At 51.1% G+C, this 115,343-nt stretch carries 77 protein-coding genes and 1 pseudogene; 33 read left to right on the forward strand and 45 right to left on the reverse strand.

The window, feature by feature from the left end:
* Positions 1-121 (forward strand): annotated as a pseudogene (locus AC2215_RS24865) (IS630 family transposase); the annotation flags it as partial.
* 306 nt (positions 122-427) lie between these two features.
* Here AC2215_RS24865 and AC2215_RS24870 read toward each other — a convergent pair.
* Positions 428-3,433 carry a PAS domain-containing protein gene (locus AC2215_RS24870; RefSeq protein ID WP_486812718.1) on the reverse strand — a complete coding sequence of 1,002 codons (3,006 nt, stop codon included), beginning with the start codon at positions 3,431-3,433 and terminating at the stop codon, positions 428-430.
* A 1,059-nt stretch (positions 3,434-4,492) separates the two neighbouring features.
* Between AC2215_RS24870 and AC2215_RS24875 the strand changes: the two genes are divergently transcribed.
* On the forward strand, positions 4,493-4,900 hold the full coding sequence (locus tag AC2215_RS24875) for a response regulator (RefSeq protein ID WP_486812719.1): 408 nt from the start codon (positions 4,493-4,495) through the stop codon (positions 4,898-4,900).
* A gap of 579 nt (positions 4,901-5,479) precedes the next feature.
* The gene (locus tag AC2215_RS24880) at positions 5,480-5,950 is read left to right on the forward strand and encodes a QcrA and Rieske domain-containing protein (protein ID WP_486812720.1); all 471 of its coding nucleotides are present in this window, start codon (positions 5,480-5,482) and stop codon (positions 5,948-5,950) included.
* A gap of 200 nt (positions 5,951-6,150) precedes the next feature.
* Here the strand turns inward: AC2215_RS24880 and sixA are convergent, their stop codons facing one another.
* The 9 genes from sixA to hpsJ-B form a co-directional block, all read right to left on the reverse strand.
* A complete protein-coding gene (gene sixA / locus AC2215_RS24885) occupies positions 6,151-6,663 on the reverse strand; it encodes a phosphohistidine phosphatase SixA (RefSeq protein WP_486812721.1) in 513 nt (170 codons plus the stop codon).
* A gap of 117 nt (positions 6,664-6,780) precedes the next feature.
* On the reverse strand, positions 6,781-8,163 hold the full coding sequence (gene argH / locus AC2215_RS24890) for an argininosuccinate lyase (protein WP_486812722.1): 1,383 nt from the start codon (positions 8,161-8,163) through the stop codon (positions 6,781-6,783).
* A gap of 244 nt (positions 8,164-8,407) precedes the next feature.
* Positions 8,408-8,647 (reverse strand): hypothetical protein, encoded by a 240-nt coding sequence (locus AC2215_RS24895; RefSeq protein ID WP_486812723.1) that lies wholly within the window; start codon positions 8,645-8,647, stop codon positions 8,408-8,410.
* Positions 8,644-10,056, reverse strand: coding sequence for a PP2C family protein-serine/threonine phosphatase (locus AC2215_RS24900; protein WP_486812828.1), 1,413 nt, complete (start codon positions 10,054-10,056; stop codon positions 8,644-8,646). The genes AC2215_RS24895 and AC2215_RS24900 overlap by 4 nt, the downstream gene beginning before the upstream one ends.
* 62 nt (positions 10,057-10,118) lie before the next feature.
* Positions 10,119-11,969: a signal recognition particle-docking protein FtsY gene (gene ftsY, locus AC2215_RS24905; RefSeq protein WP_486812724.1), complete on the reverse strand. Its 1,851-nt coding sequence runs from the start codon at positions 11,967-11,969 to the stop codon at positions 10,119-10,121.
* A gap of 80 nt (positions 11,970-12,049) precedes the next feature.
* Positions 12,050-12,706, reverse strand: a complete 657-nt coding sequence (gene nusB / locus AC2215_RS24910; protein ID WP_486812725.1) for a transcription antitermination factor NusB — start codon at positions 12,704-12,706, stop codon at positions 12,050-12,052.
* Positions 12,707-12,807: 101 nt separating this feature from the next.
* Positions 12,808-13,533: a DUF502 domain-containing protein gene (locus AC2215_RS24915; RefSeq protein WP_486812726.1), complete on the reverse strand. Its 726-nt coding sequence runs from the start codon at positions 13,531-13,533 to the stop codon at positions 12,808-12,810.
* A 338-nt stretch (positions 13,534-13,871) separates the two neighbouring features.
* A complete protein-coding gene (locus tag AC2215_RS24920) occupies positions 13,872-14,738 on the reverse strand; it encodes a glycosyltransferase family 2 protein (RefSeq protein ID WP_486812727.1) in 867 nt (288 codons plus the stop codon).
* A gap of 387 nt (positions 14,739-15,125) precedes the next feature.
* On the reverse strand, positions 15,126-15,956 hold the full coding sequence (gene hpsJ-B, locus AC2215_RS24925; protein ID WP_486812728.1) for a hormogonium polysaccharide biosynthesis protein HpsJ: 831 nt from the start codon (positions 15,954-15,956) through the stop codon (positions 15,126-15,128).
* 475 nt (positions 15,957-16,431) lie between these two features.
* On the opposite strand from hpsJ-B, the gene AC2215_RS24930 reads away from it, so the two are divergent.
* Positions 16,432-16,599 (forward strand): hypothetical protein, encoded by a 168-nt coding sequence (locus AC2215_RS24930; RefSeq protein WP_486812729.1) that lies wholly within the window; start codon positions 16,432-16,434, stop codon positions 16,597-16,599.
* Positions 16,600-16,717: 118 nt separating this feature from the next.
* On the opposite strand, the gene trpS is transcribed toward AC2215_RS24930, so the two are convergent.
* A complete protein-coding gene (gene trpS / locus AC2215_RS24935) occupies positions 16,718-17,728 on the reverse strand; it encodes a tryptophan--tRNA ligase (protein ID WP_486812829.1) in 1,011 nt (336 codons plus the stop codon).
* A 450-nt stretch (positions 17,729-18,178) separates the two neighbouring features.
* Positions 18,179-19,180 carry a porphobilinogen synthase gene (gene hemB, locus AC2215_RS24940; RefSeq protein WP_486812730.1) on the reverse strand — a complete coding sequence of 334 codons (1,002 nt, stop codon included), beginning with the start codon at positions 19,178-19,180 and terminating at the stop codon, positions 18,179-18,181.
* Positions 19,181-19,885: 705 nt separating this feature from the next.
* Here hemB and AC2215_RS24945 point away from each other — a divergent pair.
* Positions 19,886-20,383 carry an HNH endonuclease gene (locus AC2215_RS24945; RefSeq protein WP_486812731.1) on the forward strand — a complete coding sequence of 166 codons (498 nt, stop codon included), beginning with the start codon at positions 19,886-19,888 and terminating at the stop codon, positions 20,381-20,383.
* 73 nt (positions 20,384-20,456) lie between these two features.
* Here AC2215_RS24945 and AC2215_RS24950 read toward each other — a convergent pair whose 3' ends face one another.
* Entirely contained in the window at positions 20,457-20,810 is a 354-nt protein-coding gene (locus tag AC2215_RS24950) for a hypothetical protein (protein ID WP_486812732.1), read from the reverse strand.
* A 7-nt stretch (positions 20,811-20,817) separates the two neighbouring features.
* Between AC2215_RS24950 and AC2215_RS24955 the strand changes: the two genes are divergently transcribed.
* Together AC2215_RS24955 and AC2215_RS24960 are read left to right on the forward strand one after the other, a co-directional pair.
* Positions 20,818-21,627, forward strand: a complete 810-nt coding sequence (locus AC2215_RS24955) for a hypothetical protein (RefSeq protein WP_486812733.1) — start codon at positions 20,818-20,820, stop codon at positions 21,625-21,627.
* A gap of 264 nt (positions 21,628-21,891) precedes the next feature.
* Positions 21,892-24,042, forward strand: coding sequence for a peptidase domain-containing ABC transporter (locus tag AC2215_RS24960; RefSeq protein WP_486812734.1), 2,151 nt, complete (start codon positions 21,892-21,894; stop codon positions 24,040-24,042).
* 409 nt (positions 24,043-24,451) lie between these two features.
* On the opposite strand, the gene AC2215_RS24965 is transcribed toward AC2215_RS24960, so the two are convergent.
* Both AC2215_RS24965 and AC2215_RS24970 read right to left on the reverse strand, forming a co-directional pair.
* Positions 24,452-25,234, reverse strand: coding sequence for a calcium-binding protein (locus AC2215_RS24965; RefSeq protein WP_486812735.1), 783 nt, complete (start codon positions 25,232-25,234; stop codon positions 24,452-24,454).
* Positions 25,235-25,543: 309 nt separating this feature from the next.
* Positions 25,544-25,786, reverse strand: coding sequence for a hypothetical protein (locus AC2215_RS24970; protein ID WP_486812836.1), 243 nt, complete (start codon positions 25,784-25,786; stop codon positions 25,544-25,546).
* 56 nt (positions 25,787-25,842) lie between these two features.
* Between AC2215_RS24970 and AC2215_RS24975 the strand changes: the two genes are divergently transcribed.
* Both AC2215_RS24975 and AC2215_RS24980 read left to right on the forward strand, forming a co-directional pair.
* Complete coding sequence (locus AC2215_RS24975; RefSeq protein WP_486812830.1) at positions 25,843-26,052, forward strand: MerR family DNA-binding protein; 210 nt, start codon at positions 25,843-25,845, stop codon at positions 26,050-26,052.
* 242 nt (positions 26,053-26,294) lie between these two features.
* Positions 26,295-26,717, forward strand: coding sequence for a VOC family protein (locus AC2215_RS24980; protein WP_486812736.1), 423 nt, complete (start codon positions 26,295-26,297; stop codon positions 26,715-26,717).
* 170 nt (positions 26,718-26,887) lie between these two features.
* Here the strand turns inward: AC2215_RS24980 and AC2215_RS24985 are convergent, their stop codons facing one another.
* A complete protein-coding gene (locus AC2215_RS24985) occupies positions 26,888-30,199 on the reverse strand; it encodes a tetratricopeptide repeat protein (protein ID WP_486812737.1) in 3,312 nt (1,103 codons plus the stop codon).
* A 124-nt stretch (positions 30,200-30,323) separates the two neighbouring features.
* Positions 30,324-31,565, reverse strand: coding sequence for a glycosyltransferase family 4 protein (locus AC2215_RS24990; protein ID WP_486812738.1), 1,242 nt, complete (start codon positions 31,563-31,565; stop codon positions 30,324-30,326).
* Between the two features lie 374 nt (positions 31,566-31,939).
* On the opposite strand from AC2215_RS24990, the gene AC2215_RS24995 reads away from it, so the two are divergent.
* Positions 31,940-32,842 carry a YihY/virulence factor BrkB family protein gene (locus AC2215_RS24995; protein ID WP_486812739.1) on the forward strand — a complete coding sequence of 301 codons (903 nt, stop codon included), beginning with the start codon at positions 31,940-31,942 and terminating at the stop codon, positions 32,840-32,842.
* 217 nt (positions 32,843-33,059) lie between these two features.
* Positions 33,060-33,566: a DUF2518 family protein gene (locus AC2215_RS25000; protein WP_486812740.1), complete on the forward strand. Its 507-nt coding sequence runs from the start codon at positions 33,060-33,062 to the stop codon at positions 33,564-33,566.
* 6 nt (positions 33,567-33,572) lie between these two features.
* Here the strand turns inward: AC2215_RS25000 and AC2215_RS25005 are convergent, their stop codons facing one another.
* The 5 genes from AC2215_RS25005 to AC2215_RS25025 form a co-directional block, all read right to left on the reverse strand.
* Positions 33,573-34,847, reverse strand: a complete 1,275-nt coding sequence (locus tag AC2215_RS25005; protein ID WP_486812831.1) for a recombinase family protein — start codon at positions 34,845-34,847, stop codon at positions 33,573-33,575.
* A 299-nt stretch (positions 34,848-35,146) separates the two neighbouring features.
* Positions 35,147-35,518: a VOC family protein gene (locus AC2215_RS25010; RefSeq protein WP_486812741.1), complete on the reverse strand. Its 372-nt coding sequence runs from the start codon at positions 35,516-35,518 to the stop codon at positions 35,147-35,149.
* A 100-nt stretch (positions 35,519-35,618) separates the two neighbouring features.
* Positions 35,619-38,714: a PAS domain-containing sensor histidine kinase gene (locus AC2215_RS25015; protein WP_486812742.1), complete on the reverse strand. Its 3,096-nt coding sequence runs from the start codon at positions 38,712-38,714 to the stop codon at positions 35,619-35,621.
* 217 nt (positions 38,715-38,931) lie between these two features.
* Positions 38,932-40,383: a carotenoid oxygenase family protein gene (locus tag AC2215_RS25020; RefSeq protein ID WP_486812743.1), complete on the reverse strand. Its 1,452-nt coding sequence runs from the start codon at positions 40,381-40,383 to the stop codon at positions 38,932-38,934.
* A 593-nt stretch (positions 40,384-40,976) separates the two neighbouring features.
* Positions 40,977-41,486 (reverse strand): hypothetical protein, encoded by a 510-nt coding sequence (locus AC2215_RS25025; protein WP_486812744.1) that lies wholly within the window; start codon positions 41,484-41,486, stop codon positions 40,977-40,979.
* 101 nt (positions 41,487-41,587) lie between these two features.
* Between AC2215_RS25025 and aroA the strand changes: the two genes are divergently transcribed.
* Positions 41,588-42,940 (forward strand): 3-phosphoshikimate 1-carboxyvinyltransferase, encoded by a 1,353-nt coding sequence (aroA, locus tag AC2215_RS25030; protein WP_486812745.1) that lies wholly within the window; start codon positions 41,588-41,590, stop codon positions 42,938-42,940.
* A gap of 177 nt (positions 42,941-43,117) precedes the next feature.
* Here aroA and AC2215_RS25035 read toward each other — a convergent pair whose 3' ends face one another.
* The 5 genes from AC2215_RS25035 to AC2215_RS25055 form a co-directional block, all read right to left on the reverse strand.
* Positions 43,118-44,821: an SLBB domain-containing protein gene (locus AC2215_RS25035; protein WP_486812746.1), complete on the reverse strand. Its 1,704-nt coding sequence runs from the start codon at positions 44,819-44,821 to the stop codon at positions 43,118-43,120.
* A gap of 281 nt (positions 44,822-45,102) precedes the next feature.
* Positions 45,103-46,575 (reverse strand): glycosyltransferase family 4 protein, encoded by a 1,473-nt coding sequence (locus tag AC2215_RS25040; protein WP_486812747.1) that lies wholly within the window; start codon positions 46,573-46,575, stop codon positions 45,103-45,105.
* A gap of 737 nt (positions 46,576-47,312) precedes the next feature.
* Entirely contained in the window at positions 47,313-48,797 is a 1,485-nt protein-coding gene (locus tag AC2215_RS25045; RefSeq protein ID WP_486812748.1) for an aldehyde dehydrogenase, read from the reverse strand.
* A gap of 61 nt (positions 48,798-48,858) precedes the next feature.
* Positions 48,859-49,461 (reverse strand): dehydroquinate synthase/iron-containing alcohol dehydrogenase family protein, encoded by a 603-nt coding sequence (locus AC2215_RS25050; RefSeq protein WP_486812749.1) that lies wholly within the window; start codon positions 49,459-49,461, stop codon positions 48,859-48,861.
* The gene (locus tag AC2215_RS25055; protein WP_486812750.1) at positions 49,427-50,092 is read right to left on the reverse strand and encodes an iron-containing alcohol dehydrogenase; all 666 of its coding nucleotides are present in this window, start codon (positions 50,090-50,092) and stop codon (positions 49,427-49,429) included. The genes AC2215_RS25050 and AC2215_RS25055 overlap by 35 nt, the downstream gene beginning before the upstream one ends.
* A 453-nt stretch (positions 50,093-50,545) precedes the next feature.
* On the opposite strand from AC2215_RS25055, the gene AC2215_RS25060 reads away from it, so the two are divergent.
* The 3 genes from AC2215_RS25060 to AC2215_RS25070 all read left to right on the forward strand — a co-directional run bounded on the left by AC2215_RS25060 (position 50,546) and on the right by AC2215_RS25070 (position 54,773).
* Positions 50,546-51,169 (forward strand): TetR/AcrR family transcriptional regulator, encoded by a 624-nt coding sequence (locus AC2215_RS25060; protein WP_486812751.1) that lies wholly within the window; start codon positions 50,546-50,548, stop codon positions 51,167-51,169.
* A 328-nt stretch (positions 51,170-51,497) separates the two neighbouring features.
* Positions 51,498-52,682 (forward strand): glycosyltransferase, encoded by a 1,185-nt coding sequence (locus tag AC2215_RS25065; protein WP_486812752.1) that lies wholly within the window; start codon positions 51,498-51,500, stop codon positions 52,680-52,682.
* Positions 52,683-52,790: 108 nt separating this feature from the next.
* Positions 52,791-54,773: a glycosyltransferase gene (locus AC2215_RS25070; protein WP_486812753.1), complete on the forward strand. Its 1,983-nt coding sequence runs from the start codon at positions 52,791-52,793 to the stop codon at positions 54,771-54,773.
* A gap of 81 nt (positions 54,774-54,854) precedes the next feature.
* On the opposite strand, the gene AC2215_RS25075 is transcribed toward AC2215_RS25070, so the two are convergent.
* Positions 54,855-58,160, reverse strand: coding sequence for an efflux RND transporter permease subunit (locus tag AC2215_RS25075; protein WP_486812754.1), 3,306 nt, complete (start codon positions 58,158-58,160; stop codon positions 54,855-54,857).
* A 274-nt stretch (positions 58,161-58,434) separates the two neighbouring features.
* Positions 58,435-59,904 carry an efflux RND transporter periplasmic adaptor subunit gene (locus tag AC2215_RS25080; RefSeq protein ID WP_486812755.1) on the reverse strand — a complete coding sequence of 490 codons (1,470 nt, stop codon included), beginning with the start codon at positions 59,902-59,904 and terminating at the stop codon, positions 58,435-58,437.
* A gap of 779 nt (positions 59,905-60,683) precedes the next feature.
* On the opposite strand from AC2215_RS25080, the gene AC2215_RS25085 reads away from it, so the two are divergent.
* From AC2215_RS25085 to AC2215_RS25100, 4 genes are all read left to right on the forward strand, one after another.
* The gene (locus tag AC2215_RS25085) at positions 60,684-62,474 is read left to right on the forward strand and encodes a S8 family serine peptidase (protein WP_486812756.1); all 1,791 of its coding nucleotides are present in this window, start codon (positions 60,684-60,686) and stop codon (positions 62,472-62,474) included.
* Positions 62,475-62,802: 328 nt separating this feature from the next.
* On the forward strand, positions 62,803-63,162 hold the full coding sequence (locus AC2215_RS25090) for a hypothetical protein (protein ID WP_486812757.1): 360 nt from the start codon (positions 62,803-62,805) through the stop codon (positions 63,160-63,162).
* A 70-nt stretch (positions 63,163-63,232) separates the two neighbouring features.
* Positions 63,233-64,645 (forward strand): LCP family protein, encoded by a 1,413-nt coding sequence (locus AC2215_RS25095; RefSeq protein WP_486812758.1) that lies wholly within the window; start codon positions 63,233-63,235, stop codon positions 64,643-64,645.
* 102 nt (positions 64,646-64,747) lie between these two features.
* Complete coding sequence (locus AC2215_RS25100) at positions 64,748-65,014, forward strand: hypothetical protein (RefSeq protein WP_486812759.1); 267 nt, start codon at positions 64,748-64,750, stop codon at positions 65,012-65,014.
* Positions 65,015-65,457: 443 nt separating this feature from the next.
* On the opposite strand, the gene ctpA is transcribed toward AC2215_RS25100, so the two are convergent.
* Positions 65,458-66,726, reverse strand: a complete 1,269-nt coding sequence (gene ctpA, locus AC2215_RS25105) for a carboxyl-terminal processing protease CtpA (protein ID WP_486812760.1) — start codon at positions 66,724-66,726, stop codon at positions 65,458-65,460.
* 247 nt (positions 66,727-66,973) lie between these two features.
* Here ctpA and petB point away from each other — a divergent pair, with 247 nt between their 5' ends.
* From petB to AC2215_RS25120, 3 genes are all read left to right on the forward strand, one after another.
* Positions 66,974-67,642, forward strand: a complete 669-nt coding sequence (gene petB / locus AC2215_RS25110) for a cytochrome b6 (protein WP_486812761.1) — start codon at positions 66,974-66,976, stop codon at positions 67,640-67,642.
* Positions 67,643-67,757: 115 nt separating this feature from the next.
* Positions 67,758-68,240 (forward strand): cytochrome b6-f complex subunit IV, encoded by a 483-nt coding sequence (gene petD / locus AC2215_RS25115; protein WP_486812762.1) that lies wholly within the window; start codon positions 67,758-67,760, stop codon positions 68,238-68,240.
* Between the two features lie 968 nt (positions 68,241-69,208).
* Complete coding sequence (locus tag AC2215_RS25120) at positions 69,209-70,369, forward strand: glycosyltransferase (protein ID WP_486812763.1); 1,161 nt, start codon at positions 69,209-69,211, stop codon at positions 70,367-70,369.
* 243 nt (positions 70,370-70,612) lie between these two features.
* Here the strand turns inward: AC2215_RS25120 and AC2215_RS25125 are convergent, their stop codons facing one another.
* Together AC2215_RS25125 and cax are read right to left on the reverse strand one after the other, a co-directional pair.
* Positions 70,613-71,746 (reverse strand): trypsin-like serine peptidase, encoded by a 1,134-nt coding sequence (locus AC2215_RS25125; RefSeq protein ID WP_486812764.1) that lies wholly within the window; start codon positions 71,744-71,746, stop codon positions 70,613-70,615.
* 1,189 nt (positions 71,747-72,935) lie between these two features.
* On the reverse strand, positions 72,936-74,000 hold the full coding sequence (cax, locus tag AC2215_RS25130) for a calcium/proton exchanger (RefSeq protein ID WP_486812765.1): 1,065 nt from the start codon (positions 73,998-74,000) through the stop codon (positions 72,936-72,938).
* Positions 74,001-74,485: 485 nt separating this feature from the next.
* Here cax and AC2215_RS25135 point away from each other — a divergent pair, with 485 nt between their 5' ends.
* A complete protein-coding gene (locus tag AC2215_RS25135) occupies positions 74,486-77,116 on the forward strand; it encodes a DUF3536 domain-containing protein (RefSeq protein WP_486812766.1) in 2,631 nt (876 codons plus the stop codon).
* 178 nt (positions 77,117-77,294) lie between these two features.
* Here AC2215_RS25135 and AC2215_RS25140 read toward each other — a convergent pair whose 3' ends face one another.
* The 3 genes from AC2215_RS25140 to mtnA form a co-directional block, all read right to left on the reverse strand.
* Positions 77,295-78,008, reverse strand: a complete 714-nt coding sequence (locus tag AC2215_RS25140; protein WP_486812767.1) for a F0F1 ATP synthase subunit B — start codon at positions 78,006-78,008, stop codon at positions 77,295-77,297.
* On the reverse strand, positions 77,921-78,475 hold the full coding sequence (coaD, locus tag AC2215_RS25145; RefSeq protein WP_486812768.1) for a pantetheine-phosphate adenylyltransferase: 555 nt from the start codon (positions 78,473-78,475) through the stop codon (positions 77,921-77,923). The genes AC2215_RS25140 and coaD overlap by 88 nt, the downstream gene beginning before the upstream one ends.
* A 273-nt stretch (positions 78,476-78,748) precedes the next feature.
* Positions 78,749-79,795: an S-methyl-5-thioribose-1-phosphate isomerase gene (mtnA, locus tag AC2215_RS25150; RefSeq protein ID WP_486812769.1), complete on the reverse strand. Its 1,047-nt coding sequence runs from the start codon at positions 79,793-79,795 to the stop codon at positions 78,749-78,751.
* A 238-nt stretch (positions 79,796-80,033) separates the two neighbouring features.
* Here mtnA and AC2215_RS25155 point away from each other — a divergent pair, with 238 nt between their 5' ends.
* Together AC2215_RS25155 and AC2215_RS25160 are read left to right on the forward strand one after the other, a co-directional pair.
* A complete protein-coding gene (locus tag AC2215_RS25155) occupies positions 80,034-80,687 on the forward strand; it encodes a type IV pilin-like G/H family protein (protein ID WP_486812832.1) in 654 nt (217 codons plus the stop codon).
* 56 nt (positions 80,688-80,743) lie between these two features.
* Positions 80,744-81,331 carry a type IV pilin-like G/H family protein gene (locus AC2215_RS25160; RefSeq protein WP_486812770.1) on the forward strand — a complete coding sequence of 196 codons (588 nt, stop codon included), beginning with the start codon at positions 80,744-80,746 and terminating at the stop codon, positions 81,329-81,331.
* Positions 81,332-81,392: 61 nt separating this feature from the next.
* On the opposite strand, the gene AC2215_RS25165 is transcribed toward AC2215_RS25160, so the two are convergent.
* Together AC2215_RS25165 and AC2215_RS25170 are read right to left on the reverse strand one after the other, a co-directional pair.
* Positions 81,393-82,697: a serine/threonine protein kinase gene (locus AC2215_RS25165; protein WP_486812771.1), complete on the reverse strand. Its 1,305-nt coding sequence runs from the start codon at positions 82,695-82,697 to the stop codon at positions 81,393-81,395.
* Positions 82,698-82,703: 6 nt separating this feature from the next.
* Entirely contained in the window at positions 82,704-84,785 is a 2,082-nt protein-coding gene (locus tag AC2215_RS25170; protein ID WP_486812772.1) for a serine/threonine protein kinase, read from the reverse strand.
* A gap of 403 nt (positions 84,786-85,188) precedes the next feature.
* Here AC2215_RS25170 and AC2215_RS25175 point away from each other — a divergent pair, with 403 nt between their 5' ends.
* Entirely contained in the window at positions 85,189-85,485 is a 297-nt protein-coding gene (locus tag AC2215_RS25175) for an RNA recognition motif domain-containing protein (RefSeq protein ID WP_486812833.1), read from the forward strand.
* Positions 85,486-86,086: 601 nt separating this feature from the next.
* Here the strand turns inward: AC2215_RS25175 and AC2215_RS25180 are convergent.
* From AC2215_RS25180 to AC2215_RS25190, 3 genes are all read right to left on the reverse strand, one after another.
* Positions 86,087-87,808, reverse strand: a complete 1,722-nt coding sequence (locus AC2215_RS25180) for a DUF3352 domain-containing protein (RefSeq protein WP_486812773.1) — start codon at positions 87,806-87,808, stop codon at positions 86,087-86,089.
* Positions 87,809-87,920: 112 nt separating this feature from the next.
* Positions 87,921-89,027 carry a glycine cleavage system aminomethyltransferase GcvT gene (gcvT, locus tag AC2215_RS25185; RefSeq protein ID WP_486812774.1) on the reverse strand — a complete coding sequence of 369 codons (1,107 nt, stop codon included), beginning with the start codon at positions 89,025-89,027 and terminating at the stop codon, positions 87,921-87,923.
* A gap of 245 nt (positions 89,028-89,272) precedes the next feature.
* Complete coding sequence (locus AC2215_RS25190; RefSeq protein WP_486812775.1) at positions 89,273-92,524, reverse strand: alpha-mannosidase; 3,252 nt, start codon at positions 92,522-92,524, stop codon at positions 89,273-89,275.
* A gap of 203 nt (positions 92,525-92,727) precedes the next feature.
* Between AC2215_RS25190 and AC2215_RS25195 the strand changes: the two genes are divergently transcribed.
* From AC2215_RS25195 to AC2215_RS25210, 4 genes are all read left to right on the forward strand, one after another.
* A complete protein-coding gene (locus AC2215_RS25195) occupies positions 92,728-94,317 on the forward strand; it encodes a hypothetical protein (protein ID WP_486812776.1) in 1,590 nt (529 codons plus the stop codon).
* Positions 94,318-94,655: 338 nt separating this feature from the next.
* Complete coding sequence (locus tag AC2215_RS25200) at positions 94,656-94,772, forward strand: photosystem II reaction center protein I (protein WP_486812777.1); 117 nt, start codon at positions 94,656-94,658, stop codon at positions 94,770-94,772.
* 256 nt (positions 94,773-95,028) lie between these two features.
* Positions 95,029-98,106 (forward strand): DUF3769 domain-containing protein, encoded by a 3,078-nt coding sequence (locus AC2215_RS25205; protein ID WP_486812778.1) that lies wholly within the window; start codon positions 95,029-95,031, stop codon positions 98,104-98,106.
* Positions 98,107-98,790: 684 nt separating this feature from the next.
* Positions 98,791-100,089, forward strand: a complete 1,299-nt coding sequence (locus tag AC2215_RS25210; protein WP_486812779.1) for an SLC5/6 family protein — start codon at positions 98,791-98,793, stop codon at positions 100,087-100,089.
* 154 nt (positions 100,090-100,243) lie between these two features.
* On the opposite strand, the gene AC2215_RS25215 is transcribed toward AC2215_RS25210, so the two are convergent.
* From AC2215_RS25215 to AC2215_RS25225, 3 genes are all read right to left on the reverse strand, one after another.
* Positions 100,244-101,353 carry a hypothetical protein gene (locus AC2215_RS25215; RefSeq protein WP_486812780.1) on the reverse strand — a complete coding sequence of 370 codons (1,110 nt, stop codon included), beginning with the start codon at positions 101,351-101,353 and terminating at the stop codon, positions 100,244-100,246.
* Positions 101,354-101,453: 100 nt separating this feature from the next.
* Complete coding sequence (locus tag AC2215_RS25220; protein ID WP_486812781.1) at positions 101,454-103,658, reverse strand: pentapeptide repeat-containing protein; 2,205 nt, start codon at positions 103,656-103,658, stop codon at positions 101,454-101,456.
* Positions 103,659-103,669: 11 nt separating this feature from the next.
* Positions 103,670-104,023, reverse strand: coding sequence for a hypothetical protein (locus AC2215_RS25225; protein ID WP_486812782.1), 354 nt, complete (start codon positions 104,021-104,023; stop codon positions 103,670-103,672).
* A 254-nt stretch (positions 104,024-104,277) separates the two neighbouring features.
* Between AC2215_RS25225 and AC2215_RS25230 the strand changes: the two genes are divergently transcribed.
* Together AC2215_RS25230 and AC2215_RS25235 are read left to right on the forward strand one after the other, a co-directional pair.
* A complete protein-coding gene (locus tag AC2215_RS25230; RefSeq protein WP_486812783.1) occupies positions 104,278-105,039 on the forward strand; it encodes an SDR family NAD(P)-dependent oxidoreductase in 762 nt (253 codons plus the stop codon).
* Positions 105,040-105,838: 799 nt separating this feature from the next.
* On the forward strand, positions 105,839-107,554 hold the full coding sequence (locus tag AC2215_RS25235) for a sialate O-acetylesterase (protein ID WP_486812784.1): 1,716 nt from the start codon (positions 105,839-105,841) through the stop codon (positions 107,552-107,554).
* 399 nt (positions 107,555-107,953) lie between these two features.
* Here the strand turns inward: AC2215_RS25235 and cysS are convergent, their stop codons facing one another.
* Complete coding sequence (cysS, locus tag AC2215_RS25240) at positions 107,954-109,432, reverse strand: cysteine--tRNA ligase (RefSeq protein WP_486812785.1); 1,479 nt, start codon at positions 109,430-109,432, stop codon at positions 107,954-107,956.
* 556 nt (positions 109,433-109,988) lie between these two features.
* Between cysS and AC2215_RS25245 the strand changes: the two genes are divergently transcribed.
* Complete coding sequence (locus AC2215_RS25245) at positions 109,989-112,481, forward strand: hypothetical protein (RefSeq protein ID WP_486812786.1); 2,493 nt, start codon at positions 109,989-109,991, stop codon at positions 112,479-112,481.
* Between the two features lie 72 nt (positions 112,482-112,553).
* Here AC2215_RS25245 and AC2215_RS25250 read toward each other — a convergent pair whose 3' ends face one another.
* Positions 112,554-114,806, reverse strand: a complete 2,253-nt coding sequence (locus AC2215_RS25250) for a tetratricopeptide repeat protein (protein ID WP_486812787.1) — start codon at positions 114,804-114,806, stop codon at positions 112,554-112,556.
* Between the last annotated feature and the right edge of the window lie 537 nt (positions 114,807-115,343).

The following is a 115,343-nucleotide window of genomic DNA, read 5'->3' on the forward strand; positions in this document are numbered from 1 at the left end:
ACCAGACCTCAACAAAATTGAACAGTGCTGGTCTTGGTTGAAAAGTCGTATCCGCAAACAACTCCATCAGTTTAATTGTTTACGAGATGCGATCGAATATGTCCTTCGTTTAGTGTCCTAACCGCCTTGGCGGTTGCTATATTTTACTGCCAGGGGACATCATCAGTTTTACCACCGATGCCATCCATCGGATCAAAGTGGAAGGGGACGAGCCAACCTTCAGTTTCAGCCTCTATGGAGAAACTTATCATTCTCGTCGGTTTGAATACGATCCGCACAACCATACCGTGAAGAATTTCTGAGGGAGCATCGGGAGAATTGGGAGAAAGTTTAGCCTCCAAAGCCCCCGAAGCCCCCGAAACCTCCCCTACCCGCAACCGGTATGACGACTGCTATAACTGCCGAGATCGGCGGTCTACGACTCATCCTAGCTGTCGGAGGTGGTTTCGAGGAAGGTTTGGGTGAGATAGTAGATGGTATCCAAGTGCCACTCCTCGACTAATTGTTCGAGTTCCCGTTGCAATGGACGGTAGATGGGGGGAATTTGGGCGATCGCCTCACAAATTTCCTCTTGTTCCAAGGTTCCTGCCAAGAAATTCAGTCGATCGACCCAGTCTCGAGGCATCACGGCAAAAGACTCTGGGGAGATCGAAATTACACTTTTTGGCAGTTGGGAGGTGGGAGTTGCCTCTTCGTAAAGGTAGCGTACCCCAAGGTGACGGGCAATTTTTTCCAGGAGGTGGTTGTGGCGCACGGGTTTGGTAGCAAAATCGTTGCAGCCGGCCGAGAGGAGTAAATTTTTATCGGCATCGAAGGCACTGGCCGTGAGGGCGATGATGGCAACCGCTTGACCGGCGACACTGCTGCGAATGCGCCGCACGGCTTCGTAACCATCCATCACCGGCATGCGCATATCCATCAGAATCAGCTGGGGCTGATGTTTGTGCCACATCTCGACGGCCTCTTGTCCGTTTTCGGCTTCGAGGATCTCGAATCCTAGGGGAGTTAGGAGTTGAACGAGCATCTGGCGATTTTCCCACCGGTCTTCCACAATCAAGATGCGGCAGGGGGGTTGGTCTGGTGCGAGTCGGAGGATTCGTTGCGCGGGCAAGATTGCATTCCCCTCCCAAACCCCCTCGATGATTTTCACCGGTAGGTAGCAGCGGGCGATCGTCCCCACCCCGATGAGACTTTCGATTTTGATGCGCCCCCCCATTCGTTGGATGAAACTCTGGCAAATGGTGAGTCCTAACCCCGTCCCTTCCGCTGCTTGCCGTCCGGCCCGGCCGCGATCGAAGGCCTGGAAAATTTGCTCTAATTCCTCCGGTTCGATGCCGACGCCGGTATCTTCCACTTCCAAGTGCAAGAATTTGAGGTTCTTCGATCTCTGCTGGGAATATCCCGTCCAAAGCCTCGCCCGCAGGGAAATCGTGCCGGTCTGAGTAAACTTGACGGCATTGCCGAGGAGGTTGATGAGGATTTGACGCAGTTTGGCTTCATCGGCTTCCACCATTACCGGTACATCTGGGGCTATCTCTAGGTTCAGAATCAACCGCTTGCGGCCCGCTCTCACTTGCAGCATTTCGATGAGGTTCGCCAGCAGGTGGTGGAGGTTGAATGGGGTCGCGATGAGTTCGATTTTCCCGGCTTCGATTTTGGCTAAATCGAGAATATCGTTAATCAGGGAGAGGAGATGCTCGCCGCTGCGGAGAATGGTTTGCAGGGTTTGTTGCTGTTCTGTATTGAGGTTCGCATCCCGCGCCAGAATTTCGCTGAAACCGAGAATGACGTTGAGGGGAGTGCGCAGTTCGTGGCTCATGGTGGCCAGAAATTCGCTTTTGGCACGGTTGGCCGTTTCAGCTGCTTCTCGGGCCGTTTCGAGTTCTGCATTAGCTTGACTGAGGGCGAGATTATTTTGCCGCAGTTCGGCTTCGGCTGATACGCGATCGCTGATATCTTCAAACACCGAAAGCTGCCCGAGATAAAAATCGCCATCGGCAACGGGGACGCAGAAGCGGCGAAACGTCCGCCCGTCTTTGAGGAGCACTTCATCTTCCACCATCGCCAGCTCGTTCCCTTCCCGGACTTGATAGGGTTGAGCGGTGTTAGCGAAGACTTCGAGATCGATGGACTCCAAACATCTCTCCATCACGGCATCGTGACCGATTTCTCCATTCTCGATTGCCGTATCGGTCTCTTCAAATTTCCACAAGTGACAAAATGCTCGGTTGCAGAACAGGACGCGATCGCTATTGGTGTTACCGACGTAAATGCCTAGGGGAATCACTTGAACGATGGTGCGCAAGAGGGTTTCGCTGCGGCGCAATTGCCCTTCGATGGCGAGGCGATTGCTAATGTCGGTTTGGATGCCGATAAAGTGAGTGAGCGTACCGGTTTCGTCGTGCACTGGGGTCAGGCTCAGTTGGTTCCAGAAGGGGATGCCGTCTCGGCGATAGTTCCGCAGCACCACTTGGCAAGGGGTTCCCTCCCGCAAGGCCTGGCGCACTCGATGGAGTTCCGGTTGCTCTGTATCTTGCCCTTGCAGGAAGCGACAGTTCTTGCCGATAATGTCCCTCGCGGAGTATCCGGTCATTGTGGTGAAGCCGGAGTTGACGTAAACCAGGGGGAAATCCGGTTGGGTTGCATCGGCGATCGAAATGCCGTTACTGGCGACTTCAATGGCCCGTTGGAGCAACCGCAGTTCGGCCAGGGTGGCTTTGCGCTCGCTCACATCGCTGACGAGGGCGTAAAAACCTCGCACTTGCTGGTGGCGATCGAGGTCGGGCACGAGGATGCTTTCGAGATCGCGAGTTCGATCGACCGAGTGGGGAATTTGGACGAGATCGCGAACGGAGTTGCCGGCGAGAACTCGATTGATGTCAGGGGAGATGGTGGTGTAAGTTGGCGACCCGAGGACGTCCCAGATGAACTGACCGGGGATGGTCTGACGATCGCACTCGAACCAGGTTGCGTAGTTGCAATTGGCGAACTCGTAGCGTTGCTGTCGATCGATATAGGCAACGCCCATGGGGAGGATATCGATAAGGGTTTGCCAGCGCGCCTCGCTGCACTGGAGGTCGGCTTTGAGGGACAAAAATTGCGATCGTACCTGCCATAATATCCGCGCTACAGAAACACAAATGAGAGCAATTGAGAGGTTTTCGAGGTCCGATAACCATCGATCGGGATGCCACGGAGTCCAAATTGCGACTAAATATCCCAGACCGCACAGGAAGATGACGGCACTCGAGAGGAGCGAAAGGGTGACAAGACCCCGAAAAGACACTGCTTTTCGTTGAAGGAAGCACCCCAGGGTTACAGGTATCCAACCAAAAGATAGGGCAATCGCAAAATTACCGATAGCGTGCAGCCCTAATAATGGAGCGGGTTGCAGGTTGCACGATGCGATCGAGATTTCGAGGAGTGGTTGCATGAATAGAATTGGCTTGTTGGGCGATTTGCCATCAAAGCGATGAGTCTTTCCGCTCTATGTTGCAACCGCCACTTCAAGGGAGTATATCGTTTCGGAGCGCTATCTGTGGGAACGATCGGCACGAGAGGGCGATCGCGCTTGGTGTCCTCACATCAAACGGTCAACATAGTGCCAACAGTCGCTTTCGCACATCAGCTGCTGCAGCAGAACGCCAAGCGATATGGAATCGCAAGGGCGTAGCATTTACACAGAAAGCTGTTACCAGAATGACGTTCGATGTCAGGCTCAGGTCACAACAAGTCAGGACACAAATTTAAAGATTGAAATGTCTGAGTAGCAAGAAGTCCGAAGCCAAAATTGCTGCTTTTATAAACTATTAATTTAGCAGGGATACTCTGTTCTTTCAAGGTTTTCATTTTATCTAGATCGGTATAAAAAAGCTGAATTTTCGAGAACTGACTCAGAACAGATCTCAACACTAGCCAGTCTTTTTACTGACGATGTCAATCTCATGTCCTGTTGGTCGTTCGGGACTCTACTACGTGGATTTTGGGTCGTTTCGCTCGGCTCTACGACACGACGGCGATGAAGCTTTATGCTCACCAAAATCTATTGTATCGAGCAGAGTCTTGAAAATCTCGACACAATCTCTACAGATCTAAAAAAAACATAAAGACAGAACATTAAGATATAATTAAAAAAAACAAAATTTAAGTTTTCTCTATTTATTATAACAATATTGAAAAATAAACGACTTTTGTAAGTATTCAGTCTTCAATCGTTGACGTATCGGCTGATACCGTTTCTCTTCGTGAAGATTAGGGGATCGGCGAAAGATTCACGATCTGCAATTTGAATTCATGTTGCTCCGATCGATCTCCATCTCAATGTCGCTCGATTGAAAGATAAATATAGAGTTAATTTATTAACAAATTCAGTCTGAGTTTCTTGAAATCAAAAAACTAAAAAAAACTAAAAAAAACAGAATCAAACTTAGATTTAGATCGTAAAATCCACTTGTTCGAAATATAAAACCACAGACTCAAAACCATCGACTTAATGAATATTTTATTCGTCGAAAATGACCTGCTCTTTGCCAAAGCAGCGGCAAAAGTCATCACAGGATTAGGCGCTCGTAAAGTATACATTACAGCCGTGCCCGATTCTCTTTTTCAATGGTGTCGGCAGGGAGATATCGATCTCGTTTTAATCGATATCAACTTGCCCGGCTTCCGATGGAAAGAGTTTCCCGTCAGCGGAATAGAACTGGCTCGATCGCTCAAAGACGATCCTCGAACCCGCGGGATTCCCATCATCCTGATGAGTACTTATGCCATGCGAAGCAAAAAGTCTAAACTCTTAGAAGTCTCAAAAGCCGATTATTTTTGGACGAAACCGATTACCAACTACGACAAACTGATCGAGAAAATGGAGCAGCTCATCAAACAAGATACCCTAAGTGCCTGACACAAGTACCTCAAAGCCTTCGGGCGTATCGATTCTGTTTGTGACCGTCCCCTGCTTGTTTTTTGCCCGTTCGATCGCTGACAAGCTTTAACCTGCCGTTCAGCAAGTGGTCCAATTGGCGCCAGAAATCAAGGGTTTGACATCGATGGGTCAGGCACTCAGAAAAATACCAGGATCGAGCAAACGGCACTTCGCGGTTGACGGTGAAGGGGGTCTCCAAGACTTCGGGCGATCGGAGAATGAGGAGTTTCCCCGCCTTCTGTCCATTCCCCACCCCTCAAAAGACTCAGCACCAAAATTAACGCCACCTGGGATGCTTTAGGCAATCCTACAGGTTTTCACCGGACAGCAAGTCAACCCCACGACTTGGATGGCGTGGATGTGCGACTTCAAGACGATGATGCTCAACCCTAATACCCCACATCCTATCTCCCAAAAGGCGATCGATCCCTGAATTTCCTCCCAGGAAGAGAAGCCAACCTGTAGAATTGGGGACGTAGAATTGACGTGCGATCGCTCTCAATTCATCGCACTCAATCTTCCATTGAAAGTTTCAACGTTACGAGAGGAAAACCCGCAATGATGGATCGTCGTGAATTTGTAGGATGGGTGGGAGCTGGTTTACTTGCGTCTTTTTTGCCCGTGGCACTTGCCGCCTGCGATGATGAAGAAACCGCTCAAACACCATCGACTGGAGACTCCACACCCGATGCGGCCCCTCCCGCCACCGAACCTCCAGTGGTTCCGGAAGGTTATCAAGCCGTGGGAACCGTTGCCGAACTCGATGCCGATGGGGTCATCACCGACAAAGTTAACGATGTGTTGGTCTTCCGCAATCCAGACACCAACGAAATCGCCGCCGTAAATTCTCGATGCACTCATCAAGGCTGTAGCGTCGAGTGGGAAAGTGATTTGAAGATTTTTGCCTGTCCCTGTCACGGCTCCAAGTTCGCTCCCGATGGCTCGGTTACAACTCCTCCAGCCCAGCAACCCCTCCCCACCTACGACGTGCAGCAAGATGGCGATAACATTTTGGTGAAGTTGGGCTAGTTTGACGTCAGTTCGGGATCGAACATTTTCGGGTGAAAATGGGGTGTGGGGTATAGGGTGTGAGGTTTGGGGAACAAAGGTTACGACGATCGTCGGGCAAGTTCTTTGAGTGTTTCTCGACTCATTCTCATTCCTCCATTTCTGCCCCGGCTCCCGTTTCCCCCGTTTCCCCCTTGCTCCCAACTCTCTTCCTGCTCCAACTAACCCGGTGGGAGCAAAAATTTTGGGGGAGTCAGCCAAAACAGCCAACTCCCCCCGATGGGAGAGCCGGATTCTGGCAGGGTTAAGCCGATAATTCCTGCTTTTTTGAGAACGATGCGATCGCCAGCCTCTCCCCACACCAGCATTTGGGCCCAATTTCCCAAATCCGGCTGATGCCCGACGAGCCCAAAACAGAGGCGATCGCCCTTTTGGGAAAGCTGCAGCCATGACAATTCATCGAGCCACCGATGGATCTCGCCACCGGGAGCGAGGGTTGGCGTTTCGTGCAGTTCCCTCGCCAAACCCCGTTCTTGCAGAATCTCCGCCGTCTGTCGCGCGCGAACCAACGGACTGGTAAAGAGGATATCGAATTGGATTTCGAGTTTGGCTAATTGCTTGGCGACTTTGCGCGTTTTGCGATCGCCCTCTGGCGTTAGGGGACGTTCTGCATCAATCGGGTAGCTACCGCGATCGACTGCAATTCCATGGCGAATCAGGTACAGTTGAGTCATTGATTCTAGGCTTTGGGGGCTTCGGAGGCTTCGGGAGCTTCGGGATCGTGAGGAACAAAATTCTCCCTTGTCTCCCTTGTCTCCCTTGTCTCCCCATCCCCCCACACCCCATTTCCCCTATCCCAAACGCTCTCGGGCAGATTCGATCGCATCTTTCACCCGCTCGAATCCCGTACCGCCGAAGCTGTTCCGGGCCGCCACCACTTGCTGGGGAGCGATCGCATCGTAGATATCCGCTTCAAATTTGGGATGCAGGGCTTGCCATTCTTCCAAGGTTAGATCTTTAAGCAATTTTCCCGCAGCCAGGGAGGTTTTCACAACCTTGCCCACCAAGTTGTATGCTTCGCGAAAGGGTACGCCTTTGGCGGCTAAATAATCGGCGACATCCGTGGCATTGGAAAAGTCTTCCGTGACAGCGGAGTTGAGGCGAGTGGTTCTAAATTCGATGCCTTCTGCGAGCAAAATCGTCATCGCTTCCAGACAAGCGCTCGCGGTTTTCACGCCGTCGAAAATAGCTTCTTTATCTTCTTGCAAATCTTTGTTGTAGGCCAAGGGTAGCGCTTTCATCAGCACCAGTAACCCTTGCAGGTGTCCGAATACCCGCCCGGTTTTGCCGCGCACCAGTTCGGGGACGTCGGGGTTCTTCTTCTGGGGCATAATGCTCGAACCCGTGGCGCAGCTATCGGTGAGGGTCACAAATCCAAATTCTTCCGATGCCCAGAGTACGATTTCTTCGGAGAGGCGACTCAGATGCACCATAATCAAACTAGCAGCACCCAGAAATTCGATGGCAAAGTCTCGATCGCTCACCCCATCTAAACTATTGGCATAGGCACTGCCAAACCCGAGCAATTCGGCGCTGTAGTGGCGATCGATGGGAAATGTCGTTCCTGCCAGCGCCCCGCAACCGAGGGGAGAAATATTGACGCGCTCGTAAATTTCCCCCAGTCGTTGCCAATCTCGTTGCGCCATTTCAAAATAAGCCAGCAGGTGGTGGGCCAAACTGACCGGCTGGGCCCGTTGGAGGTGGGTGTAACCGGGAATTAGGGTTTCGATATTTTTTTCGGCTAACTCCAGTAACGTGGTTTGAAATTGCCGCAACTGCCCCCGAATTTCGGTGATGCGATCGCGCAGGTACAAGCGTGTATCCGTTCCGACCTGGTCGTTGCGCGAGCGGGCCGTGTGCAGCTTTTTCCCCACATCCCCGGCAATTTCCGTTAACCGACGTTCGACGGCAAAATGCACGTCTTCTGCATCCACGTCGGGTACAAAGCGGCCGTCTCGATATTCTTGCCGGATTTGCTCCAATCCCGCGACGAGTTGCGCTCCTTCCTCAGCAGAAACGATACCGGTTTTCGCCAACATTTTTGCATGGGCGATCGAACCGCTCAAATCGTACTCGATTAACTCGATATCGAAACCGATACTGGCATTAAAACGGGCGATCGCCGGATGTAGTGCCGATTCAAAGCGTTGGCTCCAGGTTTTGGTTGGGTTCATAGCTAATGGGTCGATGGGTGTGTTTGGCTGGGCATCAAATCATTATGCCCCGTTTTGCACCATCCCCGGCTTTGACCCCTTGAGTGTAGTCAAACGCTGACAATTAAAAATATAGAATTCGGACGTTGGAGTTCCCAAAGGGGTCTGGGGTGAGGGGAAAGAGCGTTACCACTGACCGATTGTCAATTTTCTATGACACTATTCCCCTGCTGCCAAAGCCCCCGACCCCCCAAAGTCCGGGCATCTAACCCACAGACATCGATCGGAACCAATATCCTAAAAGAATCCCCAGTCCCATCGCCCAGATTTGACCGCTATCGACAAAATTATTCCAGGCCGATTGAACGTCGCTCCACAGGGTACTTTTCACCGCTTGGGCGAGAACTTGACCGCTGCAGGTTGCGTGGTCAAATAAATCTAAAGGACCGGAATGCCAGTCGATGGCACTCGCGATGTGGGTTGTTAGTTCGGGAATGGTACTCATGGATTTTCTATTTCCTCATCCGTTGATTTTACCTGCATAACAACCAGCGTGATATCGTCCTCATTGCGGTTTCCCTCACCGATGAACTCCTGAACTTGCTCGAACAGGTATTCGAGGATCGCTTGCGGGTTGTCGTAGTGGCGACACGCCCATTGAAAGGCTCGAGTCAGATTATCCTCTTCAAAGCGATCGCCGTTCCGATTGGAAGCTTCGGTTAAGCCATCGGTATAGTATAAGATCGTATCCCCGGGCGCGAGCTGGACGTGCGCTTCAAAATACTGGGAGTCGATATCCAAGCCGATGAGCATTCCGAGGGTATCGAGTCGATCGATAGAATCGGTTTCGGCTTGCCACAACAAGGGCGGATTGTGAGCGGCGTTGCTGTAGGAGAGGATGCGCGTTTGCGGATCGTAATCGGAATAAAACAGGGTCACGAACCGATGGGAATTCTCCAAATCGGCGTACATGGCCCGGTTGAGATGTTGCAGAATTTGAGCCGGAGAATGTTCGTTGAGCGCCTCCGCCCGCAGCATTCCCCGCGTCATCGTCATAATCAAACCGGCGGGAACCCCTTTGCCCATCACATCCCCAATGGCAATCCCCCAACGACCCTCCGGCGCGATTTCCGAAGCCGGTTGGCGGACGAGGTTGTAGTGGGTGGGAATGAAATCGTAATAGTCGCCCCCGACGCGGTTGGCTGTCTGACAGGTCGCGGCCAAAGCCACACCGCGAATTTCGGGACATTGACTGGGGAAGAGCCGCACCTGAATTTCAGCACCGATTTCCAATTCTCGGTCTAAGCGCTCCTTACGACGCAGTTCTGCATTCAGTTCGTCGTTATCGATCGCAACGGCCGTTTGGTCTGCCACGAGTCGGACTAGTTTTTGGCGGGTTTCCGTCCAAGAGTAACTCGGTTCCCGACTGAAAACGTACAATCGCCCCCGTTCTGCATTCTTGACTAAAATTGAAGTCCCGAATAAGCGAACCTCCGAGTCTAAATAGCGGTTGACTTCCGTATCGAGACCGCTTGCCGTTGGACTCGCCAGACTCGGCTGACGCATCGCCATTTCGATGGCCCGTCGAACGTCCTGACAGGGACTTCCATCTTGACAGTGCAGCCGCTGCAACCGCATTCTGCCATTGGGGGCAAACAACACCAGGGCCGCACCATCGGCATCGGTCACCCGACTGGCCACCAGGGGAATCAGTTCCAGAAACTGGTTGAGATTGTTGAAACTCCGAAGGGCAAATCCCAGGGAACTGAGTAAATCCTGAACTTTACGCTGCTCTCGCTGCAAGCGAGCCACCAGTTTTTTCAGCGCAAAAACGGGGGTGGGAGGGGGGGGTTGGCGCTCGACAGTGGCATCGTTTGATTTAGACGGCGGCCGAGGTCTTGGGACTGCCGCCATCGGTTCGCCAGACCCGGAGGGCAATGATGATTGCTGAAAAGAGTTCATATCTCGCAATACGTTTATCCATTCAGTAGGGCTTCAACAAATTCGTAACTGGAGAAGGGGCGCAAATCTTGAATCCCTTCCCCCGCCCCAATGAAACGGATCGGAAGACCGAGTTGCTGCACCACGGCTAGGGCAACACCACCTTTAGCAGTTCCATCGAGCTTTGTCAAGACGACACCGCTTAGTTGAGCGGCTTCGGCAAAGACTTCGGCTTGGCGCAGACCATTTTGACCTAACGTCGCATCGAGCACCAGGAGGGATTCTACGATGGCATCGGGCGCTTTTCGATCGATAATCCGACGAATTTTGTTCAGTTCCTCCATCAGATTTTTCTTATTTTGCAGCCGACCGGCCGTATCGACCAATAGTAACTCAGTTTGACGCGATTGTGCCGCAGTAATTCCATCAAAGACCACCGCTGCGGGATCGGTATTTTGACCGGGATTGGCAATCACCTCCGTGTTACTGCGCCGACCCCACACTTTCACCTGTTCGACGGCGGCGGCGCGGAAAGTATCGGCGGCGGCAATCAGGCAGCGATATTCGGAGGTTTTGGCTAAGTGCGCTAACTTACCGATGGTGGTGGTTTTTCCAGCTCCGTTCACCCCCGTCATCAACCAAATATTTAAGGTCTCTTTTTCCGGAGCGATGCTAGCTTTATGATTTTCCCGTAGGGGTCGATCGAGCATATCCCGGAGAATTTTCTTCAAATAGGCGATCGCTGCATCTGGAGGTAGGGTCTCTTCGAGCATTTTCGCTTGTAGCGCTGCGATGACGTAGTCGGTGGCTTCGATGCCGACGTCAGCTTGCAACAGCAGCGCCTCGATTTCCATCACCGCTTCTTTGTTGAGCGGTCCCTGACCGACGATCGATTTGAGTTGGTTGACCAACCCGCGACGGGTTTTGTCCAATCCCTGTCTTAATTTCTTGAGCCAGGTAATTTCTTCGACGGAAATATCTTCGGGACGGCGACCTTGAGCGGCGAGAACTTCCGCGGACCAGACGAATCCATCGTCAAAGGCCAATCCGGGAATCGAGATTTCCGGTTCCGGGACGGTGGTGGTTTGAGCGGCGGGTGCGGCTTCGGGTTCTGGGGTTTCGATCGCGCTTTGGTTGAGTCGTTCCAACCGTGCTTCCCTCTCCGCTCGGGCTTTCTCGAACAGGGACAACTCCCGTACCGGGGCTTCGGGGGCGGGGGCCTCCGAGGTCGCGTCATCATCGGCCCCTTTGGGGTCGGCTTCGGTGGTTTCGGCTACGACTTTGGGTTCGTCTTGGGCGACAGGAGTTTCTTCGGGTTCCTCTTGGGCTTCTGTCTCACTTTCAGCGACGGGAGCTTGTTCGGGTTCCTCTTGGGTAAGGGCAGTCTCGACGGTTTCGGCTTCCTCTTCAGTCGTTTGTTCTACTGCTTCTGACTCACTTTCCGCAACGGGGGCTTCTTGAGATTCCTCTTCGGCAGCTTCGGCTACGACTTCGGGTTCGTCTTGGGTGGTTTCGACGACCGCTTCAGGCTCGCTTTCTGTCTCCGTTTCCGCGACGGGAACGTCTTGGGCTTCCTCGGCCTCAATTTCAACAACGGCTTCGGGTTCATCACCAGACGTTGCTGTTTCCTCTGAAGTGTCTGTCTCCACCTCAGATTCTGCCGTTTCCGATTCCTCTTCTTCTATCTGGGTGCCTTGTTGCTGCTGCTGGATGTTCTGGTAAGCCGCTTTGGCCCACTTGAGATAATCTTCAGCGGCCGGTGGAGATTCTTCTGACTCCGATTCAGAACTTTCTGGCGGCGCTTCCGGGGAAGAAGTGGGTGTTTGTTCTTTTTCTACTTGTTCGGAGTCGTCATTAAATTTACGGCGAAACCAATTAAAAACCATATCGAATTTTTGTTATGCGTTTATGTTGGAAGTGTTCAAATGGAAATGTTCAAAAATTTTGCGAGAAGTCCGATCGAACCTCAGTGACGTTCGGCATTCGATGGAGAGTTTTCCTGTTCCTTGAGAGACTTAAGAGACTCCGTGACGCGGCGCAGTACCCCGTTCACAAATCGGTGCGCTTCATCGCTACTGTAACGCTTTGCGAGTTCGATGGCTTCGTTAATCGCCACGCCATCGGGAATGCCGATAATCCACATTTCAGTCACGGCGATTCTGAGAAGATCTCGCTCGATTCGAGGTAGTCGAGACAGTTGCCAGTCAATCAACGCTTTGGAGAGTAACTCGTCGATCTCAGCACGCTTAACACTGACTTGAGTTAAGATTTCGAGGGTATATGCCCGGACTTCTTTTTGATTGGCCAGGTAAATAAATTCGGGTAATTCAATCGCAATTCCCACCCGATTTAGAGCACTTTGCGTTAAGTCGATCGCCTCGGAAACCATGGCTCGGGCACTGCTGACATCGTTGGCGCGGGTTTGAGAGTTGAGGATTCGATCGCTCCCTCGCGTGAGTTCGGCCGCTGCTGTTTCGAGAATGTCGTGAGCCTCGGCACTCATCGTTCTCACGGCAGCCAGCACGACATCGTTGAGCTGTTGTCTGGCGAGCTTATCTGGATTGCTCGGAAGCTGGCTCAGACTTAATAAAGCGAGTTCTCGGGAAATGCGTCGGGCTTGCATATTATAGATGTGGGAGTCTAGGGTTTAGTTGGAAAAAGTCGAACCCTAGTCACAAGTGTCGCTTGCCAAACATCGACTCCCCACCTCATCAGTGGCGAGGGTTACGATTCTTCCGGAAGGGGGAAGGGAGTGTGTGAGGTTGAAGGAACGAAATCTTCTGCGATGCGTCCTTGTTTGGGATTCAGGGCAATTTGCTTTGAGGGTTCAGGAGCCACAATACCACCTGAGAGCAAAATTTTGAAAGCATCCTCGATCGAGATTGAAAGACTTCGGGTTTCTCGTTCCGGTACGATTGCGTACCAACCGGAAGTGGGGTTGGGGGTGGTGGGAATAAAAACGCTCAGACTGGGTTCGGGTAGATTGGCTTGCATTTCATCGCTCACTAATCCCGTGACAAATGCGATCGACCAAACTCCCTCTTTGGGATATTCAACTAACACCACGCGGCGAAATCGACGATTCGAATCTTGCAGGACAGTTTGTAGCAGTTGCTTGAGGGTTTTGTAAACCGATCCCGCTAGCGGAATGGCTGCCAGAATATTCTCTCCAAAATCCAATAACCATCGTCCGACAATATTACGTGCCATCAGACCGATGAGCAAAATACTGAGCAAGGGAACTGCTAGCCCTACCAATAAGTTCAGCAGGTTAACCACTAAGGGATCGAAACCATCGAAGGGATTGAGCTGTTTTGGCACTTTCGTCAAAAAGTTAATCACCCAATTGGAGATGGTAATGGTTAACCAAATTGTGGTGGCTAAGGGGATTACAACCAACAGCCCCGCAATAAGGTCGTTTTTCAGGTCTTGCTTAAAGCGTTGGATCACAGGAGAACTCTCTGGCTACAGGATGACGATCGACTTCACCGTGCGAACCTATCTCCGGTCAATTGGTGCAGTCGTTAATATTTAGTCCTATGTTAATTTGTAACGCTTGTAAAGAATTGTTGCAAGCTTACACCAAAAAAACCCTACCCAGAGTAGGGCTTGTATCAAATGTAACACCAAGAGGTCTCAAAAACTTAACCAATCCTGCGATCCCCGCTTCTGGAGAGGAGAGAGGAGGAGATCGGGGAAGGGGTCGCGGGTGCGATCGCCGAAGGTGATGTGAAACGGCCGATCCCGATCGTAACTATTGCCACCCGCACATCCAACGTTCCAAACTGTTAAGCGTTTTCGGGATGACGTTCGACAGACAGCTTTACAGCACTTGCGGGTGGAGATTGCTGCTTTAATTCATCTACTTTGAGCAAGATTAAGTACTCGTAAAAAGTCTGCAGGGTACACCAGGCAAAACCAGCTTTGCCATCGAGAATTCCCCCTAAGATAAAATACATATACAGAAAACGGACCAAGGGCCTAAAAGGCAAACGCAAAGATAAGTCTTTAAGCGCTCGTCGGCGTTCGACTTCCGAGCTTCCCCAGAATAAATGTTTCCAGTTGACGTTTCCTTCTCGAAGTTGGTACAACGTTTCTGCGGCTTCATCGCTCGAATAGCGATTGTGTTTTTCGATCCAACGACTTAAACCTTTACTACAGGTATAGTGGGGATAAGTTTCCTTGAGAAAACTCGTCGAACCGTCGCAAACTTCTCGTTCGGTGTGACCGTAATCGTCGAACCAAACCCGATCTTTACGTAATAGCCGCAGTTGGTAGCGAGGATATTGGGTTGCATGTCGAATCCACCGGTTCATGAACATCACTCGTTCGGCTGCGTAGTAGCCGATATGAGAGTTGCTCTGGGTTGCCTCCAAACATTCCTGAAAGAGTTCGGGGGTCATGCGTTCGTCAGCTTCTAGGATATAGACCCATTCATATTTGCTCGGAATCGATCGCAGCATCCAAGTCCGTTGTTTGCCGTGGGATTCAAATGGATGTTCGATAACTCGCACGGGGTAACGGCGGGCAATTTCAACGGTGCGATCGGTACTGCACGAATCGACAACGATGATATCATCGGACAGCTGTGCCGATTCAATGCACGCGGCGATGTCAATTTCTTCGTTGTAAGTCAGAATATAAATCGAGAACATACCCAGCCGAAACGTTATATTTAAGTTGATAACGTGGTTTCACAGAGGAGAAAACCACGGGTAAAACTGTAGAAAGCAATTGCTCTCAAGTCCAATTCCAGAAACACTCTATCGCAGTGTTTTGATTCAATCGCCGGCCTGCATCCCTACCGAAAACTTACCACTTTTACCCATTTAAAGATTGGGATAAAGTTCCGGGTTTGTTTTCGGTGCGATCGACCTCACTTTATCGACTTCGATTGGAAGCTTTAAAGTTTGGACGATCGCGAATTCTTTTAACTCGTTCGTCGATCGCGTGCGGGTTTGAAACCAAAAATAGCATTTGCGAGCTACTCCCAAAACCCGATCGCCTAACGTTTTACATTACATTTCCAACTTAACTTAAAATTAACCCATTGGGGCTTGGCGGGAAACTCGGGGAGAACCGCTGAGCATGCCTCGCAGACCCGTCCAACTAATGACGATATAGCCGGCGGATAATAACCAACTGCTCAATCCCACTCGCAAACTCGATTTCCAACTGGTTAAGCGAGTCTGTTTCTCCAGGTTTTGCCGGCGTTCTCGAATCTGAGTTTCGAGTTGCGTGGGTAGTGCTTGAGCTTGTTCTTCGAGAAACTCATCTAAAACCTGGGGATTCGTTTTCGATTCTTCCAGGATGGCTTTAACGTCTTCCGGAAGCTGGTCGTTCTCTAGAGCTTCGTTGAGTTGTTCTTCGTTTTCAAGCAAAACGCCAATTTGTTGCTTGAGAAGCTCTTTTCTCTGTTCGACTTGCTCCTGGAAGTTTTCGCTGCCGAGTTGGGTTTCGAGCTGGGTTTCGGCTTGTTGGGATTGCTGTTCGATCCGAGCGAGTTGTTGGGTACTCGCTCGGTTCACATCAATGATGTGAAGGGGAGCGAGGATGAAAAAGACAAACCCCAAAATGCTTGCCAGAATTAAAGCCCAAAACCGCATGTCTAGTAACTTGTTTTGAGACGGAGCGGTGTTGGTCGTGTTTGCATCGATCCAGTCTCCGGCAAACAGCATGGCCAACCCCATCAGAGCGATAATTCCTTTATCGACGAATTGGGTTAAGACTCGGATTCGCCACCCCAGGTCTAAAAACTGATAGGGAAGCGGCTCGACGAGCACATCGAGCAAGTAAGACAAAATCAGAATAATTCCCACCCATTTCAGGGCTAAGGCAGCTAGAGAAGAAGGTTGACGACGTGTCGCTTTCATAAGTCTAAAAGTGAGGTGGAAACTCGATCGCGAAGTGCGTTGGGAAGGAATCCACGCACAGAGGCGATCCCGATGGTGAATGCGAGCGCATTTTCGGGGGACTGGCCGATCTCCCGCGCTGTGGACGGGAGGTCCGCGACCGGTTTATGAGTCTATATCCAACTTAGCCCATCCAATGGCGCGATCGCGCGATCGGACATCGAGTTAAAAGAGAACTTCCGCTGAGTTCTTTGGCTCCTTTACGTTATCGAGACTTTTGTTAATTTTTGTAAAAAATTAGCGTTATCGATCGAGGGAACGGTCTTTCGAGGTAAGCAGAGTTGGGTCGCTGACCGATCGAGACGATTGATACATTACTTTGATGAGGCATACCACACTTTGCTACGAATTGTCAATAAACCGTCGAGGTTGGGGTCGATTCCGCCTAAGATCGAAGTAGAGTATGTACTGGGTTTGACAAAAAACCCAACAAGCCATGAGTACCTATTTGAGATCCAGCATCGCCAAACTTCGTCGGGGATTGCATCGCCTAACACAACGTCAACCGTTCCGCGCCCTGATTCGTATATCGTTAGATTTTTATCGAGCGCAGGCAATTTTAAGCGATCGACCCCTCACCAAGCCACAACAGCAGCATCATTAATCTCGATCGACCCGAATGCCGTGAGACATCTCCTCTCAAAGAGGAAAAGGGAGAAGAAATTCAGACAATTTCTCGATTCAAATCGCCAAGATCTCTTCCCTTTTCCTCCAGATTTTGATTAAACCGGGGTCGAAAATCCCATCGCCGTTTTCACCCGAGAGAGGGTGGCCCCGGCGATTTCCTCGGCTTTTTGGCGACCTTCCTTCAACACCGACTCCAGATAGGGGCGATCGTCCATAATCGCTTGATATTTTTCCTGTATCGGTTCGAGAACCGCCACCGTTGTATCGGCGAGTAAAGGTTTGAACTGACCCCAACCCATGTCTTGGCACTCGGCGGCGACGGCTTCCTTGCTTTGACCCGAAAGCAGCATATACAACGTTAGTAAATTGTGGCATTCGGGACGCTCGGGATTATCGAATTCCAAACCGCGAACCGGATCGGTTTTGCAACGCTTAATTTTTTTGGCGATCGTTTCGGGGGGATCGAGCAGGTTAATCCGGCTCATTTCCGAGGGATCGGACTTTGACATCTTACTGGTGCCATCCGTTAAACTCATCACCCGCGCGCCATCTTTGCGAATCAGGGGGTCTGGGAGTTTAAGAACCGGATTGTCCGGGTCTGCAAAGCGATCGTTGAGACGAATGACCAAATCCCGCGTCAGTTCCAAATGTTGCTTTTGGTCTTCCCCCACCGGCACTTTATCCGCATCGTAGAGCAAAATATCCGCTGCCATCAGCACGGGGTAGTCTAACAAACCCACCCCGACATTTTCTCCTTGCTTGATGGCTTTTTCCTTAAACTGAATCATCCCCTGCAACCAATTGAGGGGGGTGATGCAATTGAGCAGCCAGGTCAGTTCGCTGTGGGCGCTAATGTGAGATTGAATGAAAATATCCGAGTGTTCGAGATCGATGCCGCAAGCTAGATACAGGGCGGCGATCGTGTAGCTGTTGGCAGCCAGAGTCGCCGGATCGTGGGGAACGGTAATCGCGTGCAAATCTACCACGCAGAAGAAATTTTCGTATTGACTTTGACCCTCTACCCAGTTGCGAATGGCTCCCAGGTAGTTCCCGAGATGAAGATTTCCTGTGGGTTGGACTCCGGAAAGAACGCGCTGTTTGGTCATAAAGCTATCGATCGTTGAAACGGCCAGATCTAGATTGAGGGTGTCGGGTGAGGGGCAGGTAAATATCCTAGACGCGATCGCATCTGGCTTGATAAAAACAAACCACTGGGGGCGGGTCGTTTTCGCTCCGAGAGGGCGATCGGGCAACCGAGCCAATTGAATTCGCTTGTGGAATGAATATCCAAGACGCTCGGGGGGTTGGGAAAATCTGCTTACTCAGTATACAAAGTTTCGATCCCAAGTTTGGCTCTCGTTACTCTTTCTAAGCTTGAGGATCGCCTCAAGAAATAGGAGAACGACTCGCGCGTCCTCCCATCTTAGTCATCCATCGAACCAATCGCGCCACTTAGGGATCTGCGGGAAAATCATATACCAATCGTCGGGGTCAACGGCCGTTAACCCCTACAGCAAGTCGTTGGCAAGCTGGTACCTTATTTTTTGGCAAGTCCCTTACTTCAACATCAACGCCACTTCTTTGGCAAAGTAGGTCAAAATCAAATCGGCACCAGCGCGCTTGATGCTGATGAGGGTTTCGAGAATCACTTTCTTCTCATCAATCCAACCCATTTTTCCGGCGGCTTTAATCATGGCGTACTCGCCGCTGACGTTGTAAGCCGCAACGGGGACATCCGTGGCATCGCTCACCAGACGGATGATATCCAGGTAGGGGAGTGCGGGTTTGACCATCACCATATCCGCCCCTTCCTCGATGTCGAGCATCACTTCTTTGAGGGCTTCGCGGGAGTTAGCCGGGTCCATTTGATAGGTTTTCTTGTCGCCGGATTTGGGGGCGGAATCCAAAGCATCCCGGAAGGGTCCGTAGTAAGCCGAAGCATACTTGGCGGAGTAGGCGAGGATGCCGACGTTGGTGTATCCAGCGGCATCTAGAGCCTCGCGAATCGCGCCGATGCGACCGTCCATCATATCCGAGGGGGCAACCATATCTGCGCCAGCCGCTGCTTGAGAAACGGCCATTTTCGCTAAGACTTCCACCGTCGGATCGTTGAGAATCGTGCCATCGTCGCCGAGCAATCCATCGTGACCGTGACTGGTGAAGGGATCGAGGGCGATATCGGTGATGACGGTAATATCGGGGACTTCTCGTTTGATGGTGGCAACGGTGCGCTGCACTAATCCGTCGGGGTTGTAGCTTTCGGTTCCCGTTTCATCTTTTTTGCTTTCGGGAACGACCGGAAACAGGGCGATCGCCTGAATGCCCAATTGGTAAACGTCGGCAATTTCTGAGAGTAGCAAGTCGAGGGAGAAGCGATAGCATCCCGGCATCGACGCCACTTCTACTTTCTGAGCTTCCCCTTCCATCACAAACATGGGGTAAATCAGATCGTTGGCGGTTAAGTGGGTTTCGCGCACCATTTCCCGCATGGCGGGGGTACGGCGCAGGCGACGAGGACGATAGCGCAGAGAGAGAGAGTTAGAATCAGCGGTTGACATAGGATTTAGGAAAGAATATTAAAGGGGTTCGCAAGAAAAATTAGACCTTTTATTTTACCTTATGGAGTGCGCTCGACCGGGGATTGACCCCGCTCTCCTCCATTTCACTGTTGCGATCGCGAATATCATTCTTCGACGATAAACTTTTCAAAAAAACTTTAAAGTTTCCACTAAATATCTTTGCGATTACTTTACCCAATGGATTTAGAACTTTCAGATACTAGAAGCAATCCGGAAAATGCATCCTTAACCCCTTGGAACCCTAGTCATTATTCAAGGGGTTTTTTTTCGGTTCGATCTGTCAATCGGCTTCGAGATGCCGTTGAATCGGTACGATTTTTGGTGAAAAATTGAGTCTATCGGTTTTCAAAGGTGAAAAATCTGGAGGGGCTAATTCTCAATTTGCATGGAGAAACGATCAAAATTTCGCTCCCAAAATCATTCGATAAAACTTAAAAAATAACGATCGCCCTAGCGCTCCTCCGATCGGGTCAAATCCAATCATCATTTCATAACCAATGGATTGAACGGCTGGGCAAATTTTGGCGAAAAAATCTGAGATTTACGATGGAAAGATAGGGCGATCGCGCTTGGGTTAAATCGTTACAAAAGTTCTCGATTCAATGGGCTTGAGGAAGCCATCGCCGATGGGCACAACCCTTGACTCCTGTGCTACCCTATGTAAAAGATCGATACAATATACCAATGGGTAAGGTTCTCGTCCTGAATGCTTCCTACGAACCACTCAATATTACGAGTTGGCGACGGGCTATCGTTCTCATGATTAAGGGCAAAGCTGAAGGGGTAGAACACAATGGCAGATATATTTATGCCGACTTTCCTCTGCCAAGTGTGATTCGATTGCTCTACTACGTTCGAGTTCCTTACAAAGAAATACCTCTGACGCGCCGCAATATTTTTTATCGGGATGCTCAAACTTGTCAATACTGTCACTATAGCGGTGACGATTTAACGCTCGATCACGTTCACCCCCGCTCTCGTGGCGGGGGTGATAGTTGGGAGAACTTAGTGACGGCGTGCGTGCGTTGCAACGTGAAAAAAGGAAATCGTACCCCCAAAGAGGCGAATATGCCTCTACGAAAAGTGCCGCGTAAGCCCCATAGCAGTTTGTATTTTGAAGTGAGCAAGCATTTGAAACGGGGAGTTCATCCCGAGTGGCAAAAGTACGTCATCGGAATTTAGGAGAAAACTCCATTTTCCCGTTCGTATTTGAATCGATCGAAGCGAGATCGACACATTCCAATACCCGACAAGCCTAAACTTTCCGGAAAACATAGGTGAAACCCTGAAAAACGGATTGCAGCATCGAGATCGCACATCCTTGGCAAGTCGGAGTTTTTACTATGGTTGGTTCGTCAAATTCTAAAGCTTTCCCCGATCGCAATTCGCAACGCGCTTCTTCGAGCGTCGAGAACGCCACTTCAGCACGGAAAGCAAAAATTTCGAGTGTAAAACCGCCATCGCCATCGCAGATTTCGAGGAAAACGGCTGCCACTTCTTCCCCCAAGAGAACACCGAAAAGTACCGCCAAGCCCAAACCTCGACCTTCCGCAAAAGCCAATCGAGGAAGAACCACCCGAAGGGCGCCAGCCAACTCGTCAGATAGCACCCTAAATTTGAGTCCGAACGTCCGACGCTGGCTCACTGCGACTCTGGCCGTAACTCTCACCGGCTATTCCGTGCAAGAAATTTTGCATCGAGTCGAACCGGAAACCCCATCCCCCGACGACGGGGCCCAACGTGAATCGACGCAAGAGGACGTTGCCGAAATCGAATCCAATATCGCCGCACCCGAAGCCTCAGTCGATTCTGCTAAACCGATCGCCAAACCCAGTTGGCTGCAATTGAGCGATCGCGCCCGAGAAGAGATATTACCAAAATTGCAGCAACACGTTCGCGATCGCATTCAGGCGCACATCGAATTGAATGCGTTCAACGCCATGCAAGATGCCTATACCCAAGCCGAACAGCGCAATTTTGCCACCGCTTTAGCCTTACTCGCTCAAATTCCCGAAGGAACCTCCGTCTACAGCCAAGCTCAAACCAAAACCGCCGAATATACCCAATATCAAAACACCCAAGCCAGTTCCTGGCTGCGTCAAGCAGAAGCTCTCGCTAAGATTGAGGATTTCTCTCGCGCGCAAGTGTACCTCGGTCAAATTCCCGAAGGCACTTCAGTCTACGCGACAGCTCAAACCAAGCTCGCCGAATACGCCGAAAAGCAAAATACTCAGGCGAATTCCTGGATCGAACAAGCATCGAAACTGGCATCGGCCGGGAATTTTTCCGGGGCGATCGATACCCTCGATCGCGTTCCCCTGGGAACTCCCGCTTATACGACAGCCAAAGCCAAAATTATCGAATACCGCCAGCAGCAGCAACGCTTCCAAGCCGTGAGACCTGCTGAAGGTGATGTGAATTCCTAGCAGATAGCCGCAAGATCCGGGAGGGTGCGCTTCACAGCCAGGTTGCCATCGTGCAACAGCATTTGGGTTGTTAAATCTGGGAGAACGAAGTATTTGGGTTGTTAAATCCGGGAGGGCGTTAGCACGCGCCATGCCGTTATAGCATTCGGACTTATTGTTATCGGTTTGCCTCTGGATTTTCGCTGCCGTTTGCGCGCGCTCCATTCCCCGTTCCCCATTCCCCGTTCCCCATTCCCTATTCCCCACTCCCCACCCCAAAATCCGATGAAATCAAAGTACGCCGTTTTTCTGCAACATAGCGAAACCGATTGCGGGGCCGCTTGTCTGGGTGCCGTTGCCAAACACTACGGACAAACTCTATCTCTCAATAAAATTCGGGAAGTGGTAGGAACCGGACAGCAGGGAACCACCTTACTCGGACTGCAAAGAGGGGCGGAAGCATTAGGGTTCAACGCTCGATCGGTGCGGGCGGCCCCAGCAGTTCTCGATCGCCTTTCCGAAGCCCCCTTACCGGCGATTATCCACTGGAAGGGATATCACTGGGTAGTGTTGCACGGGAAAGATAAAAAGGGTTACGCGATCGCCGATCCAGCGGTGGGATTGCGCCACGTGACTAAAACCGAACTCAAAGAATCGTGGACGGATTGGATTTTGTTGCTGCTCGAACCGGATCCGGCTCGATTTTCCACGGGTTCTTCTGAGGATGTCAAGGGATGGGAACGCTTCTGGCGACCGGTTCTTCAGTATCGCGGCTTGTTGTCCCAGGTTTTACTCTTCAACTTGGCGGTGGGTTTGCTCTCTGTCGCCACGCCCTTCTTGATTCAGTTCCTGACGGACGATGTGTTGGTGCGGGGAGATTTAAACCTCCTCAACGCCATGGTTTTCGGGGTCGTCGTGATGACGGTGTTTGCCAGTGGCTTGCAGTTGGTGCAGTCGAACCTCACCGCTCACTTTTCCCAACGGCTGGAATTGGGACTGATGCTGCAATTCGGGCGAAAACTATTACGATTGCCCCTTAAATATTTTGAAACCCGTCGCAGTGGGGAAATCGTCAGCCGCCTCCGGGATATTCAGCAAATCAACCAATTTTTGGCGCAAATCGTCGTCAGTCTGCCCAGTCAGGTGTTTATCGCCCTGGTTTCCTGGGGGGTAATGGCGTTTTATAGCTTGCCTCTAACCCTGGTGGCGACGTTACTCTCAGCGCTGATGAGTTTATCGACGGTGTTCTTCCTGCCCACGTTGCAACGTCAAACCCGCAACCTGCTGGTGTTGGATGCGGAAACCCAGGGGGTATTAGTGGAAACCTTCAAAGGGGCGATGACGCTGAAAACCACGACGGCTGGACCGCAGTTTTGGGAAGAGTTGCAGGCGCGCTTCGGACGGTTGGGAAATTTGGCGTTTCGCACGAATCAGATCGGTTTTGTCAACAATATCTTTTCTGGATTTATCAGTGCCACGGGGAACGCGCTGTTGTTGTGGTTCGGTAGTTACTTGGTGATTAATACGGGACTCTCCATCGGGCAGTTGCTGGCGTTTACCACCCTCAATAACAACGTGGCCACCCTGATTCGCGCTTTGATTGGGTTTGTCGATGAGTTTACGCGGGTGAAAACGGCGGTGGTGCGGCTAACGGAGGTCATCGATCATCAGGCGGAATCCGATGAGAAAAAACCGAAGCCGAGGGTAAAGTTGGCTGGTGATGCCGAGATTGTCTGCCATAACGTCACGTTCCACTATCCGGGGAAAGTGGATTTGCTCGATCGGTTTTCTTTGCAGTTGCAAGGGGGACAAACCATTGCCCTGATTGGGGTATCCGGTTGCGGCAAAAGTACGCTGGCAAAACTATTGGCGGGGTTGTATCCGGTGGAGTCGGGGAACGTTCGGATTGGCGGCTACAATATTGCCGACCTGGATCTTGACTGCCTGCGGCAACAAGCGATTTTGGTTCCCCAGGATGCTCATTTTTGGAGTCGATCGATTATTGAGAATTTCCGGTTGGGGAATCCCGATATCGAGTTCGATGCGATCGTCAAAGCCTGTCAGATTACCGGGGCTGATGAGTTTATTGCCGGATTGCCCGATCGCTATCAAACCATTTTGGGCGAGTTTGGGGCGAACCTCTCGGGGGGACAGCGACAGCGTTTGGCCATCGCGCGGGCGATCGTCGCGCGACCGCCGATGTTGATTCTCGATGAATCCACTTCCGGACTCGACCCCCGCAGCGAAGCGGAAGTGCTCGATCGCTTGTTACACCACCGTCGGGGGATGACGACGATTCTCATCAGCCACCGTCCCCGCGTGATTAACCGCGCCGATTGGGTTGTGGTTCTCGATCGCGGACATCTGGTTCTCCAGGGGTCGCCGGAGACGTTGCATTCTAAACCCGGCCCCCATCAAGATTTGCTAGTTCCATAAGATCGAGTCGAGGCGATGGAGGATTGTTTGGAGGCGATCTGATGCTCGCAAAAAGCACCCCACGAGCAATGAGGTGCCTATACCGTGCAAAGATTTCTGCATTTGTATTCCGGAATACAATGCTAGAGAGTTTAGGACGTGACCGCAGGTTGCAGGTAAGTAAGGTACACTGCTCCCAACTTTAACAAACTGGAAAAACGGGTTTACAAAACTGTTGTGACAGTACCTCATGAACCTGAAATACCGTGTCTCGAATCGATACTAGTTAAAATGAGCTTTCTTTTAAGACTCAAACAGGTCCATAAGACTCTCTCAAATTCGGTTGAAAACCACGATCGAAGTGGTCAGACTTTTGATTTAGACAAATCGTAGCCATGGATAATTTTCCGAAGTTGAGATTGGATCGGGCTTAAATCACCTCGATATCCAAACCGGGTATAAAACCACCCCCGAGGTTCGGTTGCAATTGAGCGAAGGTAACAGATGGAATACCATCTGTGAGAGAAGCATTAAAGGATAATGCTCCCGTGCTTTGATTGTAAGTAAACTGTGTATCGAGCTGGTTCGGATCTACTCCCACGAAGCCGGACTGACTCACTGCAATTTTATCTCCTTCAAAAAACTTGAAGTCTGAGATGAAATCGACGCCATCAGAGGGAGAGCCAAACCGGAATTGGTCCGCACCGGAGCCACCTGTCAGTGTGTCATTTCCCGCACTACCATTTAGAAAATCGTCTCCAGAGTTGCCATGAATTTCATCATGTCCAGTCCACCCAATGAGAAAATCATGACCTTCTCCCCCATAGATATCATCATTTCCCGATCCACCGTTAACAACATCGTGACCATCTTCACCAAAGAGGCGATCGTTTCCTTGTTCCCCCAGTAAATTGTCGTTCCCGTCACCACCACGTAAGACGTCATTGCCGGAACCACCAAAGAGGCGATCGTTCCCTTCTTTACCGAGAAGAGAATCGTTATCTCGTCCTCCATTTACAGTATCGTTTCCGGGTCCAGCAATGATAACGTCTCGACCCATGCCACCATGCACTCGATCGTTCCCAAAACCGCCAAAGATACGATCGTTTCCCCGAAGACCTAGAATGTTGTCGTTGCCAGGTAGTCCTCGAATCGTATCGTCACCTTGAGTACCTGTTAAATTGTCGGCAAGAGAAGTTCCAGTAATATTCATCTGATTAAGTCTCCTGTATTACTTATGGATTGAATGACCTTCTATATAGGTTTCTGTAGTCACGGAGCTTTTTTTCGGGGAGTTCTCAATCTCGAAAAAATTGAAGGTTTCGATCGCTCTGAAATGCCATATATCTCTAGAGTTGAGGAAATGTAACAAATTCTATCTTCTTCCTAGGGATCTATAGAACCCATTTGACATCTTTTCAAGTGGTGTTTGACTTTGATGGAAGTCGTTACCCACTTGCTTGGATATTAAAGCTCGATTCAACGAGCTGCATCGTCACTTGCCCCTCCCCGACTGCGATCTCTACGGAATCAGCACCAAATCGTGCAGTCCTCGCGTCACGAGAATCGTATAACCGGTTTGCTTTAAGGCGGGTTGCGAACCGCTGCGATCGACATTCCAAAATCCGATATAGCCGTTTTCAGGCGGGCTGTCTTCACCTTTGCCATACTGGTAAATCGCGATCGCCACATTTTCGCCATTGCGATCGAAAGCCGCATCTTCAGGCAATATCCCCTCATAATCGTATTCATCTAAATCGGACACCGCACCGAAGAGAAGGAAGTGGTTATAAAGAGTACGATGATGCGACAATCGAGCCGCTGTCTCTGATTCGAAAAGCGAAAATTTTGGGTTTTACACTGGCAGAAATACAGCAAAGTATCAGCGCGTGGCAAAATGGAGAGCTATCTCGATCGGAAAATATAAAGCTCGTGCGAGGTAAAATCGAACAAGTTTATGAGAAGATTCAAGAACTCACAAATATGCGCATCTATTTACTGGATAAGTTAGAAAAAATAGATCGAGAGTAAGGATCGAACGTTCGAGTTTCCGATGGCTGAATGTAGAGTTGCGTTTCGTTGCGCAACATCAAATCCGCGCACAACTTCGACTTCTTTCACAGAGACGGTACCCATAGAGGATCGGGTCGCATTGACATGAATTGTAGAGAGCGAAGGAGACTTTACGATCGGGATTCGGGAGATGAATAATACCATTTCCCAATGAAGTCCGAATTCTGAGAGAATAGTAATGTAGCCAAATATACATTGCCGTGACTATCGATCTTGGGCTAACTCACATCGCGCTTCCGGTTTTGGATGTCGAGCGAAGTATCGAGTTTTATTCCACCTACGCTCGCATGCAAGTGATTCACCGGCGGGTGGAGGCAGACTCTGGAGTGGCGGTTGTCTGGCTGTGCGATGGCACTCGTCCGTTTGCGATCGTCTTGATTCAGACGGACTCGGTGTATCCGACGCTGTCGCCGTTTGCTCATCTGGGGGTGGGTTGCGAAAGTCGCGAATCGATGGATGAATTGTGCGATCGGGCGCGGCAAGAAGGGATACTAATTCAAGGCCCGAAAGATTCGGGTTTTCCCATTGGATATTGGGCGTTTTTGCGCGATCCAGACGGTCATACCCTCGAACTCTCCTACGGTCAGGAAATTGGATTGGCAGCGGAGAAAATTTCTTCTTAACGTCTGTTTTGGATGGTTGTATTCGGCGAGAGTGGGGAATGGGGAATGGGGAATGGGGAATAGAAAAAACCTATTTCTTGAATCGCTGTAAACAAACCAGTGCGAAACCCTATAAAAACCTAAACTTGTGAGGAACGAGCCTCCCCAACACCTGCCATAAATCGGCGCGATTAAAGCTGCACCACGGCAGGCATGGTTGTCACTTGCTTGGCGAGCAGATCCTCGAAAATGCCGTACATATCGCGGGCTAACTGTTGGGGGTTCCACAAGGGGGCGAGGTGTCCGGGTTGTTTGCCTCGTTCGAGTTGCGATCGCATCATCTGCCGCAAGTTGCCATCGCACCCCAATCGTACCGCCCAATCGATATACTCGTCCCAGGTATAACTAATCCCCATCTCCGTCCCGGCATTCACCATCAGGGAGTAAGCTTGCCGCCCGAAGGATTGCTGGGCAACTTTTGCCACCACTGGCATATTACACCACAGCGCCTCGACGACGTGGGTGGAACCGCTGTAGGGGTAGGAATCGAGCAAAATATCGGCAAACTGGTAAATTAACCGATGGTCTTCTTCGGTGCGAGTTCGGGGTAACTGGTTGACGCGATTCGTTCTCACCCCCTGGCGGCGGCATTCGGCGCGATATATTTCCCCGATCGCCTGTAAATCCCCCACCCGCGCTTTGTATAATAAAATGCTGTCGGGCACTTGCTTGAGGATATTCACCTGGGCGGCGACCATATCGGCGCAGTATTTATTCCCCGTCGCCACGCACAGATAGACGATTTGATTGGGGGCAATCCGCAGCGATCGCCGCAGGGAGGCGCGATCGGTCTGGGAAACCGGTAAACTGGCAACGGCGGTGAAGGAATTGGGTAAGCGAACGATACGTTCGAGGTAGTGGGTTTCGACACCTTGAGGATGGGTGTAGCGATCGCCTAAATAATAGTTATTTTCTGATAAGTAGGGCGCATCAAATCCCAACCAAGAAACGCAAACAGGAGCCAATTTACGGTGCAGCAGTTCCACGTTAAGCATCACCGTAATTGAATCTAAATCTACCAAAATATCTAAGTCATCTTTGAGGATTTCTTGGCTTAAAGTATTGGCATTAAGGGCGGGAGGACGGTATAACTTTTCGGATATTTTTTTAAATCTTTCCGTTAGTTCATCTTCATTCATTTGTCCGGTAATGTAGAGATAAATGTGGGGAGTTATTCGGGATAAATGCTCCATCATATCCACGCTCAACCACCCGACAGAATGGCGGCGGAAATGTTGGGAAATAAATCCAATCCGGAGGGGCGATCGCGCTTGGATAAAATTGCGTTGGGGCGGCTGAAACTTTTCGAGATCTTCCTTTCGTTTGAGAAACGCGGCGTAGGGTTCGGAGAGGGCGCGACACATTTTAGCATTGGCAGCCGGATCGTCTCGCAAATGGGGGATATCGAACACGACATTCAGATACGCCCGCACGATATCCCGCCAATTTAATTGGGGCACGTAGCGATCGAGCAGGGGTTCGATTTCGAGTAACTTCTCAAGGGCAACATCGGTGACACCGGAGTTGAGAAACGCCTTCATCATCGCGATGGGGGCGAGTATCTGTTTGGGGTCTTTAACGTTGCGATCGAATCGTTGGGCGGCATTGCGGGCTGCTGCCAAATTTTTAGCGCTCAGTAATTCGCATAAATCCCAGTGGGCATCGACATAATCCGGCTGCATTTCGATGGCTTTCTCAAACTGGGCGGCGGCTTCATCTTGTTGTCTCGTTGCCAGCAACTTACAACCGAGTTGGTAGCGCCCCACAGCACCAGCGTAGGTGGGATTTAATTCTAACGCTTGTTGCCAGCAGGCAATATTATCTTTGAGATTTCCCTGACGCTCGAAAACCTTGCCCACATTCCAATAAATGTCCGGTTTCGTCCGATCTAAACTGAGGGCTTGGCGATACATGGCGATCGCTTTTTCCAAGTTGCCCTGGAGGAAATACACCCCACCCACGTTAGAATACACTTCGGCAAAATTCGGCTGGTGTGTCAGGGCTTGCTGGTAGGCTTGTAGGGCCGCTTCGCTGTTTTGGGCGGCGAGGAATGCGTTGCCGAGGGTTTTATAGGCCAGGGCATCGTTGGGGCGCAGTTCGATCGCTTTTTGGCAAGCGGCGATCGCTCCGTCGAATTGTTGGAGTTTTATCAGAACTTCCCCCAAAGCACGATGTGCCTCGGCGTGGCGGGGATGGGTTTCGATCGCCCGTTGGTAGTAGCGGCGGGCGATTTCCCGATTGCCCGTTTCGTCTTGGAAGAAGTTACCTCCCTCAAAATCCACCTGGGCCGCTTGTTCGAGATGCCCCGCCCGGAAGTAAAATTGGGCGGTTTCGTCGTAGTAGGTTTGTAAAAATTCGATCGCCGTTTTCAGATTCTCGCAAGCTGCCGGATCGCCCGGTTGCAACTCCAGCGCCCGCCGATAACATTTGAGGGCTTCGTAAGGCTGGTAGTTTTCGTAGTAAACCAACCCCAGATTGTTGTGGGAATGGTAATCGTTGGGTTTGAGGGCAATGGCGCGCTGCAAGCATTCGATGGCTTGAATGGGGTTGCCCTGCTGGCTTAGGAGTACTCCCAAGCCGTGGCAAGCCTCAACGTAGCGGCTATCGCGCTTGACGACCTCCAGATACAGCTTTTTGGCCAGAGGTAAGTTGTCTTGGAAGTGGAACAGCCGCGCCGCTAGTAGTAACTCCCGCTTGCCAGCATCTGGGTTGGTTTGTAGCAGCTTTTGCAAAGCTGCCTCGAAACTTTGCAAAATGGCTGGGTTGTCGGGCTTGAGTTTGAGGGCGTTGCGGTAGCTGGAAAGCGCAAGTTCGAGTTGGTTCGTTTCGAGATAAGCGGCTCCGAGGTTGTTGTGGATGTTGGCTTTGTCCGGCGCGAGTTGGGCGGCGCGGCTGAGATATTCGATCGCCTCTGGGAATTTTCGTTCTTGGTAGGCGATCGTCCCCAATCGATGCAGGGCCGCAACTGAAGCCGGCTGATGCTGTAAAATATGCCGGCACAGGGCTTTTGCCCCCGCCCAGTTCCCCCCCTCGTGGCAACTGTGCGAGGCGGCTTCTAGACCCCGCAGCGCTCCGTCTGAGTCGATTTCACGCAGTTGTGCCACCGCCCGATACAAGTTCCCTTCGAGATCTCCATTCTCCGGCTGTCCCGCCAGGGCCTGCGCGTAACTTTCGACCGCCGCCACCAGTTCTCCCCGCGCTCGGTAGATCATGCCAGCGGTGTTGTGAAACACCCAATTGTCGGGATGGAGGGTAATGGCTCGAGCAATGGATGCGATGGCGCGATCGTAGGCTCCCTGCTGGTACGCCACCGCTCCCAACCCGTGCAGAGCCTCGGCATCCTGGGGATTTCCTTGCAGGATTTCTCGATAGATGGATTCAGCCGAGTTGAGATTTCCGGCTTTGTGATGTTCGATGGCAGTTTGCAACAAGATGTCGGGCATTTTTCACAGGGACGGGCGAGTCGGGAGAGGGAGGAACTGGGGAGGTCGGGGGAGCCGGGGGAGTGTGAGAGAACTTTTAACTTTTAACTCCCCTTTGCGCTACAACTGTTCCCTATTTCACGGGTTACTGAAGAAACGCATCCGGGGGAAACTGACCGTTGGCGACGTTCTCCATAATTTTCAGGTGTTGGGGCAGCAATTGGGGGTGGCAGTAGTGATCGAGAGCGGTTTGGCGGGCGTTGGCGCGCATTTGGGCCATCCGGTTGGGGTGACGGAACACTTCGTCGATGCGATCGGCAATGTCTTTGGGGGAGAAGAAATCGACGAGTAACCCGTTCTTGCCGTCTTCGATGACTTCCCGCACCGGGGCTGTATCCGAGGCAACGATCGCGCAACCGGTGGACATGGCTTCGATCGAAGACCAGGACAGTACGAAGGGTCGGGTGAGGTAAACGTGAACGTCAGAGGCTTGAATGACTTTCAGATACTGTCCGTAGGGTAAAGTTCCGGCAAAGTGAACCCGCGACAGATCCAGGGGCACTTTTTCTAGCATGTGTTGTTTGTAGCTTTTCCCCTCCGGCAAGCCTTTACCGTAGCAAACCCGTTCCGAGGCGACGATGACGACGTGACAGTTGGGGCGTTTTTCTTGCAAGTAGGCGAGGGATTCGATAAATTCCGGGAATCCGCGATAGGGTTCCATGCCGCGCGCGACGTACGTCACCAGTTCGTCGACGTGGGATAAATCCAGATTCGGAAGGACGAGTTTCGCGCCGGGGTTGGGTTTGAAATACTCCGTATCCACCCCGTCGTGGAGGACGGAGAGTTTGGATTGAAACTCTTTAGGAAATTGGGACTTTTGCCATTGCGTCGGATTCAAACCCCAGTCGCAGGAGTACAAGTCTACGAGAATCGGTGCGTTTTTCAGGCGAATTTTTGCTTCTTCGTCGGGGCTGAGGGGTTCGGCCGGGTCGAAGTCGGCATCGGAACCGTGGGCCCAGTAAAACCACTCGAAGTAGCACATTAAAGGAGTATCGGGGAAGACATCCTTCATAAATAAGGTTGGACCCCATCCAGAATGACCGTAAATCAGATCGGGGACAAAGCCTTCTTTTTTCAGGTTTTCCGCCATCCGATAGACAGCCTGTCCGTAGAGAACGGCGCTTTCGAGGGGTCGGACGTAGTGATGGGTTTCCGGACGGGGATCGCGGCTGGGGGCGAAGAGAGCTTTGCGAACTCCGGGGATTACCCATTCGGGACGCTCGTTTTTGGTGCCGAAGACAACTTCATTTTGGGAGTCTGCCCCGAGGACGGTGGCAACGTGGCGAAACTGAGCGGGAAAATTCGGATGGAGAAATAAAACGCGCATTTTGGCTCGATATTTGTCTCGGTACGGGAGATCGCTACAATTTAGCTCGATTGAGCGATAGGTTATCCGCAAAGGGTTATCGATCTAGATATCATCGTCCCTCGACGGGTTCCCAATTTCAACAGCGATCGCCACTGTTATCTAGCATCTTAGAAAGGAAGGGCGAGTTTACGCCAGTTTGCGCCCTGATGGGATGTCTCGATGGTATCTTGACAGTTCTCTGGCGTGAAGGCAAGGAGATTCTTATTTCTATCTTGGGGTAGAAAGGGAAGGAGCAAAACTTCTAGCTTAAAACAGTTGTTGGATGTGCATCGATCGCTCAAACTTGAGACAGACAACGAGGATTGTAAGTCGTCGATCGAACAAAACCAGCAATGACCCTAAAACAAATATGGAAGTTGACCCGAGAAACTCTCAAAGAATGGCAACAAGATAATGCCTCGCGCTTGGCAGCGGCTCTGGCTTACTATACGATTTTTTCCCTAGCCCCTTTACTGATTATCGCCATTGCCATCGTCGGTGCGGTCTTTGGTGAAGAAGCAGCCCGAGGGGAAATCGTCGGTCAAATCCAGGGATTGGTGGGTTTTGAAGGGGCAAAAGTCATCGAAACGGCGATCGCCAATGCCGGTCAACCCGATACGAGTAGCATGGCTTCGATTATTAGTATTGCCGTGTTGCTGTTTGGTGCCTCGGGGGTATTTGCCCAACTTCAAGAAGCGCTCAACGCCATTTGGGATGTGAAATCAAAACCGAAAAACGGACTTTTGGGATTGGTGAGAAAGCGAATTCTCTCGTTTTCTGCGGTATTGGGAATTGCATTTTTACTCTTGGTTTCTCTGATTATCAGTGCGGCGTTGTCGGGACTCGATAAGTATGCGTCTGGCTTCCTCCCCGGAGCAGATTTTCTCTGGCAAATTCTCAATACTGGCGTATCTTTTGGTTTCATTACCCTCATGTTTGCCCTCATGTACAAGTACCTCCCCGACGTGAGAATACAGTGGAGTGATGTTTGGGTGGGGGCAGGGATTACCGCAGCGCTTTTTACGATTGGCAAGTTTGCTTTGGGATTGTACCTTGGTGGGGGGAGTTTCGGCTCCACCTACGGGGCGGCGGGTTCCTTGGTGGTTCTTTTGGTGTGGGTGTATTACTCGGCACAGATTCTGTTTTTCGGGGCTGAATTTACCCAAGTGTATGCCCGACGCTACGGTTCGCGCATCGTTCCAGATAAACATGCGGTGTCTTTGAGCGAAGTTCGATCGACAACTGAAGATCGCTAAAACATCCATCAGAGGAAACCCTAGTGCAGCGCCGCACAAATAACGACCCAGTTCTCAACGGCTCAAAGCTATGCATAGTAGACATTTTTAATTTTTAATGCGCGCATTTTTAATTCTGCATAGGAGTACTAGGCGCGGGTTACAATCTGCGTGATATACTGCCCTCGAGTACCCACTGCACAGCGGCGATCGACTTATCGCCCATCAAAGTAAAACGATGCTGACGACGGCTAATTTTCTCCAAGCCACTCAATTGATTGGCATTATGACCCTGGCTTTTGCCGGGTTGACGGGACTGGCTTTCCTCCTGAAATGGGGGATCCGATTTCGCTTGGTGGGGATTACGGCATTTTCTGTCGTACTGACGGTGGGTTGCTTTGGTCTGAGTATCGTTCCCTTCGCCCCGACCGTCGTTCCGGGTTCGATTAACTACACGGTGGTTTTTGACAACGGGGCCAATCTCATCACCATCAAAGTTCCCCCGGAGATTACCGAGTCGGAACTCGACGCCACGTTACGCCAAGCTGCCATCAATCTGATTGCCCCCGGTCGTTTGTCCCCCGGAAGAGGAGCGTTGCTGCTTCGGGCACGGACGATCGTTCATCTCGAACCGGGTATCTCTCAACCGCGATATTTAGGTCAAGTCACCCGAGCGATTCCATCTTCAGAAAATGGCGATCCCTTCGCGATCGAAATTTATCGGGATAATTTAGCTCAGTTGTAGCAACACTCAGAAAATAAACGCAATTCGTAACTTCCATCCCGGATCGTGCCAGTGAATCTCAATTTGGCGAATAAACTCGCGAAAGTAGAATCGGCGTTCGGTTTCTGATAAATCTCGCCAGAATTCGGGAATTGAAACAGCTTGGGCAGTTTCGCGTAAATTGACTGGGGGCAACTCGGCAAGCTTTGCCCGTAGCTGGGAAATTTCTGTTTTCAGAGTATAGGCGCGCAAATTGGCGGTTTGGGTATCTAACACTCCCGAGTCAGTGAGGGAACTCAGTTGCCCCAGAATTTCTTCTTTGGTGGCGATCGCCTCGCGAATCGATCGCTTCACCCCATCCATCCCCGGCATGGACAACCCCGACACCGCCTGGGTTAAATCCCGACAAATCGCTTCAATGGTTCGATCGAGGACTTCGTTATAGTCGATCGCTTTACACCGAGGTTGTTGGGGACATTGAGCCGATCGCAAATAGAGATACTCGTATTTTTTGTCTCGCCGCGACACCCGAATCACCGTCATCGGAGAACGGCATCGATCGCAAACCACCAAACCCGCTAGGGAACGGGGGGCACTGGCGGTACGGGGGGGCATCCGGCGATTGCGACGCAAGAGTCGATCGACTTGGGCCGCTTCATCCCGAGAGACGATCGCCGCGTGGGTATCGCTGATAGTTTCCCCATTTTGATAGAGTAAGTCGCCGCGATAGACGGGATGGGTCAGCCACCGCCGGCCGGTGGTGGCTGAAATCTTCTTACCGTATCGCATCCCCAAGTAGCGCACCGCACCGCGCAGGGAACCGTAGATAATAAAGCGCTCGAAAAACTCTTTGACAATCGGGGCTGTGGCGCGATCGACGATATATCGATCTTTGCCCCGTCGGTAGCCGTAGGGGGCTTTACCCGGAGGTGGCAAAACTTCCACCCGGTTGCGAGCGTGTCCTTGGCGAATTCGGCGAGAACGCTGGTTGCGCTGGATCTCGTCGAAGAGTTGCAACAGGTTAGCGCGACGGGTATCGGATTCGGCGGCGACCACCTCAACCCCCAATCCTTCGAGGTACGTGAGGCGATCGCATACCTCAGACACCGTATCGCCCAATTCTTCTAAGCGGCGCACGAGTAGATAATTTGTGGGGTCAGTTTGGCAATCTTCGAGAAGTTGGTGTAACTGTTGCCGTTGCCCGATATCTTGATAGACGCGATCGATTTCCCAGCCCCATATGGCTGGGTCGGGTGCGGGTTCGAGGAGGGGATCGCTGTAGCAGTAGGCAACGATTTTTATCATTAACGTCAGTTTTGGATCGGAGGTATCCGGAGAGAGTGGGGAATGGGGAACGGGAAATGCAGTGCTTTGCTCGCCCACTTGGAGATTCACTCCGGTATTATCGGCTGTTTCTAGAATTTCCAGTCAGCCCAAACGCGATCGAGAATCGTCAACTTTTAATTTTTAATGACGCGGTGTGCAACTTTAAACAAAGTCATATGGTGAGCGAGTAGACTTATCCCCCTTTTCCCCAACTCCGGTCCCCCTTCCCCCCGTGCGAGAGAATTTTGGAGAGTTAAGTTAAGTTGCACATGGCGTTAATTGATAGTTGTAACGCTCAATTCGATGACATTCCCATCGGGATCGCGAGTAAAAAGTGCCGCGCGACCGGAAGCACTGGTTTGTACGGGAAAACCGTTGCCTTCCAAGCGTGCTTTCGCAGCTTCTAAATTATCGATCGAAAATGCCAGGTGAGGATTTCGCCCCCATTTTTCCTCGTTTTGTAAATTGACTTGAAGGTTGGCATCGACAATCAGGTGAATTTGATAGGCTCCCACTTGATACCAAACACCAGGAAATTTTAGAGTTCGATCGACTTTGGGCAATCCCAAAACCGTACCGTAAAAATATTCCGCTCGTTCCAAATCCGAAACGAGCAGCGCGCTGTGAAGACATCGATCGATTTGCATGACTTTTCCTCGATTACCCCGAACACAAAGCGATCGTTCGCCCTGATTTTGCTATTCTTGCCAAAATTTTAGATCGAATTTAGATCGAATCGCGCGGAAGTTATTTCCCCTTAACAGATGGCGTTCGGATGGGAATTTCAACGATAAACTCGGTTCCGACCCCCAATTGCGAGATACACTTTAACGAACCCTGGTGTTTTTCGGTCACGATTTGATAGCTAATCGACATTCCCAATCCCGTACCTTTGCCAATTTCTTTGGTGGTAAAAAACGGATCGAAAATTTGACGTTGAATTTCCTCAGGAATTCCCGGTCCGTTATCGACGATCCGAATCATGACCCACTCCGCAGCATCATCGACTTTGGAACTAATCCGAATCGTACTGGGATGGCGATCGATATCCTCTGGGGTGCGAGTGCGATCTCGCTCGTCGATGGCATCGATAGCATTGGTGAGAATATTCATAAAAACCTGATTGAGCGGCCCAGAATAACACTCCACCCGCGGTAGTTTGCCATAATCTTTGACAACTTCGATCGCCCGACGTTGGTACTCCGTACCCGCGACGCGAACGGAATTGGCTTTGAGGCGATTTTGTAAAATCGTCAGGGTACTTTCAATCCCGTCATGAATATCGATCTCTTTGACTTCCGCTTCATCTAAACGGGAGAAGGTTCGCAGGGAGAGGACAATTTCCCGAATGCGATCGGTCCCCACTCGCATCGACTGCAACAATTTGGTTAAATCTGCCTGCAAAAATTCGATTTCGTTGAGATCGAGTTTCTCTCGCACCTCGGGAGGTGGCTCGGGATAGTGGGTTTGATAGATGTCGAGAACGGCGAGTAAATCTTCGGCATATTCGTTGACGTAGGAGAGATTGCCGTAGATAAAATTGACGGGGTTGTTAATTTCGTGGGCAATGCCCGCCACGAGCTGACCCAAACTCGACATTTTTTCGCTCTGCACCAGTTGGACTTGGGTGCGTTTGAGTTCGCTGAGGGTTTGTTCGAGTTCTTCGGTTTGCTGTTTGAGCTGGAGTTCGTACTGTTTGCGCTCGCTGATATCACTTTCGATGGCAATAAACTGACTCAGTTCTCCATTGCTGTCGAAAATGGGATTGATACTCAGCCACAACCAATACAAACGACCTTGCTTGTTGTAGTTGAGGATTTCTCCTTGAAACGGTGTTCGGGTGCGGATGGCTTCTCGAATGCGGTCGACGGTTGCTAAATCAGAGAGCGGACCTTGCAAGAGAGAACCGGGCTTTTTCCCCCGTACCTCTTCGAAGGTATACCCCGTAATCCGCACGAAGCTATCGTTCACCCACTCCGTTAACCCATTTTTATCGGCAATGATGACGGCACTATCGGTTTGGCTGGCCACGAGGGATAATTTGGTCAGTTCGACTTGGACCAGTTTGCGCTCGGTAATATCGGTAATACAGGCGTACCAGATGATTTCCCCCCCAGGTTGGCGTTCGGGTCGTGCTAGTACTTGTATCCACTTCAGTCCGGATGGCACGAGCAACCGCAGTTCGGATTCAACATTTTTCAATGTCTTGGCCGAACGATTGAGTTCTACTTGAAAACGGGGTAAATCTTCTCGATGAACCCGATCGAATGCCAGCTGTGCATCCTGAAGTAACAAGTCTGGTTCCAACTCGAACACATCTCGCGCACCGGAAGACAAAAAGGAAAATGACCGATCGCCGTTCGGTGCCATGCGAAATTCGTAGATCGTGCCGGGAATATTATCGGCCAGCCTCTGCAATCTCGCTTCCGAGGCGCGCAGTTGTTCTTCAATCTGATGGCGATCGGTAATATCAAAGGTACAAACGTAACAGATGGTTGCACCTCCCGGTAGCCGTTCCGGTCGAAATCGCATTCTGAACCATTTTTGCCCGGAAGGTGCCATGTAGCGAAATTCCGATTCGAGAGTTTCGAGCTGACGCACCGAGCGTTCGATGTCTGCTTGAAAACCCGGCAAGTCCTCTGGATGAACCCGATCGAAGGCGGGCGTTGCATCCTCCATCAAGACTTCGGGTTCTAACTCGAACAGATCTCGCGCACCGGAAGATAGAAAGGAAAAGAAGCGATGACCGTTCGATTCGATCCGAAATTCGTGAATGACACCGGGAATGTTATCGGCCAGCCTTTGGAGTCGCGCTTCGCTGTGACGCAGTTGTTGTTCGATCCGCCGGCGATCGCGGCTTTCTCTTTTGAGGTCGGTCACCACTTTTCGGAGCTTTTCCGTGCGTGCTTTGACTCGTTTTTCTAATTCTTTGTTGATTTCCCGCAGGGTTTCTTGCGCTTGCTGGCGCTCGGTAATATCTTCAATGGTTACCAAAATGCCGATAACATTCCCTTGAGCATCTCGCAGGGGAATTTTATTGGTATCGAGCCATGCTTGCCGACCGTCAGCTTGTTGCTGGGTTTCGATGATGTGCAAGTTGGGTTGACCCGAATCCATCACTTGACGATCGCAACTCCGATACCACTGTGCTTCTTCCGTTTTCCAGGGCAGATCGTAGTCCGTTTTGCCAATAATTTCTTCGGGAGATTCCAAGCCTGCAACCCTAGCCATGCTGAGGTTGCAACCTTTATAAACGGAGTGGCGATCTTTCCACATAATCAACTGGGGAATGTTATCCATCACCAGTTGAAAAAGCTGTTGAGATTCTCGCAGTTGCTCTTCGATTTGTTTGTCGGGGGTGATGACTTCCGCTGTGGCGATCGTACCGCCAATTTTACCGGTTTCATCGTACCAAGGGCAGACGATCCGCTCGTACCACTCCATCGTCCCGTCCGGACTGCAAACATTCCATTTGTCGCGAACTTCCTCCCCCCGGTTCAAGCAGCGTTGGTGAAGTTCGACCCAGCACTCCCCAACTTCGGGGAAGATGTCGGTCATCGATCGACCTTGGGAGTGCTCGGAACTGAAGGTTTCGAGCCAGCGATCGCCCGCCAACACGCAGCCGGTTTCGAGATCGAACATCGCTATGGCAACTGGAACCCGCTCGACTAACATTCTCATTTGCCGAACTTGTTTTTGTAATGCCGCTTCGTTTTCTTGACGCTCTCGAATCTCGGCTTGCAGCGTGTGGTTAATGCGGGTGAGCGCTGCGAGTTGTTCGTGGAGTTGGGCGATCGAACTCGCTTCCCCTTCCATTTCCATTGACGGTGATTGAGTTGACATGTGGCAAATCCCTTGCCCGAGAGCGTTCTGGGAGTTAAATGGGTAGGGACGTGCTGGATCTGTCATAGAGGAAGCTAGAGTCGAGTTCGTCTCTCTCTCAACCTAAAGCGAACTTGTGAAGAAGTTGTGCAGTTCCCTTCATCCCCCTGTTTCCCTTGAAGTTTTGAGTCTCCTTTGGGTGAGGGATAGAATCTTAAATTCGGTATTTAGAACTTCATCAAGCCCCATTCTTCGCCACGTCAGGTTTCCAAGTCCCGTGAAATCCGAGGGAAACCACATCGGGGAGTCGCAACCGACAGGTGGGTTCTTCATTTAGTCCGTTGCGATCGAATACCCAGATTTCAGATCGATCGAGATTGCCATCATAGACGACTGTCAACACCCAACCGAGATCGGCATCCAAGGCATCTGGTGCGTATATGGGTTCGGAGGGATAGCGATTTTCCCCCAGATCGGCAACCGTTAGGGTTTGAGAATCGCAATCGAAGCGGGCGATCGCCCCGTATAGTTCCCGCGCGCGTTCGGCATTGGGACGGTGCATCGATAGGTAGAAATGGGGCGAAATGCGACCCACCTGCTGGGGCGGTACGATGGGAAACTCGCAGGGGCGATCGAGCAATTCTTCAGTGCCCAACACTTTTCCCGTTTGCCCGTCCAATCGCACCCGCCACAGGGTGCCGTCTGCTTCAGTTTGCGTGCGTCCCGTTGCCACTTCCTTGAGGCGTTGGTTGGTGGTAAAGTCCCGGTAGCGGACAAAATCGACGATAATTTCTCCCTCTTGAGTCGAGTAACCGTTGGCAAAATGCCACTGAAACCAGGGTTCCGTTTCTTGCCGACTCACTAAAGAAAGAGTGCGGCGATCGAAGACTAAAATCTGGGTTCCGAGTTGCGGCTGCCACTGCATTCCATCGCTAAAACTGGTCAAACCCACCAAAGCCCGGAAGATATCCAACCGCAGGGGGGGCAAGAAAAAGACGAGATAGTTTCCCGCGAGGACGAAATCGTGGATGAGGGGAACGCCATCGAGGGGAAACGCAGATTGACGAACGATTTTGCCAGTGGCATCGCTGCAGTAAAGATGGAGGCTCGTTTTGGCTCCCGCACTGACCCCAAAATTAAAAATTTCCCCAGTTGTAAAATCGCATTTGGGATGGGCGGAGTAGTTCATATTTTTCCCCAATCCCGAGAGATCGTCGATGCCGGAGGTTTCGAGGGTTTGCAAGTCCAGGGTGTGGGGTTTGCCCCCTTCCCACAGGGCTAAGAGGCGATCGGGCAATGCCAACACTGAGGTATTCGCTGCATTCTTGACCGATGTCGTCCATCGCCGCCAAATCGGACCGGGGGCGATCGTTCCGTAGTTACCGTAGAGGAATTTCCCCGCAGCGGTTTCGGCTTGGTATCCGGCGGTTTGAACGTAGCGATAGGTTGCCGTTGCCTGGGAACCGATATCTGGGGATTCGGCGAATCGAACGGCCAGAATCGCCCCATCGCCATCGAACCAATGTCCCATCCGCATTCCCCCGCGTTCCAATCGCGCTGGACCGTTACGATACAGGGTTCCTCGCAATCCCGGCGGAATTTCACCACTGAGTATTTCTAATGGGGTGGGTGCAAATTCCCGGGCGGGACGAGTGACGGCTTTGGTCCAAGCGGGTTGAGTAGAAAGCATTTTTATTTAAGTAATAGGTTATAAGTAATAAGTAATAAGTTGGGATTTTAGGTGCTATTTAGGAATATTACCATCTCAATATTTATAATAAAGCTATTTACTTAGTCGTTTATCGCCAATTAGAATTTACATTTATGAGCACTAAAAAATTTATTGTTTTAAACATAAATAAAACCCAGTAATTAAGCTAAACTGAAGTCGATCGCCTAAGTTGGTAATCGTCTAAAACCTATAAAATTACCTAAGATATATAAAATAAAACGATAAAAAATAGGTTTTAGTATCCCAGAAAAATCACAGAACCTAATGATGTAAAGAGCTGAAATATATCTAAACTTTGGAGAGCTAGTCGCTCAATTTTATGAAGGTGATGATGTCGTATTTCCTGTGGATATGAGTTATTTTTAACGACGTTCCTGTTCTTGTAGTGAAAGCGCCGGTATCGATCGAAGCTTCCTCGATCGCATATTTCTAAACAGCTTTCATTTGATGAACGGTCTTTAAGGGATAAGTAATTAGTAATTTTGAGTTCGTCTCCTAGTGATTAAAACCTAAAAAACTTATTACTTATTACTTATTACTTAAAACAAACCCTATTGTTGAATTTCCAAATTGAGAACGTACCGCCCCAACCGAACTTTCCCCGTCCATAATTCGTATTCGAGGCGCAGATGTTCCGGAAACGGGTATCCCGAGAGGGTTAAACTGCGAGTGTAGTTGCGCAAGCGCATTTGATTGGGAGTGGTGCCAGTGTCGCTGCGCAGCCAGTAGCGACTGATGCCGTACATTCCCCGTTCCAAGAGATGGCGGTAGCTGTAGGTTCCTTGGTGTTGCATGGTGACGATCGTCCGGTAAGGGGAGATTTCCAGCCACAACAAGCGGGGACTGTCTTTATGTTTATCGGAATCGTTCGTCGAGGCGTTTGCTTCTGCTTTTCCCTCACCGGGAGGCTGCCATCCGCGCACCGTCGGTTCGCTCAACAGAACGTGAAACCGCTCTTGGTCTTTCTGATAGAGGGTTGCCGCCGTTTCCACCACCGACCAAATAGGCAGATCGGTTGAGACGAGAGAAAGACAGGCAGGCTTGCGGTGATGCGTCAGCATAAACTTCGGTGAAGGGACAGTTTTTACATCACATTAGATGAACGTTTGGGGTTGACCGAACGCGGTAGGATGACTAGACAACCCCCTAATCGTTGAACCCAATGCCTTACCCCATCGTAACAGTCGAAACCTCAAAAAAACACCAGAGTTTGATTTTGCAGCCACCTCGATCGGGCTTGAGTTTGCGGGGTCGGATCGGCATCCCTGGAGATAAGTCCATTTCTCATCGCGCGTTGATGTTGGGGTCGATCGCCTCGGGAGAAACGGTGATTCGGGGTCTGCTGCTGGGGGAAGATCCCCGATCGACGGCTCATTGTTTTCGGGCGATGGGCGCGCAAATTTCGCCGCTGAATGCGGAATTCGTCCGGGTGCAGGGTATCGAAGATGGGGAGTTGCAAGAACCGGAAGATGTCTTGAATGCGGGGAATTCGGGCACGACGCTGCGGTTGATGTTGGGATTGCTCGCCTCTGCACCGGAGCGATTTTTCACCGTGACGGGGGATGCATCATTGCGATCTCGTCCCATGTCTCGCGTCGTCAAACCCTTAGAGCGCATGGGAGCAACCATTTGGGGTCGCCAAGGTAGCCGACTTGCTCCCCTGTCGGTACTGGGGCAGCAACTCAAACCGATGCATTACCACTCCCCCATTGCATCGGCACAGGTGAAGTCTTGTATATTGCTGGCGGGGTTGGGGGTAGAAGGGGAAACCACCGTCACCGAACCCGCCCTGTCGCGAGACCACAGCGAACGGATGTTGCGGGCGTTTGGGGCGAATATTCAAGTCGATCCCGAAACGAAAAGCGTCACCGTTACCGGGCCGGCACAACTCCAGGGACGGGAGGTGGTGGTTCCGGGGGATATCAGTTCGGCAGCGTTTTGGTTGGTGGCCGCCTCGATCGTACCGGGGTCGGAGTTAACGATTGAAAATGTGGGAGTTAACCCCACCCGCACGGGTATTTTAGACGCATTGGAGATGATGGGGGCCGATATTACCCTGGAGAACTCTCGGGAAGTGGCGGGGGAACCGGTGGCGGATTTGCGGGTGCGCCACACGCAACTCAAAGCCTGCCACCTATGCGGGGATTTGATTCCCCGTGCCATCGACGAAATTCCGATTCTGGCGGTGGCGGCGGTTTTTGCTCGGGGCACGACGGTGATTCAGGATGCGGCGGAGTTACGGGTTAAAGAAAGCGATCGCCTCGCAGTGATGGCCGCTCAACTCAATCGCATGGGGGCGCGGGTTACCGAACATCCCGATGGCTTGGAAATCGAGGGGGGCACGCCGCTAACGGGGACAGAAGTGGACAGCCACGACGACCATCGGATTGCCATGAGTTTGGCGATCGCGGCCCTGATGGCAACGGGAACCACCACGATCGCCCGTGCGGAAGCGGCTTCGATTTCCTATCCCGATTTTGTCGATACTCTCAAATTGGCGATCGATGAGGGATAGATGGGAGGGACAAGGGGACAAGGGGACAAGGGGACAAGGGGACAAGGAGAGAGAGAAACGGGGGAAACGCGGGAAATGGGAGAAACGGGAGCAAGATGCTCCCACTGTTGACTCTTCCTCTGCCCCCGAAGCTTCCCAAGCTCCCGAAGCCTCCGAAGCCTCACACCCAAAACAGCGTTAAAACAATCTGAAGAAGCGGAATGGGGCGATAAAGGGACTGACCACCTGACCGATAAAATCCGTCACTTCCGTCACTCCAGATCGATCGACCACAATCACGTCGTTGGGTCGCAAGCTGGGGTTACTGTCTCCGTCGAGATTTGCGCCTAAATCGATTTCGATCGTGCGTCGATCGACGGTGCCATCGGGGTTGAGGCGCAGGAGTTCCACTTGCCCTTCGCTGGCGCGATTGTTAAAGCCGCCAGCCACCAGAATGGCTTGATTGAGGGGAGTATTGGGGGGAACGAGGATTTGTCCCGGTTTTTCCACTTCTCCAATCACGTTAACGGGAATCGTATCCGGGGAGAAACTGGCAGCGGCCAATTGGGCAGTTTCTTCTGGGGTCGGGGTTTCGGCAAGGGGAACGACGATCGTATCACCCGGTTGCAAGAGGACATCTTGCTGCAAATCTCCCGCTTGCAAAAGTTGCCACAAATCTACATCCAGGACTCGTTCCGTACCATCCCGCGTAATCCGTCGCACTTCGATGTTGCGCACGTCGGCGAGTTGGGTAATGCCTCCCGCCACCTGAATCGCCCGCGTTACGGTGGGTAGCGATCGCGTTCCGGCGGGATCGGCTTCGTTATTGACGACATGGGGTCCCGGACGGGCAACTTCCCCCACCACGGCTATATTCAGCGGTTGGGTGCGATCGGCGGCAAAACTCGCCGCTGCTAAATACTGTGCATCCGCCATCTCGATTTCTTCTGCGGTCGGAATCACCACCGTATCTCCCTGTTGGAGAATCAAATCTTGAGTGCGATCGCCCCCTCGCAGCAGTTGCCATAAATCCGTGGCAATAATTTGAATGTCTCCGGTTCGGGTGGGACGGCGAACTTGAATTTGCCCGATATCGGCTGTGGGAGTCACCCCACCAGCGGCTTCCAAGGCCCGAGTTAATCGAGGTTGCTCCCCTGCCGCCACCTCAACGGTATAGGAACCGGGACGGGCAACTTCCCCTACCACAGCTATATTCAGCGGTTGGGCAGTGTCGGCGGCAAAGCTGGCTTCGGCGATTTGAGGGGATTCGGATAAGTTCAAGGCGGTAGTTGTCGGCACGAAAATTTCGTCGCCATCTCGCAGAACGATATCCTGGGAAAGGTCGTTATTTTGCAACAGCGCCCACAAATCCACGCTTATTTGCTGGGGAACACCTCCCGGCTGAGTGCGCTGGATGCGAACTTGGCGTAAATCTGCCCCTTGGGTAATGCCCCCGGCCTGTTCGAGGGCTTCGGTGACGGTGGGGAATTGGGCGCTTTCCGAGGGGGCGATGGTATAAGAACCGGGACGATTGACTTCTCCAGTCACCCCCAGTCGCAGCGGGCGGGGTACGGTTAAACTAACGGTCAAACTCGGTCGGCGAACGTAGTAGCTATAGGCATCGCGAATGTTGGCCGCAGCTCGATCGAGGGTTAAGCCTTCAACAGAAACTCGACCCACCAGGGTTAAGTTCACCGAACCATCGACGAGGACTTGAGTTTCACCGGTGTATTCGGGAAAGTTGAGAAAATCGACTTGCAAGCGATCTCCCGGTCCGAGACGATATTCCTCGTCAATTGCCGATCGAGAACTGGGAATGGGTTTTTGAGCGATGACGACTGGAGTGGAGGCGATCGCTTCTTCTTGTAAAAGAAAGAGTGGGGCGATCGTTACCAGAGTCATGGTTAATGCCTGTAACGTTGAGGATTTTTTAAACATTGATTTAACGTCAGTTCGGGATCGAATTACTTTGGAGGAGGATTCAAAATAGAGGTCAGCATTCAGCGATCGGCCGTCAGTTTGAAATCAGGCTCAAGGCCCAAAATTTCAACAGATTTCCGTGCCCAAGGCTATGAATTCCTAGCTTAGTCGAAAGAACCCCAGACCGATGAATGCTTACCTGTTTTTTTAAAAATCCGTTTCGGATCGTGCGCGAAACGGGCGATTTCTGACCCCATCCCCCATCATCGATTGGCAAACAAATCGACGGTTTCTCGCGATAGCATCCCGTGTTGGACGATTATTTCGCCCAATCGCCGACGGGGACGGTGGGTTCGCTGGGTTTCGATCGCCTGTTTCAACTGAACCTCGGAGAGCAATCCCGCTTGTTTGAGTCGTTCTCCTAAGGGCAGGAGAAGCTGTAAGTATTGCTCGGCAATAATTTGGGGGGTAAAGTGAGATTCCAGGTAGCGCCGTCCCGCTTCACCCAGGCGACGGGCTTTTTCGGGATTGGCGGCTAACTGGCGAATAAAATCGGCGAGACCTTCGCCATCCCCGTGGGTAAAGGTTTCGCCGCATTGGGCATCGGCGAGAAGGGGATTGAGATAGGAGTGGGATTCGCAAATGGCAGCCACGGGTCGTCCGGAAGCCAAAATTCCGTAGAGCTTACTCGGGGCGATGGTGCCTTCTAAACCCGGTGCGATACTGACCAAAGAGAGGTCTCCGGCGGTGAGGGAATAGGGCAAAACCTGTTTATCTTGATAGGGCAAAAACACGCAATTGGATAACCCCAATTCCTCTACTTTCCGGCGGCAAATGGGTTTCTTAGCTCCATCGCCGATAAATACGAACTGAATCGGTTCGTTTTGTAAGTGTTGGGCGGCGGATACGATCGTCTCGATCTCGTGAGCGCGTCCGAGATTGCCCGAGTATAAGACAATAAAGCGATCGAGAAGTTGATGTTTGCGTGCGAACCAGTTTTGGGCTTTGGGAATGGGTTGAATCCACTGGGGATCGGCCCAGTTATGAACGATCGCAATTTTGTCGGCGATGCCCTCGCATTTGGAAATCGTTCGTTCTTTCATCGTCGAACTCAAAACGATAATGGCTTTGGCATTTTGCAAGACTTTACGGTTGATAAAGTTCCACAACTTGACGATGCCATGTTCTGGAGGAACGACATTCAGTTCGATAGCTACATCGGGATATAAATCATAGATTAAATAAACGTAGGGGATATCAAAATAGAGGTTAGCAAGGTATCCTAAAATCGGTAAAAAAGGCGGCGCGCTCGTGATTAACAAGACATCCCCCCGCCAACAAGATTTGAGTAAATGCAGACCCGCCCGAAAGCAAAAGACTACCCCATTAAGAGCTTTGCCGCGTATGCGTTTGGGCCACCAGCGCGCGATGCGCGATCGCCGTACGGACAGCCCCTCGAATCGTTCCACGGGCGGTGCGGTATCATCATCAAAAGCATATCCCGGTTGTCCGGTAAAAATATGAACCGAGATTCCCTGCTGGCTCAGTTGGGTTGCCAGTTCTTGAACGAGCTGACCCGTGGCGGCATAATCGGGAGGATAAAATTGCGTGATAATTGAGAGGTTGAGTTTGGCGATCGAGTTCGAGCGGGTTGGGTCGATCTCCGGATCGATTGACCCCATAACGGCTTTGGCTTTACCGATGACTTTGCTGAATTCATCCGAAATTTTGAGCATCCTAACACCCCGGTCTTGCTTACTTGAGTGACTTTCTGGAATCAATTTAGAGAGAGCACATCTGTGTAAGAATTCTAGAGTGGCGCTTAAGTTCCCGAAATTCTTATAAATTAATCTAAATCAATTTTAATATCCTCAAAAATATCGAATTTTGAGAAATGTGTTTGGGTTGAAATACCGTGCCGATTTATTTTCTGTTTGTTCGCGATAAAAATTCGCCCTAAAAAATTGATTTATACGATCGATTAACAATAATTTTCCACAAAAATACACATAAAAACTGGATTTTGAGTGGAGAGAAGAGATAGCCGACGATCGCGCCATAACATCAACCTCAGCCAAAACAATCGCTTCTTTGATTAACCGAGGGAGATTGCTCGAACTTCCTCAGCGATCTGTTCGGACTCTCGTTCGAGAAAAGAATTAGCAATCGACGGATACACTGTCGATTGCTAGCGAAACCCTCATAGACCGTTAGCTGAGACTAGTACAGCGCCGCAGAAATAACTACCCAGCTCTCAACCGGTGAAAGCTCTATACAGTAAACATTTTTCATTTTGAATTTTGCATTTTTCATTCTGCATAGCAGCACTAGGTTCTGTTGACATTTCATACTGGAAGTCTTGACCCCCAGTGTTTACAAAGCATTTCGCTCGTAAAGATGAAATTCAGTCATCACATGGGGTTGAACGCCAAATGTCAACAAAACCTAGGCTAGGTCAAAGCGATCTAGATTCTTAACCCAACGCCCGAATCAACTTCATTTGGGTATCGGAATGTCCGTAGTACTTCAGGTCGGCTTCAAAGAAGTTGGCTTTCTCTAGGATAGATTTGAAGTGCGAGAAACACTCGAAGCTATACTCGCCGTGATAGCGTCCCATGCCGCTGTGACCGACTCCTCCGAACGGAAGGTTGGAATTGGTGATTTGCATCACTGCGTCATTAATGGCACCACTGCCAAAGGGAATCTCACTCAAGAATCGCTGCTTGGTGGCCTTGTCGTTGGAGAATAGGTAAGCAGCCAGTGGCTTTTCGAAGCGCTTGACGATTTCAAAAGCCTCATCGAGAGTCTCGTACTCGAGGACAGCAATAATGGGACCGAAGATTTCGTCTTGCATGACCGCATCATCGAGTGAAACGTTATGCATCACCGTTGGCTCAATGACCCGCTCTTCCCGGTTCGTTTCGCCGCCGTAGTAGACTTTGTCGGGGTCAATCAGTGCGGTGACGCGGTCGAAGTTTCGCTCGTTGATGATTCTGACGAAGTTCTTGTTTTCCACCGAATAGTCGTGCTTCTCGATCTCATGCACCATTCGCTCAAGGACTCTGTCTTTGATGCTCTTGTGTACTAGAACGTAGTCTGGGGCAAGGCAGAGTTGTCCGGAGTTTACGAACTTCGACCAAATGAGGCGCTTGACACCGACATCCACTGCGGCATCCTCAGCGAAGATAGCCGGGTTCTTACCGCCTAACTCCAATGTGACGTTTGTTAAATGTGGGGCTGCTGCCTGATTGACGATTTTCCCAACCTGGGGACTCCCGGTGAAGAAAATTTTGTCGAAGCGTTGATTGAGCAATGCCGTCGTTTCCGGGATGCCACCTTCAACCACCCTCAAGTAGTTGGGGTCGAAGTTCTCGTTAATCAGCTTCGCCATCACTCGGCTGGTTTCTTCGGGCAACTCGCTGGGTTTGAGAATCGTTGTGTTTCCTGCAACCATGGACCCGACAACCGGAGTCAAGGAAAGATTGTAGGGAAAGTTCCAGGCTCCAATTACCAGTGTGACGCCAAGCGGTTCTGGCACGATGTAGCTTTTGCCGGGTTGGTTGAGCAAATTGGTTGAAACCTTCCGAGGCTTGACCCATTTCTTGACGTTCTCGATCGCGATCTTTAGCTCCTCAAACAGAGGAAAGATTTCAGTCAACTGGGTATGATATTTCGACTTGCCGAAGTCCTCATAGATAGCTGCGTAGAGCTCGTCTTCATAACGGCGAATGAGGTCGCGAAACTTCTCTAGCTGCTCGATCCGAAACTCAACCGGACGTGTGGCATTGCTGCGAAAATACTGGCGTTGATTTTCAACTAACCCTTGGACTTCTTGCTCGGTGATGGCAGCTGCGGCTTGGGGATTCATGGCGATCTCCTTCTGATTGGTTTGATGTTGGTTTTCAAATCGATTCTTCACTTCACGATCGTTCGCGATGGCGATAGTTTGGGTCTTCACGATGAGGTCTCCCAATGAGCAATAAGCGTCAATATTTGTTGTTTACGCAAGTACCTAGCAGCTAGATTGCGACAGAAACAAGCTGCTGTGTCCCATGACTTTCGGCTTGAGCTTCTTGCGAGATAGAGGCGAGAATTTCTTTGCACTGTGCTCGGTTCATCAGCCTTGGTACGGCATAGAACGACCTGGCCTCCTCGAGAGCCTTGCTGGTAATCGCGTCGAAGTGCTTCGTCTCAAGTTCTTTGAATCCGCTCGGAATGTTCAGTCGCTCAGACAGAGCGTCAACTCGTGCGATAAATCTGTCAGCCAGTTGCTCGTCAGAGCCACCATTTGTCCCGCTTAGCATCCGTTCGAGATTGGCAAATCGGTCCGAGCATGCTGGTTTATTGAACCGCAAGACTCGTGGCAGGATGACGGCATTGGTCAATCCGTGGGGCGTATTGTAGTGAGCACTGAGCTGATGCGAAATAGCATGCACGTAGCCAAGACCCGATTTATTGAACGAGTAAGCAGCCAAGAAGGATGCAAGTGCGACTAACTGGCGAGATTCAAGGTTTTTCCCGTCTTCATAAACAACAGGCAGATGCTCGAGAAGCAGTTTGACGGCTAACTTCGCATCTCGTTCGGCATCACTGAATCGATTTACCGAGGTGTAGGACTCCACCGCATATTACGGCATCCATCCCGGTTGCTGCCGTAATATGCGGTGGCAGTGACTTCAGCATGTTTGGGTCGAGTGCCGCCGCAGACGGAATCAGCTTTGGATCGACAACAAACTTCTTCTGATGGGTTTGGGTCTCGGAGATGACGGCTGAATTAGTAACTTCCGAACCCGTACCAGAGGTTGTTGGTACCACGTAGAAGGGCAACGTTGGCTTTTTAACTTTTAGCAAGCCAACGACCTGCTCGACGCTAACTTCGTTGGAGTAGCAAGCGGCAATCGTTTTGGCTGCATCAATAGCAGACCCACCCCCGACAGCAAAGACGCTGTCACAGTCGTTCTCTTTGCATGCTCGTATGCCCGCTTCAATCACCTCGTAGGTGGGATTGGGAATGATGCCGTCGAAGACTGTCACTTCGCAGCCTTGATTCTTGAAGTGTTCGAGCACCTCATCGAGGAGCCCCAGTTTCAGCAGAAACTTCTCGGTCACGAGCAAAGGTCGTTTGCTTCCAGATGCTTGAGCCAGAGATGCGAGCTGGATTGTCGAATCTGGGCCAGCGAACAGGAGCGGCTTCTGGGAGGGAAACAGCACGGTGAACATTTTGAGCGAAAAGTTGGTGAGTCGCTTAAGCATGGCTCGAATCCTCAAGTTGTGATGAAAGTTGCGTGGCACTCTCAGAGAGCTTGGGTGGGTTTTATCTCGATCGGAATCTTTATTCACACTACACAGTGTAGTTTACTTAAAAGCCTCTGTCAATACTCTTGATGTCTTTTCGTGAAAACCATCCTCGGTTGTACTGTCAAGCCGCGATCGTTAATGGGCGCGTGGATACAACGACAGCAAACACGGATTTGCTCCCTCGCTATTTTTTGTTTAGACTACACTGTGCAGTGTATGTGCCGACTAGTGCCGCTAGGCGGAATTAAAAATGCGTCTTGAAAAGTTGAACGGGACTCAAACCGACACCGATCGCGATGCACGTAAAATTAAAAATGCTTACTGTTCATAGCTTTCAGTGCTTGAGAGCGGGTCAGTGATTTCTGCCGCGGTGCACTAGTTTGCAGCTTGACAAAAGGAGCAATAAAGATGATTGCCAACCCCAAAAAAAATGCTCGGCGAAAGAGCCCAAAGCGAGCGGCCGTTATCGAAGCAGCAACCGAAGAATTTTTGTCCCGTGGATTTTCCGGAACGAGTATGGACCGAATCGCTGAGGTGGCAAACGTATCGAAGCGAACGGTCTATGACCACTTTCCGAGCAAAGACAACCTCTTCCAAGCAATTGTCGATGAGATATTGCAGCGAGTCGGGGAGATGCCATCCCACGAGTATTCCAAAGAGAAGCCCCTGGATGAACAGTTGCTAGCCATTGGGAACACGTTTACCACAACCATCACTGACCCGGACTTCATGAAGCTGTCACGAGTGGTGATTTCTCGCTTCATTCAGTCGCCTGAGTGGGCACACAACACTGTCAAGGCGCATGCCCGGTTGAGACAAGACATGATTGCCTTCTTTGAGGCAGGAAAAAAAGACGGTCGCTTGAAGATTCGCAACTCCGAGATGGCTGCGGCTCAATTCTGTGGGTTGATTAAGGAAATCGCATTCTGGCCAGAGCTAATGGCAGGGCAGGAACCCATCTCAACCCAGGAACGGAATGCGGCTGTCAAAGCTGCCGTGGAAATTTTTCTGGACCATTACCAGAAGTCCTAACCTGGATTATTCACGAGAAGATGCGATCGCCCTGGGGTGAGACAAAGATTCAGGAGCCGCGTCAGACTCTTGTTCTGACGCGGTTTCAGACGGTTTGAAGTCGGAAATTTTGGATATGACGACATTATCTAACTCGAATGGCGACTGCTATATATAGCAATTCTCGCGCCTTGTGAGGTACACCTAAATTCCATTTTTCACTTTCTCGTTCCCCATTCCCTATTCCCAGAAACTCTGTACCTCATGAGTATGAGAACCGCTATATCACTCCAAAATCCCGGTAAACTGAACCCATCGATCGTTCTGTTGCCCGTATTTCACACAGATTTTGAATCCAGAGATTTCATCCCCCAAACCGCCCCAGTCCGTTGTTGTTGAGGGTTGGCGCTTCGTTCCCCACTCCTTCGCCATCGTCAATCAGTTTCAGTTACTTGAGATGTGGCAGCGCCCCGAACTGCAACTGTTTCATCGGGAAATGCCCTACTTCGATCGCAACTGGCAACCAAGGCGGGGATTGCTCGATGCCGATGCCGAACGCACCCTCAGTCAAATCCCAACCCCACTTCCAGAGACCCCAGTCGATGCGGTGTTGCGGGTGTTTATGCCTTACAATCTCAAACCCGCCAATGCCGATCGAACTTGCGTGTTTGCGACGACGGAATGGGGGATCGTCCAGAAACTGATGCTGAATTTGATGGGGGTTCCAGCGTTTTGGGATGCTCACCACGATACCGATACGATAATTATCACCCCCTCCCAATGGTCGCGGCGGGGGTTTCTGCGGAGTGGGGCAAATCCCGATCGGGTTGTCGTGGTTCCCCACGGGGTCGATACTCGAACCTTTTACCCCCTGTCTCCAGAGGAACGAACGGCATTGCGAAAAAAATACGGCATCGATGGCTGTTTCGCGTTTTTGAATATTAGTATCATGACCTGGAATAAGGGGATTCGTCCGTTACTCAAAGCTTTTGCGGCGGTGGTGGAACGCTACCCGGAGGCGCGGCTGATTCTCAAGGGAACGGAGGCACTGCGCAAATCTCGGCAATTTATCGTTGGGGATATGAAAGCGATTTTGACGGAGGCGGAAGCGGCGCGAGTCATTCCCCGGATTGCCTATCTCGGAGACAATCTTTCGGCGCAGGAGATGGCGCAACTTCATCAAATTGCTGATGCCTATGTCTCTCCCTATCTGGCAGAGGGGTTTAATATGCCAGTGTTGGAAGCAGCCGCTTGCGGGTTACCGGTTATTTGCACTCAAGGCGGCCCGACGGATGATTTTACGACATCGGACTTTGCCCTTCATATTAAAAGTAAGTTGGAAATTACCGAAATTGATGGCGAACGTCGCTTTTATTTACATCCCGATTTAGAACACACCATCGAGTTGATGTGTCAGGCGATCGAACAACCAGCATTTCTCGAACGGGCGCGCCAAGCCTCAGTTCGATTTGTGGAAAATGGCTATACTTGGCGGCACATCGTCGATCGATTATTGGCTGTAATGTTGGATTGAGATGGGGAATAGGGGATGGGGAATAGGGAATAGAAAAATCGATTTATTCAATCATGTAAATAAACTAGCGCGAAGCGCTATAAATTGAATTATTCCAATTTTATTAAAATGAAAATAATTGTTGAAGGATGGCGTTTTTTATCACAATCATATGCGATTGTTAATCAGTTTCAACTCTTAGAATTATTACGGCGATCGAATATCGAACTATTCCATCGGGAGATGCGCTATTTATGCGATTGGCAGCCGGTAACGGGATTGCTTTCCCTAGAAGATGAGGAAAATTTACGGCAAATTCGAGAACCCGAATTGGGACAATTTGCCGATGCAGTGTTGCGAATGCAAATGCCCTTCGATTTAACACCAGCTAATGCCAAGAAAACCTGCGTATTTGGCTTGACCGAACACGGCATCGTTCAGAAAGAAATGCTGAATTTGATGAAAGTTCGATCGCTCGATCGAGTTCACGGCGATACCGATACGGTAATTATAACGTCATCGCAATGGTCGAGAGCCGGTTTTATCAATAGCGGTGCAAATCCCGAACGCACCGTTGTCGTACCCTTGGGTTTCGATCCGAAGGTGTGCTACCCCCTCGGACAAGAAGAGCGAATTCACCTGCGCCGAAAGCTGGGATGGGATAATCATTTTATATTTTTAAACGTCAGCGCGATGAACAATCGCAAGGGAATTTGTCCTCTACTGAAAGCATTTGCTGCGGTGGTGGAAAAATATCCCGATTCGCGGCTGATACTCAAAGGTACAGAGTCGCTTTATAGCTCGCAAAAAGCTGTGTTAAAAGCGATGAAGAATACCCTCACCGATCGAGAAATAGAACGTGTCGTTCCGAAACTAGCGTATATCGGTGAAGATTATTCTTTTGCTCAAGTAGCACAGTTATATCAAGCCGCCGATGCTTATGTTTCTCCCTATTTAGCCGAAGGGTTCAATCTACCGGTTCTTGAAGCGATCGCCTGCGGTTTACCGGTAATTTGTACGGCAGGGGGACCGACGGATGATTTTACCCGATCGGACTTTGCATTATCCATTGAAAGTACGAAAGAAACGATGGAAGTGAATGGGGAAGATCGATGGATTTTTAACCCAAATTTAGAGCATTTGGTGGAGTTAATGGGGCAAGTTATCGATGGCGATCGATTCGCTTGCGCCCGAAATCGATCGGGACCGGAATTCGTTCGCAACGGCTATACTTGGTCGCAAGTCGTCGATCGGTTATTGGAAGTACTGGTTCCGGAAACCTCGGTTGAAACTTCCCCAGCGACAACTTCCTCAGTGCCAACTTTTGCTGCGGGAACTCTACAACAAAAAACCCTGAAACAAAAAGTTGCTTCTTTCCCCTTTTGGTATCACAAAATCGAGCTACCTGGCGGCGTCGTAACCCCCGGCGGCTGGCCGACAGAACCAGAAAAATTCGGTATTCCGGCGGATTTGACGGGGAATCGGGTGTTGGATGTCGGGGCATGGGATGGTTTTTGGACGTTTGAAGCTCTGAAACGGGGGGCTTCGGAGGTGGTGGCGATCGATGATTTTTCCGATTATTTGGGACGCTTAGAAGAGGCAGATCGTCGCGCTTGGGATACGTTTGATTGCTGCCGGGAAGCCTTCGGCTACGACGATCGAAGATGCAAGCGGACTGAGATGTCGGTATACGATGTCAGCGAAGCCAAACTGGGACGGTTTGATGTGGTGTTCTGCTTCGGCACCCTGTACCATCTGCGCTATCCCCTCCTGGCGTTGGATCGGTTGGCGGCAATTTGCGACGGGGAAATCTACGTGGAATCGACGATTTTAGATGATTACAGTCCCTATCGCGGCGGTCTGGGGAAGGGGTACGGGGGAGGACAAATGGTGATGGAGTTTTACCCCACCGACGAGTTACACGAGAACGACACCAATTTTTGGTCGCCGACGCTGGCGTGTTTGGGAAAACTGGTGGAAGCGGCCGGATTCGATACGGTGCAGGTTTGGAAACTGAGCGATCGACCGGCACATTTGGGGATGTGTCGGGGGTTTGCCATGGGACGGAAGATGGGGGGATCGGGAAGACGCGGGGATGCGGGGACGCGGTGACGCGGAGAGGGGAGAAATGGGGGAAACGGAAGACAACGAAGCCTTCGAAGCGCTCGTTGCCCCCGATGCTCGCTCGTGACGTTATTTTGCCTCGCCGATGGCTGACGAACCGCCGGCGCCATCAAGTTCTGACTGCATCGGACTTGCGGATGCGGGGAGTGCACTTTCGGGGGTTTTAGGAGTGTGCGTGGGGCGATCGTCCGATCTCGTTGGCGGCGAACTCGGCGGCGGGGAATTACCCGAGAGGTAGCGATCGGCCAAACTCTTGATAATGATATAAAGCACGGGAACCACCAGCAAACTCAACACCGTCGCCACCAGCATTCCCCCAAATACCGCAGTTCCCAACGACCACCGACTGGCCGAACCGGCACCGGATGCCGTCACCAGGGGGAAAAATCCAATCAAGCTGGAAATCGCCGTCATCAAAATCGGACGAAATCGCTGTTGGGCGGCATAAATGGCTGCTTGGGAAATCCCCATCCCTTCTTGGCGCGATTGGTTGGCAAACTCGACAATCAAAATCGCGTTTTTACTGGCCAACCCGATGAGCATCACCAACCCAATTTGACAGTACACGTCGTTGACGACGTTTTGCCCCGGAATCACTAATCCCAGGACGTTGGTGCGCAGCCAAATCGCCGACAGTGCCCCCAAAATCGCCAAGGGGACGGTGAGCAGGATGATGACGGGGTCGATGTAGCTTTCGTACTGTGCGGAAAGGACGAGAAACACCATAATCAGCCCCAAGAGGAAAATAATCGGGGCTTGACCGCCGGAGGAGAGTTCTTCGAGGGCCGTTCCCGTCCACTCGTAACCGAAACCGGGGTCGAGGGTGCGTGCGGCAATCTCCTCCATCGCGGCGATCGCTTGTCCGGAACTGTAACCGGGGGCAGGGTTGCCCTGGAGTTTAATCGATCGAAATAGGTTGTAGTGGGGAATCGTTTGCGGACCGGTGAAGGTGGTGAGTTCGACGAGGTTGCCCAAGGAAACCATATTCCCATTCTCCGATCGCACGTAGAGCGCTCGCAAATCTTCGGGTTTCGATCGAAATTCCCCTTCCGCTTGGGCGTAGACCCGATACTGGCGCTGTCCGAGAACGAAATCGTTGACGTAAGTCGATCCAAGATAGGTTTGTAAGGTGGTAAATATGTCCTCGATGTCGATATCGAGGGCTTTGGCGCGGTTGCGATCGATACTAATTTCGATCTGGGGCGTATTCGCCGTAAATTGAGTAAAAACCCCTTGCAATGCCGGGTGCTGGCTTGCCTCGGCCATCATATTCTGGGCGTTTGCCACTAAGGCAGAAATCGGGTTGCCCCGTCGATCTTGAAGCTGCATCTCAAAACCGCCGAAGTTGCTCAAACCGGGGACAGGGGGTGCGTTCACCGAAAAAATCAGGGCATCGGGAATATTTTCGGCATAGGCTTGGTTGAGTCGTCCGAGAATGGAATAAACCGATTGAGCGTAGTTGGGACGCTCCTCCCAATCTTTGAGGCGGGTAAAGAAAAAGCCCTTATTCGACCCGTTGCCATCGAATCCAAACCCCCCAATGCCGAAGTAGCTTTGGATTTCGGGAATTTGCTCGAATTCTCGGGCGATTTTTTCGAGAACCTCATTGGTGTAATTGAGGGAAACGCCATCGGGGGAGATGGCGATCGTAAAGAAATAGCCTTGGTCTTCTTCGGTGACAAATCCGCTGGGAACTGCTTGGTAGACGAAAACCGTTCCCACTAACGATGCAGCAAAGGCAGCCAATACTAACCATTTAATCCGGGTGAGGAAGCAAATTAACGAGCGGTAGCGATCGCTTATCCAGCCGAAGACTTGGTTAAATAGGTTGAAAAACCAACCCAGGGGCCCGGTTTTTTCTCCCTGACGGCGCAGCAGCAGGGCCGACATACTCGGGGAAAAGGTCAGGGCGTTGAAGGTGGAGAGGACGATGGCAAAGGCAATGGTGAGGGCGAACTGGCGGTAAATCACCCCGGTGGTACCCGGGAAGAAAGCCACGGGAACGAACACCGCCATCAACACCAAGGAGGTGGAAACCACTGCCCCCGACAGCTCGTTCATCGCTTCTAAAGCCGCCACCCGGGGTCTCATCCCGTTTTCGATTTTGGTGGCAATTTCTTCAACCACCACGATGCCGTCATCTACCACCAAACCCGTGGCCAAGACGCAACCGAACAGCGTCAGAGTATTGATTTCAAACCCAAACGCCAGGATGAATGCCATGGTGCCGATGAGGGAGACGGGGATGGCCACGGCGGGAATTAGGGTGGTGCGCCAGTCTTGCAGAAAGATATAGATGACTAAAATCACCAAACCGATGGCTTGAACCAGCGTCCACACCACTTCTCGTAGGGAAGCATCGATAAAAAGAGTCGAATCGAAGGCAATTTCGTATTGCATCCCCGGCGGGAAATTTTCGGCAAGTTCGGCGACTTCGGCTTTGACGGCGGCGGCGACGTTGAGGGCGTTGCTACCGGGCAGTTGCGAGATTCCCAAGCCGACGGTGGGTAGACCGTTAAAGGTGGCCGAGGAGTCATAGTTTTCGGCACCTAACTCCACTCGCCCAACGTCTCTGAGTTGGACGAGGTTGCCATTTTCCCCCACTTTGAGGACGAGTTCCTCAAATTCGGTCGCGGTTTCAAAACGACCCTCGGCACGCAGGGTAATTTCAAACTCTTGACCGGCAGGAGCGGGTTGCTGACCGATTTTTCCAGCCCCCACTTGCAAGTTTTGTTCTTCGAGGGCGTCGACGACATCCTGGGCAGTCAGTTGACGCTGGGCGAGTTTGTTGGGATCGAGCCACAAGCGCATAGCGTATTTGCGCTCGCCGAAGACGGTCAACCGCCCAACTCCAGGGATGCGCTGAATCAGATCGAGAACGAATAAATCCAGGTAGTTACTTAAAAATAGATCGTCGTACTCGCCGTTTTCCGCAAAAAAGGCAATCCCGAGCAAAATATCCGGGGAAGACAGACGAGTGGTGACTCCCGTTTGGCGAACCTCTGCTGGGAGTTGAGGTTCGGCGATCGCCACTCGGTTCTGAACGTTCACCTGGGCGATATTGCGATCGACATCTACGGGGAACGACACCTGGATGTTCGTCACCCCATCGTTACTGGTGTTGGAGGACATATACCGCATATCCTCCACGCCGTTAATTTCCCGCTCGATAATGGTGGTGACGGTATTTTCGGCGGTTTGCGCGTCCGCCCCGATGTAACTGGAGGTGACTTCGACCTGAGTGGGGGCAATTTGCGGCAGTTGGGCGATCGGTAAAATCGGGATCGCGATCGCCCCGACGAGAACGATGATGATACTGCACACCGTGGTCAGAACGGGGCGGCGGATGAAAGGATCGGCGATGCTGAAAAGCATGATTCAAGGGGATTTGAGAAGAGACCTGTAGGGGCAAAGCATTTGGGCAATAAATTATGCGAAAAACGAAATCTGACATATCCAAATGCTTCGCCCTTCTTGGGAGGATTTTGGAACTGGGGAAGCTGGGGAAGCTTTGGGGGCAACGAGCGCTTGGGAGGCTTGGGAGGCTTTGGAGGCAACGAGCGCTTGGGAGGCAAAATTCTCCCTTGTCCCCTTGTCCCCTTGTCCCCTTGTCCCCTTGTCTCCCCCTCTCCCGAAGCTCCCATCACATCTAAGATTCCGGTTCGGGGTTCGATCGAGCGGCACTATCCTCGTCGGCGCGAATCACCACGGGGGTGTTATTCGAGAGTTTTTGTACTCCCGAGGAGACGATGCGATCGCCGACATCTACACCGGACACCACTTCGTAGCTTTGGTCTTGGAGCGATCCCAATTTAACGGGAACTTGAGAAACCAATAAAGAGGGTTCCTCGGAGCGATCGCTTTCTGATGCTTCGGACTCTCCATTGACGACGAATACGAAGGCTTGATCGCCAATGCGCGTCACGGAGGCAAAGGGCACGGTGAGACCTTCTTCTTCCTCCCAAATCACCCGCGCCCGCACCAATTCGTCCGTACGCAGTTCGCCTAAGCTATTGCCGTAGAGGGCTTTCACCTGGACGGTTTGGGTGTCGGAGTTTGCTTCCGGAGCGACGAAGGAGACTTGACTGATGCCCACGGATTCTCCATTCGGATAGAGCAGTTCGACGGTCATGCCCTGGCGGATGCGAGATGCGGCTTCGATGGGTACCTCGATGAGGACTTCCAGGGGTTGGTTTTGGTTAACGGTGGTGAGATCCGTTTGGGGGGTAACGTAATCCCCCGCTTTAGTGGGAACGTCGCCGATAACGCCGTCGAAGGGGGCGCGAACGTTGTAGTATCCCAGCTCTACCGCCCCCTCTTGGACTTCGGCTTCTGCCTGCTGGATTTGTTCGTCGATGGTGACGACGTTGAGGGCTGCCGCGGCGATTAACTCGTTTTGGGTGGCGATTTGGGCGTCGAGGGTGGCTTGGCGGCGATCGAGATCTCGCTCGGCCGCACCGACCGCAGCGATGGCCGAGCGTACTTCATCTTCTTGGTTGGCGACATCGGCTTCGGCTTGTTGTAGGTCTCGCACTGCTGCGTCGTAGCGTTCCCGCGCCACAGCTCCCCCATCGGCGAGTTCGCGGTATCGTTTCTCTTCTTTGCGGCTGTATTCAAGCACGGCTTGCCGTCGTTGGAGTTCGGCTCGTTCGGCGGCCACTTGGGCGCGAGCGTCGCTCAGGAGGGAGCCTTCGGAAAGATTGGCTTGCTCGGCTCGGATGCGGTCTAGCTCTCGTTCTTCGGCTCTGAGGTTAGCGACGGCATTGGCCCGACCTGCCTCGGTCACTCGAACGGCAGCTTCCCGAGAGCGGACGATCGCCGCTTGCTGCGCCGGATCGATGGCAAACAGCGGATCGCCTCGGACGACGAAATCTCCCAGATCGACGAAAACTTGACTCACCTGACCGCTAACCTGGGGACGGATCTGGGCAACTTGCTCGGCGCGCAAACGGGCGTTGAAGGTATCGCTGCTCTCGACGCGATCGAAGCTTACCCGCGTCACTTCCACTGGCACCGGAGGTGGAGCGGCGGCTTGCGGCTCTCCCCCACATCCACTTAAAAATACCAGGACGATCGATGAAGCAGCTGCTGGAAGCGGTGGAGAATTCTGAGCAAACATGAGCTGTGACGGGATGATTCCATCGGGATCTATATGGCAGCATTTTAACGAAATTGGTCGCTCGGGTAAAGTGATATCCGAAGATTTTAGATCTATTTTTTTAGCCGAGAAGGATAGATTATCTGACCGCGATCGATATTTTTATTTTTTAAAAATTAAGAAACTATTAAAAAATAAATTTTACGATCTTAATTAGAATAATTTAAAAATTTTAATGATATGTTCGAGCAACTGCAGTATTCCTGTTTTTTCCTAATTAAAGGGCGTTTTAGAATCTATTTTAAGATATGCGCAAGAAAAATAAGAGAGCCTAATTATCTTAAATTTTTTGTATAAAAATAATTTAATTTATTTCTTTTTGATAAATTTATAATTTTTTATTCCGGGTTCTAAAATCTAAAAAAATGTTCGATCTCATCCCCTCTCTAAAAAATGTATTTTTCTGGTGGAGGGGGGAACAACAAACAAAATTTTTCTTTAGGCACTTAAAAGTTTAATACATACTATTTGGTGCGTTAGCAGATGCGGTCTTCGCGAAAGACCGACAATGAAACCGCGACATCGGTCACAAACCCAAGTTGGCAAACTCCAGAGCTGCGTGGCACAATTTGAGGGTGAAGTCGAGTTAAATCGACCGAATCCGTTTTCTACTCGGGATTTTGGAACGATCGATCCTCCATCGCCCAGGCGCTCGAAACAATCGCAAAAGCGCCAGACCCGTTGCCAACTTGTAGGACTTCGGTGAAAAGAACGACCTCGGGTTCTCCTCGAATCTCAAGATGAACTCACCTTTGGGAACATCGGCGATCGACCTTTCACCTCATCCTAAGCTCGCGGCAACCAACCCCGTCGATGGCAACCGGGAAATCGAGGGAGCGGCTCGATCGCAACTTCCCAACCCAAATAGAAGGCGATCGGTTGGCGACTCGATCGTTGCGACCGTTGAGATTGGAGTCACTCCATTGATCGAGCCCAAGACTGCGAAACAATTGCTCTCTATTGCCGGTATCCTCGGGTTATCTTGCTTGGGATGGCACGGTATCGCCCGAGCCATCTCCGTTGGAGAAGCGGGAATTGACGCTCGCCGACTGCACGACCCCCCCTACAATCTCAGAGGTCGAAAAATCGCCATCGGTCAAGTGGAAATCGGCAGACCCGCTCAATTCGGTCTCGACAAATATACGCTTCCTGTTGGCGGCACGGCACCAGCTGGCGTGTTTTTTCGTAATGCTCCCGCCCAGAGCGATACGAACCTCGACGGTCACGCTCAAAGCGTCGCCGGGGTGATGGTCAGCTCGGCCAAAGCCGTACCGGGCGTCGCCCCCGAAGCGCGACTCTACTCCGCTGGGGCCGCCCTGGGCATGGGAATGAACCGCCAAGAACAGGAGTGTTTGACGACCCAGCACGTTGCCGAACAAAACGGTAACGACGTGCGCGCCATTAACTTCAGCTTTGGCGAACCCCTCTATCTCGATCCCCGACCGGACGCCCAACTCGATGGCAACGCGCTACTCACCCTCTGCGTCGATTGGTCGGCATCAGCCCACAACGTTCTCTACGCGATTGCCGGCAATCAAGGCAGCGGCGGCATTCCCATCCCTACCGATAACTTCAACGGCATTAACGTTGCCTTCTCCCGCGAGGAAGAGGGGGTTTTTCGCCAGGTGGATGTCTCGAATTTGGGCAGCGTCTTTACTGGGGTTGAAAGTCGGCTGGTGGGTTTAGAAACCAACGTAGACGGTCGGCGATTGGTGAATATCCTCGCCCCCGGTCGGAATGTCAATTTAATCGATCGCGAAGGCACGGTTTCTCAAAATACCGGTACGAGTTTTGCCTCCCCCCACGTTGCCGCAACGGTGGCCCTTCTGCAAGAATACGGCGATCGCCAGCTTAGCAGCCGCCAACCCCACTGGAGTTTGGACGCGCGCCGTCACGAGGTGATGAAAGCCGTGATGCTCAACTCTGCTGAGAAAGTAGCCGACAGTGGCGACGGCTTGCTCCAAGGGATGACCCGGACGATTAGCGATAAGCAAAGCAGCGATTGGTTTGCCTCCGATGCCCACAACGATCGCGTCATTCCCTTCCACGGGGATATGGGTACCGGACATCTCAATGCCTATCGCGCCTACGAACAATTCAGCCCCGGTCAGTGGAAATCCAGTTCTCCCGTTCCGCCCATCGGTTGGAATTACGATCGCATCACCGTAGGAGAATCTCGAGAGTACATTTTAGAAAAACCCTTACAGGCTGGAAGTCACGTCGCCCTCACCTTAAGCTGGAATCGGGTAGTGGAACTCAATGACACCAATGGCAACGATCGCTACGATGAAGGAGAAACTTTTCTCGATCGGGGCTTGAACGACCTTAACGTCTATCTCATGCCCTTGGAAGAAAACGACCCAGCCAACAGTATCTGGTCTTCTGAATCCGAGGTGGATAGTACCGAACATGTCTTCCATGCCGTCCCCGAAACCGGACGCTATAAAATCCGCGTCGAATACAACCGGCAGGCGAACGATGACACTCAACCCTATGCCCTTGCGTGGTGGACGGTTCCAGCTCGGGATTAAAAGCATCGGGGACATGGGCAGCATCGGGAGCTTCGGAGGATAATTAACCGTACATCGTGGGAGCATCTTGCTCCCGTTTCTCCCCTTACAAGTGTAGGTTTTTTAGATTCCGGTGGATGTGAGCAGGCAATCGCGATGGAAGCAGGGGAAGCGGTCGGACCCCGCGTCGACCGAAGGGGGGAGAGCAAGCCCTTGAAATCTCGTTCCATTCCAATGCTCGATTCTCCTGCATGAGACGCGCGCGCGAACGCATCGATTCTAAAAAGCATTCCTTTGAAAGCCGTTTCCCCGCCAGCGTCCCCAGTACCCGTTTCTCCCTTTTACGATCGTGAACAACCTACCCCCCGAACGTCGAGATGATTTCCAACGCCTCGAAGTGTTTATCTACCTGATTCCCGTCTTTGGTTTCCTCCCAGCCTGGTGGACGCTATATCGAGGGCAAGGCTCCCCAGCGAAGAAATCAGCGAGTCGGTTGGTTGTTACCCTAGCGTTAATTTGGCTTTCAGGGTACATTTTGTTAGGAATGAGCGCTCGAAGTTCGGAATTGCCCGTACTCCCGTTGGAGATAGCTAATAGCCTGTGGACGACCACCTATTTTTTAATGAATTTCGGCTTGATGGTGCGTTTGTGGAGACGAAAACCCCTGGGGCTACCGGGAATCGAAAAAATCGGCAAACGCCTGCCTTGACAAGGTATTGCGTTCGGTGTTCAGAGGGTCATCTCTAAGTACCCAACAATAATTGAGTGTGAGGAATCCAGTGCCAGTTCAGAATCGTGTCAATCCAACCCAAACTTCATCCACGAAGGAGCGATCGACTCCCAAAAAACCGGCGAAATCGGGTGTGGGAAATTGGCTGTGGTTGGGAGCGGGATTAGCTGGAGTGGCAATGCTTTCGGCAACGGCCGGGGCGTTGCTTGCGTTTTCCCTCTCCAGTACGCCGCTGATGCAATCGAAACTCTCGGCAGAAGAGTTAGAAGTCTTTAGTTCCGAGGATTTGGCGCGGATGAACATGCGTCTGCCGGAACTGACCCGACCGGTCAATATTTTAGTTCTGGGGACGAAAGTCATTACCTCAGATGTGGATTTACCAGCGACGGAGTCGGGTTACGAACCGTTGGTAAATTCTCTCGACGGGTTGTCCGATAGTATGCTGATGGTGCGTTTCGATCCCAAGGACGGTAAGTTGAGCTTGCTCTCGATTCCGCGCGATACCTACAGCTGGATCGAAGGGGTTGGGGAAACGAAAATTAACGAAGCCAATCGTGCTGGAGGACCGGCATTAAGTGCCAAATCCGTGAGCGAACTTCTGGGTGGAGTGGGGATCGATCGCTACGTCCGCATTAACGTTCAGGGAATTGAAAAGTTGGTGGATGCCCTGGGGGGGATTTCCGTCTACATTCCCAAGGATATGAAGTATACGGATAACACCCAGCATTTGTATATCGATTTGAAAAAGGGAGAACAACACCTCAACGGGGAAGAGGCGCTCCAGTTTCTCCGGTTCCGCTACGATACCTGGGGAGATATCGGTCGCATCCAACGCCAGCAAATGCTAATGCGAGCGACGATCGAACAAGCACTCAATCCAGCCACCCTGGTGCGGATGCCGCAAATTCTCTCCGTGATTCAAGATCACATCGATACCAATCTCAGCGTTGAGGAATTGGTCGCACTGGTGGGTTTTGCCTCGAATATGACACGGGAGAATACCCAAATGATGATGTTGCCCGGAGAGTTTAATATCCCGGCATCTCCAGCACATCCGAGCTACTGGCTTCCCAACTACGGGGCGATCGATGAAATGATGGCCGCCCACTTCGATCGCGGTTACCAATCAGAACGGGCGCTGGCGATCGATCCGGCTTATTTGCGCATTGCCATTCAAGATACCACCGAACGAGTGAGAGCCGTCGATGCCCTGATCGAGAAGCTCAGCGACGGTGGATATGCGAATATCTACGAAGATCGCGCTTCAATTCAACCCTTGCAAGAGACTCGCATTATCGCTCAGTCGGGGGATTCGAAGAGTGCCGAACGGCTGCGTCGCCTGCTGGGGTTTGGAGAAGTGCGCATCGATAGTACCGGGGCGATCGAATCGGATATTACCATCCAAATCGGGCAAGATTGGTTAGAGCGTCAGGAGTCTTATCTGCCTCCGGATTTGTGGTAACGCAATATTACAGATTTTTAAAAAGCGTGTCTTCGAGGTCTCAAGTCGATCGATTTGAGACCTATTCAGCTTACGCTAGCAGTAGCACGAGCGAGTCCATCGATGACACACTGTCTGGGGGATACCGTGAACATGCCGACGATCGTCTTTGCGAGTCTGATTACCGCCATTCTCGGTGCGGGGTTGGGCGTAGCAGCAGCCGAAATTGCTCGCACCGATTACTACACCCACACCCACATGAAATACGCAATTGTCGGGGCGATTGCCGGTTTGACGGTTGGTGCGGCTCAAGAATGCGTGCGAGAGCTGAAAGTGCAAGCTGACCTTGAAGAAGCTCAACACGCGAGTTTCCTCGATCGGGAATTATAGAGTTATTGGGCAAGAGAAATTGACACGACTTGGAAGGTTAGGCGATCGCCTCTTCGACATTTCAGGGATTCTGGGTGATTGAGTAGCTAAAGGGCAATCGCTAAAACTTAGGTACAGCAATCTTTTCACAAATAACCTTCCAAGTCGTCAAATTAAAATCGTTGAAACGCTGATTGGCCGTGGATTTGAAGAATTTTCCGCTCGAAACGCTAACAGCCTGCCCTCCGAAAGGGTTTCAAGGATTTTCGGGCCGATTGCCCAAGAACTCTTATCGTTAACGTGAGGCGCGAGTTCCGGATGTTCCAGTGCAGTTGAGGTCATCTAGGTCGGGGTTAGATGTCGGAATCGCTACCTAAATGCAGGGAGAATCCGCTCTGGTTGAGGGTGACTTGAAGCCCCACAACCGGTCACCCCACACGCAATCCCAACCGGCGATGACCGGACTAATTCTTTGCCGCAGCCCGCAAGTTCGTCGTACTCGCCACTAAACCTTGACCGCTTAACAAATCGATCGCCTTTTGGTAAGACTTATCCGCTGGAGTTGCGACGATATCTCGCGTCAGTGCCTCTTGCTTGACGAGAAAGTCCGGGGTAATACCTAACTTGTTGATATCCGTATGATTTGGGGTTTCGTAGCGAGCGACGGTGACAGCAAGTCCGGCATCGTCGGAGAGGTCGAATAGGGATTGAATCAGCCCTTTGCCAAAGGTGCGAGCGCCCACTAAGGTGGCTCGTTCGTTATCTTGCAGGGCACCGGCGAGAATTTCACTGGCGCTGGCGGTTCCTTGATTGACTAACACCACTAAGGGATCTTTTGTCAGAGCGGTGTCAGCCGCTTCAAAGCTACCTAAAATTGCCTGCCGGTTGACAGTATAGACGATGGTGCTGTCTTCGAGCCACAGGCGAGCGATTTCAATCCCGGCTTGCAGCAATCCTCCCGGATTGTTCCGCAGATCGAGAATGTAGGCATCGGCCCCCCGTGCTTCTAAATCTGCCAGGGCATGGGTCATTTCGGTCGTGGCATTAGCGCTAAACTGAGTGAGGCGAATGTAACCCACCTGTCGATCGGTTCGATCGTCGAGGGGTCGCAGGTCCGCATAGACAGGGTTGATGGCGATTCGATCGCGGACGATATCGAGATCTTCAATCTTTCGATCGGTGTGTCGCTGCACTCGCAAAATCACGTGAGAACCGATCGGTCCCCTCATGCGATTGGCTGCTTCTTCGAGAGACAGTTGCGTTGTCGGCACGCCATCGATATTCAAAATCAAATCGTTGGGTTGAATGCCGGCAAACTCCGCTGGGGTGCCGGCAATGGGAGCGATCGCTTCAATGGCTTTCGTTTCGGGATCGATGGCGATTTGCAGTCCCACACCGGTCAGTTCGCCTGAGGTACTGACTTGCAGGGTTTTGTATTGCTGCGGTCTGAGGAGGCGGGTAAAGGGATCGTCGAGACGGGCCAACATATCTTCGATCGTGTCGTAGGCTTGTTGCCGATCGCTCATGCGCCGTTTGAGGGCTTGCTGGCGCACTCGCCACCAGTTTTGATGGTTGAAGGTATCGTCTACGTAGGAACGGTTGACAATGCGCCACACTTCTGAAACTAGTTTTTGCTCCTCGGTCAGGGCAAGAGCGGGGTAACTCCACCAAAACGCGCCGACTACAACTTGTAGCACGACAATGAGTCCAACCCAGAAAGCTCGTTGACGCATAATAACAACCTTAATTCAAGAGTATCGATCGATGGCTTGTGTATAGTGTGCCAGAGCGATGTAAAATTTGCCCAGGTAAATTTATCTCACCGGAGTTTCTCAGATTTCCCTGGAGGGTAGAAAACTGCCTCGAACCCATAACGCACGAGATTTTTGGCAGCTTCGGAGGAGATTGCCAAAACCAATTAGGTTAGAGCCTGTCAAGTTGTGTTACATTTTCTATAGCAAGATTCACGATCTACTGTAAATGTTTTCCAAACAGGTAACTGATTCAAAAGTCTACCAGTGGTTTGAGGAACGTCTGGAAATTCAGGCAATTGCCGACGATATCACGACGAAGTACGTTCCGCCTCACGTTAACATATTCTACTGCTTAGGTGGAGTAACGTTGGTGTGCTTCCTCATCCAGTTCGCCACTGGATTTGCCATGACGTTTTATTACAAACCCACGGTTACCGAAGCCTTTACCTCCGTACAATACTTAATGACGGATGTGAATTTCGGTTGGCTGATCCGCTCGATCCATCGCTGGTCTGCCAGCATGATGGTGTTGATGATGATTCTGCACGTTTTCCGGGTTTACCTCACCGGTGGCTTCAAAAAGCCCCGCGAGCTAACCTGGGTCACCGGAGTTGTCTTGGCAACGATTACCGTTTCTTTCGGGGTCACCGGCTACTCTTTGCCTTGGGACCAAGTGGGATACTGGGCTGTCAAAATTGTGAGCGGCGTCCCTGAAGCCATTCCCGTTGTGGGTGGGCTGATGGTTGAAGCCATTCGGGGTGGAACGAGCGTTGGTCAAGCGACCCTCACTCGATTCTACAGCCTTCACACTTTCGTGTTGCCGTGGTTAATTGCCGTTTTCATGCTGCTGCACTTCCTCATGATTCGCAAGCAGGGCATCTCCGGTCCGTTGTAAATTGATTGAACTCGATATGGGACATCCCATCACTGGGAAAATACCAAAATATCAAATTACAATTTTAGAGACTACACCGCCAATACGCTCTTAATTCAGGAGAACGCGAATAACGATGTCCACCTTGAAAAAGCCGGATCTGAGCGATCCGAATCTTAGAGCTAAGCTTGCCAAAGGCATGGGCCATAACTATTATGGCGAACCTGCTTGGCCCAACGACCTCTTGTATGTTTTCCCCGTTGTGATTCTGGGAACCATCGCTTGCGTGGTTGGCTTAGCCGTACTCGATCCTGCCATGGTTGGAGAACCTTCCAACCCCTTTGCAACGCCTCTGGAAATTTTGCCAGAGTGGTACTTATACCCTTCATTCCAACTTTTGCGCACCCTTCCGAACAAGTTGCTCGGAATTGCGATTACCTCGGCGATTCCTCTGGGTCTGATGCTGGTTCCGTTTATTGAAAGCGTGAACAAGTTCCAGAATCCGTTCCGCCGTCCGGTTGCCACCGCCGTGTTTATCTTCGGAACCCTCGCCACTCTTTGGCTGGGAATCGGTGCGACCTTCCCCTTGGATGAGTCTTTAACCTTAGGCTTGTTCTAAATTTCGATCGCTCCACATCGAGCTAAATCGACTTTGTCAACGTCTTTTCTGGTTAGAAAGCCCCGCAAATGTGAGGTTTGACAAGCTAGAAGAGGCGTTGACTTTTATGAAATTTTAGGTGCGAAACCCGATCTTATCGCAGTTTTCACAAAGGTAGACTCCAATCATCAGCAACGGTGTAAATACAGAGGCACGACCCCTGCGGATGTTTACATTTTTTCGGTCTATTCTGGGTGGGGTCAAGATTTCAGCAAACTGCTATAGACTTGAGATTTTAGATTGAGGCTGCATGATTCCTGAAGTTCGACGACACTCTCTAAGCCTTGTCTAGCAAGGCAGCTGGACACTTACCCGAAAAATAGTTGGTTGGCGTGAGGGTCGCTTGCGATCGAGACTTGAGCGTTTGATGAATAATTCAGGTTAGGGAGTGCGATCGAGACTTAAAGTCGGACTCGCCTGTAACTTCTTCGATCGCGTTTTCAAATGAGATCGGAGAATGGCGACGGATCTATCAATGAATTCACAGAGGACGACGACTAGACCCAGGACAAAATGACCGGTGAAGACTGACGGCCAGAATCGGTGTCTCTCACCTCCACGATCGTCACTTTTCTCAACGGGATACACTAGTAGTATTGGGGTTTAGGAATTGCGAGCCGAAAGCACCTCACGCAGCGTGCCGTCAAGGGTGGGCGCAAACCCTATCCCTAGAGCTCTCACTCGCTCTACCGTGCATCGGAGTAACCAATTGAGGCTAATGCGAGAAAAAGCATTGGAGTGCCACCGACCGCAAAGATGGGATCGGGGCAATGGTTTAAGAATTAACAGCAAATAGCGGACACTCTCGAGCAAGGGAAGATGATTGAAAGATGACCAGTAGGTTTTCTCGTGGGAAGGAAAGATTTTCAACCGTCAGCGTGGATGAATCGATCGAATCGACCCCAAGAGTTTTGACGGGAATCAAAGCAATGATGGATGTAACCGGCGATCCGAAAACAACTGAGGATATTTTTGTTTTTTTGGAAGTGTTTTCGGGCGAGGGGGGGATTCAGTCTTACGTGAAGGATATTCTTCGCACATACTCTACTCTTATCACGACCGATCGGGCACGCACGGCTGAGATTTTGTTACTCCGAGACGGTTTGGGATGTGACAATCCCTTCGATACGGGCGATCGCACAAAACCCAATCCGATGCAGTTTCACTATCTGCATACCTTACCCCTGTGGTGGGGGCGCATCCGACTCGCTGCAACGCTCCTGGCGAGACTATTGCGCAAAAAACCCGATCGCGTGTTTTGCGGTCACATCAACCTCGCCCCTCTGATTCGGATGTTGTGCCAGCCGTTGGGCATTCCCTATACGGTGCTAACCTATGGCAAAGAAGTGTGGGACCCGCTACCCAAACTGCATCGGGATGCCCTAGAGCACGCCCAAAGCATTTGGACCATTAGCCGCTACAGCCGGGATTTAGCCTGCCGCGCCAACCACCTCGACCTGCAAAAGTTCGAGCTGTTGCCCTGTGCAATTCGGGGGGAAATGTTTACGCCCGCTCCTAAACCTCCTCATCTAGTGGCGAAGTATGGTTTGGAAGGTTCTCAAGTGCTGATGACCGTGGCGAGACTGTGGTCGGGAGATATCTATAAAGGAGTTGACGTTACCATTCGGGCACTGCCGACAATTTTACGAAAGTTTCCCGATGTCAAGTATTTAGCGATCGGGCGAGGGGACGATCGACCGCGTTTGGAACAATTGGCGAAGGATTTAGGGGTCGTCGATCGGGTGATTTTTGCCGGGTTTGTCCCAGATGAGGAGTTACCCGACCACTACCGAGTTGCCGATGCCTATATCATGCCCTCTCAAGAAGGATTTGGAATCGTTTACCTCGAAGCCATGGCCACTGGGATTCCCGTCTTAGCTGGAGATCGCGATGGCTCCGCCGACCCGCTCCAGGACGGCCGACTGGGCTGGCAGGTTCCCCACCGCGACCCCGAGGCCGTCGCGGCGGCTTGCATTGAAATTTTGCTGGGGGGCGATCGTCGTTGCAATGGTGAGTGGCTCAGAGAGCAGATGCTGGCACAGTTTGGGATGGATGCGTTTCGCGATCGCTTAGCCCAACTGTTGGAGTGAGGGGGAGATCGGGAGAGTCATCGATCGCGTTGCCACGAGTCGATCTCCTAGATAACGTCAGTTTTACTACCGCGACCTCGCCGGGATGCCGACTCTGGGTGAGGTTCGGGCGTTCGGCAAGCCTCGCGACAGCAAAGGGACAACACTGGCGAGATTTCCTGGCTCAGGAGGAAAGTACTCCATCCCCATTCCCCATTCCCCACTCCCCGTCCTCACCTGAAACAGTCATATCCAAAACTGACGTTAGTCGAGATGGCGTTTGCTGTATTTACCCTTGCGCAGCAAACAGAGACTTACGAGGGTGAGACCGGCGATCGTTCCCGGTTCTGGGACTTTGGCGGGTTGCTCTCCATTATCGGTTTCAGGGATGTTTAACATGGCAATATCATCGATCCAGTCGGTATAAGCTGAAAGCATAATTCCTCCCCCAGTCGACCCAAACTTGCCCCCACCCCCAAACGTAAAAGTATTAATTCCGGCAAGTTTTAAGGTATCGTCGTCCCAAATAAAACTCGGTCCTCCAGAATCCCCCGGTCCGACGATCGCTTCGATATCGTTACCGAGGGTTGTCCCTCCCATGCGGTTCGTGGAAGAATCGGGGCCGTCAAAATCGTATAAAAAGACTTCGTTCTCACCGCTACCTTCATCATCTCTCCTAAATCGATCGACACTATTTTGACCCACTCTCTTTTTACTGATACTTGCTCCCGTGGTGTAGCCATCTACGCCGTTGCCTGAAGCCCCGTATCCCACCATGGTTAGAATATCTCCAGCAACGAGGGGATTGCGATACAGCTCGTAAATGGGAATGTCTTCCGGGAGAAGATCTTCGAGGGTGATAATCGCTAAATCGTCGTTGATGCTCGGTTTAGCAAACCCGGTGTAGTCAGAATGAATATCGAGTTGTTGAGCCCGAAGGCGGTGGGAGCGATTTTGTCCGAAATTGAGATTGAACAAAACGTTGCTGGGATTGAGATCGTCGTTCCACAATCCGTTGTCATTTTGGTCGAGACAATGGGCTGCTGTCAGAATGTGAGTGCGGCTAATTGCCGCACCCGTACAGAGAAAACCCTTAGCGGTGATGCTACCCACGCCACCAAATAAGGAGGTTGTCGTATTGGGATCGATGCGCTGACGCGGAGAGTCAGCTGATTCGCCATCTAAAAGACCGCCAACAATTATTTTTTGATATTCCTCTTCGAATAATGGGATGGCAGAATTTTCCGAGTCGGTTGGGAGAAATAGTTTTTGGGGAATATCTTCAGCTCGATCGGGCGCAGGATCGATCGGATTGGCTTGGGCTACTGTCGAAAGACTACAGCCCATCGCGATCGCCGCCGAAAGAGAGGTGAAAATGCGTTGGGTCTTGCGAATCATTGAATTTATTATCCCAAATTGAAATTGCATCTTTTCGATCGCCCATCTATTTTTCTCGCTCGAATGAATTCTGTTGATTTAGTTACCCCAAAGACGCTTGAAGGTTCAATCGATCGGCGATATACGGTTAGATTACAGTTTGTTAGATGTTTTGTTCGTTTCTGAGTTAGATATTCTAAGCTTCTAAAACTTCAAAGATATCTTGAATCTGTAGCCTATTTCGATTGAGTAGTTATATCTACACAAGCATTGTTTGCGCTCGCGTTTACTTTTTCGGTATAACATCATTTTTTTGAAAGTAAAAATCTCGATTGACCTAGAAAAAAAATTTGCTTTGTAATTTTTTTATAAATTAAATCCGTATTTTTACTAGCTATTCGATCGAGGGATAGACCAATACTCGCTCTCAAAATAATCTCGACCGAAAAATCTCGGATCGAATATCAAAAAAAGTTTTAACTCTAACCTAAAATTTACAGTTCATCGACTCAAAGCTTGACAAACGATGTTTATTGTTTTTAAATCTCGTTCGGGTCGTTCATCAAAAAATGTTGTCACTTCAGAGTCGCTTGGAGCCTGAGTGGCAAACTCAGAATCTAAAAGTTTTGCTCCGTATGAATTTTGTTTTTGAAGGTGAGTTCAGAATCAGCGAAAACCCGCATTCTGTTGCTGTCAATTTCAGGATCGAGAAAACGAGTTGGCGTTGTTTCAACTGAAAATCGAGGGTTCAACATCCTTAACCCGAACTCGAGTTTTTTTAACGTCAGTTTTGTTGAAGTCGTAGACTCAAATCCTGACTCTGATTGCTGTTCGGGCGGGCTGGCTATTCGAGAGGCAGCCCATCGCACATCGGAGAATCTCCTTACGGGTGAGTCGGGTACTCTATTCCCCATTCCCCATTCCCCATTCCCCACGCTCACCCGAAACAGTCTTATCCAAAACTGACGTTTTTTTACGGTTCCCAGCTTGTTTTTTGCCCGTGCGATCGCCTACAAACCATGACTTGCCTCAGGGCCGGTTATCGAATTGCCATGAGAAATCAAGGATTTGACACAGATGTATCAGACACTCAGGTGCAGACCGGTTTCGTTGCCCGCGGCAGGACTCGGGAGGGTTAGGACGGTTAGCAGTCATCGAGTCACGAGCGATCGACAGTGATGAGATGCGATCGCCCGCAATTGACTCGAGCTTACGGATGGTAGAAAAAGGCAAAGCCAAGGACGGTGTAAGTTGCCAGGAGTAAAGCCCCTTCCAGCCAATCCGATCGACCGTCGGAACTCACGGAATTTGCCAACAGCACCGCAACGGCAACGGCCACCAGTTCAAAGGGGTTGAAATTCAAATCCATCGGCTGGTCGAACACCCATCCCGCCAGCACCAGGACTGGGGCGACAAACAGGGCAATTTGCAAACTCGACCCCATCGCCACCGACAAAGATAAATCCATTTTGTTTTTAATCGCCACGGTAACAGCTGTCGCGTGTTCGGCAGCATTACCGATGATCGGAACGATAATCACCCCAGTAAATAAAGCGGTCAGTCCCAGATAGGATGTGGCTTCTTCGAGGGAATCCACCAGCAGTTCCGATTCCACGGCAACCGCCAGGGTGCAAGCGAGCAAAACACCGCCCCAAATCCAGGGGTTGGGAGATTCGCCCTCTTCTTGGTTTTCCGCTTCGCCGACATCGCACAGATAGGCGTGGGTTTTCATCGAAAAGAGTAGCGTCAGTCCGTAGACGATAATCAAGACGATCGCGACTGCCGTGGAGAGTTTCTGCATCGTTCCCGGTTCGATGCCTGAGGAAGTCGCGGCCACAGCAGTGGGTAGCAAAATCGCGATCACGGCCAAATTCATCGCCGATGCGTTCAAACGGGCAATGGTTGAGGAAAATTCTTGCTCTTTGTAGCGAATTCCGCCCAATAGCATCGCAAACCCCATGACCAACAGGAGGTTACTGATAATCGAGCCGGTCAGACTCGCTTTGACGACATCGAGCAAGCCGGCCCGCAGGGCAATTAAAGCAACAATCAGTTCTGTGGCGTTCCCAAAGGTGGCATTGAGCAAACCGCCTAGGGTCGGACCGACGACGACCGCTAATTCTTCGGTCGCCGTTCCCATCCAAGCGGCGAGGGGAACGATCGCCAAACCCGCCATGAGAAAAATCGTCAGCGATCCCCATTCGAGAAAGTGAGCTGCCCAAGAAATGGGAACGAAAAGTAATAAGAGGATAAAGATTAAATTTTTTGTGGACATATCGAATTTCCGAGAGTTTTCCTCAGATAATTGCAGGAATACATTCGGGACTATCTTACAGTGTGGGTGTCTCTACTCTAATCCGTCGATCGCCCCTTGTCCCCAGCGTTTTGGCTCTGTCAAAATGCTATGTTCGTCATTAAAATTTTCGATCGTTTCCTCACAAAAGCACCCCATGCAAAGTCCCCAACGCAAGAATGGAGTGCTAAGATCGAGGGTGCTAGAATTTGAATCAAAAAGCATTCCATCGCTGTCTACTCGTCAGAACTGACCGATCGGGTCGAAATAGAAAGATCGACATCCTGAATTTTTGCCAATTTTATCCTTCGCGAGCGCTCCATCTAGTTTGCGATTTCAATTAAGTTTTAATTAAGTCTTTTCTTCGAGGCTGCCCGCAGGCTGCCTTCTTCACGATTTTCACCCGAACTCGGGAGCGGGTGCGATCGCTTGGGGAACCCTCTAAACCTTATCAACTCAGATCTTCCATGACATTTACTTCTCAATCCCCCCATCGGGGACAAACTGTAGATTTCGATCGCACCGAAGCCGTCGAACCGCTAACCACTGCAACGGGGGTGTGCGTTGCAATTCACGGTCACTTCTACCAGCCCCCCCGCGAAAATCCCTACCTCGACGCCATCGAGCGGCAGCCGGGAGCCGCGCCATTTCACAATTGGAACGAGCGCATCTACCACGAATGCTACCGTCCCAATGCCTTTGCGCGCATCTGCAACGATCGCGGCGAAGTGGTGGGGATTGCCAACAACTACGAGTATTTGAGCTTCAATATCGGGCCGACGCTGATGACCTGGCTCGAAGGATACGATCGCCAAGTCTACGAAAAGATTTTAGAAGCCGATCGTAAAAGCTGCGAGCGATTGGGCGGACACGGGAATGCCATTGCCCAAGCCTACAACCACATCATTTTGCCCCTCGCCAACGAGCGCGATAAGTACACTCAAATCCGCTGGGGGATCGAAGATTTTCGCTCCCGGTTCGGACGCGATCCCGAAGGCATGTGGCTGGCGGAAGCCGCGGTAGACTATCCGACGTTAGATGCGTTAGTGCGCGAAGGAATTAAGTTTATTATTCTCGCTCCCTCCCAGGTGGAACGCTGCCGCGCCATGGCCACCGACGACGATCCCCATCCCGAGTGGCACGAAGTGGGGGGCGGACAAATCGATCCCACTCGTCCCTACCGCTGTTACCTTAAAAGCGATCCGGAAGCCTATATCGATATCTTTTTCTACGACGGACCGATTTCGCGGGATATGGGGTTCGACGATTTGCTCGATAGTTCCCAAATCTTTGCCGGTCGGTTGGGCTTGGCCGTTCGGGGCGATTTCCGTCCGTCCCAACTGATTTCTGTTGCCACCGATGGAGAAACCTTCGGTCATCACAAACGGGGCAAGGAGAAATGTTTGGCGTACTGCTTCATGCGGGAATTTCCCCAGCGCGGTTGGACGGTGACCAACTACGCCCATTACCTAGCCCACAATCCGCCCACGTGGGAGTGCGAACTCAAACCGGCGACGGCGTGGAGTTGCGCTCACGGGGTCGCTCGTTGGGAAGATGATTGCGGCTGCGGCGGCGGTGGCGAATGGCATCAAAAATGGCGGCGACCCCTGCGGGATTCTTTGAATTGGCTGCGAGATCGCCTCGCCGAAATTTACGAAACCCAAGGTTCTGCCCTGCTGCGCGATCCCTGGTTGGCGCGAGATGAGTACATCCAAGTGATTCGCGATCGCGCCCCGGAAAATATCGCTCGGTTCTTAGAGTGCCACCAATCCCATCCCCTCAACGAATCGGAACGGCTCGATGCCTTGCGATTTTTGGAGATGCAGCGTCACAGCTTGCTGATGTTTACCAGTTGCGGCTGGTTTTTCGAGGAACTATCTCGCCCGGAAGGGGTTCAGATTCTGCGCTACGCGGCGCGGGCGATCGAGTTGGCAGGAGAAGTAGCTGGGGCGGATCTCGAACCGGAATTCGTGCGCCAGATCGCCAAAGCTCCGAGTAACGTTGTGGAAATGTTTGCCGATGGGGCCGATGTTTACCGCCAACGGGTCAAGACCTCTCAAATTAGCATCGAGCAGGTGGCGGCTCATTATGCCATCAGCTCCCTGTTTACCACCTACGGCGAGCGCAGTCGCGTCTATTGCTACGACACCCATCAAATCGATTACCACCTCCAGCGCATGGGGGTCCTGGCTCTGGCGGTGGGTCAGTTGGATCTGACCTCGACGATTACCCGCGAGACGGTGCATCTGGTGTTTGGGGTGTTGCATTTGGGGGGCTTGGACTTCCACTGTTGCATCCAACCCTTCTCCAATCGTTTGGCCTATACCCAGCTCAAGCAGACACTGTTTGCCAGCCTCCAAGATGCCAGTGCGGCGCGGCTCGTGTTGGCAATGAACGAGCAGTTTGACGGAGAATCCTTCACTCCCCAGGATTTGTTTGCGGAAGAACGCCAGCGCATCGTTCAGTTGCTCAACCAGGAAACTCTAGGACGGCTCGATCGCCTCTACAGCCAGGTCTATCGGGAAAACTACAGCATTTTGGTGGCTTTCCATCAAAACGAATTGCCGGTTCCCCAGGAATTGCAGGTGGCGGCGGATATTGCTTTGAGTCAGCGGTGCTTGGAAACCGTTCGCGCCCTCGATCGCGAGTTGGAGGATGCGGGAGATGATTCCACTTGGGGTCAAGGACACCTGGCAGAATTGGAAGCCATTGCCACGGAAGCGGGTCACTTGCACTGTCAGTTGAAGGTTCCCGAAGCCAAGGACATTCTAGAGCGGCTGATTTTGCGATCGCTCTGGCACTTGCTGCACGAGGAAGATGCCGTTCGGGGGGCAGCTCAAGCCCAATGTATCGAACGGGCGATCGCTGCCTCTGTTGGGCTGCAATTGGAAGTCTGTCTCGATCTACCCCAGGAGTTGTATTTTGCGTGGCTCCACGGTCGGGTTGGGAATTGGTCGATCGATCTCGAAACGGCGGCGATGGAATCCCAAAGCCAACCGGTGCCATCTCCGGAAATGAACTGGAGTTCTCCGCAGCTCCTCCACTTGTTGCAACTCGGACAGAGTTTGAAGGTGGATGTGAGTCCCTGGTTGGGTTGATTGGGGTTTGGGGGCAGAGGGCAATGGACAATTGACAATTGACAATTGACAATGGGTCAGTTTGATGACTTTCCCTCTTCTCCCTTGTCTCCCTCGGAGGGCAAAGCTTTTGGATATATGAGTTTCATCTGTGCGACGATCGCTCTCCCAAATGCTTGTGCCCCTACGGCATTCTCAATCAACTTTCTGCGGAATACCCACCTCCGGAGTGCATCTCTTTTTGATGCATCCGATAGGCGGATTCCTGTTGGAGTTGCTGGCGGCCATTGCGAATCACGTGCATCATTTCGCTGAGTTGCCCCTCGATATTGCGCAGGACGCGATCGGCATATTCGTCGGCCCCGGTTTCGATGGCTTCAGCATCGCTTAAGGCTTGGGCGCGGGCGGCTTCGAGGTCTTGTTGCACTTGTTGCTTCATCCGTTCGATTTCGGCAATAGTCTGCTCTTGGGCGGTTTCGCAGTCAAGCTGGACCTGCTGCCGGATGCGATCGGCTTCTTCTTTGGCGTGGCGGACGATGCCCATTTCATCGAGAATTCCGGAGGCTTGATGCTCCGCTGCATTCAAGATTTCCCGAGCGTACTGTTCCGCTTGCTGAAGAATTTCTTCCTGACGGCGCACCACTTCTTCTGCATCTTGGAAGGCGGTGGGTAGGTTGAGGCGAATGGCATCGAGGATATCGAGAATTTGCTCTTCGTCGATGAGCGTTCGCCGCGAGAAGGGGATGCGCGGACTATCGAGGACGATCTCTTCGAGGCGGTTGAGTTCCCGTTGAATATCGATGCCTCGATCGCGCGTTGCATCTCCTACGGGGACTCCACCTGGGGCAGGTTCGCTCCGATCTGTGGCTCCGTTTGAGTTGGGTTCGATCCCGGTTGAGTCCTGACGTAACATTTGTATATATCCAACGCAACTGATTGAGGAACAAAACGATCGACCGGTCCGCCAAATTTGGCCACCTCTTTGACCGCGCTACTGCTCAAGAAACTATATTCGTTGCGGGTGGCAAGGAATACGGTTTCGACTTGTTCCGATAGGGTTTTATTAATGTGAGCCATTTGCAGCTCCATCTCAAAATCCGAGAGAACTCTCAATCCCCGTAATAAGACGTTCGCTTGGCGAATTTTAGCGTAGTTTACCGTAAGACCGTCAAAGCTATCGACTTCTACATTGGTTAAGTGAGAGGTACTCAAACGAATTTGACGGATGCGATCGCTCACGCTAAAGAGTGATTTTTTATTGGGGTTTGTTACCACGGCAACGATAACTTTGTCAAACAAGTTACATCCTCGCTCGATGATGTCGAGGTGACCGAAGGTAATCGGATCGAAGCTGCCAGGGTAAATCGCGATCGCAGACAAGGTACAAACTTAAAAAAGGGTGAATTTATAAAATTTCATTTTTGCCCGCTCTAGCGATTGGGTCGGATGACAATTTTACTAGATAGCCTACTCCAAACTCTCAATTTTGTGCAAATTTTTAGATTCGAGCGCACAGAGGTATCGCGATCTTCAGGAGGGTTAGGATACTTTTGTGGGTAAGCGTCGGGATAGACGGGAGCATTGGAGAAAATCGGAGAACCAGACGAGTTTACCCTCAGGTTTTTCTCATTCGCAAGACAGCGATCGAACCCCTTAAACTGGTTGGTGCTTCGGCATCTGTTCTCCCAGTTGCGCCGGAGGAATTGCACCGTCTTCCGTAACGATCGCCGCAATGTATTCGGCGGGGGTGACATCAAAGGCCGGATTGTAAAAATCGACTCCGGGCGGTGTCAGTTGGGTGTCGCCCACTCGATAAATTTCGGCCGGATCGCGTTCTTCAATGGGGATTTGAGTGCCGTCAGAGAGGCTGAAATCGACCGTAGATAGGGGTGCGGCGACGAAAAAGGGGATATTGTGAGCGCGGGCGACGAGGGCGAGGCTGTAGGTGCCGATTTTGTTGGCTGCATCCCCGTTGGCGGCAATTCGATCGGCCCCCACGACTACCGCATCCACGAGTCCTTCCTTCATGCAGTGGGCGGCCATGCTATCGGTAATTACCGTCACTGGAATCCCTTCCTGAACGCACTCCCAGGCGGTTAATTTAGCCCCTTGGAGTCGGGGACGGGTTTCGTCGGCATAGACGCGCTCTAAGCGCCCTTCCCGCCACGCCGAACGGACGACCCCCAATGCGGTTCCGTACCCTGCCGTCGCGAGTGCCCCGGCATTACAGTGGGTGAGAATTCGCAGCTTTTGGGGGGATTCGGGCAATGCCTCCAAACCCCAATCTCCAATAGCCTGACAGGTGCGCAAATCTTCGTACTGAATCTCTTGGGCGGTTTTGAGCAACAGGGTTTTAATGGATTCGACGGAACCCACGGTTTGGCGGGCGGTTTTGAGCATCCGTTCGATCGCCCAGAATAAGTTCACCGCCGTGGGACGGGTTCCCCGCAACAAATCGGCAACGCCATCGAGGGCGGTTAAAAATTCAGCGCGATCGTCCGTTTCGATTTCTCGTGCCCCTAAATACATTCCGTAGGCAGCAGCCACCCCAATTGCCGGTGCGCCGCGCACGATCATGGTTTTAATCGCCATCGCCATATCGTCGCTGCGGCGAATCTCCACCCGCGAGTAAAGGGTGGGCAATCGAGTTTGGTCGATGAGGGAAACGCGATCGTCGTGCCACGCAACGGGATACAGCATAGTTGATGGGTGAATTCAAGGATTTTTTGGCTATTGTCACAAATTGTAGCGGAAAGAGCGCTCGGGTCGGTGGATAGAGTGGCGATCTTTTCGAGACTGGGCGATCGGATTGGGTTTTGTTACGATTTGGGAAAGACTTTCGCGATCGTTTTTAGACTCGATTTTTTAGATCCCATATCGTCGGTATCGTTCCAGACCCATACTGACAAAGACTTGAGAGGATGAGACAGAAGTGACGATGAAGCCGTCGGAACCGATCGAAATTCCCCAATCTAAGTCTGTTTCAAAGAAGACTCAAAAATTCACGAGCTTTAGATTTTGGCTGCGAGTTTTTATTTATAACTGCGTTATCGGTGCGGTTTTGCTACCGATTTACAAAATTGAGAGGCTCGAACGATCGGCTACAAATATTTTCAAATTTTTCTACCTCTGTACCCCATATCAAATCTTTGCCCAAAGCGATCTCGTTCCTAGACTTTATACCTGTGCCGATCCGCAATCGGAAGCAGTTTCTTTCATCGGTGCGACTGCTCGCGCCCAAAAAGCCTATTACGCAAGCCACTTGAAATTTGCAGACTCGCTCGAGGATCTTGAAATTGGACTACCCCTCGAAACAAATCACTACGATTTTCAAATGTGGGTGAGACCTCAAAATGGACCCTTCGATCGAGGAGTGGGTGCTCCCGAAGTCATTGTTATAGGGCGCACCAAACAACCCGAAATTAGAAGTTATGGCGGAATAGTTTTTCTCGATGGAAAGGGTCGTCCCGTTTCGCAAATTTGCGAAACCCGTAAACCGGGTCAGGATTTTCCAGTCTTGGAGATGATGAGCGATTTCAAAACGATTAACTGTCGCAACCTATATAAAAATACTACGAATAATTTTATATAAATAAAAAATATTAAGTTTCGCATATTTATTGGATTTTTATCTTATAAATTCTCAAGATGAAACTCTCAAACATACATCAAAACAAAAATCTATTTTTGTGGCTTAATTCTTCCAGATTCTGGAGTAAGTTTGCCATTTATAATTTTATTGTTGGGGCAGTTTTATTACCGATTTATCGAGTCGATCGGATAAAAAATTTTTCATTTTCGGCTAATTCAGAACGCAAAGCCAGACGATTCGAAGGAAAAGGTTATGTGGGTGCGATGAGTCGCGCTCAACAAGCTTATTATTTGGAGCACGAAAAATTTGCCAATTCACTTGAAGAACTGAATATCGCTTTGCCGGCAGAAACATCTAACTATCGATATCAAATTTGGACGATCGGCGAACATGGCCCTTTTCAATCGGGGAGGGTATCGCCAGAAGCAATTGCCATGGCAATTGCAACGCCCCAACAACAGGAACTCAAAAGCTATAGTAGCGTAGTTTGGGTTGATGAAACAGGAAAAAAAATGCACTATATGTGTGAAACGAATTTACCGTCAATGACCCCCGTGATTCCCGCTCGAATCCTCGACGAACAGCAATTTAGTTGTCCGCAAGGCTCGAGGGTCGTTCCTCAACATAGCTCAAGTAAAAAATGACGAGAAAGCGTTACCTTCGAAGCACTCTATTCTACGAATGGAGAGAAATATTTGCCAAATTTTAGCGAATTGTTGATGTTCCGGGTCTGTCAATAACTTCTAGGGTCTGGCTAGCAATCAGTTCTTCATCAATGAGAAACTCAAATCGCCAAGTACCGGGTTTATCGTCTTGAGAATTAAAGGAGTAAGTACACCAGGTTTCCAAGCGCGAATTTTGTGTTTTTAAGGGAAACGAGCCTTGATATTTTAAGCGAAAACCGGGGGCGATAACCCTACAGGTGCCAATATAGACCTCTTCTTCGAGGCGATCGGCTTCTAGATAAAAATAGACGGTTCGAGCGAGTTCTATCTTTTGGATGGATTCGATGGATTCTCGATCGCTGGGTAAGCTGTCGGAAATAACCGATCGATAGGTACTTAATGTTTCGACCTCTTCAACGGCTTCCTTTGCGCTTTCCGAAGTACCCACAGCATAATAGCCCAATCCCAAAAGTCCCAACCCAGCAAAACTGGTAATAATCGGCATCCAAGACTTCTTTTTCGGTTGCAAAACCTCGATCGAGACTAACTCGTTCAGCGCGACTTTAGCAGTTGGATAGCGTTTTTTATAGTTGGGTTCCACCATCTTTTCCAACCAGTCGAGAAACGCCGAACTGAGTTGCGACAAGCGCGATCGAAAATGAATTCGTCCGGCATCATCCATCAAACTCCCCACTTCCGTGGAGGGGGTTCCCAGTAACAAGCAAATTATTGTTGCACCGAGGCTATAAAGGTCGGACGCAATGGTAATCTGGCGGTTGAACATTTGTTCTGGGGGCATGAAACCTAGGGTTCCTTTCACCACGCTGCTAGCTGCCACTTCTCCCCCACCAGCTCGCGCGAAACCAAAGTCAACGAGGAAAACGTTGCCAACATCATCGACTAAGATATTTTCGGGTTTTAAGTCTCGGTGAATCACCGGCGGAATGCGATTTTGCAGGTATTTGAGGATTTCGAGAACGGCGATCGCGATTTGTTTGGCTTTATGGGGAGTGAGGCGAGTCAAACTCGATAGGGAGGGTGCGTTTTTGTATTCCTGCACCATACAAAATCCCGTGGGGGTTTGAAATGAATCTAAGTAACGAGGAATCTGGGGGGAATCGAGTTCTCGCAACACCTGAATTTCTCGTTCGTAGGATTGATATTCACTCCAGTTACCACCAGTACGGGCAAACTGAAATTGTTTGACAACGACGGATTGTCCGGTGTTGATTTCGGTGGCAAGATAGGTGACTCGACCCCCGCTGCGATTATGACCGAGTTCTCGTTCGATTTGGTAACCGTAGTTGGAAAAATTGGGAAATGTCAGGGTGGGTTCGGAGAACATGATCTTTTAAGGTTGAATTAATTTTTGTTTCGATTGACGATAGCGATCGATAATTCGCATGGGTTTGAAAATATTCGCATCGAGTAAAGGAATTCCCGTCGCGGCTAGAGATGCAATGATAACGGTATAAACCATCGGCACGTTTAAAGCTTCTGTCCCCAACCCCACGGCAAATAGCAATCGAACCGCCACACCCAAGCTCACTCCCAAACCCGCGATGAGTAGCGCGATATTTATCGCTTCTTTGGGAGATTGACCGTGACTTAACTCGCGATTGGCAATAGCTTCGACTGCGACGTTAAGACCCGACCAGAAGAAATGAGTAATCATATATAAAAATAGAAACATCATCCCCACTCCAATTCCTCCAGCGATAAGAGGTGCTCCTAAAGCACTCATAACAAAGATGAATGCCATACCGCCCAGAATCATAATGATGAAAAGGATGCCGAGAAAACATAAGCTTAAGAAGATAAACTTTCCGAATGCAGTCCAGCCATTTTTTGATGATTGATTAGACAGAATATTCTCAAGACGAATCTTTTTCTCGATCGGAGAGCGAGTAGAGTTAGAGGAAGTGCCATGGATAGTTGCTAAGCCTCCAAAAACTACACCCAACTGAGTCCCTAATAATCCGAGGAGTGGGCGATCCAAAAATAGAGAGATAACGACACCGATCGCTACCCCACATAAAATCGCCACAAACATCGATGTCATCAGCTTGATTTCAACTTTTTCAGCTTTTGTCTTGACTCGTTTAGATCTTTTAAAAACCGTTTTTTCGACAAAAAAGAAAGCGGAAATGGCTGGAAGGAATACCCAGGGTATGATGGCAACAAAGTAATTGGACTGCACGACCGAACTCAGAAGCCATCCGATCGCCGTCCAGAAGAGAAGATAAGTCGATCGCACCCCAGAAAACTCATTGAAAAGTTGTGGTTTCGGGAGCGGTGCGGTGTAGACTTTTAGTTGAAGATCGCAGGTCTCGGGAGATGCGTTCGTTCGCAATATAATCTGGCGTTCGTAGAGGCGATTGGCAAGGAGTGGGCGTGTATCGACGGTAATCTCGCAGATCGTACGATTACTTTCAAGCTTAATGGGGTTAAAGGTAATCCAAGGGGGATTGTCGGGAGAGTCGTTAGGGTGGGGGGCAATTTCCCAACGACCGGAAAGTAGGGTGTTGGGAATGGGATTGCTGACGGTTAGATTTTGAGTGACTTGCTCGCCGTATCGCGTGGCGGCAAATTCTAAATGTGGTCTATCGATTCTGACTTTTGGTAGGGCTTCGATATCGATAGTTTCCAGGGCGGATAACGCTTCGGCGGCATTGGCATAGCGATCGCCGATTTTGGGTTCGACGAGTTTCTCCAACCAACTCAACCAACCCCGTTTGAGGGGGGGCACTAAATGGCGAAATCGCACCCGATAGTCTTCGTCGATTAAGTTGCCGATATTGACGGACTTGGTACCGGTGAGCAAACAAATTAAGGTGGCACCGAGTCCGTATAAATCTGAGGCTTCCGTGAGTTGGCGATCGAATAATTGTTCGGGGGGCATGAATCCCATCGTCCCTTTCACCACGCTGCTAGCAGCGATTTCTCCACCGCCGGTTCGGGCAAAACCAAAATCAATCAGGTAGACGCGATGGAGATCGTCGATGAGAATATTTTCCGGTTTGATATCTCGATGAATGACGCAGGGGTTGTGAGATTGCAAATAAACGAGTATTTCTAAGATCGATAATGCAATCTCTTTGACTTCTTGCGGCGTCCAACTACGGGGTGTGGCGAGGGACTTGGCATCGAGATATTCTTGCACCAAACAAAAACCATTTTCCGTGGGGAAGGAGTCGAGGTAGCGAGGAATCCCGGGGTGTTTGAGGTGGCGCAACATCTCGATTTCGAGTTCGAGACTTTCGTAATCGCCCCAATTCGATTGGGCGATCGCAAACTGAAACTGTTTGATAGCAGCCAATTGACCGGTTTCGAGGTTTTGGGCGCGGTAGGTGACTCTTCCCCCCAAACTGTTGTGTCCGAGTTCTTCTAATATTTGGTAACCATGTGGGATGAAGTCTTGTAAGTAACTCATGACAATTTGAGGGGATCTCTACTCAATTACATTTCCCGAGAGGATCGCTCGCCGCGATCTTCGCGCAACAATTTGTAGTAGTAATTACGCCGGTAGGGAGCGTTTCAAAATTGAACGATACTCCGACCCTAACGGTCTTTTCAGAGGTCGTAGCTCAACTCGCGCCGGATATCGAAGGATATTAAATCCATCTTATCTCGCACATTCAAATCCTGGTCTGGCTTCAAGTTCCTCGGTCGCGATCCGCGAATTTCCGATCGGGTGCTAGAATAGTCACTGAGATTAAGGATCGGTGATAGTGTTTGTTGTTCAGTATTGAGAGATTTGTTTCCGAAGGTATTGACAGGCTTTCTCCGACATCTTGGCTCTCTACACCATTCCGATCGAGGAGATCGTCAACTGTATGTCAATTTATGTAGGCAACCTCTCCTATGAGGTGACCAAAGAGGATCTCGTCGAGGTCTTCAAAGATTATGGAAGCGTCAAGCGCGTTCACGTCCCCATGGATCGCGAAACCGGTCGTATGCGTGGTTTCGCATTTGTCGAAATGGAGACGGATGAGGAAGAAAAAAAAGCCATTGACGATCTTGATGGCGCCGAATGGATGGGTCGCTCCCTGAAAGTCAATGAAGCCAGACCTCGCGAACAGAGGAGCCCCGGTGGTCCTGGTGGTGGTCGTAGAGGTGGTGGCCGCTTCTAAACCTCAAAATTAAAATTGAATCGATTGACGCTTCTGGGGAGTCCCTCGACTGTATCTTGAAAGCTTCCCCAGAAGCGTTTTTTACGTTGTTGTGTTGATGGAGAAATCATCATGTCTAAACGTCGCAATCTGAAGAAAGAAAAGGCGTCTCGGAACCTTGCATACGCTCGGCAATTTCGCAAGCAGTCTTCTCGTTCTTTCTCCCGAGGTCAGCGTTCTGCACCTAACCAGTCTACATCGTCTTCTGCCAATCGTGAGGAAGACAAATAATTACCAATAAATCCGATCTTCGATTCCTAGTTGGATAGATCTCGAGCGTCCCAAACGCCCCATCATCCATCGATCGAATCGGTCAAACCTGCCTCAGAAATTGCATCCCACACCCGAGAGCCTTTGGGAATTGCGACATTTCTGGGGTTTTTTTGTCTTTATATTTTTTGTCTTTATAGCTGTGTAATTTGGCCGAGGTCTTCCCTCCGAAGCTCCCAAAGCCCACAGTCAATTGTGACCGAACTGATATGGCGACTGCTATATTCCCCACCCAGACCATAAACTCTACACCCACCCTCGCCGGTATGTCTGATGCCGCCCCTGACGTGATTTATCGCAACCGGAATAAAAGCTGAGTTCGCAGAATCCCCGACTCGCCACTGTAGCTGCTCGCGGTTAAGGATTTTAAATGTCCGAAAAAGGATTCTCCTACCACTTCTAGGAATTTGAGGGCTGGGAATTGTTGCTCTAGGGGAGATCTACTACCCTCCCAGTTGGCATACAAGTAGCCGTCATTTTCTGGGGGGAAAAGACCTAATCCGGCAACAAAATCTTCGAGAGATCGCAGCGATCCGCTTCTCGGGGCACCAAACACCCTATCCATGGCTTCGATGGAATTGGTTAAAATTTCGTACTGACCGGTTTGAGCGCGAACCCCCCGAACTTGGGCTTCTAATTGCAAGCGCGGACCGCTACCGGACTCGTCTTCGGCGGCGGAGAGTTTCGTCCACGCTACCACCCGATGTTCCCCTTTGAGGGTAAAGGGTCCGACGCTGTCGCCTTGTCCGGCGGCAATTGCGTCGAGGTGTGCCATGGATTGGGCGGTGGTGTCGGAGGTTTCGGCGACAAACACCCAATCGAGTTGGGTCTGTTTTCTGGGGATGAAGGCTAAGGCATATTCTCCTTGCACCCAGCTAAAAATATCTTCGGAGAGGGAAATGCCGAGGTTGGCTTGGAGGCGATCGATAACTGAGGCGATCGCTCCAGAGAAGGGTGGGTTGTGGGATAGGACGAGTTGGAGTTGCTGCCAGAGTTGGTTTAAATCGCGACCGGCAATGGCCAAGGCACTGGTTTGAGGAATGTATTCTAAGGCGGTAACGGTTGTGGTGGTGGGGAATGCGGGGAGGGATTCCGGTTGTGCTGACAGCCAAGCGGTATCGGCGAGGACTCCTTGAGGATTGGCGGCGATGGCGAGGGCGAGGCGATCTTGAGATGCGATGGAGTTTGCTGGGGTTTTGCCGATCCAGGTGGCGATTTGAGCGGGATCGGTATAAACCAATCCCAGCCGTTTATCTGTGAGCGCGGCGAGGGCTTGTTGGTAGGTGGGGCTGTGGGTGAGGTTGAGATCTCCTGCTTGGACGCGATTAATGGCTTGGCGCAGTCCGTTGGTGGAGTTGGCAAATAAGACGAAGCGATCGGAAACTGTAGCGGTTGCCCAGGGGTTAGAACCGGGGTTGGCAAAGGGGTTGACGTTGAGCTTTTGGGGTTTTGAGGTGAGGGAAAATAACTTTTTCTGGGGTTGGGTGGAAATGAGTTGGACCCCTTTGTAATCTTCAATTTCCAGTTGCGCCCCGGCGGCGGCTTTGTTTTGCCAGAACGCATCTAAAAATTCTCGACTTTTGGCAGCATCATCGACAGTGAGGGCGATTAGGTAATCGGGTTGAGTGCCGTTACGGCGATCGCCATCTCCATCGAGGCGGGTGATGGCAAAGGTGATTTCATCCCCCAGCCAGGGTTTGATATCGCGGTCGTAGTCTAGGTCGGTGTCGGCGAGGAGGCTGCGTTTGAGGCGATCGAACTCGGCGTGAGATGCCCGGCGCTTGAGGAGGGGGGTTCGCATTTGCCGCAACCCTTGCAGGCGATCGGGTTTGACCAATAACGATGCTACCACGGGGGCATCTTTGGGAACGAAGATAGCCGCTTCTGGGGCGGAAACGGGTGCGCCTTCCATTAAGGAAAGGGGCGTTTTGACTCGCAGCCAGTAAAGACTGCCGACGACGACTAAGAGTATCGCCACTGCAATGGCAGCAACAGTGGATGAGCGTGATTTCATGGCGATCGCGAACCTCACGAGTCTGCGTTATTATCCCATTTTTGGGGAGGGGGAGACAAGGGGACAAGGGAGAGGACAATTTCCGTTTCCCCCAATGCTCCCGTTTCTCCCTCTACTTCGACCGGCGGTAGAAGGGTTTTTTCACCACTTCAGCGGGGTGGGTTTTGCCGCGAATTTCCACTTCGAGGGTGCGACCGATTTTGGCGAGGGTGGGGGGAAGGTAAGCCAAGGCAATGGGGTATCCCAGGGTGGGAGATGGACCGCCACTGGTAACTTCGCCAATGACTTCCCCATCGGCAAGGACCGGGTAGCCATGACGGGCAATGTGTCGTCCTGCCATTTTCAGCCCCACCAATCGTCGCTTCAATCCCTCTTTGTGTTGTTTTTCGAGGGCTTCCCGACCGATAAAATCGCCTTTGCTATCGAGGTGAACCAACCATTTCAACCCGGCTTCGAGGGGGGTGGTGGTGGTGTCGATATCCTGTCCGTACAGGGCCATGGCGGCTTCGAGGCGGAGGGTATCCCGGCATCCCAAGCCGCAGGGGGTGACGCCCGCATTAATGAGAGATTTCCACAGTTCTCTACCGACGGGGGGATTGAGCATGATTTCAAATCCGTCTTCGCCAGTATAGCCGGTGCGGGCGATAACGGAGGGTTGACCGAAAATTGTAGCTTCGATGTGTCCGAAGGCGGGGATTTCGGCCAGCTTCTTTTCGATGAAGGGTTGCAGGGATTTTTCGGCTTCGGGTCCTTGGAGGGCGATGAGGACGCGCTGCTGGGTGATGTCCTCAAATTGAATGTCTGGAGGTAAATGCTCTAAAATCCAGGCCTTGTCGGCTTCGCAGGTGGCGGCGTTGACGATGGCAAGTCCCCGTTCGGTGCCGGCTTCATCGAGACCTTGGTAGTAGATAATCAGATCGTCGAGGATGCCGCCTTCGGGGTTGAGGAGGACGGTGTATTGGGCCGCACCGGGTTGCAAGCGACTTAAATCGGAGGGGACGAGGGGTTGGAGTTGCGATCGCAGATTGGGACCCGCGAGGGTGAATTTGCCCATGTGGGAGATATCGAACATTCCCACGGCCGATCGCACGGCTTGATGTTCTTGGGTGATGCCACTGTACTGGAGGGGCATTTCCCAACCGGCAAAACCGGTGGTTCGGGGTTTTAGGGTTTGGCAGAGATCGAAGAGGGGCGTGCGGGTGAGGTTGGGTTTCGTCACGGGTTGCTAGGGTTGGATGGATCGTCAAGGGGATGCAGGTACTCGTTACCGATGCAATCGGCTTTTTTCCCACTCTATGGCGGGGTTTGTTTGATTCTGTTTATTGTAATCGTTGATGCGATCGATTTTGGCGTTGACGAAAATTGGGCAAGATCACACTCCTGAGAAGCATTTGGTAAAGTTACCGCTCAATTTTAGGATATTTTTAAAATGGACCGTACAACTCTATTATATTCGTCTTGATTTTACGAATACTTATCATTTACATTTATTAAAATAAAACTGATTATTTTCCACGGCAAAATTGGAAAATTTACCTCGTCTCGATCGGCGCGAAAAATCTCGAATTTCGATCTCTCTAGTAAATTAACCGATCGCTCGATTTCGAGGTTAAATGTGCTTTCAAACTCTAAATCAGACTCTTCTCCATGACACTCATATCCTCGAATTACCCATCGCATTGAATCATATTCTGCCTGCTTTAATGCCATAATAATGAAGTTTTCTGCGGATAAATTTAAAAACTGAGTATAGGCGGAAAATTCTAAACTTGAGTTGATGTTTTCCCGACTTGAAGAGGCCGCAACAGTCCGAGCCAACAGGGGGAAATTGAGCTCGTAGCCGCGACGAACGGTCTGTGCTTCTTGCCAGGTTCCGGCGTGGGGATAGAGGGCGTAGGTGAAGTGATGAGTTCCTAAATCTGCTTGGGGGTCGGGCCAGGTGGCTCCCCGCAGCAGAGTAAGGCGAAACCCGTCGGGTTGGATGTCGCAGCCGTATTTGCAATCGTTGAGGAGACTCACCCCGTATTTTTTAGGATTGGCAGGTCGGTTTTTTTCGGTTAAATCCACCCAATGGAGGTGGGGAACTTCCCATTTGGCTCGTTCGGCTTCGGTTTGCGGTCGGGTGGGTCGGGTTATGGCTCCACAGGGCATTTCGGTGGTGGCAATTTCGGCGTTGAGGTTGAAGTGAAAGGCGGCTTTTACCAAAACGTGGCGTTCGTACCAATCAACGGTGGTTTCGATTTGGAGGAGGGGGGAATCGAGATCGAGGATGTAGTCTTGGCAAAATCGCGATCGATTCAGGGAACGCACCACTCGCAGGCGCGATCGCAGTTCCCCCCGTTCTACCCAGGTAATTTTCTGTAATTCCAGTTCGGGTCGGGGATGTTGGGAGTAGTTGGGATCGATATTCCACGCATCCCAATATTGTCCTCGATCTTCAAAGGCTTGGAGTTGATTGCCGCCGTTGGATGCGAGGATTTCGACTCGATGGGTTTTGTCAAAAATGCTCGTTAAATTACCAGTGTCCGGGTCTACTTTTACCCGCAAAAACTGATTTTCTAAAACCCAATGTTCTGGGTCTAAACTATTAGTTTTGAAAGAATCTCGTTTTTCTGGTAAAGTTTCCTTGTTATCGGAGAAGGTGTGGCTATATATACCCCTTTTAGACGGCAAATTAAGGGTTTCTGGCGTTTTCTCTCCAAGCCAAAACCCTTGACACCCAATTCCCGGAACGCTTCGTGCAAGGAAGATAATTTGCGAGTCGAAAGCAAGTTGGGTGGGGACGGGATGTCCGGCAGCATCGAAAATTTGGCAGGTTGAATCGGCGTTATCGTGCGTGATGGCGACGATATGCGATCGCTCCCAATTTAGGGAGTTGAAGACGAGAATGGGTTGGGCGTTGGGTTGCGGGGGGGTGGGGAAAGCAATGCAAGTTCCTAGGGTTGCCAAGGCGGATTCGAGGAGTTGGGAGGCGACTTGCTTGGCTTGCCGCCAGTCGCGATCGGCATCGACGTAGACTTCCGGAATTGCCGAACCCGGTAAGATATCGTGAAACTGATTGAAGAGAACTTGCTTCCAGGCGTTTTCTAACTCAGTTTTGGGGTAGGGAACCCCGGCAGCGAGGGTGGCGAGGGAACAGAAGAGTTCGGCTTGATAGAGTAGCTGTTCGCAGCGACGGTTCGATCGCTTTTGGTCGGCATGGGTTGTATAGCAGCCGCGATGGAATTCGAGATACAGTTCGTCGTTCCAGATGGGTAGGGGGGAGGTGGCTGTTGCTTCGATTTCTTTGAGGTAGTTAGCAGCGGTGATGAACTCAAGGTTTTCAAAGATCGGGGATTGTTCCAAGCGATCGACTCTTTCGAGCATTTCCCGCGTCGGACCGCCCCCATGGTCTCCCACCCCCGGTAACCAAAGCGATCGATTTAACCCGGTTTTGGCTTGAAATTCAAAAGCGTAAGTTGCCATTTTTACTGGGTCGATATCTTCACCGATGGGGGCAGACATTAAACTCATGATTTGACTGCCATCGGGAGATTGCCATAGAAATAAGTCGTGGGGAAATTCAGTGGTATCGTTCCAGCGCAGTTTTTGGGTAACGAAATAGTCCACTTCCCCTTGTTTGAGGATTTGGGGAAGTTGCCAGCAAAAGCCAAAACTATCGGGAAGCCACGCCACTTTAGAAACGCAACCGAATTTTTCTTCGGTATAGCGTTGTCCGTAGAGAACCTGACGAACGATGGATTCGCCGGAAATGATATTGAGTTCCGGTTCCACCCACAATCCGGCAGCAACTTCCCAGGTTCCGGCAGCAACTTTAGCTTGGATGGCATTAAATAAGTCTTGACGGTGGGTTTCGATCCAGGCATAGAGGGCAGGGGTTGAATGGCTGAAAATAAAGTTGGGGAAATCGGCTTGTAGATTTAATGCCGATTCAAAGGTGTTTTGTGCCGCTTCCCAGGTTTCGGCAACCGGCCACAACCATGCCATATCTAAATGTGCGTGACCGAGTAAATACTGTTTTGGCTGAGGGTTTGGGCAAAACGAGGCTAAATTTTGGTGGAGAGAGAGGAGAGTTCGATCGAAGAATTCTCGATTTTCGGGAAGAGTGGCAAAATCAATTCGATTTAAATCGGATATTAGGTTGGCTAGTTTCTGAGAATCGGAATTTTCTAGAATTTCGAGGTTTCGGTAAACACATTCAAGTTCGTCGGCGACAAATCCTGGATCGAGTTGAGGCAATTCCGGACGTTCGTATATAAATGTAGACGTCACTAACGCACCATCATCGTGTCCCGGACTGACCAACCGCAACGCAATCGCTATTTCTGCTCCCGCTTCGACATTCGATCGCAATAAAACTCGGGTAAAACAGTCGAATAAATCTCCCTGCTGTACCAAATTTCCATCGACAAAGATTTGTGCGTCTTCCGCCCACCACCGCAGAGTAAACCGTAATGTTAACCCCGATAAAGGATACCCAGATAATGTCGGAGGAACGTGCAAGATTTGACCCAACCACAACACCTGTTTTCCCCGAGACCACATGACGTAGCGGCGATCGTCGAGGGTCACCGGCTGCCAATGAGACCAGTTTTCCGGGTTGGTGGCATCGGCAATGGGTAAATCTCCAGAGTAGAATCGCCAGCGATCGCGCGCGTCAACCCGCGTCAGTCGCTGCAACTGGTTAATGGATGCCAAAATTAAATCTTCATCCATTCTCAGAAATCCTTATAATGATTAGCAGAAGAAGTGGGTCGGTCATAGCGCGCCACAAATGGGAATTGGAGTTTGCCAGTCAGAGTTTCCCCAGGATGTCGCCGGTTCGGGTTCATTTCATCTGTCGGGGTCATCCGCGTCGGCAACGATTCGTCCCACCGACCGATAACCCACCGAACGTGCCACTTTGCCGGGTTTAACCTATGCCTGCTTCCTCAAGTCCGTATCAAAGCCGATTGTTTAATTTTATCGTCGAGCAGTCCCAAAAACTGACCGATCGCGCCGCACTGACCTTCAGACAAATTAAAGTGGCGACGATTTGGGGGATGCAAACGGTGACTTACCCCTTCTACGCCTTGGCGCAAACTGTGGGTTGGAAACTAGGAACCGCTCAAACATCACCATTCGTCTTCGATACCGATATCACTCCCGATACGCCAATTTCTCGCATTTTGGTTGCCGTTCGGGATGAGTTGGAAGTGGAAAACTTTCTGGCAACATTGCCACCGTTTGAGGAATTGAATCGAGCCTCAAAACAGCGATCGAATTTTCTCAATTTCCTCCAAACGAAATGGGCATTTTTTAAGACCTCTGTCACACACCCTTCAGTAAAACTTCTCCCCTCCCACTCCGTCCGAGGCATCGCCACTCGCCTTGAAGATAGAAATTTAGTGCTCGTCTCCTCAAAAAATCGCGTTCTCGATATTCTTCCCCAGTCAAAACAGCAGCAATTCCGCCAGCAAATTGTTGCCGAAGCATCTCGCCTCCAACCCCAGAAAAAAGGATGGCGCACTTCACCCATCGAACGCCTTAAACAATGGACGCAACAAACCGCAGAACCCCTCAGTTCCCATCCTCAAATTGCCACGGTCGATAAAACCGTTGCCGAGTTAGAATCTCGCCATCGCGCCTCATTTGAAAAACTCAAAACCTTCACCCAACAATTTACCCAAACCTCCAAAGAAACGATTCAAAATACCCTCTCAAATCTGCGGCAACAAGCTGAAGGAATCGCCAGTTTGGGGTCTCATCCCTCCCTGCCAGACCCTTGGCTGACGGACAAACCTCAGGCGAAGCAATCGGTTCGGCTTCCCCTCAAACCCAATGAGCCGATTTCTTTCAAGGTTCTCCCCCAGCAACCGGTGGTTGAGGTGCCTTCGAGGAAGCGTTTCTTAGACGTTGTCAAAACTCGTTTGAGTGCGCTACAAAATTCTGCATTGATACGCCAACCGGCGAAATTCACAACACCTGAGGGGAACAATCGAGAACTCGAACTTCCTCCCCTGGAAAAGCCGACAGTTCTCGCAGACATTACCACTCTCGTACGAGTGGCGATCGAAGATTTAGTCGATCGAAATAACATTCCCCGTTTGAGTTCCGATCGCGTTGCCAAACTCTCGCCATCTCTCGCATCATTTGCCGATTTAAAATTACCGACGAATTTTCTGCAAACGTCTCTGGCAAATCTCTCCCAACTCTATCGGCGAAAGACTCAAAACTCTCAAATTTCCTTAACGGAATCAACCCCAAACGTTGCGGTTGAAAAAGATGCTGCCATCGTCACCGCCAATTCGGAACGACTCTCCCCAATTGAGACCGTCATCCATCAAGGTACCGTATCCGCACAACCCAATACATCTTCGGGTGCCGAAACGGAATGGATCGAAACCGCCGCTACCTCAACCGGCTATGTCAAATCCATCGGAGAACGAGTTTTAGAATGGTTGGATTTAGCCATGTTTTGGATTGAAGAACAAATTCTCAAGCTGTGGCAATGGATTCGCCAGTTTTAAGTCTGAATTCTCGTTCGGCGAGATGGCTTTACCCAATCGATCTCATTTTCTGTAGCTAATTCGTATGCCATTTGTGATAATTAAAGATTAGCTATACATAAAATAGTTCCGTTTCCGATTTAGGAAAGGGACAAACAGCGTGTCTTGCTCCCCCTGCCTCCCGACGGTCGGCGTTCCCTTGCGTCGGCGGCCCCCTAGGGGTCCGACCGCTGCCCGATTTCACGCAGTGTCCTAATTGCTGTTTCGATTTCGAGGGAGTCCCGTTCTGGTATATTATTAAAATTGTTTAAAATTTCACAGCAAACCCTCATCTAGAAGAGTTTCGGAGCAGTTTATATATGGTTGCCCTTCAAGTTACCGTTTTTATTGTTGTTAGTTTCTTTGTTTTGCTATTTGTCTTCGGTTTTCTCTCCGGCGACCCCGCACGCAACCCCAACCGTCAAGACCTCGAGTGATACTTTCTTAAATGGATCGTTGGCACTCGATCTTTGCCTAGGTTCGGGGTACAGATAATCGTGCCCCAACTTAGTATCGAGCGCATTTGCCGGTGCGATCGCCGTTGTCATCATAGACACAGAGACTTCAAGCGTTCGATCGAAGTTTTTATCCTCCACCTTACTGTCACCGATTTCCTAACGATTTGAGCGGTGGCTGTTGTTTTCGTAACGCTCTCGTGTAGGCTAGTTAGTTGGTTAAGCTCGAACGACTAAGATGACCTATCCGGCGCAGCCTCCCGAACCGCCTCCTCTCGTCCATTTCTCTTCAACCCAAAAAGTTTTCCCGCCTGCTGCGGTTTCCGAGAGTTCGTGGGTTCCTCAAAAGTCGACCGTTGCCGCCAAGTACGACGAATCGAGTCACTATCCTGACGTTCGAGAAACCGATGCCCCCTACGAATCCGGCAATCTCGATTTCCCGGTCGTGTCGGAGGCGAGTTTACCCGTACCGGAACCCGAACCCTTACTGCCGTCAAATCCCACCTGGACGGCCAAAGTTCCCATCGCTGCCATACCAGAGGCGATCGAACCCTGGGAAGCCCCCAGCGAAACGGTAGAGTACGCACAAGAGGCTTCCACGTACTCCAGCGATCGATACGATTGGGAGGTGGAAGAAAGTTCGATCGAACCGATGAGAAATGTCGGAGATTTATCTGTATTTTCCGCCAATTCTGCAGAACTCGATCTCTCTACACTCGAGACATCTGCACCGGTTTCACCCAGAGATGATACCGTTAGAGTCGATCGCCCCGAACTCGTTTTTGAGGTGGAAGAACGTTCGATCGAACCGATTGGAAATGTGGGCGATGTACCCAACTTTTCGACGAGTAGTCGCCAACTGAATGATACGATTTCCCCCACAATCCATCGAGATTACAGTTTTAGCGTGGATCGAGCCGTTGCAGAAGTCCCAAACCCTGTAGAACCATTAGGGGAGATGCCCGGTCGAGTCCCCGAAAATCGCGAAACCATCCAAAGCATTTCCCGGACAAACTTAGAAGATTTTGCTCTTAGATTCGATCGCCCTGCGTCCTTTTCAGAAATAGCCCAAACCCCTGTCGAACCGATTCAAGCGCGAGAGAATTTACCCAGTTTCTCCTCCGAAAGTCGCCAACTCACAGAACGTTCAGAACGGGTTTCTACCCCAAGAGATGAAATTCCTATCGATTCCCTCTCCTCGGTAACACCCCCCCTCGAACAAATTCAACAGCGAGGGGATTTACCTCGCTTCTCCACCAACAGCGCCTTCCTCACCCCGCAGAGTCCTCCCAGAACGGGAGATTTCAGCTTCAGCCTCGATCGCGTCCTATCTCCCCAACTCGCCCAAACTCGATCCAATACACCCTTTTCCCCTATCCTCGCCGAACCCGCCGCCGATCCCTTCAAACGTCCGATCCAACCCTCCCCTCCCGGCGGACTTCAGGATCTTTTCGGTTTACCCGAACCTATCGAAGTGATTGCAGATCGCCAAGAATTCGACGAACGGCGGGATATCTTTACCGCCTACGGCAACGTGGTGATGCGGTATCAAGGGGCGATCGTCGATGCCGATTGGCTGGAAGTGAACCTGCGATCGCGCCTGGCGATTGGGGAAGGAAATGTCGCCCTCACCCAACCCGAACGAGTGATTCGAGGCGATCGATTCCGCTACAACCTGATTCAAGAAACCGGGACGATTTTCCAAGCCAGGGGAGAACTCTCCAGCGTCACCCCCAACCCTGACGATCCGGCATCCGTTCCTCCCTCCGGGGCGATCGACCCCAATGGAACCCGCCTGCTGAGCGATCGCATCCTCGCCAACCAACCCCTCGAAGTCATCCCCACCGGCGGGGGCTTTCAGGGCAGTATCGGGGCCGGACGAGGGTCGAACGCATCCGGATTTACGGGAACCATCAGCCGATTTCGCTTTGAGGCCGATCGCATCGATTTCTATCCGGGGGGATGGCAGGGGAGTGAAGTGCGCATTACCAACGACCCCTTCGGACCGGAATTCGAGTTGCGCGCCAACACTGCTACTTTTACCCGCCTGTCTGCCCTCCAGGACGAGATTTTACTCGACGACCCCCGGTTGGTCTTCGACGATGCTTTTTCCTTGCCCCTATTTCGAGAACGGTTCGTCATCGATCGCCGTCCCCGCGATCCGACACCGATTCAAATCGGCTTTGATGGGCGAGATCGGGGGGGACTGTTCCTATTTCGCGACTTCGAGGTACTCCAAACTGAAAATATCTCCTTCACCCTCACCCCCCAGTACTACATCCAGCGCGGGTTCGATCGGCGCAACCTCCTCAGCCTCGACGAACTGGGTATCGTCGCCCGACTCAACGCCACCCTCTCCCCAGATACCACCTTTACCGGTATCGCTTCCTTTACCAATCTCAACCCCGACACCTTCGATCCCGACGGCGACGACCCCAACGACGAGGATGATGGCGATTTGCGCGCTAGCGCCCGCCTCGCGCAAAAAATCGGCACCCACACCCTAACCACGGAATACAGCTATCGCGATCGCCTCTTCAACGGGTCTTTGGGATTTCGTACCATTCACCAAACGGCCGGTATCGTTCTCACCTCCCCCAACTTCGCCATCGGGACGACGGGTATCAACCTCCGATATCAAGGGGGGGTCAATTGGATCGAAGCCAATACCGATCGCCTCGATTTACTCAACCTGGTACCGGGTCAGGAGATAATGCCGGAGGACCGCCGGGCGAGTATGGTTCGCTTTCAAGGCATTGCGGAGGCGAGTAAAGGTCTGTTTCTCTGGGTGGGGGAAGGTCTGCCAGCGACCCCCGACGAAGGATTGCGCTATACCCCCGTCCCGGTGGTTCCCTACATCCAACTGTTCTTCAACGCGCGGGGGATTGCCGGTCTTTATACCCGCAGCGACCCCAACCACAACCTCAGCCTGCGGGGGACGGTGGGTCTTCAAGGGCAGTTCGGTCACTTCTCCGACTCCTTTCTTGACTATACCGGCTTTAATATTAGCTATTCGGAAACCATTAGCGATGGGGAGTCTCCGTTCTTCTTCGATCGAGAGGTCGATCGTCGCCGCCTCTCGTTGGGGATTACCCAGCAAATTGTCGGTCCCCTGCGTGCCAGCATTCAGACTTCGATTAACCTCAGAACTGGGGAAGCGTTCAGCACCGATTACATTCTCGAATACAGTCGCCGCAGTTACGGTGTCATTGTTCGGTTCAATCCCGATCGGGAGTTGGGGTCTTTGAGTCTGCGAATTAGCGATTTTAACTGGCGGGGAAATACAGCTCCGTTTTTTGAAACGGAGGATTTTTGAGGGAGCTTTGGAGGCCGGGGAGGCTCAAGGCTTGAAATCTCAAGGGATTGGAAATGCGATCGATTTAAATAAACGTGCGCAGAAGGCTAGCGGCTGTCATACCAAATAAAACCGCCCAGATAATCCATTCAATGGTGGAGACTTTTTTAAACATGGTTGGCAACAGTGCGATCGACTTTCCTTAGTGTATAGCGCCCTGGGGAGATAGGGAGATGGGGAGACGCGGTGACGCGGTGAGGAAGAAACGGGAGAATTGGGAGAAATTCTGTCCTCTATTCCCTATTCACGTGATGTGCAACTTTGAGCAAAACCATGTGGTGAGCGAGTCGAAAAATCTCCCTTTTCCTTTTAACCCTTGGAGTTTAGACAAATTTAAGCACTCAAACCGTCAAACCCTTATCTTGACTATATTTAAGAGTTTTCAGGAGAGCTAGGGAATTTCAAACCTAAAAAGCTCACCACATAAGGGTTGTAGCCTTCGCTATTGCAGTTTTGTCTAAACTCCAGTTAACCCCGAGCGAGAGAATTTTGGAGAATTCAGTTGCACATGGCGTTATTCCCCATTCCCTATTCCCCATTCCCTGTCCATTGCTCAAATTATGTATTTAGCCCGATGGGGAGAGGCCACATCAATGAGTATAATTGCGGATGGTAACAATCTTTACAATTCTTTAGTTTTCGTCCGTGACTTCATCTGGCAAACTCGATACCTTCTCCCTGGCGGCTCTCCTCGTCGGGGCAAACTACGGCTTGGGCTTCATCCTCGGGACCGCTGAAAACTCCCTCACCCAAGGCGTTGGCGGCAGTCTCTACGCCGTCTCTACGGGGTTGGGGTTATTTGCCTTGGCGGGACTGGCGCAGTTCTATTGGCGGACGGAACAGCCCATTTGGACGTTACTGGGCGATCGCTACGGCAGTTTTTTAAAAACCGCGATCGGGATGATGTCGTGGATGTGGATGGTGGGAGTCGTCGCCGCCCAAATTTTAGGCGGTTCCTTTGTCCTCAACTGTCTGGGCATTCCCCTCTCGGCGAGTATGGCAACCATGGCAGTTTTGTTTGCCACTCTCTCTTTGTTATCTGTAGAACGAGTCGGACAAATTTTCCGCAGTTTGCTAGTTTTGAATTCCCTGATTATCTTCTACGCTTTGGGAAGACTCGATGGATTCTCGGGATATCTCAACATCCCCATAGAGTTCGTCAGTGCATTGGAAAATATCCCCATCTCCCAACAACTGGGTATCGTTCTGACGACAGTGTTACTGATTCCCATTGGGATGCAATTTCAAGTGTTTCTCGTCCAAGCGGCAGGGCGACAAACGGCAGTACGAGGCTGTTTGCTGGGGGGAATTGCATTAATTTTGCTAGCGTTCGTTCCGTCGGAAATGACGATCGCTGCTGGCAATGCGGGAATTTTACCCGATGGGATTTCTGGAAAAGCGATCGTACCGTTTGTCTTCTCCTGGCTGGGGGGTGGTATTGGCGCGCCGATCGGTATTTTCTTAGTTCTGTGTTTGCTCTTTTCCGCCCTCGGTTCCGGTAGCGGTTTGTTGCGGGCGATGAATCAGACGCTATTTGAATTGGAGTTGCTGCCGCGCCGAAATGACGTGCGGATTGGGGTGGCGATTGCCAACGTTCTCTTAGCCTGGGCGATCGCATCTGGTGGCGGTTCGATTATCGGTTTGATGGTGTCGTTTTACGCCCTCTACGTGGCGGCGGTTTGGGTTCCGTTTCTGGCGTATTTACTCGATCGAAGTGGCAGATTTGAGTTTACCAAAACCAGCATTCAGTTTGCAGTTCTCTCCGGTGGCATTTCGGGAATTGGGGTTCTGATAACGACGTTTGCGATTCCCGATGCGGCGCTTGGCGGTTCGCAACAATTGAGTATTTTAAGTATTGGGATGGGATTTGCCCTGGTGGGGTTGATTTTCGGACAGGCGATCGATAAGTACGCCACTGCAATTCGTCCGTCGAAACAGAGTTGAGATTGGGTTGGGTAACGTTCTCGCTCGTTCCGGGTGAGGCGATGGGCGCAATTTCTCGACTCGGTTGAGAGCGCGAAATAACCGTAGTGGTCAACGGCCGTTGACCACTACAAATTTATATTTCTTCAGACGCTATATTACCGTACAATCCATCCTAAATTGATTTTAAAATACTACCTTCTACTTGATAAATAGATGCCATAATTCCAGTCTCGAAATCTTCTAAGAGCGAATCTTTTACTTCCGCTAAATAATCTTGAATCGCCGCTCTTAAAATCGGTTTAGAAACATTCACTGTATGCTGGTAATCCCATAAATCCCAGAGAATAATCCCCACGCCGACGATCGGATTGAGAAACTCCGCCCCGACTTTTGCCGCCACGGTTCCTCCGGTTTTTGCCGCCATCTTTGCTGCTGCTTTACCCGCGAGTGCCGTGACTACTTTTCCCCCCACTTTTGTCACCACGGGAATCATTCCTTTCACCAATAAGTAACTACTGCCACCGACGAGAACTTTCAGCGATAGATTCGAGAGGCTGCCGTTGTCGTTAATTGTCAGAGCAATATCCCCTAAATACCGTTCCCAATCCCCTTGGGGAATTTGATAGCGACTCTGAATTTTCGAGACGTTCTTTTCGAGATTAGAAATATACGTTGTCACCGTATCCCGCGTTATCCGTTCGAGTTCGAGTTGGGCAATTTGAGGGCGAAGCACTCGCTTGGCAAATTCCGATTGAAAGTTTTGGGTTATTTGTTCGGCAATGGCTTGTTTTGCTGGGGGATTCTTGGTATTTATCCAATGCTCGATCGCCGAAGATAAATAAACAAATGGTGTTTTAAATTCGAGTTTCTTTTGATTGAAATAATTGAAATACCAGGGAATAAAATTTTCGTCTACCCGCACCATCAACTCTTCCACCCAAGCATCGAGTTCCGTGGAGGCAACGGTACGTGCTTGGAGTTTGGCATCCTGTAGCGCAGAAACTAAAGCTCGATCGAGTTCGTCTTGAGGGGGCAAAGTTCGATCGACGATCGCCACTTTGGCTTTGGGTTCGGGAGTCACTGCCTTTCTCGATGCCATTGTCCCGGCAAGAACCCCCCGTCCTATGAGGGGAATCACCACCACCAAGATCACCAATACCCAGATATAGGGAACGATCGACTTTAGCAGTTGACTCCAAGCCTCGATGCGATGGGTGCGATCGGTATACGTTTCAGTTTCTACCGGTTTTTGGGTTTCGTCAGGTTGGGAATTGTCGCTCATGATGCCATCTCGGGTGAGTTATCGCGCTGCACGCTGGTTTATTGACACGATCGGATAAAACAGGTTTTCCCCATTCCCCATTCCCCATTCCCCGTTCAAACTAACGCGAACATTCCGGGTGAATCGCCCCCCCGTCGCACAAATATTTAACCCGATCGGCATCGAGATTCTTCACGTTAGAGAAATCTACCCCTTGCATCAGGGTAAATTTCAACGCATCGGACGATCGCTCGATAAATTCATCCAGATTGCGCGTCGGAGAAACCACGAACGTCACCCCTTTAAAATCCGCCCCATCTAAATTCGCGCCTCGCAAATCCACAAAGCTCAAATCCGCACCTTGTAAGTTTGCCCCGTTCAAATTCGCCCCGTTCAAATTTGCCCCCATCAGATTTGCCCCGCTCAAATCGGCATTTTCCAGGTTGGCATTGCCTAAATTAGCCCCTGATAAATTGGCATTTTGCCAGTTCGATTTGCTCAAATTGGCATTCTCCAGTAGGCTACCTTCGGCAATGGCGCGTCCGACACTTGCCCCTTGGAAACTCGCCCCCCTCAGATTCGCTTGCGTCAAATCTGCCCCCGTGAGGCTAGCGTCATCGAGCAGAGCATTTTGCAAGTCCGCCCTAATGGCTTGGGCGCTGCTGAGATTCGCCCCCATCAAACTCGTCCCGGAGAGGTTTGCCCGCTTGAGATTGGCTTGCATCAGGTTAGCGCGGTTCAGAATTCCCCGAACCAGAACCGTTTCCGATAAGTCGGCCCCTTCCAAATCAGCCTCGCTCAAATCGGCGATCCAATCGTCAAACGTTTCGTAACGGCCGTCTTCTCCCGCCCCGTAAAAGCGACTGCCCCGAAAATTGGCATTGGCGAGAATCGCACCGCCCAGGCGAATCCCCGCTAAGTCCGCCCCTTGGAGAACTAGGGTAAACCCATCGGCTGCCCCCCGCCCCAAATCAGTGCGAGTGAGATTGGCTGCGGGCACTTTGCCGCTATGGATGGTGAGAATTTTGGCGATCGCCCGTTGAGTTGCCTGCAACCGCCGTTCGACGAGCGCTTTTTCGGTGGAATCTCCCTCGAACTCCATCGCGTCTAAGTCATTTTTCAAGGCTTGATTGAGCTTGCGCAAATCGTCGAGCGCTACCGGCCCAGTCATCACCAGGGCTTGTTGGGTGGCTTCGATGAGCGGAGGTTCCGTTTCCTGGCCCAGCAGCGCCACTAAGAGGGGAATGGCGCGGGGGTCGTCGATGGAACCGAGGGCGAGAATCGTGTTGCGGCGTTCGTCGGGGACGTTGTCCTGGGTGGGGGTCAGCTTGCTCACCAAATCGAGAAACATCTCGTTGTTTTGGGCTTTGGCATCCCGGAGGCTTTCTTGCTCTTGGATGTATACCTGAGTGCCGACAAACGTACCCACTCCTGCGGTTAAGAGGACTCCGGAGAACGCCAGCACCGTCGCTCCAGGATGTCGGCGCATCCATCCCCACAGCCCGCCAGAATCGGATTTCCGTTTGGATTGCGGGGAAAGGACGATCGCGGCGATCGCTTGATTTTCCTCCACCTCCGTCCACTGACGGCGAGACCCCCACCAGTTGGGCTTACTCCAGCGCAGGGGTTGGGTGGCGCGAGCGTTACTCGGATAGACCGATCGAGCTGTAGCGGTTTGGGCGGCATCGAGGACGTAGGTTCCGGCGATCCGATCGTGGAGGGTGCGCCCTTGAGGATGGAGTCGCGCCAGGATGCCGTCAGCGGCCAGTAGCAGCCCCACTAGCCCCGATAAAATATTCAAACCCGGAAACGCCCCACTCACCCGCCAGATGGCGTAGGCAATGCCCAGAACGAGCCCCCAGCGACCGACCCCTTCGCGTACTAACACTTGAGTGAGAGTGGGGGGTTCTCCCGTCGCCGTCACCACCTGAACCCCCAGCCAGCGTTTGGGGGAAGTTTGACCGCTGCGACTTAAAAAATACAGTTGCCAACCCCCTACCGCCAGAGGTAGCACCAGGGCACCGGACCAAAATAGATTCGTGAGGGGAGAGACGCGGCGGTTGGGTTCGAGGGTGGGTAGTGCCAGAGTATGGACGATTGCCTCTTCGACTTTGCCCAACACCGGATTGAGGGGAACGGGTTTGCCGATGGGTTGGGTTTTGGCATACACCCCCATTCCGAAGGGAACCAGGGCGCTGAGGGTCACGATCGACACTTCGATCGCCAATGCTCCCCCGCGACGGGCGATGAGGGGCAACTGCCGGATGCGCGCGAAGGGCGACTTTGAAGATCGATCGACGCCACTGGGGGCGGTTGGGTTAGCCATCGAGGTCTCGCTTAGGGTTCGCTATCTCGGATATTAGATGCCGAGATGAATTTATAACCTATGTACCCGAATACCCCCAATAAGGCAAGACTGAGGATGAGGTTGATGAGTTTGAAGAGGGTGGTCATGAAGGAGAAACCCAGGATGAGGCCGATTAAAACAACGATAATTTGCCCTTCTTTGGGTAATCGTTTCAGGGCGGCCCAGGCGCGATCGACGAGCTGTAGAATCGTTCCTGCTTCTATTTGGGGGTAAAACCCTTGCGGTTGTTGGGTTGGGTCGCGAAAATTCGGTTCGGCGGGAGGGCGGTGGCGATCGTGGGGATGCATACTCTCTCGTTCGGCAATAGCAAAGGTTGCCCTCACATCATATCGCGTCTGAGCTTGGGGGACTTAGCGGTCACGCATTTAAATTGTATGTTGGGGTGGAGGGGGAGACACGGTGACACGGGGACGCGGTGAGGGATTGAGAGTTTTGAGACCAGTTGCTGAATCGAAAATTTAGATGAATTCTTGCTTGCACTCTTTGAAATGCTTCTGTTGCATTCAAGCGCATCTCCAGAGTTTTCTATAATCATCAATTGTGGCCATCGTCCTCATTCAGACATTCCAATTTTTTCATGAACCAAAATTCGATCGATAATGCCCTCATCGTTGGAGCCAGTCAAGGAATTGGTTTGGGTTTTGTTAAAAAGTTATTAAATGACAGTCAATCTACCCATATTTATGCAACTTATCGCGATCGAGAATCGGCGATGGGGTTGATGGAACTCGCAGCTAAATATCCCGATCACCTCACAACTTTAGCGATGGATATTACCGATGAAAGTCAAATTGCAGCCGGAATTGAAACCATTCAGAAAAAAATAGCTCGATTAGATTACGCGATCAACTGCGTAGGTATTTTACACGAAGAAAATTTCGGTCCAGAAAAAAGTTTGCGCCAAATTAATACCGAACAGTTAACGCGCTATTTCCAAGTGAATAGTATCGGTTCTATATTGCTAGCAAAGCATTTACTCCCCCTATTTCGTAACGGCAACCGCAATATTTTTGCCAGTATTTCGGCGAAAGTTGGTAGTATTGGCGATAACCGATTGGGAGGGTGGTACGGGTATCGTGCCTCGAAAGCGGCTCTGAATATGTTTATGAAAACGGCCTCGATCGAATACGCTCGCCGAGCTAAAAAAACGATCGTAGTAACGCTACATCCGGGAACGACAGATACTAAACTGTCTCAACCTTTTCAAAGAAACGTCCCCGCTGACAAGTTATTTTCCGTCGAACGAACGGTGAATCAACTATTTGAAGTGTTAGATAATCTCGAACAAACCGATAGCGGACAGTTCTTTTCTTGGGATGGTAGCCGCTTACCTTGGTAGACTGTTACGCATTTAAATTTTATCTCTAGTACTCCACCAAGGAAAGTCTGCCTAGTTTATAGTCGGGACTTTAGCAATCGAGAAATCAACTGCATACGACATAACCGGGCCAAGTTGGCTTGGCGGAATACTAGTGCAACGCGGCAGAAATAACGACCCAGCTCTCAACTGGTAAAAGCTATACACAGTAAGCATTTTTAATTTTGCATTTTTAATTCTGCGTAGCAGCACTAGAGGGAGTCTGGGGAGATGGAGCGTTCAACTTTAGCCCACTTATCTCAACTCAAAAGATTCACACTTTGATACTTCTGAATACTGAATGGGAAAAACCTCCTGCGAGCGATCGTAGGAGGTAGAGTAAAGTGTGTCATGACTTGTCTTGCTTACTTCTAAATATAAGAGAACCCATCGATCGAATAATTCACCCAATTGGATGAATTCCGAGGTTCCGATCGGGTGAGGGGAGATGGGGAAGACGCAGTGACATGGAGATGACCGGTTGTGCGAGATTTGGATCGCGCGCTGCAATTCCCTCCAAGCAAGGGTAAACAGTTCTATCCCTTTTTAGGGAATGGGGAATAGGAAATAGAATTTGGGTGTACCTCATAAGAGGCGAGAATTGCTATATTTTAAGTCAACTTCAAGGTTTTTACTTATTACTTACGCGGTGTGCAATCTTTTTGCGCGCGCCATATGGTGAGCGAGTCGAAAAATCCCCCATTCCCCATTCCCCATTCCCCCGTGCGGTTAGGTTTTGGATAAACAAGTTGCACATGGCGTTACTTTTAACTTATTACTTATGAACATGCGCGATCGACCCTGGAAAATTATCTGGATTTTGGTAAGTTTTATCTTAGTACTCTGTCTGAGTATCGCTTTATCCGCTCGATCGAGTCATTCTCGTTCTTCCCTGATGTTACCTTCAATATTCAGCGATAATATGGTGCTGCAGCAACAGCGAAATGTTGCCATTTGGGGCTGGGCGCAACCGGGTGCAAATATCACCGTTCAGTTTCGAGATCGTCAGGTGACCACCCAAACGGAACTAGATGGCAAGTGGATAACTCGGATACCGAGTGGTGAAGCTGGCGGTCCTTTCCAGATGGAAATTCGCGGTTCTTCCCAACGAACGATCGAGAATATTTTGGTCGGGGAAGTTTGGGTTGCTGGCGGTCAAAGTAATATGTGGTGGCCCGTTCGTAACTGTTCTAATGCCCCGTCAGAAATGGCCGAGGCGAACTATCCAGATATCCGAATTTGGGATGCGAATAGCTCGCCGCAAAATGATGGATGGCCCGCTTCCAAACCCCAAAAAACCGTTCCGGCGAATTGGGAAATGACAAGTCCGAAAACCGTCGGGGAGTTTCCCGGGACGGCTTACTTTTTCGCTCGGGAATTGCAACAAACCCTAGGCGTACCGATTGGTATCGTCCACTTAGCGGTTCCCGGTCAAGCAATCGAAACGTTTTTAAGTGAAGAATTTCTCGATCGTCACGCACCCGAAACAGTCGCCTGGTGGAACAGTTCCACAGAACCCCAACAAAAGGCGAAACCGGGCCAATTATTCAATGGTATGGTTTATCCCACTGCACCCTATACGGCTCGGGGATTTATTTGGTGGCAAGGGGAATCAAATGCGACTCGAGCGAATCAATATCGCATTCTGTTTCCCAGCTTAATTCAAGAGTGGCGACGTCGCTGGAGAGACGATCGGGCACCATTTCTCTTCGTCCAATTAGCCAACTTTCTGGCCCCCCAAACTCATCCCAGTGAAGACGATCCTTGGCCGGCTTTACGAGATGCCCAAAGGTCGGCTCTGAAATTGCCCCATACAGCGATAGTTGCGGCGATCGATGTTTTGAGAGCAGAGGATGATTTCAATGATATTCATCCCCCTCACAAGCAGTTAATCGGGCATCGTCTTTACTTAGCCGCTATGGCAAAGGTATACGGAAAAACAGAATTGAATTGGAGTGGCCCAACTTACCAATCGGTCAAGTTTCAAGGAGATCGAGCCATCGTCACTTTTAACCATGCAGAAACGGGATTGGGGACAAAAACCAGCGAACCACTGCAAGGCTTTGCTCTGGCCGGAGAAGATCGGCGTTTTTTCTGGGCAGAAGGAAAAATTGAAGGAGATCGAGTGATTTTGACGAGCCAACGAGTGCCTCAACCAGTGGCCGTGCGTTACGCCTGGGCGAATAATCCCGTAGGAAATTTATACAATAAGGCCGGATTACCCGCTTTTGGGTTTCGCACCGATAACTGGATTTTGGGCACGAACAAATTCCGTTTCAGGAGTTTGACACTTTTGGAACTCGCTTCTGAGATTCAACGGGAACTCTTGCCATCCCAGCCAGCCTTACAATCTCTGTGGGCGCAAGCCTATCACGCGATTGGCGAGGGTAAGCCCGATCGAGCAAAACAACTGATTGCACAATTACTGAACCAAACCATTGAAGATGAGAATCTAGAGCAAGCATTACAAGTTTTACAAACTCAATTGGGTCGATGAAATTCATGAGTTTGAGAAAGAAGTCTCGAACCGGTTACTTTCCGACTTCATCGGCTCGTCCAATTGAATAACGTCAAGATTTTACCCACTCTCACCCGATCGGAACTTTGGAATTCATCCGATGGGGTGAATTGTCAGGGATAAGGCTTCCCCTATATTTAAAAGTAAGCAAGACAAGTCATGACACACTTTTCTACACCTCCTTCGAGCCATCGCAGGAGGTTTTTCCATAGAACATTTAGAGGCGTGGGAGTCGGAGTTCGGAGCTGTGGAAGAACGTGAAGATTTTTAGACTCCACCCACTCTCATTTCCGCATCTCTTCACGATCGCCGTTTCCCCTCTTCCCCTGCTCCCCCAGCTCACCCTCACCCGACTCTTAACAACACACCCCCGTCAATCTATCCCCGATGCCACTCCGTCACGCCACCGGGTTTGTCGATGAGGGCAATGCCTTGGCTTTGCAGTTCGTCGCGGATGCGATCGCTTTCGGCGTAGTCTTTCGCTTGGCGGGCAGCTTTGCGCTGCTCGATCAGGGCTTCGATTTGGGCATCGCTGAGTCCCCCTGAGGTATCCGAGGTGGCTTCGGCTGCCGCTTCTAATCCCAAGACCCCCGCCAACTCCACCAGGGTTTGCCACTGTTGCCGAAGGGTGGCAGAGTCGGTATCGGTTTTCCCCTGATGCACTAGGACGTTACCCACACGCCGCAACTCTTTGGCCAGTTCAAACACCACCGCCAAACCGCCGGGGGTGCAGAAATCCTCATCCATTCCCCTTTGGAACTGCGATCGATACTCTATTTTAAGGTTGCACTCTTCTTCGGCTTCGCCATCCCATCCCAACTGGGCGCCAAAGCGATCGCCGAACAATAATCCTTCGCGCAGGGTATTCCAGCTATTTTGCGCCCCATCGATCGCCTCGGGGGTGAAATCTAGGGGTTTGCGATATTGGGCCTGGAGGATGAACAGGCGCAGGGCCATAGGATCGACGGTTTGGGGATACATCCCCCATTTGCCATCGAGTAAATCTCGAATGGTGGTGAAATTCCCCACGGATTTGGACATTTTCTCCCCGTTCACCTTCACCATGCCGTTATGCATCCAGTAGTTGGCGAGAGATTGCCCCGTTACCGCCTCCGATTGGGCAATTTCGTTTTCGTGGTGGGGAAAAACTAAATCCGCACCGCCACAGTGAATGTCGATGGTATCCCCGAGGCGATCGCGCACCATCGCCGAACATTCGATATGCCATCCCGGACGACCGGCACCCCAGGGGGAATCCCAAGAGGGTTCGCCGGGTTTAGCGGCTTTCCAGAGGGCAAAATCGAAGGGGTCTTCTTTTTTGCTGGCTTCCGCATCTGCCGCTTCAACCCGGCCGCTGCGTCCGGCTTCCATATCCTCTAACTTGCGATTGGAGAGTTTGCCGTAGCTGTCGAATTTGCGCACCCGATAATACACGTCACCATCGGCACTGTAGGCAAATTCTTTGGCTTCCAACTCGCGAATCAACCGCTGAATCCCATTGAGAGTGTGGGTGGCGCGGGGATATTCGTCGGCTTCGAGGATGTTGAGGCGAGCCATATCCTCGAAATAAGCATCGGTGAAGCGCTCGGAAATCTCTTCCATGGTGACGCCTCGTTCGCGGGCCCGATTGAGGATTTTATCGTCGATGTCGGTGAAATTCTGAACGTAACGAACGGAGTAGCCACGCCACTGAAGGTATCGTCGCACCACATCCCAGACGACGTAGGAACGGGCATGACCGACGTGACAGTAATCGTACACCGTGACACCGCAGCAGTACATCCGAACTTGGTGGGGTTCGATTTCTTGAAAGGTTTCTTCCTGTCGGGTCAGGCTGTTGTAAAGTATTAGGGTCATGGAGTCGGCTGGCAAAAACGATCGCACGGTCTATCTTATCAAGCTTCGCGTTTGAATCTCCTGCGAGGGCAATTCTCCTTTGGAGAGGCTGGGTCGATGGTTCCCGACAGTGGCGATCGCTCCCCTTCAAGATTCATAAAACTCCACAACTTTCCGTACCCCTTTGGTGTAAACTTAGCCCTATCCCTTAAAGACAAACCTGCTTCAAGTTTTAGAGATCGATACTGCTAGACCGAGCGTTCAAAATCGATCGACTTTCATCTAAATTGAACTGGCAAAAGTTATCGCTAAAAATCGTCCTCAACTAAAATTAAATCGATCGATTTCGTTTTTTTGGCAGATAAAATTAAAATCATCGAGTTCTGAGTCAATCTCGATCGATTTTTAAAATTTTTATAAGTATATTCACTCAATATTCTGAGTAGACAGTAAGATTTATAATTTTTGTGTCGTTCGATTTTCAGAAGATCGAAGTTGAGCCCCAAACATAGGATACTAGTTATTTGAATTTCAAGATTACTTTAAATTCCGATCGGATGATATTGGAGATTTAAAAATGATGGAGATTTTACCCGGAACAATTATTGCGATTTTGATTGTTTCTTTTGTCTTTTTTATATACGATTTTATTACTCGCTACTTTATTCAAACAGATTCAAGTGCGCCTGAAACGGGAGCTGAATCCAGTTCCACCTCGAGTGAGGAACTCGCCGCAGCAACGGACTCTACATCGATCGAAGAACTCGCCACAACTCGGGAAAACCTTACAGAAGAAGCCATTGTCAGCGAGCCTCCCCAAACTGAAACGCCAACAGTTTCGCTTGGGATAGCCCCAGTAGTTTCTCGGACAGAAGAACGTTCTCCGATGCTTGGAGATGCGATCGAAGCTGAAGAAGCAGCTCGTTCGGAACCATCGGCGTTCCCCGAAATCACTCCACCGGAAACCCCAGCGGAACCCGAGTCGGAACCCGTCACTCCTGAAACCACCGCCGAGGAAGAGGAGGTACCACCCGCAGCGACAGTTGTTCCCGAAGCGGTGGCGGAAGAAGCAGAAGAACCCACCACAGCGGAAATCGTAGCGGAAGAAGCAGAAGAAGTCCCACCCATTACTGAAGAAACCCCTCCAGAATCCGAATCGGAATCGCCTGCGTCCGAAATGGTACCAGAAGCTGCAATACCCGCAGCCACCCTTGCCCCACCTGTAGTGGATGACAGAGCAACGGAATCAGTCGTGGAGGAAACTCCGCCTGTCGCAGAAGAAACCCCTCCAGAAGCCGAATCGGAATCAGCTACATCCGAAACGGAACAAGAAGAAGAGGTCGCCACCTCAGCAGCCACTAACGCTCCACCAGCGCTCGATGATATTCCACCTGAAACTGTAGTAGAGGCGGAAGCAGCCCCACCTATTACGGAAGAAACCTCACCCGAATCGGAATTGGCTACGTCCGAAACAGTACAGGAGGTCGTGAAACCAGCAGCCACCGTCACACCCGTAGGGGAAGAGACGCTTCCAGTCCCCACAGCCGTAGCGGAAGAAACTCCAGTAGAAACTGAATCGGAACCTGCTACTGTTGAAACGGAACAAGAAGAAGTCACCACATCACCAGCAGCAACCATTGCCCCACCCGTAGCACAAGAGGAAGAAACCCCAGCAGAATCCGAATCGGAACCTGCTACTGTTGAAACGGAACAAGAAGAAGTTACCGCATCACCGGCAGCTACCACTGCTCCACCCGTAGCAGAAGAAGCCCCACCGGCAACGGTAGCACAAGAGGAAGAAACCCCAGCAGAATCCGAATCGGAACCTGCTACTGTTGAAACGGAACAAGAAGAAGTTACCGCATCACCGGCAGCAACCATTGCCCCACCCGTAGCAGAAGAGGAAGAAGCCCCACCCGTAGCGGAAGAAACCCCAGCAGAAACTGAATCGGAATCCACCACTGCCGCAACGGTACAAGAAGAAGTCACCACATCACCAGCAGCAACCATTGCCCCACCCGTAGCGGAAGAAATCCCAGCAAAAACCGAATCGGAACCTGCTACTGCCGACACGCCAGAAGAAGCGACCGTCGTCCCGCCAGTTCCCGAAGCTCCCTCCTCGGATAGAGTAAACAGCCCCGACGCTGTAGAAGCCGAAACCTCGACCAAGAGCGCATCTTCAGAAAAACCGACCGATGACGATAACGATACGCCTCCGAGTCCCCCATCGGGTGGTGTATCTTCAGACAGTCCGACGACTGGGGAGGCGGATGCCAAACCCCCAACCGAAGCCAAGCCATCGCCGAAAAAAGCGAAATCCAGAAAATCGGGCGGCAAAAGGGGAAATAAAAATAAATCCGGTGGCGGGCAAGGTTTTGGGTTTATTGCCCCTCAAAACCCCCCAGACTCGACGCCATCCACTCAAAAATCTTTCCGTCTGGGTTGGGTAATGGCAATTCTGCTGCTGTTGGGATTGGGGGGAAGCCAAATTTCTCGCGTTTGGGAATCTCGTCCCCGGCAACTTGCAAGCATCGAAAGCTTAAATTCTCAGACGGCTCGAACCCCCATCGCCAAAGAAGCTTTACTCAAACAGTTACAACTGTCCCCAGTCGCGTTCGCAACCTACGCCCAAGCTTGGGGAATTTCGAGCAATAAGTCAGAATTGTCCGCCGAAGAAGCCGCACAGATCGCCTCGACAGCGACCGCCATGCGATCGGGCGAACATCCCACCTGGCAGGCTTATCTCGACGCAACCACGGAGACACGAGAGATCGCATCATCCTCCCACACCGGGCAAGTTGGGGGACGTCTCCTACCGCAACGGTACGATCGACTTCGCACACAAGTCAGCCAAGCCGTTGCAGGGATCGCGATCGCAATGGGCGAGAACCTCGATCGCAACTTGGTCGAACCTTTATTGGCCGCCCCCGCAGAAACAACTCTCCCTCAGTCGGCAATGGCATCCCAGGGCTATGGTGATTGCCCCCAGAATGTCGCTTCGACTGCAACCAACCCAGCCCCCGAGGAAACACCGGTGAAGTATTTACAAGCAGAAGCTCGATCGAGGTAAGCTCAAGTCGGCTTCGATGTCGTCATCAAATGCGACCTCCCCTGCTCCCGAAGCCCCCAAAGCCCTTAAAACCTAGGGAAACTCATCCAGGGGAGAGGCATCCCGAGCGCTCAGTTCGATCGCCTGATTGTTCGCTTCGATCGCTTCTCCGTATCGTCCCAACTTTTGCAGCACCATCCCCTTGTGAATCCAGGCTTCTTGATGTTCCGGGGCCAGTTCGAGAATTTTATTCCATCCCGAGATCGCCTCTTCCCATCGACTGAGGGGGTGAAGGGTCAAACTGCGCTGCACCCATAAGTCAATATCGTCCGGTTGCAGTTCCAAAGCTCGATCCCAAGCGCCGATCGCCTCTTCAAATTGCTCTAACTGGCTGAGTACCGTCCCTTTATCCTGCCAAGCGGCGACAAAACCCGGTTCGAGCATCAGCGATCGCTCATAGCATTCGAGGGCTTCTCGATCTTCCCCCATCTGGGTCAAAATTTTGCCTTTCCCCCACCACGCCAGGTAGAACTGGGAGTTCTGTTCGATGGAGAGTTCGTAGCATTCTAGTGCTTCGGCATTTTGGTTGAGTTCTTGCAGAATCGAGCCTTTGAGATACCAAGTTTGGGGATTTTCCGGCTGGAGTTCCAAAGCTCGATCCAAAGCGGAAATTGCGTCTTGAGAACGCCCCAACTCTCGCAGGAGATTGCCCTTACTGTTCCAGGCTTCGCTGTAGGTGGGAGAAATTTCCGTCGCTCGATCGCAACAGACGAGCGCCTCTTCGTAATCTTTCAAATACCACAATACCTTCCCTTTATTGTGCCAACCTAAAGCGCTCTCGGGCTGAAGCTCGATGACTCGATCGAAACTCGCCAGGGCGTCTGTTTCCCGTCCCATGGATAGAAGAGCATTGCCTTTCCCGTTCCAAGCTAGATAGTATCCGGGGTCTCGATCGAGGGCCCGCTCGAAGCAGGTCACAGCTTCATCGTAGCGTCCCAAACCGATGAGGACGATGCCGCGATCGGTTAGGGGTTCGGGGTCGTCGGGCTGAATTTTGGAGGCGCGCTCGAATAGGGTGAGTGCTGCTCTCAAATTGCCTTGAGTATATTGCTCTAATCCCTCTTTGAGCAGCTCTTGAACCTGTTGTTTGGGAGAGGTTTCCGGGGTCGGTTCTGGTGGAGATTGGACCGAGGAGTCACTCGCCTCCGGTTCCGCTGCCTCGGACTCATCATCGGCAGAATTACCATACAGTTCCAATGCCCGATTATTGGCAACGATTGCTTCTGAGTAACGCCCCAGCTTCTGCAAGGCAACCCCTTTATTAATCCAGGCATCTCGCAAATCCGGTTCGAGTTCGAGGGCGCGATCCCAACTTGCCAGTGCTTCTTCCCAAGATTCGAGCGCCCCCAAAGCCATGCCGCGAGTCAACCAGATTTCGCTATCTTGGGGTTCGAGTTCGAGGGCGCGATCCCAACTCGCTAGAGCTTCTTCCCAACGTCCCAAACGCGCTCCCAAGGCCAGACCTTTGTTGTTCCAAGTTTGGGTATCGGTGGGTTCGAGTTCGAGGGCGCGATCCCATGCGGCGATCGCCTCTTCGTAACGCTGCAAGTCGTAGAGTACATCCCCTTTGCGACTTAACGCCACCGACAAATTCGAATCAATTTCTAAAGCGCCCTTGTAAGCGTCGAGTGCCTCGGCGTACTGTTGCAAACCCGCGAACGCATCCCCTCGTCCAACGAGCGCCTGATGGTGGTTGGACTTGCGAGCGAGGGCGCGATCGAATAAATTCAATGCGGCTCGGAAATTTCCAGCATCGAGAAACTCCAAGCCTTGCCGGAAGAACATTTCGCCATCATCGGCGGGGGGAGGTTTGAGGGGGGTTGGTTCCGGTTCGGGGTCGATGGGGGGCCGATTCTCCTGGGGAGCTTCCTCGGGTAGTTCTTCCTCGGGTGGTTCTTCCTCCTGGGCGTTGGCCACGAGTTGGGCGCCAATATCGCCGGCAACCCTGGCGACTGCGGTGTCTCCCACTTCCCCCAGCCGCACCAATCGCAATCCCAGTTCTCGATGGGGCACTGGAGAGCGCGCCAGAGCACTGCCAAAGTTTTGCAGCCAAACGATCCACTGGGTTTCAATGGCGCGATCGTTCAACTCCTGAAAAAAACGAGTCACTTCCACTGCCGTCCAGCCTCGATTCACACCCTCGAGGAGTTGCATGAAGAAATGTTCGTACTCCTCATCTGTCAGGGGCAGAGGTTGAGGCGCTCGCTCTGCTGGTGCTGACGGACTCGATCTCCCAAATAATCGCTGAAATAGCCTGACTAAGCGCTGCCAAATCTGTCTCAGCATTGTCTGTCGTTACGTTTGAATTCCCTCAAGCCTATCACCTATACCCCCTTGTCGGAGTCAATTTTGTGTAAGAGTTTTTGTAAAACTCTCGCGATCGTGCCATGACGATTCGGTCTGTGGAACGTACATTCGGCCACCGGATTCTCGAATGCTGGCTCATCCGGTCGCGAAACCTTCTTTTCTCCATCGGATCTGGATGTTGGAAGTCTACCGGATCGATTTGAGAAAGTCTGTAAATATAAACTTAAAATTCACGCCTAGTGTGTATTAGATGCTGTGTATGAGAAGCTCGAACTTGAACTGTGCGGTGACTTCTTCTAACGGTTGCCCATTTCCCACCCGTACCTTAGTTTTAGCTCGTTTGCATCAGATGCAATTCGGCAGGTCTCAGTTGGGTGCGACAATTTGGTCTCATGGACGGCGATTGCTTCATGACGATCGCGTTACCTTCGATTCATGGAGTTGAGTCGTTTTGAAATCTTTAAAGACGCCAAATCTAGCGCATTTTCGATCGCTCCACAATTTCTACACATTTCG

This window comes from Zarconia sp., from assembly GCF_057467645.1.

Bases quoted from the DNA above. Each gene is read 5' to 3' on its own strand.
- AC2215_RS24870 (WP_486812718.1), bottom strand. From the start codon at position 3,433: ATGCAACCACTCCTCGAAATCTCGATCGCATCGTGCAACCTGCAACCC.
- AC2215_RS24875 (WP_486812719.1), top strand. From the start codon at position 4,493: ATGAATATTTTATTCGTCGAAAATGACCTGCTCTTTGCCAAAGCAGCG.
- AC2215_RS24880 (WP_486812720.1), top strand. From the start codon at position 5,480: ATGATGGATCGTCGTGAATTTGTAGGATGGGTGGGAGCTGGTTTACTT.
- sixA (WP_486812721.1), bottom strand. From the start codon at position 6,663: ATGACTCAACTGTACCTGATTCGCCATGGAATTGCAGTCGATCGCGGT.
- argH (WP_486812722.1), bottom strand. From the start codon at position 8,163: ATGAACCCAACCAAAACCTGGAGCCAACGCTTTGAATCGGCACTACAT.
- AC2215_RS24895 (WP_486812723.1), bottom strand. From the start codon at position 8,647: ATGAGTACCATTCCCGAACTAACAACCCACATCGCGAGTGCCATCGAC.
- AC2215_RS24900 (WP_486812828.1), bottom strand. From the start codon at position 10,056: ATGGCGGCAGTCCCAAGACCTCGGCCGCCGTCTAAATCAAACGATGCC.
- ftsY (WP_486812724.1), bottom strand. From the start codon at position 11,969: ATGGTTTTTAATTGGTTTCGCCGTAAATTTAATGACGACTCCGAACAA.
- nusB (WP_486812725.1), bottom strand. From the start codon at position 12,706: ATGCAAGCCCGACGCATTTCCCGAGAACTCGCTTTATTAAGTCTGAGC.
- AC2215_RS24920 (WP_486812727.1), bottom strand. From the start codon at position 14,738: ATGTTCTCGATTTATATTCTGACTTACAACGAAGAAATTGACATCGCC.
- hpsJ-B (WP_486812728.1), bottom strand. From the start codon at position 15,956: ATGAAAGCGACACGTCGTCAACCTTCTTCTCTAGCTGCCTTAGCCCTG.
- AC2215_RS24930 (WP_486812729.1), top strand. From the start codon at position 16,432: ATGAGTACCTATTTGAGATCCAGCATCGCCAAACTTCGTCGGGGATTG.
- trpS (WP_486812829.1), bottom strand. From the start codon at position 17,728: ATGACCAAACAGCGCGTTCTTTCCGGAGTCCAACCCACAGGAAATCTT.
- hemB (WP_486812730.1), bottom strand. From the start codon at position 19,180: ATGTCAACCGCTGATTCTAACTCTCTCTCTCTGCGCTATCGTCCTCGT.
- AC2215_RS24945 (WP_486812731.1), top strand. From the start codon at position 19,886: ATGGGTAAGGTTCTCGTCCTGAATGCTTCCTACGAACCACTCAATATT.
- AC2215_RS24960 (WP_486812734.1), top strand. From the start codon at position 21,892: ATGAAATCAAAGTACGCCGTTTTTCTGCAACATAGCGAAACCGATTGC.
- AC2215_RS24965 (WP_486812735.1), bottom strand. From the start codon at position 25,234: ATGAATATTACTGGAACTTCTCTTGCCGACAATTTAACAGGTACTCAA.
- AC2215_RS24985 (WP_486812737.1), bottom strand. From the start codon at position 30,199: ATGCCCGACATCTTGTTGCAAACTGCCATCGAACATCACAAAGCCGGA.
- AC2215_RS24990 (WP_486812738.1), bottom strand. From the start codon at position 31,565: ATGCGCGTTTTATTTCTCCATCCGAATTTTCCCGCTCAGTTTCGCCAC.
- AC2215_RS24995 (WP_486812739.1), top strand. From the start codon at position 31,940: ATGACCCTAAAACAAATATGGAAGTTGACCCGAGAAACTCTCAAAGAA.
- AC2215_RS25000 (WP_486812740.1), top strand. From the start codon at position 33,060: ATGCTGACGACGGCTAATTTTCTCCAAGCCACTCAATTGATTGGCATT.
- AC2215_RS25010 (WP_486812741.1), bottom strand. From the start codon at position 35,518: ATGCAAATCGATCGATGTCTTCACAGCGCGCTGCTCGTTTCGGATTTG.
- AC2215_RS25015 (WP_486812742.1), bottom strand. From the start codon at position 38,714: ATGTCAACTCAATCACCGTCAATGGAAATGGAAGGGGAAGCGAGTTCG.
- AC2215_RS25020 (WP_486812743.1), bottom strand. From the start codon at position 40,383: ATGCTTTCTACTCAACCCGCTTGGACCAAAGCCGTCACTCGTCCCGCC.
- AC2215_RS25025 (WP_486812744.1), bottom strand. From the start codon at position 41,486: ATGCTGACGCATCACCGCAAGCCTGCCTGTCTTTCTCTCGTCTCAACC.
- aroA (WP_486812745.1), top strand. From the start codon at position 41,588: ATGCCTTACCCCATCGTAACAGTCGAAACCTCAAAAAAACACCAGAGT.
- AC2215_RS25035 (WP_486812746.1), bottom strand. From the start codon at position 44,821: ATGACTCTGGTAACGATCGCCCCACTCTTTCTTTTACAAGAAGAAGCG.
- AC2215_RS25040 (WP_486812747.1), bottom strand. From the start codon at position 46,575: ATGCTCAAAATTTCGGATGAATTCAGCAAAGTCATCGGTAAAGCCAAA.
- AC2215_RS25055 (WP_486812750.1), bottom strand. From the start codon at position 50,092: ATGCTTAAGCGACTCACCAACTTTTCGCTCAAAATGTTCACCGTGCTG.
- AC2215_RS25060 (WP_486812751.1), top strand. From the start codon at position 50,546: ATGATTGCCAACCCCAAAAAAAATGCTCGGCGAAAGAGCCCAAAGCGA.
- AC2215_RS25070 (WP_486812753.1), top strand. From the start codon at position 52,791: ATGAAAATAATTGTTGAAGGATGGCGTTTTTTATCACAATCATATGCG.
- AC2215_RS25075 (WP_486812754.1), bottom strand. From the start codon at position 58,160: ATGCTTTTCAGCATCGCCGATCCTTTCATCCGCCGCCCCGTTCTGACC.
- AC2215_RS25080 (WP_486812755.1), bottom strand. From the start codon at position 59,904: ATGTTTGCTCAGAATTCTCCACCGCTTCCAGCAGCTGCTTCATCGATC.
- AC2215_RS25085 (WP_486812756.1), top strand. From the start codon at position 60,684: ATGAACTCACCTTTGGGAACATCGGCGATCGACCTTTCACCTCATCCT.
- AC2215_RS25100 (WP_486812759.1), top strand. From the start codon at position 64,748: ATGACACACTGTCTGGGGGATACCGTGAACATGCCGACGATCGTCTTT.
- ctpA (WP_486812760.1), bottom strand. From the start codon at position 66,726: ATGCGTCAACGAGCTTTCTGGGTTGGACTCATTGTCGTGCTACAAGTT.
- petB (WP_486812761.1), top strand. From the start codon at position 66,974: ATGTTTTCCAAACAGGTAACTGATTCAAAAGTCTACCAGTGGTTTGAG.
- petD (WP_486812762.1), top strand. From the start codon at position 67,758: ATGTCCACCTTGAAAAAGCCGGATCTGAGCGATCCGAATCTTAGAGCT.
- AC2215_RS25120 (WP_486812763.1), top strand. From the start codon at position 69,209: ATGATGGATGTAACCGGCGATCCGAAAACAACTGAGGATATTTTTGTT.
- AC2215_RS25125 (WP_486812764.1), bottom strand. From the start codon at position 71,746: ATGATTCGCAAGACCCAACGCATTTTCACCTCTCTTTCGGCGGCGATC.
- cax (WP_486812765.1), bottom strand. From the start codon at position 74,000: ATGTCCACAAAAAATTTAATCTTTATCCTCTTATTACTTTTCGTTCCC.
- AC2215_RS25135 (WP_486812766.1), top strand. From the start codon at position 74,486: ATGACATTTACTTCTCAATCCCCCCATCGGGGACAAACTGTAGATTTC.
- AC2215_RS25140 (WP_486812767.1), bottom strand. From the start codon at position 78,008: ATGTTACGTCAGGACTCAACCGGGATCGAACCCAACTCAAACGGAGCC.
- mtnA (WP_486812769.1), bottom strand. From the start codon at position 79,795: ATGCTGTATCCCGTTGCGTGGCACGACGATCGCGTTTCCCTCATCGAC.
- AC2215_RS25155 (WP_486812832.1), top strand. From the start codon at position 80,034: ATGAAGCCGTCGGAACCGATCGAAATTCCCCAATCTAAGTCTGTTTCA.
- AC2215_RS25160 (WP_486812770.1), top strand. From the start codon at position 80,744: ATGAAACTCTCAAACATACATCAAAACAAAAATCTATTTTTGTGGCTT.
- AC2215_RS25165 (WP_486812771.1), bottom strand. From the start codon at position 82,697: ATGTTCTCCGAACCCACCCTGACATTTCCCAATTTTTCCAACTACGGT.
- AC2215_RS25170 (WP_486812772.1), bottom strand. From the start codon at position 84,785: ATGAGTTACTTACAAGACTTCATCCCACATGGTTACCAAATATTAGAA.
- AC2215_RS25175 (WP_486812833.1), top strand. From the start codon at position 85,189: ATGTCAATTTATGTAGGCAACCTCTCCTATGAGGTGACCAAAGAGGAT.
- AC2215_RS25180 (WP_486812773.1), bottom strand. From the start codon at position 87,808: ATGAAATCACGCTCATCCACTGTTGCTGCCATTGCAGTGGCGATACTC.
- AC2215_RS25190 (WP_486812775.1), bottom strand. From the start codon at position 92,524: ATGGATGAAGATTTAATTTTGGCATCCATTAACCAGTTGCAGCGACTG.
- AC2215_RS25195 (WP_486812776.1), top strand. From the start codon at position 92,728: ATGCCTGCTTCCTCAAGTCCGTATCAAAGCCGATTGTTTAATTTTATC.
- AC2215_RS25200 (WP_486812777.1), top strand. From the start codon at position 94,656: ATGGTTGCCCTTCAAGTTACCGTTTTTATTGTTGTTAGTTTCTTTGTT.
- AC2215_RS25205 (WP_486812778.1), top strand. From the start codon at position 95,029: ATGACCTATCCGGCGCAGCCTCCCGAACCGCCTCCTCTCGTCCATTTC.
- AC2215_RS25215 (WP_486812780.1), bottom strand. From the start codon at position 101,353: ATGAGCGACAATTCCCAACCTGACGAAACCCAAAAACCGGTAGAAACT.
- AC2215_RS25220 (WP_486812781.1), bottom strand. From the start codon at position 103,658: ATGGCTAACCCAACCGCCCCCAGTGGCGTCGATCGATCTTCAAAGTCG.
- AC2215_RS25230 (WP_486812783.1), top strand. From the start codon at position 104,278: ATGAACCAAAATTCGATCGATAATGCCCTCATCGTTGGAGCCAGTCAA.
- AC2215_RS25235 (WP_486812784.1), top strand. From the start codon at position 105,839: ATGAACATGCGCGATCGACCCTGGAAAATTATCTGGATTTTGGTAAGT.
- cysS (WP_486812785.1), bottom strand. From the start codon at position 109,432: ATGACCCTAATACTTTACAACAGCCTGACCCGACAGGAAGAAACCTTT.
- AC2215_RS25245 (WP_486812786.1), top strand. From the start codon at position 109,989: ATGATGGAGATTTTACCCGGAACAATTATTGCGATTTTGATTGTTTCT.
- AC2215_RS25250 (WP_486812787.1), bottom strand. From the start codon at position 114,806: ATGCTGAGACAGATTTGGCAGCGCTTAGTCAGGCTATTTCAGCGATTA.